Annotated in this window: 105 protein-coding genes and 7 tRNA genes (2 of these 112 running past the window's edge); 31 read left to right on the top strand and 81 right to left on the bottom strand. The window is 52.9% G+C overall.

Features of this window, described 5'->3' with window-relative positions; all coding sequences use genetic code 11:
• On the top strand, window positions 1-150 hold the 3' portion of the coding sequence (tatE, locus tag HV350_RS17270) for a twin-arginine translocase subunit TatE (protein ID WP_016152230.1). The gene continues 54 nt to the left of window position 1, outside the view; only the last 150 of its 204 coding nucleotides appear in the window; the start codon falls outside the window, past its left edge; the stop codon is at window positions 148-150.
• Window positions 151-227: 77 nt separating this feature from the next.
• On the opposite strand, the gene lipA is transcribed toward tatE, so the two are convergent.
• The 10 genes from lipA to HV350_RS17220 all read right to left on the bottom strand — a co-directional run bounded on the left by lipA (window position 228) and on the right by HV350_RS17220 (window position 9,683).
• On the bottom strand, window positions 228-1,193 hold the full coding sequence (lipA, locus tag HV350_RS17265) for a lipoyl synthase (protein WP_003022702.1): 966 nt from the start codon (window positions 1,191-1,193) through the stop codon (window positions 228-230).
• A 206-nt stretch (window positions 1,194-1,399) separates the two neighbouring features.
• A complete protein-coding gene (gene lipB / locus HV350_RS17260; RefSeq protein WP_181628997.1) occupies window positions 1,400-2,041 on the bottom strand; it encodes a lipoyl(octanoyl) transferase LipB in 642 nt (213 codons plus the stop codon).
• A 96-nt stretch (window positions 2,042-2,137) separates the two neighbouring features.
• On the bottom strand, window positions 2,138-2,401 hold the full coding sequence (gene ybeD, locus HV350_RS17255; protein WP_003022706.1) for a DUF493 family protein YbeD: 264 nt from the start codon (window positions 2,399-2,401) through the stop codon (window positions 2,138-2,140).
• A gap of 106 nt (window positions 2,402-2,507) precedes the next feature.
• Window positions 2,508-3,719: a D-alanyl-D-alanine carboxypeptidase DacA gene (dacA, locus tag HV350_RS17250; protein WP_003022711.1), complete on the bottom strand. Its 1,212-nt coding sequence runs from the start codon at window positions 3,717-3,719 to the stop codon at window positions 2,508-2,510.
• A gap of 142 nt (window positions 3,720-3,861) precedes the next feature.
• The gene (rlpA, locus tag HV350_RS17245; protein WP_181628996.1) at window positions 3,862-4,971 is read right to left on the bottom strand and encodes an endolytic peptidoglycan transglycosylase RlpA; all 1,110 of its coding nucleotides are present in this window, start codon (window positions 4,969-4,971) and stop codon (window positions 3,862-3,864) included.
• A 10-nt stretch (window positions 4,972-4,981) separates the two neighbouring features.
• Entirely contained in the window at window positions 4,982-6,094 is a 1,113-nt protein-coding gene (mrdB, locus tag HV350_RS17240) for a peptidoglycan glycosyltransferase MrdB (protein ID WP_181628993.1), read from the bottom strand.
• A 2-nt stretch (window positions 6,095-6,096) separates the two neighbouring features.
• On the bottom strand, window positions 6,097-7,998 hold the full coding sequence (mrdA, locus tag HV350_RS17235; protein WP_016152233.1) for a peptidoglycan DD-transpeptidase MrdA: 1,902 nt from the start codon (window positions 7,996-7,998) through the stop codon (window positions 6,097-6,099).
• Window positions 7,999-8,028: 30 nt separating this feature from the next.
• Complete coding sequence (rlmH, locus tag HV350_RS17230; RefSeq protein ID WP_003022725.1) at window positions 8,029-8,496, bottom strand: 23S rRNA (pseudouridine(1915)-N(3))-methyltransferase RlmH; 468 nt, start codon at window positions 8,494-8,496, stop codon at window positions 8,029-8,031.
• Window positions 8,497-8,499: 3 nt separating this feature from the next.
• Entirely contained in the window at window positions 8,500-8,817 is a 318-nt protein-coding gene (gene rsfS / locus HV350_RS17225) for a ribosome silencing factor (RefSeq protein WP_003022728.1), read from the bottom strand.
• A 254-nt stretch (window positions 8,818-9,071) separates the two neighbouring features.
• Window positions 9,072-9,683, bottom strand: coding sequence for an adenosylcobalamin/alpha-ribazole phosphatase (locus tag HV350_RS17220; RefSeq protein ID WP_137381010.1), 612 nt, complete (start codon window positions 9,681-9,683; stop codon window positions 9,072-9,074).
• Window positions 9,684-9,779: 96 nt separating this feature from the next.
• On the opposite strand from HV350_RS17220, the gene cobD reads away from it, so the two are divergent.
• Entirely contained in the window at window positions 9,780-10,874 is a 1,095-nt protein-coding gene (gene cobD, locus HV350_RS17215) for a threonine-phosphate decarboxylase CobD (protein ID WP_181628991.1), read from the top strand.
• Here cobD and nadD read toward each other — a convergent pair.
• The 4 genes from nadD to leuS are packed head-to-tail and all read right to left on the bottom strand — an operon-like array spanning window position 10,849 to window position 15,713.
• Window positions 10,849-11,490 carry a nicotinate-nucleotide adenylyltransferase gene (nadD, locus tag HV350_RS17210; RefSeq protein ID WP_087121840.1) on the bottom strand — a complete coding sequence of 214 codons (642 nt, stop codon included), beginning with the start codon at window positions 11,488-11,490 and terminating at the stop codon, window positions 10,849-10,851. The two genes, cobD and nadD, sit on opposite strands and share 26 nt — an antisense overlap.
• A gap of 1 nt (window position 11,491) precedes the next feature.
• Window positions 11,492-12,523 carry a DNA polymerase III subunit delta gene (holA, locus tag HV350_RS17205; RefSeq protein ID WP_046274591.1) on the bottom strand — a complete coding sequence of 344 codons (1,032 nt, stop codon included), beginning with the start codon at window positions 12,521-12,523 and terminating at the stop codon, window positions 11,492-11,494.
• Complete coding sequence (gene lptE / locus HV350_RS17200) at window positions 12,523-13,116, bottom strand: LPS assembly lipoprotein LptE (RefSeq protein ID WP_181628989.1); 594 nt, start codon at window positions 13,114-13,116, stop codon at window positions 12,523-12,525. The genes holA and lptE overlap by 1 nt, the downstream gene beginning before the upstream one ends.
• Window positions 13,117-13,130: 14 nt before the next feature.
• Complete coding sequence (leuS, locus tag HV350_RS17195; RefSeq protein WP_181628987.1) at window positions 13,131-15,713, bottom strand: leucine--tRNA ligase; 2,583 nt, start codon at window positions 15,711-15,713, stop codon at window positions 13,131-13,133.
• 235 nt (window positions 15,714-15,948) lie between these two features.
• Between leuS and HV350_RS17190 the strand changes: the two genes are divergently transcribed.
• The gene (locus HV350_RS17190; protein ID WP_003022748.1) at window positions 15,949-16,431 is read left to right on the top strand and encodes a zinc ribbon-containing protein; all 483 of its coding nucleotides are present in this window, start codon (window positions 15,949-15,951) and stop codon (window positions 16,429-16,431) included.
• Window positions 16,432-16,480: 49 nt separating this feature from the next.
• Here HV350_RS17190 and tssD read toward each other — a convergent pair whose 3' ends face one another.
• From tssD to miaB, 12 genes are all read right to left on the bottom strand, one after another.
• Window positions 16,481-16,960 carry a type VI secretion system tube protein TssD gene (gene tssD, locus HV350_RS17185; RefSeq protein ID WP_181628985.1) on the bottom strand — a complete coding sequence of 160 codons (480 nt, stop codon included), beginning with the start codon at window positions 16,958-16,960 and terminating at the stop codon, window positions 16,481-16,483.
• 221 nt (window positions 16,961-17,181) lie between these two features.
• Window positions 17,182-17,895, bottom strand: coding sequence for a hypothetical protein (locus tag HV350_RS17180; RefSeq protein WP_019076264.1), 714 nt, complete (start codon window positions 17,893-17,895; stop codon window positions 17,182-17,184).
• Window positions 17,896-18,066: 171 nt separating this feature from the next.
• Window positions 18,067-19,002: a pyrimidine-specific ribonucleoside hydrolase RihA gene (gene rihA, locus HV350_RS17175; protein ID WP_181628984.1), complete on the bottom strand. Its 936-nt coding sequence runs from the start codon at window positions 19,000-19,002 to the stop codon at window positions 18,067-18,069.
• 116 nt (window positions 19,003-19,118) lie between these two features.
• Window positions 19,119-19,844 carry a glutamate/aspartate ABC transporter ATP-binding protein GltL gene (gltL, locus tag HV350_RS17170; protein WP_003022754.1) on the bottom strand — a complete coding sequence of 242 codons (726 nt, stop codon included), beginning with the start codon at window positions 19,842-19,844 and terminating at the stop codon, window positions 19,119-19,121.
• Window positions 19,844-20,518 carry a glutamate/aspartate ABC transporter permease GltK gene (gene gltK, locus HV350_RS17165; RefSeq protein ID WP_003022757.1) on the bottom strand — a complete coding sequence of 225 codons (675 nt, stop codon included), beginning with the start codon at window positions 20,516-20,518 and terminating at the stop codon, window positions 19,844-19,846. Before gltK ends, gltL begins: the two co-directional genes overlap by 1 nt.
• A complete protein-coding gene (gene gltJ / locus HV350_RS17160) occupies window positions 20,518-21,258 on the bottom strand; it encodes a glutamate/aspartate ABC transporter permease GltJ (RefSeq protein ID WP_016152241.1) in 741 nt (246 codons plus the stop codon). The genes gltK and gltJ overlap by 1 nt, the downstream gene beginning before the upstream one ends.
• A 288-nt stretch (window positions 21,259-21,546) precedes the next feature.
• On the bottom strand, window positions 21,547-22,455 hold the full coding sequence (gene gltI, locus HV350_RS17155; RefSeq protein ID WP_016152242.1) for a glutamate/aspartate ABC transporter substrate-binding protein GltI: 909 nt from the start codon (window positions 22,453-22,455) through the stop codon (window positions 21,547-21,549).
• A gap of 357 nt (window positions 22,456-22,812) precedes the next feature.
• The gene (gene lnt, locus HV350_RS17150) at window positions 22,813-24,351 is read right to left on the bottom strand and encodes an apolipoprotein N-acyltransferase (RefSeq protein WP_094760687.1); all 1,539 of its coding nucleotides are present in this window, start codon (window positions 24,349-24,351) and stop codon (window positions 22,813-22,815) included.
• 24 nt (window positions 24,352-24,375) lie between these two features.
• Window positions 24,376-25,254, bottom strand: coding sequence for a CNNM family magnesium/cobalt transport protein CorC (corC, locus tag HV350_RS17145; RefSeq protein WP_005121418.1), 879 nt, complete (start codon window positions 25,252-25,254; stop codon window positions 24,376-24,378).
• Between the two features lie 162 nt (window positions 25,255-25,416).
• Window positions 25,417-25,884, bottom strand: a complete 468-nt coding sequence (gene ybeY / locus HV350_RS17140) for an rRNA maturation RNase YbeY (RefSeq protein ID WP_101699813.1) — start codon at window positions 25,882-25,884, stop codon at window positions 25,417-25,419.
• Window positions 25,881-26,927 carry a PhoH family protein gene (locus HV350_RS17135; protein ID WP_019076268.1) on the bottom strand — a complete coding sequence of 349 codons (1,047 nt, stop codon included), beginning with the start codon at window positions 26,925-26,927 and terminating at the stop codon, window positions 25,881-25,883. Before HV350_RS17135 ends, ybeY begins: the two co-directional genes overlap by 4 nt.
• Before the next feature lie 191 nt (window positions 26,928-27,118).
• Entirely contained in the window at window positions 27,119-28,549 is a 1,431-nt protein-coding gene (gene miaB / locus HV350_RS17130) for a tRNA (N6-isopentenyl adenosine(37)-C2)-methylthiotransferase MiaB (RefSeq protein WP_016152245.1), read from the bottom strand.
• Window positions 28,550-28,694: 145 nt separating this feature from the next.
• Here miaB and ubiF point away from each other — a divergent pair, with 145 nt between their 5' ends.
• Complete coding sequence (gene ubiF / locus HV350_RS17125; protein ID WP_049040671.1) at window positions 28,695-29,870, top strand: 3-demethoxyubiquinol 3-hydroxylase; 1,176 nt, start codon at window positions 28,695-28,697, stop codon at window positions 29,868-29,870.
• Window positions 29,871-29,973: 103 nt separating this feature from the next.
• Here the strand turns inward: ubiF and HV350_RS17120 are convergent.
• The 12 genes from HV350_RS17120 to nagB all read right to left on the bottom strand — a co-directional run bounded on the left by HV350_RS17120 (window position 29,974) and on the right by nagB (window position 36,966).
• Window positions 29,974-30,048, bottom strand: a tRNA-Gln gene (locus HV350_RS17120).
• A gap of 36 nt (window positions 30,049-30,084) precedes the next feature.
• A tRNA-Gln gene (locus HV350_RS17115) sits at window positions 30,085-30,159 on the bottom strand.
• Between the two features lie 43 nt (window positions 30,160-30,202).
• Window positions 30,203-30,279: transfer RNA gene (locus HV350_RS17110), tRNA-Met, on the bottom strand.
• A 21-nt stretch (window positions 30,280-30,300) separates the two neighbouring features.
• Window positions 30,301-30,375 (bottom strand) — tRNA-Gln (locus HV350_RS17105).
• A 37-nt stretch (window positions 30,376-30,412) separates the two neighbouring features.
• Window positions 30,413-30,487: transfer RNA gene (locus tag HV350_RS17100), tRNA-Gln, on the bottom strand.
• Window positions 30,488-30,510: 23 nt separating this feature from the next.
• Window positions 30,511-30,595 (bottom strand) — tRNA-Leu (locus HV350_RS17095).
• Window positions 30,596-30,603: 8 nt separating this feature from the next.
• A tRNA-Met gene (locus HV350_RS17090) sits at window positions 30,604-30,680 on the bottom strand.
• Between the two features lie 222 nt (window positions 30,681-30,902).
• Window positions 30,903-32,567, bottom strand: a complete 1,665-nt coding sequence (gene asnB / locus HV350_RS17085; protein ID WP_003835552.1) for an asparagine synthase B — start codon at window positions 32,565-32,567, stop codon at window positions 30,903-30,905.
• 252 nt (window positions 32,568-32,819) lie between these two features.
• Window positions 32,820-33,572, bottom strand: a complete 753-nt coding sequence (nagD, locus tag HV350_RS17080; RefSeq protein ID WP_005121413.1) for a ribonucleotide monophosphatase NagD — start codon at window positions 33,570-33,572, stop codon at window positions 32,820-32,822.
• Between the two features lie 155 nt (window positions 33,573-33,727).
• Window positions 33,728-34,948 (bottom strand): N-acetylglucosamine repressor, encoded by a 1,221-nt coding sequence (locus tag HV350_RS17075; protein WP_016152247.1) that lies wholly within the window; start codon window positions 34,946-34,948, stop codon window positions 33,728-33,730.
• 8 nt (window positions 34,949-34,956) lie between these two features.
• Window positions 34,957-36,105, bottom strand: a complete 1,149-nt coding sequence (gene nagA / locus HV350_RS17070; protein ID WP_032931096.1) for an N-acetylglucosamine-6-phosphate deacetylase — start codon at window positions 36,103-36,105, stop codon at window positions 34,957-34,959.
• 60 nt (window positions 36,106-36,165) lie between these two features.
• The gene (gene nagB, locus HV350_RS17065; protein WP_003022803.1) at window positions 36,166-36,966 is read right to left on the bottom strand and encodes a glucosamine-6-phosphate deaminase; all 801 of its coding nucleotides are present in this window, start codon (window positions 36,964-36,966) and stop codon (window positions 36,166-36,168) included.
• Window positions 36,967-37,308: 342 nt separating this feature from the next.
• Between nagB and nagE the strand changes: the two genes are divergently transcribed.
• Together nagE and glnS are read left to right on the top strand one after the other, a co-directional pair.
• Window positions 37,309-39,258 (top strand): PTS N-acetyl glucosamine transporter subunit IIABC, encoded by a 1,950-nt coding sequence (nagE, locus tag HV350_RS17060; RefSeq protein WP_181628982.1) that lies wholly within the window; start codon window positions 37,309-37,311, stop codon window positions 39,256-39,258.
• 187 nt (window positions 39,259-39,445) lie between these two features.
• Window positions 39,446-41,113 carry a glutamine--tRNA ligase gene (gene glnS, locus HV350_RS17055; protein ID WP_181628981.1) on the top strand — a complete coding sequence of 556 codons (1,668 nt, stop codon included), beginning with the start codon at window positions 39,446-39,448 and terminating at the stop codon, window positions 41,111-41,113.
• Between the two features lie 58 nt (window positions 41,114-41,171).
• On the opposite strand, the gene HV350_RS17050 is transcribed toward glnS, so the two are convergent.
• Genes HV350_RS17050 through HV350_RS17040 form a run of 3 tightly spaced genes read right to left on the bottom strand, consistent with a single transcriptional unit; the run spans window position 41,172 to window position 45,633 of the window.
• Window positions 41,172-42,455 (bottom strand): ABC transporter substrate-binding protein, encoded by a 1,284-nt coding sequence (locus HV350_RS17050; protein ID WP_181628979.1) that lies wholly within the window; start codon window positions 42,453-42,455, stop codon window positions 41,172-41,174.
• A gap of 33 nt (window positions 42,456-42,488) precedes the next feature.
• A complete protein-coding gene (locus HV350_RS17045) occupies window positions 42,489-44,597 on the bottom strand; it encodes an ADP-ribosylglycohydrolase family protein (RefSeq protein ID WP_181628977.1) in 2,109 nt (702 codons plus the stop codon).
• A 34-nt stretch (window positions 44,598-44,631) separates the two neighbouring features.
• The gene (locus tag HV350_RS17040) at window positions 44,632-45,633 is read right to left on the bottom strand and encodes a LacI family DNA-binding transcriptional regulator (RefSeq protein ID WP_080859002.1); all 1,002 of its coding nucleotides are present in this window, start codon (window positions 45,631-45,633) and stop codon (window positions 44,632-44,634) included.
• Between the two features lie 638 nt (window positions 45,634-46,271).
• Here HV350_RS17040 and chiP point away from each other — a divergent pair.
• Together chiP and chiQ are read left to right on the top strand one after the other, a co-directional pair.
• Entirely contained in the window at window positions 46,272-47,678 is a 1,407-nt protein-coding gene (chiP, locus tag HV350_RS17035) for a chitoporin (RefSeq protein WP_101699817.1), read from the top strand.
• Window positions 47,679-47,727: 49 nt separating this feature from the next.
• Window positions 47,728-48,060 (top strand): ChiQ/YbfN family lipoprotein, encoded by a 333-nt coding sequence (chiQ, locus tag HV350_RS17030; RefSeq protein ID WP_016155980.1) that lies wholly within the window; start codon window positions 47,728-47,730, stop codon window positions 48,058-48,060.
• A gap of 51 nt (window positions 48,061-48,111) precedes the next feature.
• Here the strand turns inward: chiQ and HV350_RS17025 are convergent, their stop codons facing one another.
• From HV350_RS17025 to ybfF, 9 genes are all read right to left on the bottom strand, one after another.
• The gene (locus HV350_RS17025; protein ID WP_016152256.1) at window positions 48,112-49,407 is read right to left on the bottom strand and encodes an MFS transporter; all 1,296 of its coding nucleotides are present in this window, start codon (window positions 49,405-49,407) and stop codon (window positions 48,112-48,114) included.
• A 53-nt stretch (window positions 49,408-49,460) separates the two neighbouring features.
• Window positions 49,461-50,600, bottom strand: coding sequence for a tricarballylate utilization 4Fe-4S protein TcuB (gene tcuB, locus HV350_RS17020; RefSeq protein ID WP_181628975.1), 1,140 nt, complete (start codon window positions 50,598-50,600; stop codon window positions 49,461-49,463).
• Window positions 50,587-51,990 (bottom strand): FAD-dependent tricarballylate dehydrogenase TcuA, encoded by a 1,404-nt coding sequence (gene tcuA / locus HV350_RS17015; protein ID WP_181628973.1) that lies wholly within the window; start codon window positions 51,988-51,990, stop codon window positions 50,587-50,589. The genes tcuB and tcuA overlap by 14 nt, the downstream gene beginning before the upstream one ends.
• A gap of 97 nt (window positions 51,991-52,087) precedes the next feature.
• The gene (gene tcuR, locus HV350_RS17010; protein ID WP_047501718.1) at window positions 52,088-53,014 is read right to left on the bottom strand and encodes a tricarballylate utilization LysR family transcriptional regulator TcuR; all 927 of its coding nucleotides are present in this window, start codon (window positions 53,012-53,014) and stop codon (window positions 52,088-52,090) included.
• A gap of 130 nt (window positions 53,015-53,144) precedes the next feature.
• A complete protein-coding gene (fur, locus tag HV350_RS17005) occupies window positions 53,145-53,591 on the bottom strand; it encodes a ferric iron uptake transcriptional regulator (protein ID WP_003022836.1) in 447 nt (148 codons plus the stop codon).
• Window positions 53,584-53,670, bottom strand: a complete 87-nt coding sequence (locus tag HV350_RS17000; RefSeq protein WP_049259739.1) for a ryhB-regulated fur leader peptide — start codon at window positions 53,668-53,670, stop codon at window positions 53,584-53,586. The genes fur and HV350_RS17000 overlap by 8 nt, the downstream gene beginning before the upstream one ends.
• A gap of 210 nt (window positions 53,671-53,880) precedes the next feature.
• The gene (gene fldA / locus HV350_RS16995) at window positions 53,881-54,411 is read right to left on the bottom strand and encodes a flavodoxin FldA (RefSeq protein WP_003022839.1); all 531 of its coding nucleotides are present in this window, start codon (window positions 54,409-54,411) and stop codon (window positions 53,881-53,883) included.
• Window positions 54,412-54,566: 155 nt separating this feature from the next.
• On the bottom strand, window positions 54,567-54,854 hold the full coding sequence (gene ybfE / locus HV350_RS16990) for a LexA regulated protein (RefSeq protein WP_003022842.1): 288 nt from the start codon (window positions 54,852-54,854) through the stop codon (window positions 54,567-54,569).
• A 128-nt stretch (window positions 54,855-54,982) separates the two neighbouring features.
• Window positions 54,983-55,756 carry an esterase gene (gene ybfF, locus HV350_RS16985; protein WP_047415163.1) on the bottom strand — a complete coding sequence of 258 codons (774 nt, stop codon included), beginning with the start codon at window positions 55,754-55,756 and terminating at the stop codon, window positions 54,983-54,985.
• A 194-nt stretch (window positions 55,757-55,950) separates the two neighbouring features.
• Between ybfF and seqA the strand changes: the two genes are divergently transcribed.
• Together seqA and pgm are read left to right on the top strand one after the other, a co-directional pair.
• A complete protein-coding gene (seqA, locus tag HV350_RS16980) occupies window positions 55,951-56,493 on the top strand; it encodes a replication initiation negative regulator SeqA (RefSeq protein WP_016152261.1) in 543 nt (180 codons plus the stop codon).
• 24 nt (window positions 56,494-56,517) lie between these two features.
• Window positions 56,518-58,158: a phosphoglucomutase (alpha-D-glucose-1,6-bisphosphate-dependent) gene (pgm, locus tag HV350_RS16975; protein WP_016155986.1), complete on the top strand. Its 1,641-nt coding sequence runs from the start codon at window positions 56,518-56,520 to the stop codon at window positions 58,156-58,158.
• Between the two features lie 71 nt (window positions 58,159-58,229).
• Here the strand turns inward: pgm and potE are convergent, their stop codons facing one another.
• The 9 genes from potE to kdpF form a co-directional block, all read right to left on the bottom strand.
• Window positions 58,230-59,549 carry a putrescine-ornithine antiporter gene (gene potE / locus HV350_RS16970; RefSeq protein ID WP_016155987.1) on the bottom strand — a complete coding sequence of 440 codons (1,320 nt, stop codon included), beginning with the start codon at window positions 59,547-59,549 and terminating at the stop codon, window positions 58,230-58,232.
• Window positions 59,546-61,744 (bottom strand): ornithine decarboxylase SpeF, encoded by a 2,199-nt coding sequence (gene speF / locus HV350_RS16965; protein ID WP_047501716.1) that lies wholly within the window; start codon window positions 61,742-61,744, stop codon window positions 59,546-59,548. Before speF ends, potE begins: the two co-directional genes overlap by 4 nt.
• 257 nt (window positions 61,745-62,001) lie before the next feature.
• A complete protein-coding gene (gene speFL / locus HV350_RS16960; RefSeq protein ID WP_114149115.1) occupies window positions 62,002-62,106 on the bottom strand; it encodes a leader peptide SpeFL in 105 nt (34 codons plus the stop codon).
• A 278-nt stretch (window positions 62,107-62,384) separates the two neighbouring features.
• Window positions 62,385-63,062 (bottom strand): two-component system response regulator KdpE, encoded by a 678-nt coding sequence (kdpE, locus tag HV350_RS16955; protein WP_016152265.1) that lies wholly within the window; start codon window positions 63,060-63,062, stop codon window positions 62,385-62,387.
• Complete coding sequence (kdpD, locus tag HV350_RS16950; RefSeq protein WP_047359485.1) at window positions 63,059-65,743, bottom strand: two-component system sensor histidine kinase KdpD; 2,685 nt, start codon at window positions 65,741-65,743, stop codon at window positions 63,059-63,061. Before kdpD ends, kdpE begins: the two co-directional genes overlap by 4 nt.
• A gap of 10 nt (window positions 65,744-65,753) precedes the next feature.
• Window positions 65,754-66,320 (bottom strand): potassium-transporting ATPase subunit KdpC, encoded by a 567-nt coding sequence (kdpC, locus tag HV350_RS16945; protein ID WP_047359484.1) that lies wholly within the window; start codon window positions 66,318-66,320, stop codon window positions 65,754-65,756.
• An 8-nt stretch (window positions 66,321-66,328) separates the two neighbouring features.
• On the bottom strand, window positions 66,329-68,377 hold the full coding sequence (gene kdpB, locus HV350_RS16940) for a potassium-transporting ATPase subunit KdpB (RefSeq protein ID WP_181628971.1): 2,049 nt from the start codon (window positions 68,375-68,377) through the stop codon (window positions 66,329-66,331).
• Window positions 68,378-68,397: 20 nt separating this feature from the next.
• Complete coding sequence (gene kdpA, locus HV350_RS16935) at window positions 68,398-70,077, bottom strand: potassium-transporting ATPase subunit KdpA (protein WP_046274707.1); 1,680 nt, start codon at window positions 70,075-70,077, stop codon at window positions 68,398-68,400.
• A complete protein-coding gene (gene kdpF, locus HV350_RS16930; protein WP_001670793.1) occupies window positions 70,077-70,166 on the bottom strand; it encodes a K(+)-transporting ATPase subunit F in 90 nt (29 codons plus the stop codon). The genes kdpA and kdpF overlap by 1 nt, the downstream gene beginning before the upstream one ends.
• Window positions 70,167-70,474: 308 nt before the next feature.
• Here kdpF and HV350_RS16925 point away from each other — a divergent pair, with 308 nt between their 5' ends.
• The 3 genes from HV350_RS16925 (at window position 70,475) to HV350_RS16915 (ending at window position 73,300) form a co-directional block, all read left to right on the top strand.
• Complete coding sequence (locus HV350_RS16925) at window positions 70,475-70,681, top strand: YbfA family protein (RefSeq protein ID WP_003022870.1); 207 nt, start codon at window positions 70,475-70,477, stop codon at window positions 70,679-70,681.
• A 124-nt stretch (window positions 70,682-70,805) separates the two neighbouring features.
• Window positions 70,806-72,224: a deoxyribodipyrimidine photo-lyase gene (gene phrB, locus HV350_RS16920; RefSeq protein WP_053388602.1), complete on the top strand. Its 1,419-nt coding sequence runs from the start codon at window positions 70,806-70,808 to the stop codon at window positions 72,222-72,224.
• A 161-nt stretch (window positions 72,225-72,385) separates the two neighbouring features.
• Complete coding sequence (locus tag HV350_RS16915; RefSeq protein WP_181628969.1) at window positions 72,386-73,300, top strand: Rpn family recombination-promoting nuclease/putative transposase; 915 nt, start codon at window positions 72,386-72,388, stop codon at window positions 73,298-73,300.
• Window positions 73,301-73,349: 49 nt separating this feature from the next.
• Here the strand turns inward: HV350_RS16915 and dtpD are convergent, their stop codons facing one another.
• Window positions 73,350-74,831, bottom strand: a complete 1,482-nt coding sequence (gene dtpD / locus HV350_RS16910) for a dipeptide permease DtpD (RefSeq protein ID WP_075846917.1) — start codon at window positions 74,829-74,831, stop codon at window positions 73,350-73,352.
• A gap of 289 nt (window positions 74,832-75,120) precedes the next feature.
• Between dtpD and ybgI the strand changes: the two genes are divergently transcribed.
• From ybgI to nei, 8 genes are read left to right on the top strand one after another with little or no spacing between them, the layout of a single operon-like run.
• Entirely contained in the window at window positions 75,121-75,864 is a 744-nt protein-coding gene (gene ybgI, locus HV350_RS16905; RefSeq protein WP_016152273.1) for a radiation resistance protein YbgI, read from the top strand.
• A 15-nt stretch (window positions 75,865-75,879) separates the two neighbouring features.
• A complete protein-coding gene (gene pxpB / locus HV350_RS16900; RefSeq protein WP_046274709.1) occupies window positions 75,880-76,536 on the top strand; it encodes a 5-oxoprolinase subunit PxpB in 657 nt (218 codons plus the stop codon).
• Entirely contained in the window at window positions 76,530-77,462 is a 933-nt protein-coding gene (gene pxpC / locus HV350_RS16895; RefSeq protein ID WP_047359481.1) for a 5-oxoprolinase subunit PxpC, read from the top strand. Before pxpB ends, pxpC begins: the two co-directional genes overlap by 7 nt.
• The gene (gene pxpA, locus HV350_RS16890; RefSeq protein ID WP_181628967.1) at window positions 77,452-78,186 is read left to right on the top strand and encodes a 5-oxoprolinase subunit PxpA; all 735 of its coding nucleotides are present in this window, start codon (window positions 77,452-77,454) and stop codon (window positions 78,184-78,186) included. Before pxpC ends, pxpA begins: the two co-directional genes overlap by 11 nt.
• A 55-nt stretch (window positions 78,187-78,241) precedes the next feature.
• Complete coding sequence (locus HV350_RS16885; RefSeq protein ID WP_003831395.1) at window positions 78,242-78,964, top strand: DUF969 domain-containing protein; 723 nt, start codon at window positions 78,242-78,244, stop codon at window positions 78,962-78,964.
• Window positions 78,961-79,956, top strand: coding sequence for a DUF979 domain-containing protein (locus tag HV350_RS16880; RefSeq protein WP_016152277.1), 996 nt, complete (start codon window positions 78,961-78,963; stop codon window positions 79,954-79,956). The genes HV350_RS16885 and HV350_RS16880 overlap by 4 nt, the downstream gene beginning before the upstream one ends.
• Window positions 79,957-79,965: 9 nt before the next feature.
• Window positions 79,966-80,610: a pyroglutamyl-peptidase I gene (gene pcp, locus HV350_RS16875; protein ID WP_016155998.1), complete on the top strand. Its 645-nt coding sequence runs from the start codon at window positions 79,966-79,968 to the stop codon at window positions 80,608-80,610.
• 14 nt (window positions 80,611-80,624) lie between these two features.
• Window positions 80,625-81,416, top strand: a complete 792-nt coding sequence (nei, locus tag HV350_RS16870) for an endonuclease VIII (protein ID WP_181628965.1) — start codon at window positions 80,625-80,627, stop codon at window positions 81,414-81,416.
• Here nei and HV350_RS16865 read toward each other — a convergent pair.
• Both HV350_RS16865 and HV350_RS16860 read right to left on the bottom strand, forming a co-directional pair.
• Window positions 81,413-82,459: an AbrB family transcriptional regulator gene (locus HV350_RS16865; protein ID WP_181628963.1), complete on the bottom strand. Its 1,047-nt coding sequence runs from the start codon at window positions 82,457-82,459 to the stop codon at window positions 81,413-81,415. The genes nei and HV350_RS16865 overlap by 4 nt on opposite strands.
• 174 nt (window positions 82,460-82,633) lie before the next feature.
• A complete protein-coding gene (locus tag HV350_RS16860; RefSeq protein WP_016152281.1) occupies window positions 82,634-83,917 on the bottom strand; it encodes a citrate synthase in 1,284 nt (427 codons plus the stop codon).
• A gap of 697 nt (window positions 83,918-84,614) precedes the next feature.
• Between HV350_RS16860 and sdhC the strand changes: the two genes are divergently transcribed.
• From sdhC to sucD, 8 genes are all read left to right on the top strand, one after another.
• Complete coding sequence (sdhC, locus tag HV350_RS16855) at window positions 84,615-85,019, top strand: succinate dehydrogenase cytochrome b556 subunit (RefSeq protein ID WP_016152282.1); 405 nt, start codon at window positions 84,615-84,617, stop codon at window positions 85,017-85,019.
• Window positions 85,013-85,360: a succinate dehydrogenase membrane anchor subunit gene (sdhD, locus tag HV350_RS16850; RefSeq protein WP_005122550.1), complete on the top strand. Its 348-nt coding sequence runs from the start codon at window positions 85,013-85,015 to the stop codon at window positions 85,358-85,360. The genes sdhC and sdhD overlap by 7 nt, the downstream gene beginning before the upstream one ends.
• The gene (gene sdhA, locus HV350_RS16845) at window positions 85,360-87,126 is read left to right on the top strand and encodes a succinate dehydrogenase flavoprotein subunit (RefSeq protein ID WP_003022919.1); all 1,767 of its coding nucleotides are present in this window, start codon (window positions 85,360-85,362) and stop codon (window positions 87,124-87,126) included. Before sdhD ends, sdhA begins: the two co-directional genes overlap by 1 nt.
• A gap of 15 nt (window positions 87,127-87,141) precedes the next feature.
• Entirely contained in the window at window positions 87,142-87,858 is a 717-nt protein-coding gene (gene sdhB / locus HV350_RS16840; protein ID WP_003022921.1) for a succinate dehydrogenase iron-sulfur subunit SdhB, read from the top strand.
• Window positions 87,859-88,093: 235 nt separating this feature from the next.
• Complete coding sequence (gene sucA / locus HV350_RS16835; protein ID WP_016152283.1) at window positions 88,094-90,895, top strand: 2-oxoglutarate dehydrogenase E1 component; 2,802 nt, start codon at window positions 88,094-88,096, stop codon at window positions 90,893-90,895.
• Between the two features lie 14 nt (window positions 90,896-90,909).
• Window positions 90,910-92,133 carry a 2-oxoglutarate dehydrogenase complex dihydrolipoyllysine-residue succinyltransferase gene (gene odhB / locus HV350_RS16830; RefSeq protein WP_016156001.1) on the top strand — a complete coding sequence of 408 codons (1,224 nt, stop codon included), beginning with the start codon at window positions 90,910-90,912 and terminating at the stop codon, window positions 92,131-92,133.
• Between the two features lie 90 nt (window positions 92,134-92,223).
• Window positions 92,224-93,390, top strand: a complete 1,167-nt coding sequence (gene sucC, locus HV350_RS16825; protein WP_003022927.1) for an ADP-forming succinate--CoA ligase subunit beta — start codon at window positions 92,224-92,226, stop codon at window positions 93,388-93,390.
• Window positions 93,390-94,259 (top strand): succinate--CoA ligase subunit alpha, encoded by an 870-nt coding sequence (sucD, locus tag HV350_RS16820; RefSeq protein WP_003022929.1) that lies wholly within the window; start codon window positions 93,390-93,392, stop codon window positions 94,257-94,259. Before sucC ends, sucD begins: the two co-directional genes overlap by 1 nt.
• A gap of 95 nt (window positions 94,260-94,354) precedes the next feature.
• On the opposite strand, the gene HV350_RS16815 is transcribed toward sucD, so the two are convergent.
• The 8 genes from HV350_RS16815 to otnK are packed head-to-tail and all read right to left on the bottom strand — an operon-like array spanning window position 94,355 to window position 101,109.
• Window positions 94,355-95,008 carry an aspartate/glutamate racemase family protein gene (locus HV350_RS16815; RefSeq protein WP_181628962.1) on the bottom strand — a complete coding sequence of 218 codons (654 nt, stop codon included), beginning with the start codon at window positions 95,006-95,008 and terminating at the stop codon, window positions 94,355-94,357.
• Window positions 95,005-95,424: a heme-binding protein gene (locus HV350_RS16810; RefSeq protein ID WP_016152289.1), complete on the bottom strand. Its 420-nt coding sequence runs from the start codon at window positions 95,422-95,424 to the stop codon at window positions 95,005-95,007. Before HV350_RS16810 ends, HV350_RS16815 begins: the two co-directional genes overlap by 4 nt.
• 5 nt (window positions 95,425-95,429) lie before the next feature.
• Window positions 95,430-96,776 carry a bile acid:sodium symporter family protein gene (locus tag HV350_RS16805; protein WP_103929031.1) on the bottom strand — a complete coding sequence of 449 codons (1,347 nt, stop codon included), beginning with the start codon at window positions 96,774-96,776 and terminating at the stop codon, window positions 95,430-95,432.
• A gap of 21 nt (window positions 96,777-96,797) precedes the next feature.
• Complete coding sequence (locus HV350_RS16800) at window positions 96,798-97,610, bottom strand: 3-keto-5-aminohexanoate cleavage protein (RefSeq protein WP_049269273.1); 813 nt, start codon at window positions 97,608-97,610, stop codon at window positions 96,798-96,800.
• Window positions 97,611-97,638: 28 nt separating this feature from the next.
• On the bottom strand, window positions 97,639-98,415 hold the full coding sequence (locus tag HV350_RS16795) for a TIM barrel protein (RefSeq protein ID WP_016156007.1): 777 nt from the start codon (window positions 98,413-98,415) through the stop codon (window positions 97,639-97,641).
• Entirely contained in the window at window positions 98,396-99,202 is an 807-nt protein-coding gene (locus tag HV350_RS16790; RefSeq protein WP_046274719.1) for a DeoR/GlpR family DNA-binding transcription regulator, read from the bottom strand. The genes HV350_RS16795 and HV350_RS16790 overlap by 20 nt, the downstream gene beginning before the upstream one ends.
• A gap of 9 nt (window positions 99,203-99,211) precedes the next feature.
• Window positions 99,212-99,856 (bottom strand): aldolase, encoded by a 645-nt coding sequence (locus HV350_RS16785; RefSeq protein WP_016152294.1) that lies wholly within the window; start codon window positions 99,854-99,856, stop codon window positions 99,212-99,214.
• The gene (otnK, locus tag HV350_RS16780) at window positions 99,853-101,109 is read right to left on the bottom strand and encodes a 3-oxo-tetronate kinase (protein ID WP_181628961.1); all 1,257 of its coding nucleotides are present in this window, start codon (window positions 101,107-101,109) and stop codon (window positions 99,853-99,855) included. The genes HV350_RS16785 and otnK overlap by 4 nt, the downstream gene beginning before the upstream one ends.
• 372 nt (window positions 101,110-101,481) lie before the next feature.
• Here otnK and HV350_RS16775 point away from each other — a divergent pair, with 372 nt between their 5' ends.
• Window positions 101,482-102,375 (top strand): PocR ligand-binding domain-containing protein, encoded by an 894-nt coding sequence (locus HV350_RS16775; protein WP_181628959.1) that lies wholly within the window; start codon window positions 101,482-101,484, stop codon window positions 102,373-102,375.
• Here the strand turns inward: HV350_RS16775 and cobA are convergent.
• Window positions 102,354-103,142, bottom strand: a complete 789-nt coding sequence (gene cobA, locus HV350_RS16770; RefSeq protein WP_181628957.1) for a uroporphyrinogen-III C-methyltransferase — start codon at window positions 103,140-103,142, stop codon at window positions 102,354-102,356. The two genes, HV350_RS16775 and cobA, sit on opposite strands and share 22 nt — an antisense overlap.
• Window positions 103,143-103,547: 405 nt before the next feature.
• On the opposite strand from cobA, the gene HV350_RS16765 reads away from it, so the two are divergent.
• The gene (locus HV350_RS16765; RefSeq protein WP_016152298.1) at window positions 103,548-104,450 is read left to right on the top strand and encodes a LysR substrate-binding domain-containing protein; all 903 of its coding nucleotides are present in this window, start codon (window positions 103,548-103,550) and stop codon (window positions 104,448-104,450) included.
• An 82-nt stretch (window positions 104,451-104,532) separates the two neighbouring features.
• Here HV350_RS16765 and cobO read toward each other — a convergent pair whose 3' ends face one another.
• The 10 genes from cobO to glmS form a co-directional block, all read right to left on the bottom strand.
• A complete protein-coding gene (gene cobO, locus HV350_RS16760; protein WP_016152299.1) occupies window positions 104,533-105,135 on the bottom strand; it encodes a cob(I)yrinic acid a,c-diamide adenosyltransferase in 603 nt (200 codons plus the stop codon).
• Window positions 105,136-105,144: 9 nt separating this feature from the next.
• Window positions 105,145-106,797, bottom strand: a complete 1,653-nt coding sequence (locus HV350_RS16755) for a class I fumarate hydratase (RefSeq protein ID WP_016152300.1) — start codon at window positions 106,795-106,797, stop codon at window positions 105,145-105,147.
• A gap of 58 nt (window positions 106,798-106,855) precedes the next feature.
• Window positions 106,856-107,857, bottom strand: coding sequence for a glutaminase A (gene glsA, locus HV350_RS16750; protein WP_181628956.1), 1,002 nt, complete (start codon window positions 107,855-107,857; stop codon window positions 106,856-106,858).
• Window positions 107,858-107,982: 125 nt separating this feature from the next.
• Window positions 107,983-109,287 (bottom strand): dicarboxylate/amino acid:cation symporter, encoded by a 1,305-nt coding sequence (locus HV350_RS16745; protein WP_016152302.1) that lies wholly within the window; start codon window positions 109,285-109,287, stop codon window positions 107,983-107,985.
• Between the two features lie 168 nt (window positions 109,288-109,455).
• A complete protein-coding gene (locus tag HV350_RS16740) occupies window positions 109,456-109,773 on the bottom strand; it encodes a DUF4387 domain-containing protein (protein ID WP_016152303.1) in 318 nt (105 codons plus the stop codon).
• Complete coding sequence (locus HV350_RS16735) at window positions 109,770-111,140, bottom strand: acyclic terpene utilization AtuA family protein (RefSeq protein WP_016156013.1); 1,371 nt, start codon at window positions 111,138-111,140, stop codon at window positions 109,770-109,772. Before HV350_RS16735 ends, HV350_RS16740 begins: the two co-directional genes overlap by 4 nt.
• A gap of 3 nt (window positions 111,141-111,143) precedes the next feature.
• A complete protein-coding gene (locus HV350_RS16730) occupies window positions 111,144-112,385 on the bottom strand; it encodes a methylaspartate ammonia-lyase (protein WP_016152305.1) in 1,242 nt (413 codons plus the stop codon).
• Complete coding sequence (locus tag HV350_RS16725) at window positions 112,385-113,830, bottom strand: methylaspartate mutase subunit E (protein WP_016156014.1); 1,446 nt, start codon at window positions 113,828-113,830, stop codon at window positions 112,385-112,387. Before HV350_RS16725 ends, HV350_RS16730 begins: the two co-directional genes overlap by 1 nt.
• Window positions 113,831-113,848: 18 nt before the next feature.
• Entirely contained in the window at window positions 113,849-115,237 is a 1,389-nt protein-coding gene (glmL, locus tag HV350_RS16720) for a methylaspartate mutase accessory protein GlmL (protein WP_016156015.1), read from the bottom strand.
• Window positions 115,237-115,343 carry the end of a methylaspartate mutase subunit S gene (gene glmS, locus HV350_RS16715; RefSeq protein ID WP_016152308.1) on the bottom strand. It continues 343 nt past the right edge of the window, so only the last 107 of its 450 coding nucleotides appear in the window; its start codon lies off the right edge, out of view — the gene reads right to left on this strand; the stop codon is at window positions 115,237-115,239. The genes glmL and glmS overlap by 1 nt, the downstream gene beginning before the upstream one ends.

Here is a 115,343-nt window from a genome sequence, read left to right as displayed (position 1 = left end):
CTGTTTGGTACCAAGAAGTTACGTACTCTGGGTGGAGACCTGGGGACGGCAATCAAGGGCTTCAAGAAAGCAATGAACGACGATAATGCCGATGCCAAGAAAGAGGCTGATGGTAGCGTTCAGGCTGAGAAGCTTTCTCATAAAGAGTAATACTGCAAACTCTGCATGAAAAAAAACCGGCGATTTGCCGGTTTTTTATTGCTGATATGTAAGTGAGTATTACACGATTACTTCACTTCCAGCCCTTTGGCCTGCATGTCAGCATGGTATGAAGAGCGCACGAATGGACCGCAAGCAGCGTGGGTAAAGCCCATAGCCATGGCTTCTGCTTTCATCTCATCGAACTCATCCGGGCTTACATAGCGTTGAACCGGGAGGTGATGGCGGCTTGGCTGTAAATACTGCCCCAGCGTCAGCATGGTCACGCCATGGCTGCGCAGGTCGCGCATGACCTCAATGATTTCAGCATTAGTTTCACCCAGACCCACCATCAGACCCGATTTGGTCGGAATCTCCGGGTGCGCTTCCTTAAAGCGTTCCAGAAGCTTCAGCGACCAGTTGTAGTCAGCCCCAGGGCGTACATTACGATAAATACGCGGTACGTTTTCGAGGTTGTGGTTAAACACGTCCGGCGGTGTGGCTGTGAGGATATCCAGCGCGCGATCCATACGACCACGGAAGTCAGGCACCAGCGTTTCGATTTTAATCGACGGACTTTTCTCACGAATCGCGGTGATGCAGTCAGCAAAGTGCTGAGCGCCGCCGTCACGCAGATCGTCGCGGTCAACGGAGGTAATCACGACATAGCGCAGCGCCATGTCCGCAATTGTCTGAGCCAGTTTTAACGGCTCGTTGGCGTCAGGAGCAACCGGACGGCCATGGGCAACGTCACAGAATGGGCAACGGCGAGTACAGATTGCGCCGAGGATCATAAAGGTTGCTGTTCCGTGATTGAAACATTCAGCCAGGTTAGGGCAGGAAGCTTCTTCGCAGACAGAGTGCAGGCCATTTTTGCGCATTGCCGCTTTGATGCCCTGGATGCGAGTGGAGTCCGCTGGCAGTTTTATTTTCATCCATTCCGGTTTACGCAGCAGGGCTTCACGCTCTGTTGCCACATTTTTTACCGGGATAAGAGCCATCTTATCGGCATCGCGGTATTTAACACCGCGTTCCATCACAATGGGTTTACTCATAGCTTGCGTGTTCCAGTTGCGAATTACGAAGGAAAGCGTTTCAATTCAAGGGAATGTTGCATTTATCAACTATTTTTGAATTAGTGATACGCAGTATATCATTGAAACGGGCCAGAAAGCAGCCTGACAGGCTGGCAAAATGTAAAATAGTTGTTGTTTTGTGCCATTTGCCACAACATATGCCGTGGCAAAGTATGACCGTATTTTCAGTCCGCAATGTACTCGTGCGGGGGGTTACCCAACAGCGCGAGGATGTTGGCCAGCAGGCGGGGGCGAATGCTTTCGGTCGTGGCTGTGCTATCCCACTGCGATACTTTCGCCATCTCCATCCCGGCATAACCACAAGGATTGATACGCAGGAAAGGCGACAAGTCCATATCCACGTTGAGCGCTAAGCCGTGAAATGAACATCCTTTACGGATACGTAATCCCAAAGAGCAGATTTTCTTCTCACCCACGTATACGCCAGGCGCATCGGCTCGCGGGTGGGCGTCAATGCCGATTTCGGCAAGGGTATTCACGACGGTTTGCTCCAGCAGCGTGACCAGTTCGCGAACGCCAAGTTTACGACGCTTCAGGTTCAACAGCACATACATGACCTGTTGGCCTGGCCCGTGGTAGGTCACCTGACCGCCACGATCGCTCTGGATCACCGGAATATCTCCCGGCATCAATACGTGCTCAGCTTTACCTGCCTGACCCTGGGTGAAGACAGGATAATGCTCTACCAGCCAGATTTCATCATGACTGTTTTCATCACGGGTATCGGTAAATTCATGCATGGCCAGAGAGACTGGCTCGTAAGGTTGAAGACCGAGCTGGCGGACCAGAATTTTATCCTGATACAAAACGGCATCTCCGTAGAGAATGTTAAAGAGGGGAAAAGTATATCACAGGGGGGAGGGGTTACCCGAGCGGGGATGCAGCGGGTAACCGACAGGTTTTTACAGCACCATGCGTACGATATCGATATTGCCTAATTCTTCGTACAGCGTTTCAACCTGCTCAATGTGTGTAGCAGTGATGGTGATTGAGACCGAGTGGTAGTTGCCTTTGCTGCTCGGTTTTACCGTCGGAGAGTAATCACCTGGCGCATGGCGCTGTACCACTTCAACCACCTGATCAACCAGCTCAGGCAACGCCTGCCCCATTACTTTGTAAGTAAATGGAGTAGGGAATTCAAGCAGTTCGTTAAGTTTGGTTTTCATGTCAGCTCCGGCGTTACATCAAAAAATAATAACTCCCACTGCGCGTGGGAGTTATCTGGATACCTAGTATATGGGGACGTAAATCACACTTTCAAGTGTTCGATTTTTAGCCAAACCAGTGATGGAACATTAATTTAATGTAATCAATGATTTTCCCAAAGAAGTTGCCTTCAGGGATTTCCTGCAGCACCACCAGCGGACGCTGTTCAATGGTTTTGCCATCTAACTGGAAGTTGATAGTGCCGACAACCTGGTTTTTCTGCAGCGGGGCGTGCAGTTCAGTGGTGTTCAACACATAGCTGGCTTTCAGGTCTTTCATGCGGCCGCGCGGAATGGTCAGGTAGACGTCTTTATCAACGCCTAACGACGCACGATCGGTGTTACCAAACCAGGCAGGTTCTGAGGCAAATTCTTTACCCACTTTCAACGGGTTCACGGTTTCGAAGAAACGGAAGCCCCAGGTCAGCAGTTTTTTACTTTCGGTTTCTCGGCCTTTATAGGTGCGACCACCCATAACGGCTGAGATCAGACGCATCTGGCCTTCGGTTGCGGATGCAACGAGGTTATAGCCAGCCTTATCGGTGTGACCGGTTTTGATACCGTCGACATTCAGGCTGTTATCCCACAGCAGGCCGTTGCGGTTTAACTGACGAATGCCGTTAAAGGTGAACTCTTTTTCTTTATAGATAGAGTATTCGTTAGGCACGTCGCGAATCAGAGCCTGACCAATCATCGCCATGTCGCGAGCCGAGCTGTACTGACCGTCAGCATCGAGACCATGAACGGTCTGGAAGTGGGTGTTTTTCAGGCCCAGCGCATTCACATAGCTGTTCATCAGGCCGACGAAAGCATCCTGGCTACCGGCTGCGAAGTCTGCCATCGCCACGCACGCGTCGTTTCCGGATTGCAGGTTAATTCCACGGATCAGCTGAGAAACAGGAACCTGCATGCCAGGCTTGAGGAACATCAGCGATGAACCTTTGAAGACCGGGTTGCCCGTAGCCCATGCGTCATTGCCGACGGTGACCAGATCGGTTTCTTTGAATTTCCCGGCTTTCATCGCCTGGCCGATGACGTAGCTGGTCATCATTTTGGTCAGGCTGGCGGGGTCGCGGCGAGTGTCTGCGTTCTGTTCTGCCAGAACTTTACCTGAATTGTAATCAATCAGGATATACGACTCCGCATCGATCTGCGGAACACCCGGGATCATGGTTTTAATATTCAGGTCATCGGCATGGGCAGCAGAGAGAGAGGCTGCGCAGAGAGCCGCGGTGAGCGCCATACGCTGCACGAAACGAGCGGAAAAAGTGGTCTTCATGGTCTGAACTACGACGTCCGTGATGAAATTAAAAAAAGTGCCCTACTATAGCAAATGCATAACTGGCAGGCATCTGACTTTCCGCGTGACTTTGTTAATGTCATTTACAGAAACTGACAGTTCAGATACCTGATTTACGTTATTACACGCCGGTGATGAAGGACTGTAATTGCGCCTCGGATTGAAGACGCTGCTGCAATGTGGAGGCTTCAGCTTTGCTGGCAAACGGCCCCATCTGGATACGCCAGACTGCGCCGTTTTGTACCACCCGGCCAGGAACGCCAAACTGCTGGCTTAAACGCTTTTGATACTGCTGCGCGCGCGACTGCTCGCTGACTGCGCCAACCTGAACCACATAGCGTCCGTTGGCAGTTGCCGCAGGCGCAGGGGCTGTGACGGCTGCTGGGGTTGCTGCCGGCGCGGTTGACGTGACCGGTGCGGTGGTTGTCGATTGCGGCGCCGGAGTCGGCTCGCTGCTTTCCAGCACGCCTGATGCGAGCGTGGTTGGCGCACCGAGGAATCCACTGCTGTTTACTGGCGCACCGGTTGGATCATCGCTTTTCAGCGTGGAATTACTGATCGGACGAATATCGCCTTGCGGCTGACCTGCATCCGATGGCAAAGGCATGCTTCCCATATTGCCGCCACCGCTTAAATCAGGACGCGCAGGCAAGGCATAAGTTTGTTTCGCGACCGTGGTACAAGCCATACCCGGTCCGGACAATGAACCATCCTGGGCGACGATGATTGGGTCGATACGCACTTTAGTGTTGTTGGAGGTGTTCAGACGATCGGCTGCGGCGCGCGAAAGTGAAATCACGCGATCGTTGCCATAAGGCCCGCGATCGTTAATGCGCACGACGATCATCCTGCCGTTCGCCAGATTGGTAATTCTGGCATAGCTGGGGACTGGCAGCGTCGGATGCGCAGCGGTCAGCTGCATCGGATCGAACGCTTCGCCAGACGCGGTTAAGTTGCTTCCTGGTTCCGCATCATAGATAGCGGCAAGTCCGGCCTGGCTAAAGCGGGAGGGATCCTGCACGATTTTGTAGCTTTTACCATCACGCTGGTAGTCCTGATTCGCCGTTGGGTTCAGGGGTTCAAAGCGCGGATCGGCCCCGCTGATTTCAACAATCGGACCATTACACACCGCAGGCTGCGGCGCGACAGCAACCTGTTGCTGACCATCATCACTCGAACACGCCGCGAGCATTCCTGCTGCGATGCAGATACCAAGCCACTGCTTACGCATTGCGTACCCCTTACACGCTTTTCGACAACATTTTTCTATGGGTGTGGATCGACATAACAATCCCGAACCCGGCCATCAGCACGATAAGTGCCGAGCCTCCGTAACTGACCAGTGGGAGTGGAACCCCAACCACGGGCAGAATACCGCTCACCATACCAATATTTACGAAGACATAAACGAATAATATCAACATTAAGCCACCCGCCATGACGCGACCAAAGGTGGTTTGCGCGCGGGCAGCGATCCATAATCCGCGCATAATCAGCAAAATGTAGAGCGTCAACAGAATCAAGATCCCCACCAGACCCAGCTCTTCCGCTAAGACAGCAAAGATAAAGTCGGTGTGGCGTTCGGGTAAAAACTCAAGCTGCGATTGTGTACCATGCAGCCAGCCTTTGCCGCGTAACCCGCCGGAGCCAATAGCAATTTTAGACTGAATTATGTGATAACCCGCGCCCAGCGGATCGGTTTCCGGGTCGAGCAGCATCATGACGCGCTGACGCTGGTAATCATGCATCAAGAAGAACCACAGTATCGGGATAAACGCCGCGACCAGAACCACCGCAACGCCGATTAAGCGCCAGCTCAAACCAGAAAGGAACAAGACAAACAGACCGGAAAGGGCGACCAGAATTGAAGTGCCGAGGTCTGGTTGGGCGGCGACCAGCAGCGTGGGCATAAAAATCAGCACCAGCGCAATGGCGGTATTTTTTATCGATGGTGGGCAAACGTCACGGTTAATAAAGCGCGCAACCATCAGCGGCACGGCGATTTTGGCAATTTCAGAAGGCTGAAAACGCACGATACCCAAATCCAGCCAGCGCTGCGCACCTTTGGAAATGGCGCCGAAGGCGTCTACCGCCACCAACAGAATGATGCAAAAGATATAGAGATAGGGCGCCCAGCCCTCATACACCCGGGGGGGAATTTGCGCCATCACTACCATGATGACCAGGCCCATTGCGATCTGGCCGACTTTGCGCTCCATCATGCCAATATCCTGGCCGCTGGCGCTCCAGATGACCAGTGAGCTGTAAACCAGCAGAGCCAGCAAAATAAGCAACATTGTGGGATCTATGTGGATTTTGTCCCAGAATGTTTTTTTGTTCGGATTATCCGTCACGATTATTGGTCCTCCGCTGCTGCAACCGCTGGGTTTTCCGCAGGCAGATTGGTGTTGTTGTCGCCCAACATAATATGGTCAAGGATCTGGCGCATAATGGTACCCACTGCCGGACCCGCACCGCCGTTTTCAAGGATCATGGCGACAGCGACCTGGGGTTTATCATAGGGGGCGAAGGCCGTCATCAGCTTGTGGTCACGTAAACGCTCGGCGATCTTATGCGCGTTATAGGTTTCATTAGCTTTCAGGCCAAAGACCTGCGCGGTACCGGATTTCGCCGCAATTTTGTAAGGCGCGCCAGCAAAATACTTATGCGCAGTTCCGTTAGGGCGGTTCGCAACACCGTACATACCGTCTTTCGCGATTTCCCAGTAACCAGAATGAATATCGCCAACGGGCGGTTCGTGCGGCTGTACCCACGGCACCTGCTTGCCGTTTTCTGCCGTGCTCATCAACAGATGCGGGACTTTTATCAAACCGTCGTTGATAAGGATCATCAGCGCTTTACTCATCTGGATTGGGGTTGCTGTCCAGTAACCCTGGCCGATGCCGACGGGAATGGTATCACCCTGATACCATGGTTTTTTAAACCGTTTTTGCTTCCACTCGCGGGTTGGCATATTGCCGGAGCGCTCTTCGGCAAGATCGATGCCCGTATATTTGCCGTAGCCAAATTTGCTCATCCACTCGGAAAGCCGGTCAATCCCCATATCATAGGCGATTTGATAGAAAAACGTATCCGCGGACTCTTCCAGAGAGCGGGTGATGTTCAGATGGCCGTGCCCCCACTTTTTCCAGTCGCGGTAACGTTTTTCAGAGCCCGGTAGCTGCCACCAGCCCGGATCGAACAGGCCGGTATTGCGGGTGATAACGCCTGCGCTTAACGCAGAAACCGCAACGTAAGGTTTAACCGTCGAAGCAGGGGGGTAAACACCCTGTGTGGCGCGGTTAACCAAGGGGGTGTTCGGGTCATTGAGCAACCCGGAGTAATCTTTACTGGAGATACCATCCACGAACAGATTCGGGTCATAGCTCGGCATAGATACCAGCGCCAGAACGCCACCGGTACGCGGGTCGGTAACCACCACGGCGGCACGACTGCCCGCCAGCAGCGTTTCAATATACTGCTGGAGTTTCAAATCAAGGGTGAGATAGATATCGTGCCCGGCCTGCGGCGCCACTTCTTTCAGCTGGCGAATGACGCGGCCGCGGTTGTTCACTTCAACTTCTTCATACCCGGTTTGGCCGTGAAGCACGTCCTCATAATAACGTTCAATACCCAGCTTGCCGATGTCATGCGTTGCCGCGTAGTTAGCCAGTTTGCCGTCTTTGTCCAGGCGGTCTACGTCTTTATCGTTGATCTTCGATACGTAGCCAATTACGTGGGTCAGCGCAGAGCCGTATGGGTAATAGCGGCGTTTATAGCCTTTAACTTCGACCCCAGGAAAGCGATATTGATTCACGGCAAAGCGTGCGACCTGAACTTCAGTCAGGTTGGTTTTTACCGGAATTGAGGTGAAACGGTGTGAACGGGCGCGCTCTTTTTTAAAGGCAGCAATATCGTCGTCCGTCAGGTCTACGACGTTACGCAGCGCGTCGAGGGTATCCTGAATGTTGTCTACCTTTTCCGGCATCATTTCTATCTGATAAATGGTGCGGTTAAGGGCGAGAGGAATTCCGTTGCGGTCATAAATGATGCCGCGACTCGGCGCGATAGGCACCAGTTTGATGCGGTTTTCGTTCGAACGGGTCTGATAATCAGTGAAGCGAACGATTTGCAGATTATAAAGGTTGGCGATCAGCACGCCGGTTAGCAGCAAAATCCCCAAAAAAGCGACCAGCGCCCGGCGCACAAACAGCGCGGACTCAGCCGAATAGTCGCGAAAAGAATTCTGTAGTTTCATCCGCTGCTTAATCTACTCAAGAATCAATGATCACTCACGGTGATAAGGATGGTTGGTGGTAATGCTCCACGCCCTGTACAGACTCTCCGCGACCAGAACCCGAACAAGAGGGTGTGGAAGGGTTAATGCAGAGAGTGACCAGCTTTGTTCCGCTGCGGCTTTACAGGCAGGAGAGAGACCTTCCGGCCCGCCAATTAACAGGCTGACGTCACGACCGTCCAGTTTCCAGCGCTCCAGTTCGGTCGCCAGCTGCGGCGTGTCCCAGGGTTTACCCGGGATATCAAGGGTGACGATGCGGTTTTTGCCTGCGGCAGCCAGCATCTGCTCACCCTCTTTGTCGAGAATGCGTTTAATGTCCGCGTTCTTGCCGCGCTTTCCTGCCGGGATTTCGATCAGCTCAAAGGGCATATCTTTCGGAAACCGACGGAGATACTCGGTAAATCCGGTTTGTACCCAGTCAGGCATTTTCGTACCCACAGCGACAAGTTGCAGCTTCACGCATTAACTCCAGAGTTTTTCCAGTTCATACAGGCGACGACTCTCTTCCTGCATTACGTGGACAATCACATCGCCGAGGTCAACGACGATCCAGTCAGCGACATTCTCGCCTTCCACGCCGAGCGGTAGCAGGCCAGCAGTGCGGGACTCCTGAACCACGTGGTCTGCAATAGACATAACGTGACGGCTGGATGTACCGGTGCAGATAATCATGCAATCAGTGATGCTGGATTTGCCCTGAACGTCTAAGGCGATGATGTCTTGACCTTTCAGGTCATCAATTTTGTCGATTACAAAATCCTGGAGTGCTTTACCCTGCAAGTGTTCCCCCTGGGTGAAAAGAGTTAAAAACGTCTGTTAGTATACCTGAACCAGAGGCGATATCGGGACAAATGTCTCCGAATGCGCTTGTGAAGTGCGCTATCATCCCACCCCACGCCACAGAATGCATCGCCATTTTTGTAAAACAATTTCTGCAAAGCTCTGAAGGGCGGGAAAAGTCAGGCTGCGGAGAATAACAGCCTGTCATGGGGTGTCAATGGGAGAGAGGCCCTTCGGCATAAAAAACAGCGCTTTCACTCCCCGTCGCGCCATACGGCCCGGCTGTTAAGCACTTTCAGAACCGCAAAATCGTCACAAAAATCAATTGCGCTCCAGCAGCCTTGTTCGATGCGGAAATGCCACATTGCCGCAGCGGGCATGGACAGCAGACGGGCGATCAGCACGCTCAGCACGCCTTGATGACTCACCACCAGCAGATTTTGGCACGCTTTATAATCAGCAAGCTGGGCAATGAAACGTTCCACTCGCTGGGAAAACGCCTGAAAACCTTCGCCATTGGTGGGCGTCGCATTCTGCCAGTCGTTACACCACACGGCGTAATTTTCGGCGTCTTCGCGCGCCAGATCGCGATGGTGACGCATTTCCCAGTCACCAAAAAACATCTCATTAAGCTCAGGCATGTTGCGCACAGGAACTTCACGTTCCGCCAGAATCAACTGCGTTGTATGGCGGGCGCGTTCCAGTTCGCTGCACAGAACGTTGTCGACAGGGACATTGCGTAACAGCGTACCCAGCGTTTGCGCCTGAGCGATCCCCCGTTCCGTTAGCGGTGTGGGGGCGTGGCCGCTATATAAACCAGCGACATTGGCTTCGGTTTCGCCATGACGTACTAACCAGAGTCTCATGTTTTCCTCGTGAGGCTATTCGCACAAAATATGATGTTTGCCCTGATTGCGCAGTGATTTTTCACTAAAATACCCTTTTTTACGTGGAGCGGCACGATGTCTTTATTGAAGAGCGCACATGGCGGTAACACCCGAGAAGCCGCCGAATTGTTGGGCATCTTGCCTGAACAGTTGCTGGATTTTAGCGCGAATATTAACCCGCTGGGTATGCCGGTAAGTTTAAAACGGGCGATTATCGACAATCTGGACTGCACGGAGCGTTACCCGGATGTCGATTACGCGCAACTGCATGCCGCGCTGGCGGAGCATCATCAAATTCCGTCCTCGTGGATCCTGGCCGGGAACGGTGAAACCGAATCCATTTTTACCCTGGTGCATGGCCTGAAGCCACGCCACGCGATGATCGTGACGCCCGGGTTTGCGGAATATCGTCGGGCGCTGCAATGGGGAGAGTGTACGATCCATGAGTTTGCGCTGTGCGAAGACGATGGCTGGCAGCTTACCGATGCGATCCTCGATGCGTTAACGCCTGAGCTGGACTGCCTGTTTCTCTGTACGCCCAATAATCCCACCGGGTTGTTGCCCGAAACCCGCCTGCTGCGTGAAATTGCCACGCGTTGTGAGTCGCTGGGGATCGCCCTGATCCTTGATGAAGCGTTTATCGATTTTATTGCCGGGGAGTCGGGGTTTATCCCGTTACTGCACGAGAACCCGCATATTTGGGTGCTGCGTTCGCTCACCAAGTTCTACGCGATCCCGGGACTGCGCCTGGGGTATCTGGTCAACAGTAACGAACAGGCGGTTGTACAGATGCGCAGCCAACAAATGCCGTGGTCAATTAATGCGTTTGCTGCCCTGGCAGGCGAGATTATCTTACGCGATAGCGCATATCAGCGGGCGACGTGGAAATGGCTGGAACAAGAGGGGGAGCGGTTTGATCAACAACTGCAAGATCTGCCCGGCCTGACGGCGTATCCCGGCCGGGCAAATTATCGTTTATTACGCTGCGATCGTGCAGATATTGATCTGCAACTTGCGTTGCTGAAACAGCATGTCTTGATTCGCAGTTGCGCCAATTATCCGGGGCTGGATGCGCGCTATTATCGGGTAGCCGTTCGCAGCCAGGAAGAGAATAACCACCTGCTGACGGCCTTACGCAAGGCGCTTAGCGGTACAGTCCCTGTTGATTGATATAGTCAAGCACCGCGTCTGGCATCAGGTCGTCGCACGGCTCGCCCTTTTCCAGGCGCTCACGGATGAGCGTGGCGGAGATGTTAAACCACGGCGTTTCGGCCAGGTAAATTTTCCCGCAAGGCAGGTTGTGCAGGTCATCTGCTGAATGGGTCAGATGATCCTCCAGCCATTGCTGGTGTTTTTCCTGCGCCATTTCGAGTGGATAGCCCGGACGTCGGCACACGATGAGGTGGGTATTACCCAGAATCGTGTGGTAGTCATGCCAGGAAGGGAAGGTAAGCAGCGAATCCTGACCAATGATAAACGCTAACGGCACGTTTGGGCCTTGCTCCTCGCGCCACTCTTTTAGCGTTTGCGCGGTGTAGGAGGCGGTATCACGTTTCAGCTCGCGTTCATCCAGGGAAAACAGCGGTTTATCAGCAATGGCCAGTTCAACCATACGCTTACGTTGCTCACCGGACGCTTCGGGCTGCGCACGATGTGGCGGCACGTTATTGGGCATGATGATGACCCGGGAAAGGCCAATCAGATTCGCCAGAATTTCAACCGGTTTAAGATGACCGTAATGCACCGGATCAAAGGTGCCACCGAACAAAGCCTGCAATGATTTCATATCAACCATCAATAAAAACATCGGCCAGCGATTTATGACAGAGCAAAAGGGAAAGCCCCTCAAGTTCCGCCCACACTGACTGACCATAGTCTTGTTTAAGCGTAATTTCCGTACGCGTTAAAAGCGTAACAGCCTGACGCAGTTGCGCCGGGTTCAGCCGGTTTAACGCATCTCCCATCATGCCCCGGCGATTTTGCCACACCCGGTGTTTATCAAACAACGTGCGCAAAGGCGTATGGGCCGACTGCCGTTTTAAGTTAACCAGCAACAGCAACTCACGCTGGATCGTACGCAGCAAAATAACCGGCTCGCTACCTTCCAGGCGTAGCTGCTGCAGAATGTGCAGTGCGCGTTTGCTTTTGCCCATTAGCAGCGCATCTACCCAGTGGAATGGGGTAAAGTGCGCGGCATCGTTAACCGCTTTCTCTACGCGAGGCAGCGTTAGTTTGCCGTCAGGCCAAAGCAACGCTAATCGTTCCAGCGCTTGCGCCAGTGCTAACAAATTACCTTCATAGCAATAGCACAAAAGCTGATTGGCTGCGTCATCCAGTTGCAGGTTGTTAAGTTTCGCCCTGGCGGCAACCCAGCGAGGAAGCTGTGCTTGTTCCGGCGTCTGGCAGCTTACCTGAACCGCGTTATTTGCAAGCCCCGTATACCATGCGGCGTTTTCCTGTGCCCTGGTGAGTTTGTTGCCGCGAACCATCAGTAGCAGATCGTCATGTAACAGAGTGACGAGTGACGCGAGCTGTTCATTAATGGCGGCATTAGGGCCATTTTCAGGCAACTGCAGAAGCAGGGTTTGACGGCTGGCAAACAGGCTCATCGCCTGGCAAAGTGAAAAAATCTCTCCCCAGTCGGTGCTGTTGTCCAGAGTGAAGGCGTGGTGTTCTTCGAATCCTTGTGTTGCGGCAGCCTGACGGATGGCATCCTGGCTTTCCTGCAATAAGAGGGGATCGTTGCCCAAGAGTAAATACGCCGCGCGCAGCCCTTCATTGAGCTGTGCGCGGAGTTGTTCAGGGTACAACTTGAGCATCAGTTACCCAGCGTGGTGGAGACACGCGCCGGAGATGACGCAGGCGCTGCGGTTTTATTCACCGCAGGCTCAGCATCAGCATTGGATGACTGAGTATCGGCCAGATGTACGCTTGGCAGCTTACGAATCAACTGTTCAGCCGCTTTGTCATACATCTCTTTTATGATCATGTCCTGCTCGTTATCCTTCGCCAGTGCAGCCTGTGGGTTGTCAAAGAACGAACGATAAACTTTGGCGCTGATAGGGTAAATATCATGACCTGGAATCAGCACAGTAGCCCTTACGGACATCACCATCTGGTATTCAGCCGTTTGACCGTTCTGGAATACCGATGCCGTATCTTGCGAAAGGCTGACCGCACCCAGACGTAAGGACGTCACATCTTTACGCATGGTACCGTCTTCAAGCAGCGTAACGCCGTTCAGACGCAGTTGATTACGCACCGCGCGGCTTAACGGGCCGTTCGGATCGCCAGAGTTCAGGATCATGGTTTTCATTGAGGGTGGAACCTGCGTAGTACTACGCAGATGCCAGCCACACCCGGCGGTGACAAGCACCGCCAGCGATAACAACAATGTTGTCAGAAGTCGCACGCTTCCTCCCGCGCTTAGCCAACGACCAGATTGAGGAGTTTACCCGGTACATAAATCACTTTACGTACGGTAACGCCATCAAGATATTTTGCCACCAGATGCTCCTGGCCAGCACGTTCACGAACCTGCTCTTCAGTGGCGTTTACCGGAACGGTGATTTTGCCACGTACTTTGCCGTTTACCTGAACCACAACCAGCGTTGAGTCTTCAACCATTGCTGCTTCGTCCGCCACCGGCCACGGCGCGTTGTCGATATCGCCTTCGCCTTTCAGCGCCTGCCACAGGGTGAAGCAAACGTGTGGGGTGAACGGGTTGAGCATGCGTACAACAGCCAGCAACGCTTCCTGCATCAGGGCTCTGTCCTGCTCGTCTGCCTGCGGTGCTTTCGACAGCTTGTTCATCAGCTCCATAATCGCCGCAATCGCGGTGTTAAAGGTCTGACGACGACCGATATCATCGGTGACTTTAGCAATGGTTTTATGCACGTCGCGACGCAGCGCTTTTTGATCTTCGCTCAACACATCAACGTTCAGGGCAGCAACATCTCCCTGGGACGTATGTTCGTAAACCAGTTTCCAGACACGTTTCAGGAAGCGGTTCGCCCCTTCAACGCCGGACTCCTGCCATTCCAGCGTCATATCAGCCGGAGAAGCGAACATCATGAACAGACGTACGGTGTCGGCGCCGTAGCGTTCAACCATGACCTGCGGGTCGATACCGTTATTTTTCGACTTGGACATCTTGCTCATGCCGGTATACACCAGTTCATGGCCTTCTGCGTCCTTAGCCTTAACGATACGACCTTTTTCGTCACGCTCAACGATGGCATCAACCGGAGAAACCCAGTTACGTTCGCCGTTGGCGCCAACGTAGTAGAACGCATCGGCCAGAACCATCCCCTGACACAGCAGCTGTTTAGCTGGTTCATCAGAGTTGACCATGCCTGCGTCGCGCATCAGTTTGTGGAAGAAGCGGAAGTAGAGCAGGTGCATGATGGCGTGTTCAATACCGCCAATGTAGATATCAACCGGCAGCCAGTAGTTCGCCGCGTCGGAATCCAGCATACCTTCCTGATACTGCGGGCAGGTGTAGCGCGCGTAGTACCAGGACGACTCCATAAAGGTATCGAAGGTGTCAGTTTCACGCAGCGCAGGCATACCGTTAACGGTGGTTTTCGCCCACTCCGGATCGGCTTTGATTGGGCTGGTAATACCGTCCATGACTACGTCTTCCGGCAAAATAACCGGCAGTTGGTCTTCTGGCGTTGGCAGGACGGTACCGTCTTCCAGCGTCACCATCGGAATCGGCGCGCCCCAGTAACGCTGACGGGAAACACCCCAGTCACGCAGACGATAGTTAACTTTACGCTCACCCACGCCTTTAGCTACCAGCTTGTCAGCGATAGCGTTGAAGGCCGCTTCGAAGTCGAGGCCGTCAAACTCACCGGAGTTAAACAGCACGCCTTTTTCGGTCAGCGCTTGTTCAGACAGATCCGGCTCTGCGCCTTCAGCAGTCAGAATTACCGGCTTGATGGTCAGGCCATATTTGGTCGCAAATTCGTAATCGCGCTGATCGTGACCCGGAACGGCCATAACTGCGCCTGTACCGTATTCCATCAGCACGAAGTTTGCCGCCCAAACCGGGATCTCTTCGCCAGTCAGCGGGTGAACGGCTTTGAAACCAGTGTCGACGCCTTTCTTCTCCATGGTCGCCATTTCGGCTTCAGCAACCTTGGTGTTGCGGCATTCGTCAATGAAGGCAGCCAGTTCTGGGTTATTTTCAGCGGCTTTCTGCGCCAGCGGATGACCTGCAGCAACCGCCAGGTAGGTCGCACCCATAAAGGTGTCCGGGCGTGTGGTGTAGACGGTCAGCGTGTTGTCGTAATCGTTCACATCGAAGGTGATTTCCACGCCTTCAGAGCGGCCAATCCAGTTGCGCTGCATCGTTTTCACGGTGTCAGGCCAGTGATCCAGATTATCCAGGTCGCGCAGCAGTTCGTCAGCGTAAGCGGTGATTTTGATGAACCACTGCGGGATCTCTTTACGCTCAACTTTGGTATCGCAACGCCAGCAGCAGCCGTCGATAACCTGTTCGTTCGCCAGTACGGTCTGGTCGTTCGGGCACCAGTTAACGGCAGACGTTTTCTTGTACACCAGCCCTTTTTTGTACAGCTCGGTGAAGAACTTCTGTTCCCAGCGGTAGTATTCCGGGGTGCAGGTTGCCAGCTCACGGCTCCAGTCGTAACCGAAACCCAGCATTTTGAGCTGGTTTTTCATGTACGCAATGTTGTCATACGTCCACGGTGCCGGGGCGGTGTTGTTTTTAACCGCAGCGCCTTCGGCAGGTAGGCCGAACGCATCCCAGCCAATTGGCTGAAGTACGTTTTTGCCCAGCATACGCTGATAGCGAGCGATCACGTCACCGATGGTGTAGTTACGTACGTGGCCCATGTGTAGTCGACCAGAAGGATAGGGAAGCATAGACAGGCAGTAATACTTCTCTTTGCTCTCGTCTTCGGTAACTTCAAATGTGCGCTTCTCATCCCAGTGAAGCTGTACTTTGGATTCTATCTCTTCCGGGCGGTATTGCTCTTGCATGGCAGCCAGTGGTCCTGTTTTCAATACAGCTACAAACGTAGCTCTAGATGTGGTGTTTTAGATCCGCATAGCATAGCCCAAACGCCCGCGCCAAAACAGCCTTTCGCGCATTCAACGTTGAATTCCCGTAAGGATAATTCTTGCACGAATTTACACACTCTGTGGACAGTCTTGCAAAGCGTAGCGTAAATAACGTCTATTATTATAGACAGTTAACGACCCAGGAGGCGAAGCGATGAACAAGGTTGCTCAATATTACCGTGAACTGGTGGCTTCACTGAGTGAACGCCTGCGTAATGGCGAACGCGATATTGATGCGTTGGTGGAACAGGCGCGTCAGCGCGTTATGCAGACCGGGGAGTTAACGCGCACCGAGGTGGAAGAGCTCACCCGGGCCGTCAGACGCGACCTGGAAGAGTTTGCTCTGAGCTATGAAGAAAGCCTCGATGAGGAGACCGACAGCGTCTTTATGCGGGTTATCAAAGAGAGTATCTGGCAGGAACTGGCCGATATTACCGATAAAACGCAGCTCGAATGGCGCGAAGTGTTCCAGGACCTCAGCCATCACGGGGTTTATCACAGCGGCGAGGTGGTCGGGTTGGGCAATCTGGTCTGCGAGAAGTGCCACTTCCATTTGGCGGTGTACACTCCTGATGTGCTGCCGCTATGCCCGAAATGCGGACACGATCAGTTCCAGCGTCGACCGTTTGAGCCGTGATTTTCACCTGAGAGCCGCTAACGCGGCTCTGTGAGGGATTGCGAATGTGTTACGCCACAACGCGTTGATTCCAGGCATCCGTATAGATGATATTTCCATCGCAATGCTTCCATGTGATGCTTTCATAGCGTAGCAGAATGGTTTCAAGATGTGTCCCGGTTGAAGCTCCAGGATAAAGATCTGCGGTAATGGATGTGATTTTTACATTGTTTAGAATGATATTAAAATACTCCTTTTCCATTCCAGCTTCGGTGAGCGTGTACATTTTTATCGTTGCGCATTTAAGTGTCGCTCCTTCGCTTTGAGCCTTATATAGCAGGGGAGTTACACGATCAAATTCTTTCTGAAATTGGATTGGAGCATGAATGCGCGTACCTGTTAGCCGCCCTGTATTACCATCTGTTGGAATATTTACATTATGGGTAAGGGATTTTATTTCTATAGCACCTACTCGATCAGAGACCAGAGACGAACCTACAAGCGGGGAACCATTAGCATCAACTAACCAAAGATAAGCTGGATTAGACATTATAAATTCCTTTTATGTATTGGCTTAATAAATATATAATATTGGGTTATTTGAATTTTTCGAATTTTTCTGTAATGAACGGATAATACCAAAAAATAGCAATAATACTGATTAGCATTAGCTCCCACCAGTATTCAGGAAATAAATATAACCAGAGTACGGCAAAAAAAATCAAGATTGCTGGGAGTACAAGATTATAGAGTACAACTGATATTAGACTCTTAAACATCGAATCTTTCCATGATTTCGTCGGCAAGCTGATCGAGGTTAGAATAGATACCAGCATGAACTTTCTGAATTATTTCTGAAAGAGCTGGCTCAACGAAGTAATAGAGCATCTCCAGCTTTGCTTGGTAAAGAATCCAATAATAACTTGGATCTATTGCTTTCAGTGCCCGGGCTGCCATAGCTGCTTTTTGCTGAAACCCATAGACCTGCAGAAGATAAACGCCAACTGGCATTTTACCAGCCAGTTTTTGCGCAACGGCTTTTGACAGAAAATCTGACTGTGCAATAGCTTCCGCCATAGCTGAGGCAACAGCAAACCGTGTACCACTTGCCACTGTTATACGAGCAGCAAGGTTTGCTGCGTTGCGAACCATCTTTTGGGCAGAACCTTCTTTGTTACCTTCTCTAACATCTTTGCTCACGGTCAGGAAATATAAATACAGCATATATGTAATAACATCGTGGTATCTGAATATAGACATGATGGAATAAACAGTCCTTATCTCTTCAGATTTCAATTCCTGACATACATCATTATATCTGGGGATTAAACAGCTCGAATACCAGCTAGCTCTTTCTATTCCTGAATAAATATCAGAGGCGATGCCTTTTGCGGCCTGTATCGTATTTGTGAATCCATTCTCAATATATATAGATAACTGCCTGTCATTCTGAAACCTTACCCTGAGATAATCTGAAGCATTCATTCAGTGTTCCTCTGATTTGTTGTGCCGGATGTTGCATGATACATTAATCTGCTGGGGGATTTATTCAGTATTACCTGACAAATTAATGAAGTAACGCAGTATTCACGTTCGCTATTAGCTAACAGTAAAATCGCTATGATTCAACATAGCGATCTTACTCAATGATAAATTTCAGGCGTAAAATTTCAAACGCTCCGCTAGCAGATCGACAAACTCCTGGCGATCCACGTCCACCATCACGGTGGCGTTTGGCTTATTGCCGCTCAGGGAGTAGTAGTCAACCACGGTCATTCCCTGGGTGTATTTGCCCTGAGTTTCCACACCAACCCAGCGTTCAACGGTGGTAAACAGTTCAGGTTTCAGCAGCCAGGCAATGGTGCATGGATCGTGCAGCGGCGCGCCAATAAATCCCCATTTTTCATCTTTGTGATATTCAAAGAAGAAGTCGAGTAGCTCTGCAACGATTGTCGAAATGGGATTGCCGATAGCGCGGAACCGTTCGGTATCTTCACGATGTATTTGCGCTTTATGCGTGACATCTAGTCCAGCCATCACCACCGGAATGCCCGACTGGAACACGATCTCAGCGGCTTCTGGATCCACGAAGATGTTGAACTCGGCGGCGGGCGTCCAGTTTCCGAGGCCCATTGCACCACCCATGATCACGATACGGGCAATTTGGGGGTGCAGTTCAGGATGGCTATTCAGTAGCAATGCCACGTTAGTTTGCGGCCCGGTGGAGACAATCGTCACCGGTTCCTGACTGTTACGCAGGGTTTTCGCCATCAATTCCACGGCGGTACAGTCCTGTGGAGCAAAAGCGGGTTCAGGCAGCGCCGGGCCATCAAGCCCGCTCTCACCGTGGACGTTATCGGCAATTATCAGGTCGCGCATCAGCGGTTTGACTGCGCCACCGGCCACTGGGATATCCGTGCGGTTGAGCAACGTTAACATACGCAATACGTTACGCAGTGTTTTGTCGGGGGTCTGGTTACCGGCAGAGGAGGTTATCGCTTTCACATCCAGTTCAGGTGAAGCGAGGGCGAGAACAATTGCGATAGCGTCGTCATGACCTGGATCGCAATCAAACAGGATAGGAAGTGCCATTGTTGCTCCTTGTAAGTGGGACTTTGTGACAAGGTTAACGCTGGGCTATGCCTGTTTCGAGAAGTGAAGAGATAAATCGTGAGGTGGCGCGCACATGGAGGTGCGCGCCAGCAAAATTAGTGCAGGATTTTCGCGAGGAAGTCTTTGGCACGGTCTGATTTTGGATTAGCGAAGAACTCTTCTTTCGGTGAGTCTTCAACAATCTTCCCTTCATCCATGAAGATCACCCGGTTCGCCACTTTACGCGCAAAGCCCATTTCGTGGGTAACTACCATCATGGTCATCCCTTCATTGGCCAGTTCAACCATGACGTCCAGTACTTCGTTGATCATTTCTGGGTCGAGTGCTGACGTCGGTTCGTCAAACAGCATAGCGATAGGATCCATGCACAGCGCCCGAGCGATGGCGACACGCTGTTGCTGGCCCCCGGAGAGCTGAGCTGGAAACTTCTCGGCATGCGCTGACAGACCAACGCGTTCCAGTAACTTTTGCGCTTTGTCGCGGGCCGGCTTTTTATCGCGTTTAAGCACTTTTACCTGCGCCAGAGTCAGGTTCTCAATAATCGACAGATGCGGGAACAGTTCAAAGTGCTGGAACACCATGCCAACGCGGGAGCGCAGTTTGGCCAGATCGGTCTTTTTATCATTCACCACGGTACCATCAACGGTGATGACGCCCTGTTGTACCGGCTCCAGCCCGTTCACCGTTTTGATAAGCGTTGATTTACCTGAACCTGACGGGCCGCAGACCACCACCACTTCACCTTTTTTCACTTCCGTGGAGCAGTCGGTCAGCACCTGAAAGTGACCATACCATTTAGAAACATTTTTCAGGGTAATCATTAAACTGTCCTTTTCTTCAAATAGCTGACCAACAACGATGCGCTCAGACTGAATACAAAATAAACGGCGCCAGCAAACAGGATCATTTCAACCTGCGTGCCGTCACGCTCGCCAATGGTGGAGGCGGTACGGAAGAAGTCTGCCAGACTCAATACATAGACCAGCGAGGTATCCTGGAAGAGTACGATGCCCTGGGTAAGCAGCAGCGGCACCATCGCGCGGAATGCCTGCGGCAGAATGATGAGTTTCATCGACTGCCAATGGGTCATCCCCAGCGCCAGCGCGGCGCTAGACTGCCCGCGAGAAATACTCTGGATACCGGCGCGGATAATCTCGGAATAGTACGCGGCTTCAAACATCGAAAATGCGACCATCGCTGAGATCAGGCGAATATCGGTTTTTGGCGACAGACCCAGCACGTTTTGCAGGAAGCCGGGCACAATCAGGTAGAACCACAGCAGCACCATCACCAGCGGAATGGAGCGGAATACGTTGACGTAGCCCTTCGCAAACCAGGCAATTGGCGCGAAGCTGGACAGACGCATTACTGCAAGGATGGTCCCCCAGACGATACCAATGACGACTGCCGTGACGGTGATTTTCAGCGTGATGATCAGCCCATCCAGCAGATACGGCAGGGAAGGGACGATAGAACTCCAGTCAAATTCGTACATTATTTGCCTCCCAAATTGCCAGGCAGGCGGATTTTGCGTTCGACGAGATTCATCACCAGCATGATGACGGCGTTAATCAGTACGTAGGCCAGAGTGATGGCCGTAAACGATTCCCATGCGTGGGCGGAGTAATCCAGTAGTTTACCTGCTTGCGCAGCCATATCGACCAGGCCGATAGTGGAGGCGATCGCGGAGTTCTTTACCAGGTTCATCATCTCCGAGGTCATTGGCGGAACAATCACGCGGTAAGCGTTTGGCAGCAGAACATAGCGGTAGGCCTGCGGCAACGTCAGCCCCATCGCCAGCGCGGCATTTTTCTGTCCGCGAGGCAAAGACTGAATAGCAGCACGAACCTGTTCGCAGACGCGCGCAGCGGTAAACAGCCCCAGACAAAGCATGGATGAGAGGAAGAACTGAATGTTGGGATCCAGTTCTGACTTAAACCACATCCCGATGTTTTCCGGCAGCAGTTCAGGAATGACCAGATACCAGGTAAAAAACTGGACAATGAGCGGAACGTTACGAAACAGCTCGACGTACAGCGTGCCGATCCCGGAAAGGAAACGATTTGGTACGGTACGTAAGATGCCGAATAAAGAGCCGATGAGGAAAGCGATAACCCAGGCGGTGATAGATAACGCGACAGTGACCTGGAAACCACTCCAGAGCCAGCCGAGATAGGTGGTGTTGCCGAACGGGGCTTGTTGTAAAAAAATACCCCAGTTCCAGTCTATAGACATAAATCTACTCCAGAAAAAAAAGGGTAGCAGCGCTACCCCCGAAGATTGTTATTCAGCGTTTTGCGGTTTTCAGGCCTGATGGGGAACGACCATCAGGCTTATAGTCTGTCCGTGCTGAGTAGCAATCGAGAGGGAGGGGAAGCCTCCCTGATTACACTTCATCCTTCAAGATATCTCGTTGTTGGCTGCCTTTATTCATCCCGGTTACTTACTCATGTAAGCGCCCGGGAATTCGCTCAGTTGCCGCCTCGATATAACTTGAAAGGTTTTGTGTACTCTTCTAATTAATTAGTTAAGCGCTTTATCATTCGGTTCTTTGAACAGGGCTTTCATCTCGTCTGACAGTTCGAAATTCATGTTCAGGTTCTTCGGTGGAATTGGATTTTTAAACCACTTATCAAACCATTTCTCAGCTTCGCCTGAGGTCTGCGCCTTGGCGATAGTGTCATCCATCAGCTTTTTGAACTGAGGGTCATCTTTACGCAGCATGCAGCCGTAAGCTTCCTGAGACTGCGGCTTGCCGACGATCTCCCAGTTGTCTGGTTTCTTCGCCTTCGCGCGCTCGCCAGCCAGCAGGGCGTCATCCATCATAAAGGCAACGGCGCGGCCGCTTTCCAGAGTACGGAAAGAGTCACCGTGGTCTTTCGCGCTGATGATGCGCATATCCATTTTTTGCTCTTCATTCAGCTTGTGCAGCAGCACCTCTGAGGTGGTACCCGAAGTCACGACTACGGCTTTACCTTTCAGATCGGCGAAATCTTTGACGTCGCCGCCTTTTTTCGCCAGCAGACGAGTACCGACAACGAAAATGGTGTCAGAGAAAGCCGCTTGTTTTTGGCGCTCGACGTTGTTGGTGGTGGAGCCACATTCAAAGTCGAAGGTGCCGTTTTGCAGCAGCGGGATACGGTTTTGTGAAGTAATCGGGATCAGTTTCACCTGCAGGTCAGGCTTGTTCAGCTTTTTCTTCACGGCTTCAACGATCGCGTTGGAGTAATCCTGTGAATAACCGACCACTTTTTGTTGATTATCGTAGTAAGAAAACGGTACCGATGATTCACGGTGGCCGACCACAATCACGCCGTTTTTGGCGATCTTGTCCAGCGTGCTGCCTGCCGCTGGTGCTGCGTCTTCTGCGTGCGCCAGACCGGCGGACATTCCCATGACCAGCATGGCAGTGGCGAGCTTACGTAATTGCATATCCAACTCCTTTATCGTCTGCGCCAGGGACGCATTGATACCCATTGTGATGTTGTTATTGTTTGCTACTAAAACGTGCAGTCTTGTATATGTTTGTTAACATTTAGTTTGGATGAATGTAAAGAATTTGCTGTTTTATTGTTTATTTTTGCGAAGTGCGCCGCACCATTTGGGGGCAAAAATATCTTGTTGCACTTTTCAGGTGCTACCGGCGCTCAACGTTGGTGCGACCAGGTTGCACATTCAGCCAAAACTGCATTTGTCTTGTAGAACAAAGCAATAGACGTGCCAGAATGGGGAGCGGGAAATGTTTTGTGGGCCGGATAAGCGAAACGTTATCCGGCCGGGGAAGGAAGGTTACTTACGACGCTGGCGCAGGCTCATTACCACCGCACCAAAGCCAAACAGCGCGGTCAGCAGCCAGAGCGGCCAGTTACCGGTACGGGCATAAGGGGTTAAGCCCGTCGTTGGCGTCACGCTGGTGGTCAGGACCTGGCGGGTAAACTGCGGGATCATCGCCTGAATCTCACCCTGTGGACCAATCACCGCCGTAATACCGTTGTTGGTGCTACGCAGCAGAGGGCGCGCCAGCTCGAGGGAACGCATACGCGCCATCTGGAAGTGCTGCCACGGGCCGATGGATTTACCAAACCAGGCATCGTTGGAAATCGTCAGCAGGTAGTCCGTATCCGGGCGGAAATTATCCCGTACCTGTTCGCCAAGAATGATTTCATAGCAGATGGCAGCCGTCAGCTTAAAGCCGTGCGCATGCAGCTGTGGCTGCACATAAGGCCCACGGCTGAAAGACGACATTGGCAGGTCAAAGAACGGCGCTAACGGGCGCAGGATCGATTCCAGCGGGACGAACTCGCCAAACGGTACCAGATGGTTTTTGTTATAGCGGTTGCTGGAGTCGTAACTGTACGGGCTGTCTTTACCCAGCGTGATGATGGTGTTGTAGGTGTCGTAACGATTCTGCTTGTTCAGACGTGCGTCAACGATACCGGTAATCAGCGTGCTGTTTTTCGATCTCAGCAGGTCATCCATCATGCCCAGAAAACGCTGCTGATTAATTTCCAGGTCCGGAATAGCGGATTCTGGCCAGATGATCAGCTGTGATTTGCCCATCTCAGGCTGGGTGGCGTCGAGATAAATCTTCAGGGTGTTGAGTAACTGACCTTCATCCCATTTGAGCGACTGCGGAATGTCACCTTGCACCATCGAGACCTGAGTGGTTTTTTCCGGCTCAAGCGTGTACCACTGGATATAGCGCAGCGGAAAGGGCAGAGCAAAGAGCACTAGCGCGGCAATCAGCGGCTTCCAGTTACGCGTCACCAGCGCCAGCGCCAGCAGGCCACTAACCACCATCAGCAGGAAGTTAATCGCCTCAACGCCCATCACCGGAGCCAGCCCTTTTAACGGACCGTCGATCTGACTGTAGCCGAACTGTAGCCACGGGAAGCCGGTCAGTACCCAGCCGCGCAGGAATTCGGTTATTTGCCAGACGACCGGCGCGGCAATCGCCACGCGTATCCAGGTGGTTTTCGGCCACAGACGCGCCAACACGCCGGCAAACAGGCCGGTGTAGAGGGAAAGGTATGCGGCAAGCAGAACCACGAGGAACACATTAATGGGGCCCGGCATACCGCCAAACTGCGCGATGCTGACGTAAACCCAGTTGATGCCGGAGCCAAACAGCCCCAATCCCCAGAAGTAGCCGATTGCGGCAGACTGGAGCGGACGGCGATTGAAGGTAAGAGCCTGCAGGCCCATCAGCGAAACGATCGCAGCGGGCCAGATGTCATACGGAGAGAAAGCCAGCGTCCCGCAGGCACCGAATAATAACGCCAGCAGCAGGCGAATGCGCTGGCGTTCAATTAATGGGGCAAATGCCATGTAGTCTTAGATCCAGTTTCGGGTTTATTCGTCCAGTTTGGGCTGGGGTGAGTCGTCCGGAATTCTGACATGAACCTGAATAATACGACGGCTGTCGGCCATTGCCACTTTGAACTGGTAACCATCAATGTCGATAGTCTCCCCGCGCGCGGGCAGATGACCAAAGGCCTGCATAACCAGCCCGCCGATGGTATCTACTTCTTCGTCGCTAAAATGGGTACCGAAAGCGTCGTTGAAGTCTTCGATCGGCGCCAGAGCGCGAATGGTCCAGGTGTGGCGACTGAGCTGACGGAAATCGATATCGTCTTCTTCGTCGTACTCATCTTCAATTTCACCCACGATCAGTTCAAGGATGTCCTCAATGGTCACCAGACCTGAGACACCGCCGAATTCGTCGATGACGATAGCCATATGATAACGCTGGGAGCGGAACTCTTTCAGCATGCGGTCAACTCGCTTGCTTTCAGGTACGACAACCGCCTGGCGTAACACTTTCTCCATGCTGAAGGCTTCGGCATCGCTGCGCATAAACGGCAGCAGATCTTTGGCCATCAGAATCCCTTCAATGTGATCTTTGTCTTCGCTGATCACCGGGAAACGCGAGTGGGCAGACTCGATAATGACATCGAGACATTCGTCCAGGGTCTGGTTGCGTTTCAGGGTAATCATCTGAGAGCGAGGGATCATGATGTCGCGCACGCGTTGGTCCGCAATATCCATCACCCCTTCGAGCATATCGCGCGTATCTTCATCGATAAGGTCGTTTTGCCCGGAATCACGGATCAGCTCCAACAGTTCGTCGCGGTTTTTTGGTTCACCGTGGAAAAGTTGGCTCAGTAACAGGGAGAAAAATCCCTTTTTGCTGTTTAAGGTGTCACTACTGTGTGAATTGTCGTCGCTCATGGCGTCGTATGGGTTCTCATGTTAGTTAATACAAAGCTCGTCATGCGTATATTCAGCTGTTGACGGCATGTCTCTTCATCGTACTTCAAACCAGGTAAGCCGGATAAGGCGCAATACCTGATGGCGGCTGCGCCTTATCAGGCTTACAAGATTTCGAAATGCTTATTCTTTCTCGGCAATGTACGGATCCTCATAGCCCAGAGCAAGCATAATCTCTGTTTCTAGGGATTCCATCTCTTCCGCTTCATCGTCTTCGATATGGTCGTAACCGAGTAAATGCAGGCTACCGTGCACCACCATGTGCGCCCAGTGGGCCTCAAGCAGTTTGCCTTGTTCCTGCGCTTCTTTCTCGACTACCTGACGGCAGATGATCAAATCGCCCAGCAGCGGCATTTCAATGCTCGGCGGGGCTTCAAACGGGAAAGAGAGTACGTTGGTTGATTTATCTTTCCCGCGATAGGTCAGGTTCAGCTCGTGGCTTTCCGCGTCATCGACCAGACGAATGGTAACTTCAGACTCTTCCTGAAACTGTGGGATCACCGCATCCAGCCAACCCTGAAACTGACTTTCTGTTGGTAAACCAGATTCGTCTTCACATGCCAGCTGTAAATCGAGAATAACCTGACTCATTTTTGTTCCTGCTCCTGAGCTTCGCGCTTGCGTTCTGCAGCCAGCTCGGCTTTGCGTTTCTGTTCTGCTTCTTCCCAGGCTTCATACGCCGTGACGATACGGGCGACCACCGGGTGGCGAACCACGTCTTCGCTATGGAAGAAATTAAAACTAATTTCGTCGACTTCAGCCAGTACTTCAATGGCATGACGCAGACCGGATTTGGTGCTTCGCGGCAGGTCAATCTGGGTGATATCGCCGGTGATAACCGCTTTAGAGTTAAAGCCGATACGGGTCAGGAACATTTTCATCTGTTCGATGGTGGTGTTCTGGCTCTCATCAAGAATGATGAACGCATCGTTTAACGTACGACCACGCATGTAGGCCAGCGGCGCAACTTCAATGACGTTACGCTCAATCAGCTTTTCGACCTTCTCAAACCCGAGCATTTCGAACAGTGCGTCATACAGCGGTCGTAAGTAGGGATCGACTTTCTGGCTGAGGTCACCCGGCAGGAAGCCGAGTTTTTCGCCCGCTTCCACTGCCGGACGGGTCAGCAGGATTCGACGGATCTCCTGACGCTCAAGCGCATCGACCGCAGCGGCAACCGCAAGATACGTTTTACCCGTACCCGCAGGGCCAACGCCAAAGGTGATGTCGTGGTCGAGGATATTCGCAATGTATTGTGCCTGGTTCGGCGTACGCGGCTTAATTACCCCGCGCTTGGTTTTGATGTTCACCGCTTTGCCAAATTCCGGCACGCTGTCTGCGCTTTGCTCAAGCACTCGCGCTTCTTTAATTGCCAGATGAATTTGTTCAGGCTCAATGTCCTGCGTCTGACCACGCATTGGGGCAGTATCGACGTACAGGCTACGTAAAATATCTGCCGCCGCGGTGACGCAAATTGGGCGACCGGTCAGCTTAAAGTGGTTATCACGGCGGTTAATTTCGATGCCGAGGCGACGTTCCAACTGCTTGATGTTGTCATCAAATGGGCCGCAAAGGCTCAACAGGCGGGCATTGTCTGCGGGTTCAAGGGTGATTTCACGAGTGTCTATGTTCAAACTGTTCCTCTTTTGCATGTCTTGCCGGACGCTGAACATTTACCGGCATCTAAGGAAATTATTCACGCCATGGGGGAAAGGCGCAAGCATTGCGATAAATATGGGGATGATGAGGTAGATTACAAGGCCCGCCGGGGCAGCGAGCCCAGAAGAGTAAGCCCGACAAGCGTAGCGCCATCGGGCATTGAAGATTAAGGCTGATAAATACCGACGCCCAGATCGTTTTCTTTGCGGGTACGCGCAATAACTGACTCAGGGGATTCAGCGATGCGCAGACCCATTTCGTCTTCGGTGCGCACCACTTTACCGCGCAGGGAGTTCGTCCAGACATCGGTAATTTCTACATCCACGAACTTACCGACCATTTCCGGGTTGCCTTCAAAGTTCACCACTCGGTTATTTTCGGTTCGGCCAGACAGTTCCATGATGCTTTTACGCGATGTGCCTTCAACCAGAATGCGCTGGGTCGTGCCGACCATGCGACGGCTCCAGGCCATAGCTTGCTGGTTAATACGCTCTTGCAGAATATACAGGCGCTGTTTTTTCTCTTCTTCCGGCACGTCGTCAACCATATCGGCGGCAGGGGTGCCTGGACGCGCAGAGAAGATAAAGCTGTAGCTCATGTCAAAATTGACGTCTGCAATCAACTTCATGGTCTGCTCGAAATCCTGCGTGGTTTCGCCTGGGAAGCCAACGATGAAGTCGGAGCTAATCTGGATATCCGGACGCGCTGCGCGCAGTTTGCGGATGATCGCTTTATATTCCAGCGCGGTATGGGTGCGTCCCATCAGGTTCAGTACGCGATCTGAACCGCTCTGTACCGGCAGGTGCAGGAAGCTCACCAGTTCTGGCGTGTCACGATACACTTCAATGATATCATCGGTGAATTCGATCGGATGGCTGGTGGTGAAGCGGATACGGTCAATGCCATCGATCGCCGCGACCAGACGCAGCAGATCGGCAAAAGATCCGATCGTGCCGTCGTAGTTTTCACCGCGCCAGGCGTTCACGTTTTGTCCCAGCAGGTTCACTTCACGCACGCCTTGCGCCGCAAGCTGGGCGATTTCAAACAGGATATCGTCCGCCGGACGGCTTACTTCCTCACCGCGGGTGTATGGCACCACGCAGTAAGTACAATATTTATTACAACCTTCCATGATTGACACGAATGCGCTTGGACCTTCAGCACGCGGTTCCGGTAGGCGGTCGAATTTTTCGATCTCCGGGAAACTGATATCAACCACCGGGCTACGGGTGGTACTTCCACGCACTTTGTTGATCATTTCTGGCAGGCGATGCAGGGTTTGCGGCCCAAAAATAATATCGACATAGTGCGCGCGTTGGCGAATATGGTCGCCTTCCTGAGACGCAACACAGCCACCGACACCGATGATCAGCTTGGGATTTTTCTCTTTTAACAGCTTCCAGCGGCCCAACTGATGGAAGACTTTTTCCTGAGCCTTCTCACGGATAGAGCAGGTATTCAGCAGCAGCACATCTGCTTCTTCGGCCACGTCGGTCAGTTGATACCCATGGGTGGCATCCAGCAGATCGGCCATCTTCGATGAATCGTATTCGTTCATCTGACAGCCCCAGGTTTTAATATGGAGTTTTTTGGTCATCGACTTGCTCTTGCGAAATTGTGGCTGAAATGCAGGGCGCATAGTGTACTGCTTTGGCGCGGTTGTGACCAGTATGACGGATGTCAGCCTCAAGGGGTAAAAAATCCTGTAAACTTACACAATACATGTAACAGGATAATTGACCATGACAAATCAACCAACGGAAATTGCCATTGTCGGCGGGGGGATGGTCGGCGGCGCGCTGGCGCTAGGACTGGCGCAGCATGGATTTACGGTAACGGTCATTGAACATGCCGTTCCCGCGCCGTTTGTGGCTGACGGACAGCCAGATGTCAGAATTTCGGCCATCAGCTCCGCCTCCGTGTCGTTGCTAAAAGGGCTGGGCGTCTGGGATACGGTTCAGGGGATGCGCAGCCATCCTTACCGTCGTCTGGAAACGTGGGAATGGGAAAATGCCCATGTGATGTTTGATGCCGCCGAGCTTAAGCTGCCCTTGCTGGGCTATATGGTGGAAAACACGGTCCTGCAACAGGCGCTCTGGCAGGCTCTGGACGTTCACCCCAAAGTCACGCTGCGCGTGCCTGCGTCGCTGATCTCTCTGCATCAACATAACGATCGGCATGAGCTTGAGCTGGCTGGTGGCGAAAAAATCAGCGCGAAGCTGGTCATCGGCGCCGATGGCGCAAATTCTCAGGTGCGGAAAATGGCCGGGATTGGTATCCATGCCTGGCAGTATGCGCAGTCCTGTATGTTGATAACCGTGCAGTGCGAGAATTCGCCGGGAGACAGCACCTGGCAGCAATTCACCCCTGACGGTCCGCGCGCATTTTTACCGCTATTTGATAACTGGGCCTCGCTGGTGTGGTACGACTCACCGGCGCGTATCCGCCAGTTGCAAGGTTTGAATATGTCGCAACTGCAGGTGGAGATCGCCAAACATTTCCCATCGCGACTCGGTAACGTTACGCCTGTAGCAGCGGGGGCATTCCCGCTAACGCGCCGTCACGCGCTGCAATATGTGCAGCCAGGACTGGCGCTGGTGGGTGACGCCGCGCATACCATTCATCCGCTGGCGGGGCAGGGCGTTAATTTGGGGTTCCGTGATGTGGATGCGCTGATTGACGTGCTGGTGAATGCGCGCAGCTACGGTGAGTCCTGGGCAAGCCAGCCGGTGCTGAAGCGCTATCAGAACCGTCGCATGACTGACAATTTCATCATGCAAAGCGGCATGGATCTGTTCTACGCAGGATTTAGCAACAACCTGCAGCCGCTGCGTATCATGCGTAATCTTGGGCTAATGGCCGCAGAGCGCGCCGGCGTGCTGAAACGCCAGGCACTCAAGTACGCGTTAGGATTGTAATTCAGACAGGCCTACAGAGAACGTTGTAGGCCTGGTAAGCATAACGCCATCAGGTAATAAATGCAGGAAAGCAAAAAGCTCGCCGAAGCGAGCTTTTTTAATATGGCTGGGGTACGAGGATTCGAACCTCGGAATGCTGGTATCAGAAACCAGAGCCTTACCGCTTGGCGATACCCCAACGGGTGCATCCACAGAATGGACGGCTTTTTGAAATTGGCTGGGGTACGAGGATTCGAACCTCGGAATGCTGGTATCAGAAACCAGAGCCTTACCGCTTGGCGATACCCCAACAATTTTTTGGATTTACCGAACGAGTCGATACGTCCTTAATATGGTGGCTACGACGGGATTCGAACCTGTGACCCCATCATTATGAGTGATGTGCTCTAACCAGCTGAGCTACGTAGCCAGATATTATCATATTCTTCGATGGCTGGGGTACCTGGATTCGAACCAGGGAATGCCGGTATCAAAAACCGGTGCCTTACCGCTTGGCGATACCCCAATGACCGTTGCGGTGAACCGCTACATCGAAGAAAAAATGGCTGGGGTACCTGGATTCGAACCAGGGAATGCCGGTATCAAAAACCGGTGCCTTACCGCTTGGCGATACCCCATCCGTGCAACGCTTACGGGTGAATGGTGCGGGAGGCGAGACTTGAACTCGCACACCTTGCGGCGCCAGAACCTAAATCTGGTGCGTCTACCAATTTCGCCACTCCCGCAAAAAAGATGGTGGCTACGACGGGATTCGAACCTGTGACCCCATCATTATGAGTGATGTGCTCTAACCAGCTGAGCTACGTAGCCATCTTTTTTTCGCGTAACCTTATCGGCGTTGCGGGGCGCATTATGCGTATTGAGCCTTGAAGCGTCAACCCCTTTTTCATTGAAAATAGCTGGAATGTGACTGTTTGGTTAGGTTGCGAACAGCATGACGCAATATTCGGCAATTATTAGTTATTAATTGTTTTTTTGCACAGAAAATAGACATAAAAAAGAGCCCCGTAGGGCCCTTTTCTAAGGATTAACTTATTTATAAGCGGACTGATGTACGCCAACCGCACGACCAGAAGGATCGTTCATGGTTTTAAACGCCTCATCCCATTCGATTGCTTTGGCAGAAGAACAGGCAACAGACGGCCCGCCAGGCACACATTCCGCAGCGCTCGCAACCGGGAACAGCTCTTCGAAAATCTCACGGTACAAATACGCTTCTTTAGAAGATGGCGTATTGTAAGGGAAACGGAAGCTGGCGGTTTCCAGTTGTTGGTCAGAAACTTGCTCAGCGGCCACCTCTTTCAGGGTATCAATCCAGCTGTAACCGACACCATCGGAGAACTGCTCTTTCTGACGCCATGCAACGCTTGCTGGCAGGTAGGATTCAAAACATTCACGCAGAACATGTTTTTCCATTTTGCCGTTGCCGCACATTTTGTCCTGCGGGTTGATGCGCATCGCCACATCAAGGAATTTCTTATCCAGGAAGGGCACGCGAGCTTCCACTCCCCAGGCCGACATAGCTTTGTTGGCACGGGCACAGTCGAACATATGCAGCGCCTGCAGCTTACGCACGGTCTCTTCGTGCAGCTCTTTTGCATCTGGTGCTTTGTGGAAATAGAGATAGCCGCCAAATACTTCGTCAGAACCTTCGCCCGACAGCACCATTTTGATGCCCATCGCTTTAATTTTACGCGACATTAAGTACATCGGGGTCGAGGCGCGAATCGTCGTAACATCGTAAGTTTCGATGTGATAAATCACGTCGCGGATAGCATCCAAACCTTCCTGCACGGTGAAGTGGATCTCATGGTGTACAGTACCCAGATGGTTCGCCACCTCTTGTGCGGCTTTCAGGTCCGGAGCGCCTTCCAGGCCTACGGCGAAGGAGTGCAACTGCGGCCACCAGGCTTCGCTACGCTCCTGATCTTCAACACGACGCGCGGCGTATTTTTTGGTGATTGCGGAAATGACGGATGAATCCAGACCGCCGGACAGCAATACACCATAAGGAACATCTGACATCAGGTGGCTTTTCACTGCATCTTCCAGTGCCTGACGCAACTCGTTTTTATCGGTAACGTTGTCTTTTACCGCATCGTATTCAAACCAGTCGCGCTGGTAGTACTGACGAATTTCGCCGTCTTTACTCCATAAATAGCTACCGGCCGGGAATTCTTTGATCGTGCGACACACGGGAACCAGGGCTTTCATTTCAGACGCAACGTAGAAGTTACCGTGCTCGTCGTAACCCATATACAGCGGGATGATCCCGATATGATCGCGACCGATCAGGTAAGCGTCCTGCTCGCTGTCGTACAAAGCAAAAGCAAACATGCCTTGCAGGTCATCCAGAAACTCTGGGCCTTTTTCCTGATACAGCGCAAGGATAACTTCGCAGTCGGAACCGGTCTGGAACTGATAGCGATCGCCATATTCAGCGCGCAGCGCCTGATGGTTATAAATTTCACCGTTAACCGCCAGGATATGCGTTTTCTTCACGTTGTACAGTGGCTGAGCACCGGCGTTGACGTCGACGATGGACAGACGTTCGTGCGCCAGAATGGCGTTATCACTGGCGTAAATACCCGACCAGTCCGGGCCGCGATGGCGCATCAGACGAGACAATTCCAGGGCTTTTTTACGCAGTTCAACTGCGTCAGTTTTAATATCGAATACGCCAAAAATAGAACACATAACCTTCTCCGTTAACCTGTTGCGTGATGCTTTTTATGTTTGCTTGATAAAGAAAATGCCGCAAAGCTGGAGAGGGCGCAAGTGAATTACGGGTCAGAAAATAAAAAACGCAATGGTCATTGTGGATTGGTGAAAAAAGATTACAGAATAGACGGGTTTATTAATGAATCGATAATTTTATGGCGGTTTTATTAAATGGAAGGATTTCTTCTGGCCGGATATGACGCGGGGGCGTCTTATCCGGCTTACGCATCAAATCACATCAATTTCCGCAACGGACGGGTAAATCCAGCTTGGTCTGAACGGCATGCTGTCAATGTCGTCGAGCGTCGAAACGCCAGACAATACCAGGATGGTTTCGAGACCCGCCTGGAAGCCCGCCAGAATATCGGTACGCAGGTTGTCGCCAACGATAACGGTCTCTTCCGAATGCGCCTGCATTTTGTTGAGCGCCGCGCGAATAATCCACGGGCTGGGTTTGCCCACATAAAACGGCTTGCGGCCAGAGATTTTTTCGATACCGGCGCACAGCGCACCGCAGGCAGGATAAAAACCGCGTCCGTGAGTATCCGGGTTTGTGGCGATGAAACGCGCGCCGTTGGCCACAAAATATGCCGCTTTATGCATCATGTCCCAGTTATAGGATCGCGTCTCGCCAACAATCACAAAATCGGGGTTCACGTCAGTTATAGTAAACCCGGCTTTATACAGCTCGTGAATTAACGCACCTTCACCTACCACGTAGGCCTTTTTCCCTTCCTGGCGGCGAAGAAAATCAGCGGTAGCCATGGCGGAAGTATAAAAGACGCTATCAGGGACATTCACACCCGCGGTGGCGAAGCGGTTTGCCAAATCCTGCCCGGTCTGTGAAGGATAGTTAGTCAGCAAAACTAACGGCAGACCTTTTTCCAGGATCCCAGTCAGAAATTCTGCCGCACCTGGTACGGCAACATTGTCGTGCATCAGCACGCCGTCGATATCACAAATTACATTCTTAATGGCCATGGACAATCCGACATCAAAAAAAGAAGGCATTACTATACACAAAATACACTAAATCATTCGAGTTGCATCAAGGCGGCAAGTCTGAGAACCCCGGAAGCTTACCGAAGTAAGTGACTGGGGTGAGCAGATGCAGCTAACGCAGAGGCTGCTTGGTATTAGCTTTCCAGCAAACGTTGCAGCAATGTACCGTTGAGCATCGCACGCTTCACCAGCGCAAAGGCGCCAATGGCTGAGCGGTGATCCAGCGTGGAACGAACCACCGGTAAATTGTGGCGAAACGCTTTCAACGCCTGCGTGTTGATACAGCTTTCTATAGCAGGCAGCAGCACTTTATCAGCCTCGGTAATTTCGCCCGCAATGACGATTTTTTGTGGGTTAAACAGGTTGATGGCGATGGCGATGGTTTTACCCAGGTGACGACCAACGTGCTCAATGACTTCTGATGCCAGGTTATCGCCTTTATTAGCCGCCTTACAGATGGCTTTAATGCCGCAATCATCCAGCGTGAGTCGGCTTGGATAACCCTGTTTCAATAAGTTCTGCACGCGGTGTTCAATAGAGGCATTGGCGGCAATTGTTTCCAGACAGCCGAAATTACCGCAGTGACAGCGCTCACCCAGCGGCTCTACCTGAATATGGCCAATCTCACCCACGTTGCCATTGCGACCAATAAAAATTCGGCCATTGGAGATGATTCCCGCCCCGGTTCCGCGGTGAACACGCACCAAAATGGAGTCTTCGCAATCCTGGCTTGCCCCGAAATAGTGCTCGGCCAGCGCCAGACTGCGAATATCGTGACCGACAAAGCAGGTGACCTTAAAGCGTTTTTCGAGCGCTTCGACCAGCCCCCAGTTTTCGACCTGAATGTGCGGCATATAGCGGATGACGCCGCTTTCAGGATCAACCAGGCCTGGCAGAATGACGGAAATCGCAACCAGCTCGCGGATTTTCCGCTGGCAGTTCTCAATAAAGGTGGCAATGGTGTTGAGCAGCGCATACTCCAGCGTTTCCTGGGTGCGCTCCGGGAGGGGATAATGCTCTTCAGCGACCACTTTACTGCTCATATCATAGAGCGTGAGCGTAGTATCGTGGCGGCCTAAGCGAACGCCAATCGCATGGAAATTGCGGGTTTCGGTGACGATAGAGATAGCGCGGCGGCCCCCGGTGGAGGCCTGCTGGTCGACTTCTTTGATCAGCCCGCGTTCAATCAATTGACGCGTAATTTTCGTTACGCTGGCGGGGGCAAGCTGGCTTTGCTCGGCAATTTGAATTCGCGAGATTGGCCCATGCTGGTCAATCAGGCGATAAACCGCCGCGCTGTTAAGCTGTTTTACGAGATCAACATTACCTATTTGAGCTTGTCCGCCTGGTGTCATTCTTTCTCTTACTCAGTAACGACCTCGTTGCCATTAACGATGGTCTTGATAATTTTAAAGTCGTGCGTGAACGCAGTCAGGTTGGCTACTTTGCCTGGCGCGATGCTGCCGAGTTGTTTGTCGACGCCAATGGCGCGAGCAGGGTAGAGCGTTGCCATACGTAAGACTTCGTCGAGAGCGATATTCGCATGTTCGACCAGATTGCGTACGCCTTCAATCATGGTTAATGATGAGCCGCTCAGTGTACCGTTCTCATCAACGCACAATCCATTACGGTAGTATATTGTTTTACCAGCGAAAATGAACTGTTCAATGTTTGCACCTGCTGGTGCGGTTGCGTCGGTGACCAGGCACAGCTTGTCGCCTTTCAGGCGTTTGGCATTACGAATGTTAACGTAATCAACGTGGAGGCCATCAGCGATGATACCGCAATAGATATCGGCTTCATCAAGAATAGCGCCCGCCAGACCAGGTTCGCGGCCGGTAATGTACGGCATCGCGTTGAACAGATGCGTCGCAAAGGTGATGCCTGCGCGGAACCCGATTTTTGCTTCTTTTACCGTTGCATTTGAGTGACCCGCAGAAACCACAATACCCGCATTCACCAGTTTGGTAATGACCTCTACCGGGACCATTTCTGGCGCCAGCGTTACTTTGGTGATCACATCGGCATTATTGCACAGGAAATCAACCAGCGCAGCGTCCGGTTGACGGACAAATCCCGGATTATGGGTGCCTTTTTTCACCAGATTCAGCCACGGGCCTTCCAGATGAAGTCCTAGTGCCTGATTCGGGTGTTTCGCCAGGTATTCACGCATGACGCGAACGCCTTGTTTCATCAGGTCATCGCTGGTGGTGATAAGCGTTGGCAGGTAGCTGGTGCAGCCAGATTTTTCATTGGCTTTCTGCATGATTTCCAGCGTTTCAACGGTCACGGCTTCTGCCGTATCGTTAAACTGTACGCCGCCGCAGCCGTTTAGCTGTACATCGATAAAACCGGGGGAAACAATGGCCCCATTCAGTGAGCGCTGTTCAATTCCTGACGGTAACTCAGCCAGTGGGCAAACGCTGTCAATCAGGCCATTGGCGACAACAATCGCATGGTCATCAAGAATTTCGTGACCGGTAAAAATCCGGCCCTGGGTTAAAGCATACATTCCGACCCCCGATTTCAAAAAATGCCGCCCTGCAACTTATCGACAGAGCGGAGACATCAATTACAGACCTTTAATATTTTCCGCTTCTAACTCGTTAAAGTATTTCAGCGTCTTCACTTTCAGTTCCATGGTGGAAGGCTCATCGCAGACCACAACTGCTTTCGGATGCAGCTGCAGACAGCTGATGGTCCACATATGGTTAACGTTGCCTTCAACGGCGGCTTGCAGCGCCTGCGCTTTCTGGTGGCCCAGTACCAGGATCATCACTTCTTCAGCATCCAGCAGGGTGCCCACACCAACGGTCAGCGCATATTTAGGCACCTGGCTGACGTCGCCGTCAAAGAAGCGTGAGTTCGCAACACGCGTGTCGTGAGTCAGCGTTTTGATGCGGGTACGGGAAGCCAAAGAAGAGGCTGGTTCGTTGAACGCGATGTGACCATCGTTGCCTACGCCGCCCATAAACAGGTGGATTTTACCGTAAGAACGGATTTTTTCTTCATACTGACGGCATTCTGCATCAATATCCGGTGCGTTACCATTGAGGAGGTTGATGTTTTCTGCTGGAATATCAACGTGATCAAAGAAGTTGCGATGCATGAAGCTATGGTAGCTTTCCGGATGCTCTTTCGGCAGGCCAACATATTCGTCCATATTGAACGTCACAACATGCTTGAAGCTTACCTGGCCCGCTTTGTGCATTTCAACCAATGCTTTGTAGGCTGTCAGCGGAGTACCGCCAGTCGGCAGGCCCAAAACGAACGGACGATCAGCCGTTGGTTTGAACGCGTTAATACGGTTAACGATATGGCGAGCAGCCCATTTGCCGACTTGTTCAGCGGTATTCAGGGGGATCAGTCTCATTCTTCACCTCAAAAGTAAATGTAAGCAATTGGCGGATTGAGTCTCTGTGCAGTATTAAGCGTAACCTGGTTTTGCATCGGTAAGGATCAATCCGTTTCGATTTTTTGAATGATAAAATAAGTTTTCGTAGTTAGCCAGTGGAAGGGAGGGTTAATAACGATATTTGGTGACTGGAATCACAAAAAACACGCATTTAATTTGCGATACGAATTAAATTTTCACACACTCTGAATGTAGATGAATGGTTAATATTGTTGTTCCAGAATCTTGCTGTCAGGAATGGTCGCACAATAAAAATATGGCTTCAAAGAAGCCTAATCGGGGTCTCGTAGGGGGAATAAAATGAATATTTTAGGTTTTTTCCAGCGGCTGGGTAGGGCGTTACAGCTCCCCATCGCTGTGCTGCCAGTCGCGGCACTGCTGCTGCGATTCGGCCAACCAGATTTACTTAACGTACCCTTCATCGCGCAAGCGGGTGGGGCCATCTTTGATAACCTGGCGTTAATTTTCGCTATCGGTGTGGCTTCCAGCTGGTCAAAAGACAGCGCGGGTGCTGCAGCGCTGGCGGGTGCGGTCGGTTATTTCATATTGACCAAAGCAATGGTTACCATTAACCCGGCCATCAACATGGGCGTGCTGGCAGGTATCATCACTGGTCTGGTCGGCGGTGCAGTGTATAACCGTTGGTCTGGTATCAAATTACCTGACTTCCTGAGCTTCTTTGGCGGCAAACGCTTCGTGCCGATCGCCACTGGCTTCTTCTGTCTGGTGCTGGCTGCTATCTTCGGCTACGTGTGGCCGCCGGTGCAGAACGCCATCCATGCGGGAGGTGAGTGGATCGTAGGCGCTGGCGCGCTGGGTTCCGGTATCTTTGGTTTCATCAACCGTCTGCTGATCCCAACCGGTCTGCATCAGGTGCTGAACACCATCGCCTGGTTCCAGATTGGTGAATTCACTAACGCTGCAGGTACCGTATTCCACGGTGACATCAACCGCTTCTACGCGGGTGACGGCACTGCGGGTATGTTCATGTCTGGCTTCTTCCCGATCATGATGTTTGGTCTGCCGGGTGCGGCGCTGGCAATGTACTTCGCCGCTCCGAAAGCACGTCGTCCGATGGTTGGCGGTATGCTGCTGTCCGTTGCGATCACCGCGTTCCTGACCGGTGTTACCGAGCCGCTGGAATTCCTGTTCATGTTCCTGGCGCCATTGCTGTACCTCCTGCACGCACTGTTAACGGGTATCAGCCTGTTCGTTGCAACACTGCTGGGGATCCACGCGGGCTTCTCCTTCTCCGCAGGGGCTATCGACTACGTGTTGATGTACAACCTGCCGGCGGCAAGTCAGAACGTCTGGATGCTGGTCGTGATGGGCCTGGTGTTCTTCGTCATTTACTTTGTGTTGTTCAGCGCGGTTATTCGTATGTTTAACCTGAAAACGCCGGGCCGTGAAGATAAAGAAGACGATATCGTTACTGAAGAAGCGAACAGCAACACTGAAGAAGGTCTGGCTCAACTGGCAACCAACTACATTGCAGCAGTTGGCGGTACCGATAACCTGAAAGCGATTGATGCCTGTATCACTCGTCTGCGTCTGACCGTTGCCGACTCCGGTCGCGTAAATGATGCGATGTGTAAACGTTTAGGCGCATCTGGAGTGGTTAAGCTGAACAAGCAAACTATCCAGGTCATCGTGGGTGCGAAGGCCGAATCTATCGGCGACGAAATGAAGAAAGTTGTCGCGCGTGGCCCGGTGGCTGCAGCGTCTGGTGAAAGTGCGCCAGCAGCAGCGGCTCCGGTTGCTAAACCGCAAGCTGTAGCGAACGCTGTAACCGTTGAAACTTTAGTTTCTCCGATTACCGGTGACGTGGTTGCGCTGGAGCAGGTGCCTGATGAAGCCTTCGCCAGCAAAGCTGTAGGCGACGGCGTGGCGGTGAAGCCAACGGATAAAATCGTGGTTGCTCCGGCTGCCGGCACCATCGTGAAAATCTTCAACACTAACCATGCGTTCTGCTTGGAAACCGTTAAAGGCACGGAAATCGTGGTCCACATGGGCATCGATACAGTAGCGCTGGAAGGTAAAGGCTTTAAGCGTCTGGTTGAAGAAGGTGCGGAAGTGACTGCAGGTCAACCGATTCTGGAAATGGATCTGGAGTTCCTGAACGCTAACGCACGTTCCATGATTAGCCCGGTTGTGTGCAGCAACAGCGATGATTTCGGTGCTCTGGTCATTAAAGCCGAAGGTCATGTGGTTGCTGGTCAAACACCACTGTATGAGATTAAAGGTAAATAACTGCTCCTGAGTAAAGTGAGTTAAGTGCCTTAAGCGGCGGGGGATATTCCTCCGCCGCTTTTTTTTGCAGCAAATACCCTCATATATCCTGTTGAAACACCTTTTTTGTTCAACTAATAGTTGTCTCCTGACGTCGCTTATAAGATCATGTTCCGTTATACGTTGTTTACGCTTTGAGGAATCCACGATGAGTGAGGCTGAAGCCCGCCCGAGTAACTTTATTCGTCAGATCATCGATGAAGATCTGGCCAGTGGTAAGCACACCACTATCCATACACGTTTTCCGCCGGAGCCAAATGGCTATCTGCACATTGGCCACGCGAAATCCATTTGTCTGAACTTTGGCATTGCGCAAGATTACCAGGGCCAGTGCAACCTGCGTTTTGATGATACGAACCCGGTTAAAGAAGATATCGAGTACGTTGAGTCGATTAAAAACGACGTTGAATGGTTAGGTTTCCACTGGACTGGCGATATTCGCTACTCTTCGGATTACTTCGATCAGCTTCACGCCTATGCGGTAGAGCTTATTAATAAAGGCCTGGCGTACGTTGATGAACTGTCAGCGGAGGAGATCCGCGAATACCGCGGCACTCTGACGCTGCCGGGTAAAAACAGCCCGTTCCGCGATCGTAGCGTCGAAGAGAACCTGGCACTGTTCGAAAAAATGCGTACCGGTGGTTTTGAAGAAGGTAAAGCCTGCCTGCGCGCGAAAATCGATATGGCTTCGCCGTTTATCGTGATGCGCGATCCGGTGCTGTACCGTATTAAGTTCGCCGAACACCACCAGACCGGCAACAAGTGGTGCATCTACCCGATGTACGATTTTACCCACTGCATCAGCGATGCGCTGGAAGGCATTACGCATTCACTGTGTACGCTGGAGTTCCAGGATAACCGTCGTTTGTACGACTGGGTGCTGGACAACATCACCATTCCGGTTCACCCGCGCCAGTACGAATTCTCGCGCCTGAATCTGGAATATACCGTGATGTCCAAACGCAAGCTGAACCTGCTGGTGACCGACAAGCACGTTGAAGGTTGGGACGATCCGCGTATGCCGACGATTTCTGGCCTGCGTCGTCGTGGTTATACCGCTGCCGCTATTCGTGAGTTCTGCAAACGCATTGGCGTGACCAAGCAGGATAACACCATTGAGATCGCTTCTCTTGAGTCCTGCATTCGCGAAGATCTGAACGAAAACGCCCCGCGCGCGATGGCAGTTATCGATCCGGTGAAACTGGTTATCGAAAACTACCCGCAGGGCGAAAGCGAGTTGGTTACCATGCCTAACCATCCGAACAAACCGGAAATGGGCAGCCGTGAAGTGCCGTTTAGCGGTGAAATTTGGATCGATCGCGCAGACTTCCGCGAAGAAGCGAACAAGCAGTACAAGCGTCTGGTGATGGGCAAAGAAGTACGTCTGCGTAATGCTTACGTGATCAAGGCTGAACGTGTAGAGAAAGATGCAGAAGGGAATATCACCACCATTTTCTGCACCTACGATGCCGACACCCTGAGCAAAGATCCGGCTGATGGCCGTAAAGTAAAAGGTGTTATTCACTGGGTGAGCGCGTCCCATGCGCTGCCGATTGAAATCCGTTTGTACGATCGTCTGTTTAGCGTGCCAAACCCAGGAGCGGCGGAAGACTTCCTGTCCGTTATCAACCCGGAATCGCTGGTCATTAAGCAGGGCTACGGTGAGCCGTCACTGCAGGCTGCGATTGCAGGTAAAGCGTTCCAGTTTGAGCGTGAAGGCTACTTCTGCTTGGACAGCCGCTATGCAACGGCTGACAAGCTGGTATTTAACCGCACTGTAGGTCTGCGCGATACGTGGGCTAAAGTCGGCGAGTAATTGCTGCCACACTGCCTCAAACGCCGCCAACGCGACGTTTGAGGCGGATTTTTCTGTTTTACTTATGCTGCATTAACGCCTGAACCCGCTGCTGGCTGCGTTCCAGCACCACCGATGTCTCCTGCTTACCCACCGTCGCCTGATTGACCATTTCACTGAGGATCATGGAGCCGGTAATATCCCCCATCCGCGTAAAGTTCTTCTCGCCGACCGATCCAAAGACCTGCATATTTGGGTACTGGGCAATCAGCTGTTCGGGGAGAGTTCCAAAGACTTTGACGGCAGGGTTGTCCTTCCAGCTGACGTTTTGCACGGCGGCCTTCGTCACCGGCAGCATCGCCCCCGGAGACATCAATACCCAGTCAGCCGTGTTCTGCGCCTGTCCCATAAAGCTGACAAATTTTTCGGCGGCTTTCGTCTCTGCCTCAGTCTGACCGGTCGTAAGCGTTAATGATGTGATAACGCCAAATACGGCAGGTGATTTTTCGCTCGGCACGACAAAGCCTAAATCCGCCAGCGAACCATCCTGATAAATCGCTGGCAGGATGTAGGTCGAATAGACCGCCATCGGCGCGGTGCCGTTCATAAAGGCGTCTTTGATCTCTGTTACGTTGTTCGAGCCGGGCATGGTGTAGCGGGCCAGTTCGCGATAATAGTTCAGCGAGGCCTGCATTTCCGCTGAGTTAACCGTGATGTCACCGTTTGCGTTGAACACATTGGCACCGTTTGAAAGTGCGAACTGAGAGAAGGTTTGTTCGCTCATGACGCTTTCAGCCGTCGGCAGCGCGATGCCATATTTTTTACCGGCGCTGTCGGTCAGCCTGCGTGCCGCTTCCAGCAGCTGCGTCCAGTTTTTGGGTTCGTCGATTCCCGCTTTAGCCAGTACCGATTTACGATACCAGACTCCCTGCAGCCAGGCGCTGATCGGCACGCCGGTATAGGCCGTTCCGTCTTCGGTGCGAACAATGCGCAGCACACCGTCGTAGAAGGCGCTTTCACCTTGCCTGTCGATCAGCGTTTTCACCGCTTTGTGGTCGATAAGCTGCTCTTTATCCATGACTTTGGCATAGTCATGGCTGACCTCGACGACCTCCGGCAGTGATCCTGAGCGGGCAAGGGTAATGATTTTGGTATTATAGGCATCCTCTTCGACGGGAACCTGCTTCACAATAATATCCGGATTCTCTTGCTGAAAGCGGTTAATGATCCCGGCAATGACGGTCTGGCGCTCCTGCTCAACGGCGGAGTGCATAAATTCGATGGTCACCTGCTGCGGTTTATCCTCACAGCCTGAAAGCAAAACGGCTGTTACAAGCGCCAGCATTGTTTTTGATATGTTCATTTTTAATCCTTTGTTGTCGTCCATTTCCGTTAATTAACAACTGGCGCTGATATGGATAGCGTCCGTCGACAGCGCACCCGCACAAATCAGTAAACCGATCCCGCCATCCATCAAGGCTTCGTGTTCAGCGTCCTCCACGTGCAGCGTTTTACCGTCAACGGTCGCGGAGATAATCTGCCCGTTGACGCTGATATCGAACGACACAGGGCGCTCGTACACGTCGGACAACGCCGCTTCTGCCAGAACTTTGGTGCTGGTGTCGCGCACGCGGACGATCTGTAATTTCCCGTCGCGCAGGATGCGCGCGGCGTAATAGCGCCTCATCCCCTGCACCCGAAAAGCCAGACCGCCGTACTCCCCTGAATGCAGCGTAATGTCACTCTGAACGCGGTAGTTATCCCACTGCCGCGTTCCGTGAATAATCAATCCCTCGTCGTACTCTTTGGAGATGCGAAAGCTGGTGGGATAGTGGCGTGAAAAGAGATCCACGCCGTTTACCCAGGCTCGCCACCAAAAATTAGTTTCCCCTGTGGGTTTACGCAGGGTCAGCTCAGGTGCGCCGTCCCAGCGCATACTGTCGATGAGCAGGCGACCGCGGGCAACGCGGGCATCGGTGCTGATTGTTACGCCAATCTCGCCGATCGGTTGGCCCTGGCAGTCCGGGAGATCCAACGCCAGCGTTAGCGATTCACCCGGGGCTATGATCTGCGCGTCGCCGTACTGAGGCGTCAGCTGATTGTTGTCATCATAAACCCGGTAGCAGAGCCGCACGTTTAACGCGGATGTGTTATCCGGTGGCGCAATCAGGGTGGCCTGAAGACGCTGACCTGGGTAGATAAGTGGGGTAGCCATTAAATCGTAGCTGCGCATTTCCACGATTTCAGGCGGGGTAAAGGTTTGCGTGGTCACGCTGGCGTGAAGTCCGGGCGCAAGATGGCGATAGTGCAGACTCAACATCTGCCGCCCCAGGTGCGCCTCATTCTTAACCTCAACCGCGGCCGCATTTTCTTCATCAAGCCAGCGGAAACCCTGCACGCTGCCCGGTAGTGAGAAATGGTACTGCGCGCCGGATTTTTTGGCTTCAGGGCGCGGCAGACCGGCAATCTGGTGTCCCAGCCCGACCAGGTAATCGGTGATCCGCACGGCGTTGTTTATGGAGAACCCCCCGTCGGCTGAGGAGATCAGCATTCTGTCCGCCAGCGGCCCGCGCCAGTCCGGGCCTGCGTCAATACCCTGGAGTCCCAGCATAATGCCGGACAGACAGCCGACATTCCCCGCATTGCAGTCGGTGTCCCATCCTGACGTATTGACAATGCACTGGGCCTGCTGGAAGTCGTCCGGCGCGTAAAGGATCGCCATAATCATCAGCGCATGATTAGGGATGATGTGACAATTGCTGGGATATTTGTGATAGCCATAGTTGTCGTCGATTCGCTGGCGGGTCGTTTGCCAGTCGTTATCTTCCCGTCGCCAGCGACGGATATCGCCAACCAGCTGGGCTATTTGCGACTCTGCCGGGATCACGGATAGTCCGACGTTAATAAGCTGTTCGATCTCCTGGCAGATAAAGGCCTGTGATTCCATCGCCGCCCAGAGCATAGCGGCATACACCGCTTCACCGTCATGGCTCACGCTGGCGGCATTTTTGGCAAGTTCTGCCGCCAGACGGGGTTGTCCCGGTGCGACAAGCGCCCAGCTATCAATAAAGATTTGTGCGCCAATCTGTTCGGCAATCGTTTTCCCGTTGGTCGCAATGGCTCCGCTTAGCGGAGCCGGAATGCCTTTTTTGAGATTCAGCCAGGCGGTGTGTTCCGTCGAATTACCGTTGCCGCCCCACCAGAGAATGGTGCGCTTATCAATGATGTAATTAAGCCAGCAGTGCCCCATCTGTTCCGCGCTCAGATCCGGCGGCAGGGCATAATCTTCCAGTGCGCGGATAAAGGTAAAGGTTCCGGCGACATCATCGTCGGTGACAACCAGCGGACGGTTAAATTTTTCGTGGACGTAATACTGGATCGGCCCCAGCTCCTGCATAATTTTTTCGTAGGTCCACCCTTCGAAAGGGCGGCCAAGGTAGACGCCGATTAATTTCCCTAACACCCCTGCATAAACGCGCGACTCATAATCTGAAGGCAATTCCATCTGTTTGATCCTTGTGTGGTGTTTTATCAGCCGTTCAGGCGGATTCTCTTTTTACCAGGCCCCAGGGCATTTCTGTGGTGCTGCCCTGGAGCGGCGCGGTGATATCGGTTTGTGTCAGGAGGAGGGCGGCCGCTTTTTGCCCAAGCTGCTCCGGGTACTGGGCGATAGTGGTCAGGGAAGGGGTCACCAGCCCGGCGGCGGGAATATCATCGAAACCCATCACCGCAAGCTGCTCTGGGATCGTGATGCCTTTCTCCCTTGCGGCACGCATCACGCCGATAGCCATTAAATCGTTGGCGGCGAAAATCGCATCCGGGAGCGTACCGTCATTAATCAGCTGCATCGCGATCTGATAGCCGCTCTGTTCGTTAAAACCAGGCAGAATTTTGATGCGCGGAAGGCGGCCGGCCTGGGTCATCGCCTGGCGATATCCTTCCACTCTGGCAGGCTCAGGACCGCCAGCGCTGGCGATCATCGTGATATTTTGGTGCCCCTGTGCCAGCAGATATTCGACGGCGCTGCGCGCGGCAGCGGCGTTGTCGATATAAACATTATGCAGCGGTAGCGGGCCGCTTTTTTTCATCCTGGCTTCAATACGTGCAATCGGGATCCCTGCCTGAAGATACGGGGCAAAATCTTTCATCCCGACGTTAAAAAATGTCCCCACCACGGCGTCGACCCGCCCCTGCGCTGACCAGCGCAAAAAATGCAGCTCTCTTTCCCGTAATCCATCGGTGCTGGCCACGATCGCATCGTAGTGATACCTATCCGTCACCGATTGAACACCACGGACGAGCGAGGCATAAAAAGGGTTGGCGATATCCGGCACGATGCAGGCGATCGACATGGTTTTATTGGTTTTCAGCGCTTGTGCAAAACGGTTCGGTATATATCCCAGCTGATTAGCCGCTTGCTCAACCCGGATCACTGTCTCCTGTGGGTAGGTGTGATTTCCTTTGGTGAGTACCACGGATACCACCGCCTGTGAAACGCCAGCCAGGGCCGCGACGTCTTTCTGTGTGATGCGTTTTGTCATTTATTTATCAACTTATACGTATAACCTGCATCTTTGAATAATGGGACACCCGGTAGCTGTCAATAAAAACCTTATAAAGTGAGTGTATTTGTGTGGAAAATCCGAGGACGGTCACATCAACGACGGAGAGTGAATTCAGGAGCTCGAACGTTCTGTTTGCAGAGCGAATTAATGACGTTCGAGAATTAATTTGTTTTGCGAATGCAAAGACAATTATTAGGGGTGGAATTATATATATAATAATAAAATTGAAGATATCTATATGTATATAAAGTATTTTTTTTCTTGTTTTTGTGACTTTTTTTACTCCCAAAGCAAAATGTAACAGAAAACAAGAAAATATGTGCGGTTGCTCATACTATTACATACTCGTTACAGAAAGAGATTGATAATTCGCGTCGCGAAAAATAGTCTATTCATTGTAGTCACTGAGGTTTTCTCAGCGCTACTTTTTTAATTTTTGTTTTTTCGCTGTCCGCTTTTGTCGGCAGCATTTTATACCCAATGGATTTCGAGTTGTATCAAGGCGGAGACGCAGCGCGTGCGCTGTCCCCGAAGGGGCGAGGCCAAAGGCCGAGTAAAGCCAACACCGATGCAGCTTGAAAAACGAAGGGTTATACGTCAAAGAGGATTAACATATGCGTACGTTTAGTGGCAAACGTAGTACGCTGGCGCTGGCTATCGCCGGTATCACAGCAATCTCGGGTTTCGTTGTCGCTCCCCAGGTACACGCCGAAGGATTTATTGATGACTCAACCTTAACCGGCGGCATCTATTACTGGCAGCGTGAGCGTGACCGTAAAGATGTGACCGATCACGACAAATACAAAACCAACCTTTCTCACTCCACCTGGAACGCTAACCTCGACTTCCAGTCCGGTTATGCGGCTGATATGTTTGGTATTGATATCGCAGCATTTACCGCTATTGAAATGAACGAAAGTAGCGAAAGCGGCCATCCAAACGAAATTGCATTCTCGTCAAAAAATAAAGGCTATGATGAAGATTACTCCGGCGATAAGAGCGGAATTAGCCTTTATAAAGCAGCAGCCAAATTTAAATTCGGCCCAACCTGGGCGCGCGCTGGTTACATTCAACCAACCGGACAGACTCTGTTGGCTCCGCACTGGAGCTTTATGCCAGGTACCTATCAGGGTGCTGAAGCCGGAGCCAACTTCGACTATGGTGATGCTGGTGCACTGAGCTTCTCCTATATGTGGGCCAACGAATATAAAGCACCATGGCACACTGAAGTCGATAAATTCTATCAGGCTGATAAAAAGACCAGCGTAGATTATCTGCACTCAATCGGCGCGAAATATGACTTCAAAAATAACCTGTTGCTGGAAGCCGCATTTGGTCAGTCTGAAGGCTACGTCGATCAGTACTTCGCAAAAGCCAGCTATAAATTCGATTTAGGCGGTAACCCGTTTACCACCAGCTATCAGTTCTACGGCGCGCGCGACAAAGTTGATGATCGCACCGTGAACGATATTTATGACGGTACGGCCTGGCTGCAGGCGCTGACCTTTGGCTACAAAGTGGCGGAAGTGGTTGACCTGCGTCTGGAAGGGACCTGGGTTAAAGCGGACGGGCAGCAGGGGTACTTCCTGCAGCGTATGACCCCGACCTACGCCTCATCAAACGGTCGCCTGGATATCTGGTGGGATAACCGTTCCGACTTCAACGCCAACGGCGAAAAGGCTGTCTTCTTCGGCGCAATGTATGACCTGAAGAACTGGAATTTGCCGGGCTGGGCAGTGGGCGCGTCCTACGTTTACGCATGGGATGCCAAGCCATCAACCTGGCAGATCAATCCGGATGCGTACTACGACAAAAACCGGACTATCGAAGAATCTTCTTACAGCCTGGATGCGGTCTATACCCTGCAAGAGGGGCGTGCGAAGGGCACCATGTTTAAACTGCACTTCACCCAGTACGACAATCATTCAGACATTCCGAGCTGGGGCGGTGGTTACGGCAACATCTTCCAGGATGAGCGTGACGTGAAATTCATCGTTATTGCTCCGTTCACCATCTTCTAATGCCAACAGCGGCAGGCCGGGCGCCTGCCGCATCGTTGAGGAAAGTGCTATGAAAAAACTGATACTCATCGCTGTTATGGCATCCGGGCTGGTGGCTTGCGCGCAATCCCCGGCACCAAAAGAAGACAGCCGTCTGAAAGAAGCCTACAGCGCGTGCATTACTACCGCGCAAGGATCGCCGGAGAAAATCGAAGCCTGCCAAAGCGTGTTGAATGTGCTGAAGAAAGAAAAGCAGCATCAGCAGTTTGCCAATGAAGAAAGCGTACGCGTACTGGATTATCAGCAGTGCATCCAGGCTACGCGCACGGGTAATGGTCAGTCCGTTAATGCTGATTGCGACAAGGTCTGGCAGGAAATTCGTAGCAAGAATACTGCGCAGTAAATCGAAAAATGAAACAGACAACGGGCGGAGAGTTTTCCGCCCGTTTGCATTTCAGGGTTTATATTCCACCGGTTGATAACTCCGACTCAGCCGGACAAACAGCATTGCCGTGGCGGCGAGCCCGCAAAGTGCCGCACACATCAGCCACCACCCCGGTGAGCTTTTATCCCCGGTTAGCTGGACCAGCGCTGTGGAGATGACTGGCGTAAGGCCGCCAAAAATCGCCGTGGCAAGACTGAATGCCAGTGAAAAACCCACCGTACGCACATAGACAGGCATCACCTCGGTGAGTGCGGCGACCATTGCCCCGTTGTACATACCAAAAAAGAACGAGAACCAAAGCAGAACCAGCGTCATGCGCGTGAAATCTGGCGCGGCGGTGAGCCAGTGCATAACCGGCCAGGTGGTGATTAGTGCAAGGATGGTAATCCCCATCAACACCGGACGACGACCAATTCGGTCAGAAATCGCCCCGCCAATCGGCAGCCAGATAAAATTAGAAATACCGACCAGCATGGTGACGATCAGGCTGTCGCGAGCGCTCAGGTGAAGTACAGCTCTACCATAGGTCGGTGTGTAAACGGTAATAAAGTAGAACGTCGTTGTGGTCATCGCCACCAGCAGCGTACCCGCAGCGATGAGACGCCAGTTTTTGATGATGGTAGTAAAAATTTCCCTGGTGTCGGGACGGTGCGTACGTTGTAAAAAGGCGTCTGTTTCCTGAAGCGAGCGGCGGAGCACGAAGATCAAAGGAATAATCATGCAACCAATAAAGAATGGAATACGCCAGCCCCATTCAGAGATCTCATCGTGTCCCAGGGTGGCGTTCAGGCCGTAACCAATCAGAGCTGCCACCACAATGGCGACCTGTTGACTGGCGGACTGCCAGCTGGTGTAGAAGCCTTTATTGCCAGGGGTGGCGATTTCAGAAAGATAAACCGAGACGCCGCCCAGCTCCACCCCTGCAGAAAAGCCCTGTAATAATCGGCCGAGTAATACCAGGACAGGGGCCAGCAGACCAATACTGTGATAACCGGGTACCAGGGCAATCAGCAGGGTACCGCAGCCCATAATCGCCAGCGTCACCATCAGTCCTTTACGGCGACCAATTCTGTCGATGTAAGCACCCAGCACAATTGCGCCAACAGGCCGCATTAAGAAACCTGAACCAAACACGGCGAAAGTTAACATTAGCCCGGCAAATTCACTCTCTGCAGGAAAGAAGGTCTTTGCGATATAGGTGGCGTAAAAACCGAACAGAAAAAAGTCAAACTGTTCGAGGAAATTACCGCTGGTTACCCGCAGTATTGCGCCGAAAGTTCCGGCGCGCGATGGTTGTTGTGTCATTGGGTTTGCTCCACTGTCTTATCATAATATTTATAGAGGTAAGAGTTTGCGGGTTAGTCGCCTGTGACCCCCGCCTGTTTGCCGCGCCGTTTCTCAATCGCCCACTTGAGTAAGGCTGCGCAGCGGTAAAATCCGTGGGCAAATTTTCCATAAGGAATGGTCAGAAAGAGCGCCATGACCACGCCGAGGTGAATGGCGAGCAAAATAGCCATCCAGGAGGTGTCTCTTCCCGCCAGCAGCGCTAAACCGGTCAGACTGGTCAGGAGCAGCAGCAAAATAAAACCGCGATCCATCGGTTTTTGCCGTGCGTCGCCATGCAGCGGTGAGCGCTTAAAATTGAGCCATAGCAAGCCAGCCGGGCCGACAACCAGGCCAATGCCGCCCAACGTGCCCAGCATTACCGGAACGCTGAAGAACGGATAGGGCGCTTCTATACCTGCAAAGTAGTGATAGCCCGTTGCCACCACGGTGGCGGCAAAGCAGAGCATAAAACCGTAGAAGGTGAAGTGATGGAACCGGCGGCGCATCAGGGTGAAGGCATCATCTGCTTCGTTACAACCTTTGCCATGCCCACCATCGAGATACTTCAGCGTCAGCGCATTGTGTGAGGCTTCAGCAATTTCGGCGGAACGCGGCACACCCGGAGAGATTTTGCGCCAGAAGCGCAGAACGCCCGCCATCAGCAGACCTATCGCCAGAATAAATACCGAACCAAACATCCATGCGAGCAGGTTATGCGGGAAAATTTGATAAAAATCCCCGGCCAGCGGAGGATGGAATAACGAGCCCTTTAAACTCATGGCGAGGAGTAAAAACAGGATCAGACCGAAAACCAGCGCCAGCGTCACGGTGATGCCTGCGCGACGATAAAGCGCGCCAAAGGCGGCGGGTTGCGCGTAGTGCTGATAGGTTTCGAGCCGCACTTCCGCCATCGCCTTCGGTACGTTGATGGCAAATTCATGAGGTGGGGCATACTGACACGCGTGCAGGCAGGCGCCGCAGTTATGGCACAAGTTCGCCAGATAATTGATATCCGCTTTACCGAATTCCAGGCGCTGAGTCATTGCCGGGAACACGGCGCAAAAACCTTCACAATAGCGGCAGGCGTTACAGACCTGCATCACACGTTCAACTTCTGCTTCCGGCTCGGTGATAATTTGTGCTTCGATGATCAGTTTCTCAAGCTGCTTCATGACGTGCCTCCTTACGTGCTGCCAGCGCGGCTTCTTTTCCGGCAATGCGGCCAAAGGTTGTCCCGATCGACATGCCCACGCCAGCGGTGTAACCCTTGCCCAACACGTTGCCCGCCATCATCTCTCCGGCGACGAACAGGTTGCGGCTTGGCTGCCCGGCAAAGTGCACGGCAGCGCGTTCGTTCACTTTTAACCCAAGATAGGTGAAGGTGATCCCTGGCCGCAGGGCATAGCCGTAGTAAGGTGGCTGGTCCAGCGGTCGCGCCCAGTGTGTTTTCGCGGGGGTTAACTTCTTCGTCGCGCAGTTGTCCAGGATGGTATGGTCGAACTGACCTGGCTGGCAGGCGTTGTTGTACGCCGTCACGGTGTGGGTAAAGCGTTCGGTATCCAGCCCCAACTGATGCGCCAACTCCGCCAGCGTATTCGCCTGTGCGCCGGGGAATACCGGTGGCATAAAGTGGCCGATGGCTTTACTGTCGATAATGGAATAGCCAATCTGTCCTGGCTGTTGGGCGACCAGGCGTCCCCAAATGGCGTAGCGTTTGGGCCAGAAATCTTCGCCTTCATCATAAAAACGTTCTGCGTCACGGTTGACTACTATGCCGAGTGAAACGCAGTCCACGCGGGTGCAAATCCCGCCGTCATATAATGGCGCTCTGGCATCAATGGCGACGCAGTGTGACTGGGAGGGGTCGCCGATGATGTCCGCCCCGGCATCCATCATAAATTTAAGCAGTACGCCCTGATTAAAGCGCGTGCCGCGAATCAGGAAGTTATCCGCAGGCCACTCGCCGCGGGCGTTCTCTCCCCAGGCTTCGCGCAGCCATTCGCGGTTTGACTCAAATCCGCCAGCGGCAAGCACGCAGGACTTAGCTGTTATGCGCTCTTCGCCTGCCAGCGCTGCCACAAACTCACCGTTATGCAGTTCAAGCGCCTGCACCGGTGTGTTATAGCGGATTTGCACGCCTAACTTTTCTGCGCTGCGATAATAGGCATTCACGAGGGCTTTCCCGCCCCCCATAAAAAAGGCGTTGGTTCGCGCTACGTGTAAAGCGCCGGAAAGAGGAGGTTGAAAATTAACGCCGTGTTGGCGCATCCAGTCGCGGCATTGTGAAGAGGTACGGATCACCAGACGCGCCAGGGCTTCGTTAGTATTTCCCTCGGTGACGCGCCGCAGATCCTGCCAGAACTCCTCTTCAGGATAGCTTTCCACCAGTACATCCTGCGGCGCGTCATGCATACAGCGCAGATTACGCGTGTGTTGAGAATTTCCCCCGCGCCATTCCCGTGGAGCCGCTTCGAGCAGGAGTACCGAAGCTCCTTGCTCCCGGGCGGTTAGGGCAGCACATAACGCGGCATTGCCACCGCCAATCACCAGAACATCAACCATCGTATACTCCATTACCATTTAACTAATTGTTAAATTTGTAATTGAAATGTATACGCATAGCTTGTGCAGGCGCTATGACGAAGTGCTAAAGAGGGCTTTAGTTATTGTAAAGGATGGCGCCTGGCCAGCTTCCTGCTTCCACCAGTTGATGCATCACTTTCGTTAGTACGACGCGGGCGGCGAGGCCCGCGGGGGTGAGCTCATCATCAGAAAGGCTGACCAGAAAGTTGGGGCGACTGAGTATTGGATTATGGACGCCGATCACTCTTAGCGTCTCTTTATCTAGATGGGAAATCGCCGCGCCGGGCTGGAGAGTAGCGCCGATTCCACTGCGAACGGCGCGCATTAGCAGCGCCAGACCATCAATTTCTGTAGCGATCTCAATGCGCAGCGCGTGTTCCTGACAAATTGCTTCCAGCCTGCCGCGCAGACCGTGGCCTGGGCTGGGCATTATCAATGGGATACTTGCCAACTGGGCTGGCGCAATATTGTCATCGGCAATATCGGCCAGTAAGGCATGAGTCCCAATCAAAAACAGGCGCTCTTCGAGAATCGGTCTGGCGCTCCAGCGCAGGAGCTTTTCTTTTTGAAATACCACGGCCAGATCAATCTGGCGGGTATTAATCATCCGTTCCAGGTTGCCAGAGAGGCTTTCCACCACATGCAGGCGGACATCACTATAGCTTTCCCGCATGGCGTTAATAAAAGGCATGCCGAGAACGGAAGCGGTACTGGGGGCCATACCGACGCTGACGTGCCCGGAAAGCCGGGACTCTCGCGCGGCGAGGATTGCATCGTCTGCGTGGCGGAGCGCCAGCTGCGCCTGGGAGTAAAAAGCCAGTCCGGCGCTGGTGGGCGTCACGCCACGCGAGGTGCGCTGCAGCAGGCGAATAGCGAGTTCGTTTTCCAGGCGGGACATTTGCTGGCTGAGTGCCGAAACCCCAATATTGAGATCGAGCGCCGCGCTACCCATGCTGCCGGTTTCTACAATGCGAACAAAATAGCGTAGCTGGCGAAGTTCCATTTCGACTCTCCGGGAAGGGACTATTGATTTTACATTAAAGCAACACAGGAGTGGAGGGAAGGGGAAAAGGGGGGGAATAACGCTCATAAAAAAAGCCAACCGAATGGTTGGCTTTTCAGAAAGCATCACATTATTTACCGTCGTGAGCATGCTCATCTTCGCGGCAATCGCCTTCGGCGCAGTGACCGTAAAGATAGAGGCTATGGTTGGTTAAACGAATACCATGTTTAGCCGCAATCTCACGCTGGCGCGCCTCGATGGAATCATCGCTGAACTCGACCACTTTGCCGCAGTCGAGGCAGATGAGGTGATCGTGATGATGCTGTTGAGTCAGTTCGAAGACGGATTTACCACCTTCAAAATTATGGCGGGTCACGATACCGGCATCATCAAACTGGTTCAGCACGCGATACACGGTCGCCAGACCAATTTCTTCACCCATATCGATCAGACGTTTGTATAAGTCTTCCGCACTGACGTGATGGTTATCCGGTTCCTGAAGAACTTCCAGAATTTTTAAACGAGGAAGCGTTACTTTCAGGCCAGCCTTCTTTAATGCGGTATTGTTGTCAGTCATGCGGAATCTGTCCTGTAGCTAAACGATTCACTTCATTAACAGAAGTGACAGAAATTGCACTTGAGATAATGCGATTCATTATAGAACTGCCATGGCTAAATGAAAACTGCAAGTCTCTGGCATATATTGTTAATCAAAACGTGGTATCGCCGACAAACACACTGTGCAATACCCGATTGGCATCTGGCCATTGTACAGGGTCAGACGAAAAAGTTACAAATTTGTAGCAATTATTTTGATTGGTTTTATCTATTGATGTGGCGCAGATGGAAATCTGCGCCACACAAAATCAGGCATTGATGATTTCGTCGAGGTGCAGCTCCTCAGAGATCTGCTTAACCCATTTTTCTACGCGTTCGGCGGTCAATTCAGGCTGGCGATCTTCATCAATGGCCAGACCCACAAAGTGGTCGTCGTCAGCCAGGCCTTTGGACGCTTCAAAGTGATAACCCGCCGTTGGCCAGTGACCGACGATGGTTGCGCCGCGCGGTTCGATGATGTCGCGAATTGTACCCAACGCATCGCAGAAATATTCTGCGTAATCTTCCTGGTCGCCGCAGCCGAACAATGCAACCAGTTTGCCGTTAAAATCAATGTCTTCGAGGGTAGGGAAGAAATCGTCCCAGTCACACTGCGCTTCACCGTAGTACCAGGTTGGAATGCCGAGCAGCAAAATGTCATACCCTTCGAGGTCTTCTTTGCTGCTTTTTGCAATGTCATGTACATCGGCAACGTCTTTACCAAGCTGTTTTTGAATCATTTTTGCGATGTTTTCGGTGTTACCGGTGTCGCTGCCGAAAAAGATGCCAGTGATTGCCATGAGTAAAATAACCTCTTGAAACTTATTGAAATGGTGGTGGCGCATTGCCCACGGATAAGGGCAATCATAGCAGAACAGTCAGGCATGCGGAAACAGCAAACACGCAGGACTGCACTCTGTGCTACACGATTTATGATTTAGAGCAGAAATTCAGACTAAGCCTGACCGCGCAATGCGCTGAGTTGGTTCATCAGCATCTCTTCGATGAGTTCACTGCGACTCATGTTGCGCGCCTCGGCCAGCTCGTTCAGAGCGTCAACAGCATCAGCGTTCAGTTTCAGTTCGACACGCTTAAGCCCGCGAACTTTATCGCGTTTAAGCTGATTACGTTTGTTAATACGTAACTGTTCATCACGCGAGAGCGGATTAGTTTTGGGTCGTCCCGGGCGACGCTCCTGCGCGAACAGATCTAATGTCGTACGGTCCGTTTGTTCTTTGGCCATGATCTTGGTGACTTCGGGGAAACAATCAGCCAGGCGTCTGCCCGGATGGATAGCCCGCCATAATACATCAGCAGGGGAGACACGCCAACGCCCACGCGCGTAATCACGCGCAGACGCTGAGTTTTTAATCAGTTAGCCTGTTCGCTCAGATAACGACGGATGGCGCGCAGTACCGCCTCCGGTTTTTCCGCATGCACCCAATGGCCCGCGCCTGCAATAACGTGCGCCCGAGCCTGCGGGAATTGCGCCAGCAGTTGTTCGCGATACGCTTCGGTTACATAAGGTGAGTTGCCACCGGGGATAAACAGCGCCGGGTGTTCCCACGCCGGGATGGTCTCCCAGCCGACAATATGAGGATATTGCTCCCACAGCACGGGAACATTAAAGCGCCATTCGCCGTCCACGAAGGATTTGAGCAGAAATTGGATCACGCCTTCCTCTTGCAGATGCTGGCGCATGACGCTCGCCGCCTGCTGACGCGAAGAGGACTGTGCATCAGTCACTGCGTTAATGGCAGCAAAAATCTCATCGTGACGGCGAACATGATAGTCAACGGGAGCAATGTCGATGGCTACCAACCGTTCGACACGTTCAGGGGCCAGCGCGGTTAACGCCATGACGGCTTTGCCCCCCATCGAGTGACCAATAAAGATCGCTTTTTCGATTTGTTGATCGTCCAGCGTATCCAGCAGATCTTGCGCCATGGCCGGATAATTCATCTCAGGTGAACGCGGGGAGAGGCCATGATTTCGCATATCAACCTGGATGATATCGTGATCGGCCACCAGATCGCGCGCCAGGATCCCCAGGTTATCCAGACTGCCAAACAGGCCGTGCACCAGGACGATGGGAGAATTATTGTGCAGGTTTTGCGCAGATTGCGCTCGGATATTCAATTTCATGGCAAAGTTCTTTTTTTCACACTCACGGGTTAGGGTATCATGTTGACCATTCTGCCACATGGCTGCAACAACTACGGTTACTCTGAGTTTTGCCAGCCACCAGGCTTGACGCTATCCGCTGTTGGGATTTGCCTTTACACTACGCGTGTTGACCCCAACAACTTGTATTCAGCTAAACACTGCACTGGATTAAGATGAAAACGATTGAAGTTGATGATGAACTCTATAGCTATATTGCCAGCCACACCAAGCATATCGGCGAGAGCGCATCCGACATTTTACGGCGTATGTTGAAGTTTTCCGCCGCATCACAGCCTGTCACTCCGGTAGTAAAAGAAGTCCGCGCTGTGCAAGCTGTCGTGGAAGCGAAGCCGGTTAACCCCGTAAAAGATAAAGTGCGCGCGATGCGTGAACTGCTGCTGTCCGACGAATATGCGGAGCAGAAGAAAGCAGTAAATCGCTTTATGCTGGTGCTGTCTACACTCTATTCACTGGATCAAAACGCGTTCGCCGAAGCAACGGAATCGTTGCATGGGCGTACGCGCGTTTATTTTGCAGCAGATGAACAGACGCTGCTGAAAAATGGTAATCAAACCAAACCGAAACACGTGCCAGGCACGCCGTACTGGGTGATCACCAATACCAATACCGGCCGTAAATGCAGCATGGTTGAGCACATCATGCAGTCAATGCAATTCCCTGCGGAATTGATTGAAAAGGTTTGCGGAACAATTTAATCCTTGCATTAGAAGGACCAGGCAATGGCAATCCACAACCGTGCAGGTCAACCTGCGCAACAGAGTGATTTGATTAACGTCGCCCAACTGACGGCACAGTACTATGTACTGAAACCAACGGCAGGGAACGCTGAGCACGCCGTCAAGTTCGGTACGTCCGGACATCGCGGCAGTGCAGGTCGTCATAGTTTTAACGAGCCGCATATTCTGGCTATCGCTCAGGCGATTGCTGAAGAACGTGCGAAAAACGGGATCACTGGCCCGTGCTACGTGGGCAAGGATACCCACGCGCTGTCTGAACCGGCTTTTATCTCTGTACTGGAAGTGCTGGCAGCGAACGGCGTGGACGTCATCGTGCAGGAAAATAACGGCTTTACGCCAACCCCTGCCGTGTCGAATGCTATCCTGGTCCATAACAAAAAAGGCGGCCCGCTGGCTGACGGCATTGTGATCACGCCGTCCCACAATCCGCCGGAAGATGGTGGCATTAAATACAACCCGCCAAACGGTGGTCCGGCAGATACTAACGTCACCAAAGTGGTGGAAGACAGGGCTAACGCTCTGCTGGCTGATGGTCTGCAAGGCGTGAAGCGTATGTCGCTGGATGCTGCGCTGGCATCTGGTCATGTAAAAGAGCAGGACCTGGTTCAGCCGTTTGTTGAAGGACTGGCCGACATCGTCGACATGGCGGCGATCCAGAAAGCGGGCCTGACGCTGGGCGTCGATCCGCTTGGCGGTTCCGGTATCGAATACTGGAAGCGTATTGCCAAGCACTACAACCTGAACCTGACTATCGTTAACGATCACGTTGATCAGACTTTCCGCTTTATGCATCTCGACAAAGATGGCGCAATCCGTATGGACTGCTCCTCCGAGTGCGCGATGGCGGGACTGTTGGCGCTGCGTGACAAGTTCGATCTGGCCTTTGCCAACGATCCGGACTATGACCGTCACGGTATCGTCACCCCGGCGGGTCTGATGAATCCGAACCACTACCTGGCGGTGGCGATCAACTACCTGTTCCAGCATCGTCCGCTGTGGGGCAAAGACGTTGCCGTTGGTAAGACGCTGGTCTCTTCGGCGATGATTGACCGCGTAGTGAATGATTTAGGGCGTAAACTGGTCGAAGTTCCGGTTGGCTTTAAGTGGTTCGTTGACGGTCTGTTTGACGGCAGCTTTGGCTTTGGTGGTGAAGAGAGCGCGGGCGCTTCTTTCCTGCGTTTTGACGGTACACCGTGGTCAACCGACAAAGACGGCATCATCATGTGCCTGCTGGCGGCAGAAATTACCGCAGTGACTGGTAAGAATCCGCAAGAGCACTACAACGAACTGGCAGCCCGCTTCGGCGCGCCAAGCTACAACCGCCTGCAGGCAAGCGCGACCTCCGCGCAGAAAGCGGCGCTGTCTAAGCTGTCTCCGGAAATGGTGAGTGCCAGCACGCTGGCGGGCGACCCGATCACGGCACGTCTGACGGCGGCACCGGGTAACGGTGCTTCTATCGGCGGTCTGAAAGTGATGACTGACAACGGCTGGTTTGCTGCGCGTCCGTCAGGTACTGAAGACGCCTATAAAATCTACTGCGAGAGCTTCCTTGGAGAAGAACATCGCAAGCAGATCGAAAAAGAAGCCGTTGAGATTGTCAGCGAAGTGCTGAAAAACGCGTAAGTATTGTTTGTACTGACGCGTTTTGTAGGCCCGGTAAGCGTTAGCGCTACCGGGCTTTTTTATGCCAGGATTTAACTATGCTTATTTTTCAGTTCAAAACGCGGTGATACCAGGCCATACAGCGTCCAGCCGAGGAAGGTCACGATAGAACCATAAAGCATTGCTTCTTCGCCAGAGGAGTAGAGCGCATAGAAGCTGTACAATGCGCCAACAAACGCCACGAAGTTTGCCGGTTTCGCTTTCGACGACGGAACATTCGCCATTTTTTGAATAATTACCAGCGCGGCCATCGACAGAATATACGGAATGATGTTCGTTACCACCGCCAGGTTGACCAGCACGTTGAACTGACTGTTCAGTGACGGGCTGATAGTCATCAGTGATAAACCACTCTGGATGATCACGATAGCCAGCATCCCCTGTACCGGCGCGTCTACTTTAGTCACGCGGGAGAAGATTTTAGGGAAGTAACCCCCATCAGCCGACGATTTGAATACCTGAGCGATAGTGAACTGCCAGCCCAGCAGTGAACCGCAGCAGGACATCACCATCAGCGCCATGATCACCTTACCGACTTCCGGGGTGAACATTTGTGCGAAGGCTAAACCGAACGGTGCTGTAGAGTTAGCCAGATCCATATTCGGCACAATCCCGGCTATCACGTTGGTGGAGATGATGTAAATCACCGCCGCGCCCAGCGTACCGCCCAATACGGCGATGGGCACGTTGCGTTCCGGATTGTCTACCACTTCAGCGTTGGCGCAGGCCGATTCCAGACCCAGAAAAGCCCACAAGGTCATCGCAATGGAAGAACCGACAGCCGTGAAGAACGGGACGTGGTGTGGATTCCAGGAGTTAGCGTACAGCGTCGGACTGAACCAGAACCAGCCGATGATACACAGACCGACAACCGGAATAATGACGCCCCAAACGGTGATGCTGCTGATCTGCCCGGTAATACGCGCCCCGCCAAAGTTAGCCACGGTACAGATCCACAGTACACCAATGGTTGCCAGGCCAATCTGCACCGGTGTCAGTGTGGCGCCAAACAGCTCGGTACCGTAGCCAACGGCGGAGATGGCGATAGCCACGTTGGCGATTAACAGCGAAACGCCATAAGTGTAGTTCGCCATAAAGTTACCGGATTTGCCAAAGGCGTATTCAGCGTAACCCCCCATACCGCCAGATTTACGGCTGAACATACCGCATTTTGCGAAGGCCCAGGCCAGCGCCATTGAACCGACAGCAGTCACCAGCCACGAGATGATCGAGATAGTACCGACTTCCGCAAGCTTGGTGGGCAACATGATGATTCCGGATCCCATCATATTAACCATGGTCAGGATAGTGAGCTGGACGACGCCCATTTTGTTGGATTTGGCTTTGCTCATAACATTTCCCCTTTCAACAGAGCGTGTTGCGCGCTTTGTTGCTTAATCACGTAGCACCACACCTGTTTACGACCGTCGTGTTCTTCGATGTAGACACCCTGGAGTTCAGGCGCAAAACCCGGTAGCAAATTGATTCCTTCTTCCAGTGCGCTGAAGTAACGTAATACTGAACCGCCCCAGATTTCACCCGGAACCACACACAGTACGCCCGGAGGATAAGGCAGCGCGCCTTCTGCCGCGATGCGACCTTCAGCGTCCGGCAGACGCACCAGTTCAACTTCACCACGCAGATATGCATAATTGGCATCCTGGGGATTCATGCTGACGCGCGGGAAATGTGCCTTACGGAACATCTCTTTCTGGAGCTGCTTCACGTTGTGACGCGCATACAAATCGTGCATCTCCTGGCACAGTTGGCGCAGGGTGTAACCGGCGTAACGGGCTTCGTGCTGCTTGTAGATCGAGGGCAGAACCTCGGCTAGCGGGGCATCGGCTTCCAGCAGTTTTTCGAAACGTACTAGCAGGGCGACAAGCTGCTGCAACTTCGCCATATCTTCTGCGGGGGTCAGCAGGAACAGGATGGAGTTGAGGTCGCATTTTTCGGGCACCACACCATTTTCGCGCAGGAAGTTAGCCAGAATGGTAGCCGGAACGCCGAAGGTATCGTATTCGCCGTTACGCGCATTAATACCCGGAGTGGTGAGCAGCAATTTGCATGGATCCACAAAGTACTGGTGTTCGGCATACCCTTCAAAGGCATGCCAGTGTTCACCGGGAACAAAATGGAAGAAACGCAGGTCGCTGGCGATTTCAGCGGTGGGATAAGCCTGCCACGGTTTACCCTCTACTATCTCCGGCACGAACGGGCGGATATGGTGGCAGTTTTCCAGGATCAACTTACGAGTATCAATTCCGTTGACGACACAGTCCATCCACATGTTGCGCCCGCTGACGCCTTCATGCATTTTGGCGTTGATGTCCAGCGCGGCAAAGAGCGGATAGAACGGGCTGGTGGAGGCGTGCATCATGAACGCGTTATTCATTCGTTTATGAGGCACGTAGCGAGACTGGCCTTTAATATGGCTGTCTTTTTTGTGGATCTGCGAAGTCTGAGAGAAGCCTGCCTGTTGTTTGTGCACTGACTGGGTGACCAGAATGCCGGGGTCATTTTCGTTAAGATCCAGCAACAGCGGAGAGCAATCGGCCATCATCGGAATAAACTGCTCATAGCCAACCCACGCGGAGTCAAAAAGGATGTAGTCGCACAGATGACCGATCTTATCCACCACCTGACGGGCGTTATAGATTGTGCCGTCGTAGGTACCTAACTGAATCACGGCCAGACGGAACGGACGCTCATCTTTCGAACGTTGTGGCGCAACTTCACTCACCTGTTCACGTAGATAGCCTTCTTCAAAGCAGTGCGCGTCGATCCCGCCGATAAAGCCGTACGGGTTACGCGCGGTTTCCAGATATACCGGCGTTGCCCCGGCCTGCAATAACGCGCCGTGGTGGTTTGACTTGTGGTTGTTGCGGTCGAATAACACCAGATCGCCTGGGGTGAGCAATGCGTTAAGCACCACTTTGTTCGATGAGGAGGTCCCGTTCAGTACAAAGTAGGTCTTATCCGCGTTGAAAACTTTAGCTGCGTGCTGTTGTGCGATGCAGGGAGCGCCTTCGTGAATCAGCAGATCACCCATTGCGACATCGGCATTACACAAATCGGAGCGGAAAAGTGTTTCGCCGAAATATTCGACAAACTGATTACCCGCAGGATGGCGACGGAAAAACTCGCCCCCCTGATGACCAGGACAATCAAAGGCGCTGTTGCCCTGATTGACATAGTCGACAAGCGCACGGAAGAACGGCGGACGTAACTGCGTTTCATAATGGCTGGCGGCGGTTTCTAACTGCCGGCCATAAAAGGCGGTACGGGCTTCATTACATTCGAATACACCTGAGATGCGCGGCAGATGTTCAGATGGAACACGTTCTTCATTTTCGGTGGCGATAAAAACAGGAATCCCATAGCCGGTGGCGTCAATTTCATCGAGTTTTCCACGTTCAATATCATTGATGGATAATACGATAGCAGCAACATCAATAAAATTACTTTCATCGATATTTACGCAAGAACGCTGCGTAGAAAAACAATCAGGACAGGAACGGCTTACGGCAATTTTTAATTCTGACATTTTCATCTCTTTATTTTTAGGTAATAGCAGGTCCTCAATTTCTCAAATGAGAAATTGATAACTCCGGAAAAAAAAAGCAAAGTCATACCGCTGATAAATAAATCAGTAAATTGCTTTTTTGAAGATGCAATAAACCCTAACCGGTCCGGTCACAGGTAATACAGGGTTATGCAGGGAGAGCACTGCGGATACAGGCGTTAGCCTGCGATACAGAGAGTCAGGAAGACCTGTATACTTGAGTGCCCTTAGTCGGAAGACTAACGGGCATTAAAGAAATGAAAGTCGAAACTGTTGCGGTGGGCAAACATCATAATATGCGTTGTTCGCCTTATATGTGGCATTGTACGGCTATTATTTTCCATTTTAGTTACCTTTACTGGATAAGTGGAAGGTGCGGGTATTTTATCCAGGAAATGGCTATGAACTGTGAAGAAGATCAATAAAAAACGATCGTTTATAAAATATTTAGTCGCCATTTATGCATAGTGCGAGACAAGATGCTGTTTTGTTGTTTATATGTTATTTATTTGTATTTTATTATTTTTTTACAATATTCTACTGGCTGCATAATAAGTATTATGCAGTGGAATGAGTAATGAAAAATATATTTATTAATTAATCAGGAAAAATGAATAAGAATTCACGGCATAAACCGATAGCCAATTCCGGTTTCGGTCAGAAAATGACGCGGACGGGCCGGGTCCAGTTCCAGCTTCTGGCGCAGGTGTCCCATATAAATACGTAGATAGTGACTATGTTCGACGGCGTTTGGTCCCCAAACCTGATTTAACAACTGGCGTTGCGTCAGTACCTTCCCGGCATTATTTAACAGAACCGCTAACAGACGAAACTCAATCGGCGTCAAATGAATTTCCTCGTCACCTCGGTGAACGAGGCGTGCGGCAATATCCACTTTGACGTTGGAAAAATGTACCACCGGTTCGGGAGACGCGCCGCTGGCGTGGCGACGCAATGCCACGCGCAATCTCGCCTGTAGCTCGCCAATACCAAAGGGTTTACTGAGATAGTCATCGGCACCGGCATCCAGCGCAGCAATTTTATCGCTTTCCTCACTGCGGGCTGAAAGCACAATCACCGGAATCGCGCTCCATTGTCGCAGGTCGCGAATAAAATCAATGCCGTCGCCGTCCGGCAGGCCGAGATCGAGAATGATGAGATCGGGTTTTCGCGTGGCGGCTTCCAACAGACCACGTTGCAGCGTTTCCGCTTCATATACACGCAGGCCATCGGCTTCCAGCGCGGTGCGCAGAAAGCGGCGAATGGCATGTTCATCTTCAACAATCAGTACGTTCGTCACATATCCTCATGAAAATCTTCAAGTTCAGGGGGAATTTCCTGGGGCAGTGTAACACGAAAACAGGCTCCTCCCTGCGCGCGATTGTGGACCGAAATAGTACCGCCGTGCACGTCCACAATAGCCTGACAAATTGCCAGCCCCAGCCCAACGCCGGGCACCGATGACTCTTTATTTCCCCGGGAAAATTTGTCAAAAACGCGCTGTTCCATACCCGACGGAATACCCGGCCCATTATCCCAGACGTCCAGTTGCAGATGTGCGCCATCGACGCTGGCATCAATACCGATTTGCGCCTGTGGACCTGCGTATTTGACGGCGTTTTCCAACAGGTTAATCAGCACCCGTTCAAAGAGCGGACCATCGACGTGAATCAGTGTTAACGGTTCAGGTAACGACAGATTTATCGGGGCAGAGAGACCGGGCTCCAGCATCTGCAGGGCGCTGCCGACCACCTCTTCCAGCGTTAACCACTCCTTCTTAAGATTAAAGCCGCCAGACTGAATTCGCGCCATATCCAGCAGGTTATTAACCAGTCGGGTAGTATTCAGAACGTGCTGGCGAATCTCACTGGCCTGGCGCGCGTGCGGCGATCCCTCGCTGGCCAGATCCAGCGTTAAGATTTCCGCCTGACCGAACAACACCGTCAACGGCGTGCGCAAATCGTGGGACAGAGCAGCGAGCAGGGCGTTGCGAATGCTTTCGCGCTCGCTGGCAAACCGCGCCTGCTCTTCGCTGGCGGTCAGCGTCAGGCGCTCCAGCGCACTGGCTACCAGTAGAGTGAAGGTTTCCAGCAGGCGTTGCTGTTCGGGGATCATAAGCTGGCGTAAATTTCCCGGTTCGACCACCAGCAGCCCATGCGTTTTATCGGCGCTTTTTAACGGTAAAATCTGATACGGCACGCCCGGTAACGTGTCGGTGCCTGCACCGGCCGGTTGCCCTTTGTCAAAGCTCCATTGGGCAATGGCGTCATCCCACGGCGTCATGCCCTGTTGATGGGTGAGCGGGGCCAGCTTGCCGTTCTCACCGGGCAGTAAAACCTGGCTGCGGGCCTGAAATGTTGAAGCGATAAACTGTTCACTGGTGGCGGCGATATCCGTCTGACTCCGACCGACTGCCAGCGCTTTCGACATCTCATACAAATGACGCGTACGCTGTTCACGATAACGCGCTACCCGCGCCTGATAACGCACCCCGGCGGTCAGATTACCAATAACCAGCCCTACCGTTAGCATTACGGCAAAGGTGAGCAGGTACTGAACGTCTGAAACGGCCAGCGTCCCGCGTGGGGCAATAAAGAAGAGATCGAAGCTGGCGACGTTAATAAAGGTTGCCAGCACTGATGGCCAGCGTCCGTAAAAGAGTGCGATAACCACCACACCCAATAAATAGATCATCACCAGGTTGGCGGCGTCAAAGGCCATTAGCCACTGCATGGCGATTAGCGTAATGATGGCGCACAGCGCAACGGCAACCACACAACCCTGAATTTGTACCCGCCATTTATCCTTAAAGGTGCGGCTATCTGCCGTTTGCAGCACAGGGCGTGAAGGGGGCTCATCGAGCGCAACAATCATCAGGTCGAGATCCGGTGCGCGATGAGCGAGTTTGTCGGCAAAGGAATCGCTACGCCACCAGCGACGCGTAGTCGGACGCCCGAGCACAATTTTTCCCAGATTATGCTCACGGGCATAGTGGATGACCGCTTTGTCTTCGGCGGGGTCGGAAAGGGTGGCTGTTTCTGCGCCTAACTCCTGAGCCAGCCGCAGAGCGCTTAAAATTGCGCGGCGTTGTTTTTCGGGCAGTCGGTGCAGCGCTGGCGTTTCGACATACACCGCATGCCAGACGCTGCCGAGACGCGCCGCCAGACGTGCGGCGGCGCGTACCAGTTTTTCGCTGCCAGTATTGTGCCCAATGCACAGTAAAATAGCGTCGCGGGTATGCCAGACTTTCTCTTCTCCCGGACGTCCTCGCCAGGCGCGCATCTGATCGTCTACCCGATCAGCCGTGCGGCGCAGGGCAAGTTCACGTAGCGCGATCAGATTACCTTTGCGAAAGAAATGCTCGATTGCTCTTTCTGCCTGACCGGCGATATAGACCTTGCCTTCGTTCAGGCGCTGGCGCAAATCGTCGGGGGGGAGATCGACCAGCACCACATCGTCGGCGGCATCGAAAAAAGGGTCGGGTACGGTTTCACGAACCTGAATGCCGGTAACGCCGCTGACCACGTCATTGAGACTTTCCAGATGCTGCACGTTAACGGTAGTAAAGACATCAATCCCGGCTTCCAGCAGCTCTTCAATGTCCTGCCAGCGCTTAGGATGCCGTGAGCCTGGCGCATTACTGTGCGCCAGTTCATCCATCAAAATGAGCGCCGGACGGCGGGCCAGCGCCGCGTCGAGATCGAACTCATTGATATGGCGGCCGTGACGCGCCTGTCGCTTTAGCGGCAGGATGCTGAGGCCGTCCAACAGCGCGGCGGTCTCTTTGCGTCCATGGGTTTCCACCACGCCAATCAGCACATCTAACCCTTGCGCCCGCAGTCGCTGGGCCTCTGCCAGCATGGCCCAGGTTTTGCCGACGCCAGCACAGGCACCGAAGAAAATTTTCAGTTTTCCCCGGTGCGGGGCCGTGGTCTGCTCCAGCAGGCGATCGGGGTCGGGGCGTAAGGGTTCGTTATGCATGTCCTTTTTCTCAGTGCTTATCCAGCGCTAAATTAAGTTCCACCAGGTTCACCACCGGCTGACCGATAAAACTGACCAACGGCTTTTGCGTATATTGTGCAACCAACCGCGTTACCTCTTCAACGCTGAGGTTGCGAGCCTGCGCCACGCGGGGAATTTGCCAGGCCACCGCGGCTGGCGTCAGGTTGTTATCCAGCCCGCTGGAAGAAGCCGTTACCAGCTCTACCGGGACGGCAGGACTTGCCTGCGGGTTGGCGGCACGCAGCGCGGCAATCCGGCTTTGCAGCTGTTTATCCAGTTCCGGGTTGCTGGCTGCCAGATTACTGCCGCCTGAAGCCATTGGATTATAGGGCATTTCAGCTGTGGCAGACGGACGCCCTTGAAAATAACCGGCAGCGGTAAAATGTTGCCCGATGAGCTCAGAGCCGCGAACCACCTGACCTTCGCTAAGAAGCGAACCGTTAGCCTGGTGGGGAAACCACCACTGCCCCAGCGCGGTCGTCAGCAACGGGTAAGCCCCGCCGGTGATAAGCATCAGGAAAATCAATGTTGATAATGCAGGACGTAATCCACTCATCTGAAACCTCACACCAGACCCAGCAGGGTCAGCAGTAAATCAATCGCTTTGATACCGATAAACGGCACAATCAAACCGCCCAAACCATAGATCCACAAATTGCGGCGCAACATCGCGGATGCGGACAAAGGTTTGTAGCTCACGCCTTTTAGCGCCAGCGGGATCAGAAAGACGATAACCAGCGCGTTAAAGATAACCGCGCTGAGGATCGCCGAGTCTGGCGAATGCAGTCCCATCACGTTCAGCGCATTGAGTTGCGGATAGGTGGCGGCGAAGGCGGCCGGGATAATAGCGAAATACTTCGCGACGTCGTTGGCAATACTGAAAGTGGTCAGCGAACCGCGCGTCATCAGCATTTGTTTACCAATGTGCACTACTTCAATCAGTTTGGTGGGGTTGGAGTCGAGATCCACCATGTTACCTGCTTCTTTCGCTGCCTGAGTTCCCGAGTTCATGGCGACCGCAACGTCGGCCTGCGCCAGGGCTGGAGCGTCATTGGTTCCGTCGCCGGTCATCGCCACCAGACGACCTTCCGCTTGATACTGACGAATCAGCGCCAGCTTGGCTTCCGGCGTGGCTTCAGCTAAGAAGTCATCCACTCCGGCCTCAGCGGCGATCGCGGCAGCGGTCAGGCGGTTATCGCCGGTGATCATCACCGTTTTAATCCCCATTTTGCGCAGTTGAGCAAAACGTTCTTTGATCCCGCCTTTCACAATATCTTTCAGCGCAATCACACCCAGTACGTGGGAGCCTTCGGCAACCACCAGCGGCGTTGCGCCAAGGCGAGCGACGCTTTCGACCTTCTGCTCCACATCGGCGGGAAAGTGGCCGCCGTTGGCTTCAACGTGCCGACGAATGGCATCGACCGACCCTTTGCGGATCATTCGGTTGTCGATGTTGATGCCGCTCATCCGGCTTTGGGCGGTAAACGGCACAAAGGTAGCGTGCAGCGATTGCACGTCGCGAATACGCAGATTAAAGCGCTGTTTTGCCAGGATCACGATGCTGCGGCCTTCCGGCGTTTCATCGGCCAGCGATGAAAGCTGTGCGGCGTCGGCGAGCGTTTTTTCGTCCACGCCGTGGGCGGGCAGAAAATCCGAAGCCTGACGGTTACCCAGCGTAATGGTGCCTGTTTTATCCAGCAGCAGTACGTCTACGTCACCTGCCGCCTCTACTGCACGTCCGCTGGTAGCGATGACATTTGCGCCCAGCATGCGGCTCATCCCGGCGACGCCAATCGCTGAGAGCAGTCCGCCTATCGTTGTAGGGATCAAGCACACAAGCAAGGCAACCAGCACCGTGATGCTGACCGCACTACCACCCCAGGCGGAAAACGGCCATAGCGTGGCGGTCGCCAGCAAAAAGATAATGGTCAGGGCAATCAGCAGGATCGTCAGGGCGATTTCATTGGGCGTTTTACGCCGCTGCGCGCCTTCAACCATGGCGATCATCCGGTCGAGGAACGTTTCACCGGGGTTTACACTGCATTCGATAACCAGCCAGTCGGAGAGGATGCGGGTCCCGCCGGTGACGGAGGCGAAATCGCCACCGGATTCACGAATCACAGGCGCGGATTCACCGGTAATGGCACTTTCATCTACTGATGCGCCACCTTCAATGACCTCGCCGTCACACGGGATAATATCGCCAGCTTCCACCAGCACGATATTCCCTTTCCGTAAATCATCGGCAGGAACGTGATCCATTGCCGCGCCGTATTTGGGTTCGCGAAGTTTACGGGCAAAGGCGGTTTTTTTGACTCCCTTTAGGCTATTAGCCTGAGCTTTACTGCGACCTTCCGCCAGCGCCTCAGCGAAGTTGGCGAACAGAACGGTAATCCACAGCCACAGACTTATCGCGCCGGTAAACCACGGGCTGCCCTGCATATGACCTGTTGCCATCGCCACCGTTAACAGGGTTGTTAACAAACTGCCCAGCCAGACGATAAACATCACCGGGTTACGCCACTGGGTATGTGGGCTTAATTTTTTCACGGCGTCCATCAGCGCCTGTGCGACCAGAGAGGGTTCGAACAGCGCCAGTTGCTTGCGACTCATAGTAATGTGCTCCGCATCACTCAGTGTAATGACAGGTATTCTGCGACCGGGCCAAGCGCCAGGGCAGGAACAAAGGTGAGAGCGCCAACCAGTAACACCGTACCGATTAACAACCCGACAAACAGCGCGCCGTGGGTAGGTAGCGTGCCTGGGCTTGCTGGCTGGATCTTTTTACTGACCAGCGACCCGGCAATAGCCATCACGGGGATGATCACGCCGAAGCGACCGAAGAACATGCACAGGGCCAGCAGGCAGTTCCAGAACGGGCTATTGGCGCTTAATCCGGCAAAGGCGCTACCGTTGTTGTTCGAGGCAGATGACACGGCATACAGGACTTCACTAAAGCCGTGAGGACCTGGATTAAGCATGGCGCTGCGCCCGGCATCGCTCATCATGGCGATCGCTGTACCGAGCAGGACCAGCGTAGGGGTGACCAGAATCGCCAACGCGGTCATTTTCATTTCGCGCACGTCGATTTTCTTACCGAGATACTCCGGCGTACGGCCAATCATTAACCCGGCGATAAATACCGCCAGCAGCACGAACAGCAGCATGCCGTACAGACCTGAACCCACACCGCCGAAGACCACTTCACCAATCTGCATCAGCCACATAGGTACCATGCCGCCCAGTGCGGTAAAGGAGTCATGCATTGCATCGACAGCCCCGCAGGATGCTGCTGTGGTGACGACGGAAAAGAGACTCGTGGCCAGCACGCCAAAGCGGCTCTCCTTGCCCTCCATGTTGATATTGCTGTCGGCACCGAATGCCATCAGGTGCGGGTTGCCCTGAACTTCGGCCCACATCACGACGGCAACGCAGACCGCAAAAATCAGTGACATGGCCCACAGTAAGGTCCGCCCCTGACGACGATCGCCCACTACATCACCAAAGGCAAAACACAGCGCGGTGGGAATTAAGAAAATAGCCAGCATCTGTACCAGATTGGTCAGTGCGGTTGGGTTTTCAAACGGATGCGATGAGTTAGCGTTAAAGAATCCCCCTCCGTTAGTGCCGAGCATCTTAATCGCTTCCTGTGAGGCGACTGGCCCCATTGGCAGCAGCTGTTTCACCCCTTCAAGGGTGGTGATGGGCTGATAAGGCAATATGTTTTGCAAAGTACCTTGCTGAATGAAGAACAGGGCAATGAGCAACGCAATAGGGACGAGGATCCACAGCGTAATGCGAACCAGATCGACCCAGGCGTTGCCCAGCGTGTTCATACTCTGGCGTGTGAAAGCGCGGGTCAGGGCAAAAATCACCGCAATTCCGGTCGCCGCAGACAGGAAATTCTGCACGGTCAACCCGGCCATCTGGCTGAAATAGCTTAAGGTGGTTTCGCCAGCATAGGATTGCCAGTTGGTATTAGTGACAAAACTCACCGCCGTGTTGAGCGCCAGATCCCACGAAAGCCCTGGCAGTTGCTGGGGATTTAACGGCAGCAGGTTTTGCGCCATTAGCATCGAAAACAGGACCAGCAGGCCCAGCGCATTGAGAGCAAGGATAGCCAGCAGATACTGCCGCCAGTTCATTTCCTGCTGCGAGATGCCCAGACCGCGCCAGAGTAAATGCTCCGCGCCAACCAGGCCCGGCAGGGGCGTATTGTTGATCAGTCGAGCCAGCCCAAATCCCAACGGTCTGGCGATGACAAATAGCACCAGCAAGAAACTGGCAATGAGTAAAAATCCTTGGGCTGCCATCAGAACGCCTCCGCATTGATCAGGGCATAGACCAGGTAACCTAATAATAAAAAGACCAGCACAATGCCGGTTATCACGCCTGCACTCACAGTGCACCTCCAGTGGCATAAATGTGATAACCAGAGCGTAGGTTTTTGCTTGCAAAGATTTCGCAAAAATCAGCGGGTGGGGTGTAAAAAAAGTATAAAAATGGCAAAAACCATTATTTAACTAATGGTTAGTATTAATTTAACTTTTATGTAACTTAATTACAGTTTTATGCTAAACGGAGCATCAATAGATAAAAATAAGTGGTCGGATGAGTAGCAAAATTACACACAAGGCGGTATTATTTTCATCAGTTAACCAAGTTTATTTTTCCGGTGCTATTCACCGAACAGATATATGGGAGAGGATTATGGACTTTTATAAAGAATATCCAGCACACATTGTTTTCTTGCGCCGTACCTTTGCCGTAGTGGCGGGCGTGCTGGCGCTACCGGTCATGCTGTTCTGGAAAGACCGCGCTCGTTTTTACAGCTACCTGCACCGCGTCTGGTCTAAAACCAGTGATAAACCGGTGTGGATGGAGCAGGCTGAAAAAGCCACCTGCGATTTCTACTAAGTTATCGTTCTTGCTCAAGAAAACCGCTCACAGTAATGTGGCGGTTTTTTTTATGCGCCGACGTCTACACTTGTCGGTGTAATAGATAACGAGTGGCAATGATTAATTTATATCCGGGAGTATTATGACCACCCATCTGGTCTGGTTTCGACGTGATTTACGTCTGCATGACAACCTCGCGCTGGCGGCGGCTTGTCGGGATCGTACTGCGCAGGTCATCGCGCTATATATCTCTACTCCTGAGCAGTGGAAGGCGCACGAAATGGCCCCACGTCAGGCGGCATTTGTGAGTGCGCAGTTGAATGCGTTGCAGACGGCGCTGGCGGAAAAAGGCATCCCGCTTCTGTTTGATGAAGTTGCAGATTTTGCGACCAGCGTGGAAACCGTCAAAAACGTCTGCGCACAGCATAGCGTCAGCCGATTGTTTTATAACTATCAATACGAAATAAACGAACGTCAGCGTGATGTCGCCGTTGAGAAGGTACTACCCCATGTGGTGTGTGAAGGGTTTGACGACAGCGTGATCCTGCCTCCAGGGGCGGTCATGACCGGCAATCACGAGATGTATAAAGTCTTTACACCGTTTAAAAATGCCTGGCTGAAGCGGATTAAAGAGGGTGTTCCAGAATGCGTTAGTGCGCCGAAGGTGAGAGAAAGCGGCGCTCTTGACGCTCTGTTAACATCAATAACGCTGAGCTATCCGCAGCAAGATTTTGATACGCAGCGGTTTGTGGCAGAAGAAAAACTGGCTATCGCGCAATTACGCCAGTTTTGCCAGCAGGCCGCGAGAGAATATGAGCAACAGCGTGATTTCCCTGCGGTTGACGGTACCAGTCGATTATCCGCGAGCCTGGCGACAGGGGGATTGTCGCCGCGCCAGTGCCTGAATCGACTGCTTGCGGAGCAGCCGCAGGCGCTTGAAGGAGGGGAAGGCAGCGTCTGGCTGAACGAACTTATCTGGCGTGAATTTTATCGTCATCTGATGACTTACCATCCGGCGCTGTGTCGGCATCAACCGTTTATCCGTTGGACCGATCGCGTGCAATGGCAGAATAATCCGGCACATTTGCATGCCTGGCAAACAGGGAACACGGGATACCCGATTGTGGATGCGGCGATGCGTCAGCTCAACGCCACGGGCTGGATGCATAATCGATTACGCATGATTACGGCCAGTTTTTTAGTGAAAGATCTGCTGATCGACTGGCGTAAAGGCGAGCAATATTTTATGTCGCAACTGATCGATGGCGATCTGGCGGCCAATAACGGCGGCTGGCAGTGGGCGGCCTCAACCGGGACCGACGCCGCACCGTATTTCCGTATCTTTAACCCCACGACTCAGGGCGAAAAATTTGACCGCGACGGTGAGTTTATCCGCCAGTGGCTGCCGGAACTGCGCGATGTGCCGGGTAAAGCCATTCATGACCCGTGGACATGGGCTGAAAAAGCGCAGGTTACGCTTAACTATCCTCGTCCGATTGTCGATCATAAACAGGCAAGACTGGCGACGCTGGCGGCCTATGAGGCGGCGCGCAAGGGATAAGTATGTGACGGATTTCTGCGTAATGCCTTCCAGCAGAATGAACATGTTGCAGTCGGGAGCTATTAGCGCTGAAACGTGCTCTCAGTACCGTGAATACCCTGCTGCATAAGTTTTCCCTCAGCAGTAAATTTCCGTCATCTTCATTCAGATGACGGAAATTAATGACAACGCCAACGACATCCACACCGCACGATGCGGTGTTTAAAACGTTTTTACATCATCCCGAAACTGCGCGGGATTTTCTCGACATTCACCTGCCAGCTGAACTGCGGACACTTTGCGATTTGAATTCGCTGAAGCTGGAGTCAGAAAGCTTTATTGAAGCGGATTTACGTTCGCGCTACTCCGACGTGCTCTGGTCTTTGCACACTCGCGACGGCGACGGTTATGTCTATGTGGTTTTAGAGCATCAAAGTTCAGCCGAGCCGCATATGGCTTTTCGTCTGTTGCGTTATGCGATGGCGGCGATGCAGCGCCATCTGGACGCAGGGCATAAGGAACTGCCGCTGGTGATACCGATGCTGTTTTATCATGGCTGCCGAAGCCCTTATCCGTACTCGTTGTGCTGGCTGGATGCCTTTGCCGACTCCGTGGTGGCAAGACAACTTTATTCCAGCGCATTTCCGTTGGTGGACATAACGGTGGTACCCGATGATGAGATCATGGCTCACAGGCGAATGGCGCTGCTGGAATTAATGCAAAAACATATCCGTCGGCGGGATTTGATGGGGCTGGTAGAGCAACTGACCACGCTGCTACTTACTGGATGCGCTAATGACACGCAATTACAAGCGATGTTTAATTACATTCTACAATCTGGCGATGAATCTCGCTTTAATGAGTTTATGCAAGAGATGACACAACGGATCCCCCAACACAAGGAGAGGCTGATGACTATTGCAGAGCGGTTACGGTTAGATGGATTACAGGAAGGTCTACAACAAGGACTACAACAAGGAAAACAAGAAGCGGCATTACGTATAGCGCAAACCATGTTGGAACAGGGAATAGAACGCGAAATGGTAAAACTGGTGACCGGTGTTTCAGAAGCGGATTTGGCTGTAAACCATGCATAATCTCCAGAAAAACAGGCCCGAATCTTATCCCATCATCGGGCCTGTAAACTCAGGACTCTACCGCCAGCGGACGATTTCTGAACTTCAGCGACTGGTACAGCCAAATCAGCAGCACCAGCACCACACAGGCCAGCGCGCCCCAGGTTATTTCGCTAAAGACATCAATATATGCATTGATGGAATAATTGATAGCGCCCGCTGAGTCAAACGAACCTTGTGAGGTCTGATCGGCGATAACGCCGGCCAGGTAGTTGGCGATGGCTCCGGAAAGCAGCATGTAGATACCCGTTAATACGCCGGTCACTCCTGGGATCTCAATACGTGTAATCTGAGACATAGCCACCGGATCGATAAACAGCTCGGCAAAGCCCATGACCGCCAGCCCCAATACCATCAGCGGCATGGAAGAGTGACCGTAAGCCGCAGACCAGCGGGCGCTCAAGGTCAGAATACAGAATCCGGCGCTCATTAAACCGAGGCCAAGGGCAAATTTACCCCAGATACGGACGGTACGATTACCGCTAACGCTTTCTTTGACCACCCAGGCCAGCACGATACCGCACAGCATAACGGCAAAGGCGTTAACCGACTGGAACATCGCAGTAGGGACGGAATATCCCAGAATATCGCGGTTAACGAAGCGGTCGATATACAGGCTAATCGAACTGCCGCCCTGTTGAGCAAAGGCCCAGAACAACAGACTGAAGAAGGTCAACGTAACGATAAGCCCCAGCTCTTTGCGCTGTTTCTGGGTCTGCGCCTGGCGGTAAATCTTCGCCAGAACCGCCAGACCAATAACAGTAGCAACGATCAGTGCGTAAACGGACCACTCTTTCCAGAACAGAACGGTAATCAGCAGCGGTGCTGCAACCAGCAGAACTAATAACCAGGCCCAGTTTGGCAGCATATATTTTTTCGCACACAAGACGGCCTTGTTGACGCCGGTGGTATGGGCGAAATGGCGATTACCGCATACGAAAATCACCAGCCCCGCCAGCATGCCAATCGCCGCCAGCGCAAAGCCCATCGCCCAACTGTACTCTTCCTGCACGTAGCCGCAGGCAATGGGCGCGATGATTGAACCAATATTACCGGCAGCGTAGAGCAGAGAGAATCCACCGTCACGGCGAGGGTCTTCAGGCTGATACAACTCGCCTAACAGGCAACTGATGTTGGATTTAAACAGACCGTAGCCACAGACAATAATCGCCAGCGACAAATAAAGGAACGTCGGGGCCATTTCGCTGGCGCCCAATACCAGATGCCCCACTGCCATTAAAAATGCGCCGATCATCACCGCCATTCGATTGCCGAGCACTTTATCGGCCAGGTATCCCCCAAGTATGGGCGTGACGTAGACCAGCGAGCAGTAGGCGCTGAACAGTTCATATGCGTGATTATCGTCGTACTTAAGCTGGTTAGTGAGATACAGGATCAGCAATGCACGCATGCCGTAAAAACTGAAGTATTCCCAAATTTGTAGCGCAACGACGTAATAAATCGCCCGTGGTTGAGATGCTTGTTTATTCATTCTTTTCTCGAAGTAAATGCCTCGCGACAGGCTGAACGTGCTGCGCGAGTGTGTTTCCTTAAAGTTTTAACTTTGATACAGATCTGATTATTTTTGCAATATGCTGTCTGATTGCATAAATATACATGAATTAGATCGCGTGGGGGTAAGCAAATTGCGTTCAAATCGGGTGTGATTGTTTCTTGATGTGTCAGTGAAATGTCTATCGACGAACGCAAGCGGGAACGCTATTTTAACCTAAGCTGTGTTGCTGATTGGGCAGGCAGAATTTATGACTACGAGGACGATGATGAAAAACACCGAACTGGAACAACTGATCAACGACAAACTGAACAGCGCCGCCATTAGCGACTATGCGCCGAATGGTTTGCAGGTTGAGGGCAAAGAGACGGTGCATAAAATCGTGACCGGCGTGACCGCAAGTCAGGCGTTACTGGACGAGGCGGTACGCCTGCAGGCGGATGCGGTCATCGTTCATCACGGTTATTTCTGGAAAGGCGAATCGCCGGTTATTCGCGGTATGAAGCGCCATCGTCTGAAAACGCTGTTGGAAAATGATATCAACCTGTATGGCTGGCACCTGCCGCTGGATGCTCACCCGGAACTGGGTAATAACGCGCAACTGGCAGCGCTGTTGGGGATCACCGTCATGGGTGAAATCGAGCCGCTGGTGCCATGGGGAGAACTCTCCATGCCGGTTCCGGGGCTGGAGCTGGCATCGTGGATTGAAGCGCGTTTAGGCCGTAAACCGTTATGGTGTGGTGATACCGGGCCGGAAAAAGTTCAGCGCGTCGCCTGGTGTACAGGGGGCGGTCAGAGTTTCATTGATAGCGCAGCCCGGTTTGGTGTTGATGCCTTTATCACCGGTGAAGTTTCAGAGCAAACCATTCACTCAGCCCGCGAGCAAGGGTTGCATTTTTATGCTGCTGGTCACCATGCGACCGAACGCGGCGGCATTCGCGCATTGAGCGAATGGCTGAATGAAAATACCGATCTGGACGTAACCTTTATCGATATTCCTAATCCAGCGTAATAAAGAGGGACGAAAGTGCAGCGAGCGCGTTGTTATCTGTTAGGTGAAAGTGCGGTGGTTCTTGAGCTGGAACCTCCCATTACGCTGGCGACTCAGAAACGCATCTGGCGTCTGGCCCAGCGTCTGGTTGATGCCCCGAATGTGCTGGAAGCTATTCCGGGAATGAACAATATCACGGTTACCCTGCGCGACCCGAAAACGCTGGCGCTGGATGCGATTGAACGCCTGCAGCGCTGGTGGGAAGAGAGTGAGGCGCTGGAGCCGGACTCGCGCTTTATTGAAATTCCCGTGACCTATGGCGGTGAGTTCGGCCCCGATTTGGCAGAGGTCGCCCGGCACAGTGGATTAAGTGACAAGCAGGTCGTCGAACTTCATGCGTCGGTTGATTATGTGGTGTGGTTTATCGGTTTTCAGCCGGGATTTCCCTATCTCGGGAGCTTACCTGAACCGCTCCATACTCCGAGGCGTGCGGAACCGCGTCTGCTTGTTCCGGCAGGTTCTGTGGGTATTGGCGGATCCCAAACGGGGGTCTATCCGCTTTCCACGCCAGGTGGATGGCAATTGATTGGCCGTACCTCCGTTGCGTTATTTGATCCAAAACGGCAGGAGCCGATTCTGTTACGAGCTGGCGATACCGTGCGTTTTGTCCCGCAGAAGGAGGGGATATGTTAAACATCATTCGCGCTGGCATGTACACCTCAGTACAGGACGGGGGACGCCATAGTTTTCGTCAATCCGGAATCAGTCACTGTGGCGCGCTGGATAAACCGGCGCTGAACGTTGCTAACCTGCTGGTAGGTAATGATGCGAATGCCGCTGCGCTGGAAATCACACTGGGGCAACTGGTGGTGGAATTTGAAACCGATGGCTGGTTTGCCCTGACCGGTGCGGGATGTGAAGCGCACCTGGATCGTACTCCAGTATGGAGCGGATGGCGGCTGCCGGTGAAAGCCGGGCAGCGTCTGACGCTAAAACGTCCACATCACGGCATGCGCAGCTATCTGGCGGTAGCGGGCGGTTTTGATGTACCCGAAGTAATGGGCTCGCGCAGTACCGATCTCAAAGTCGGAATTGGCGGGCTGGAAGGGCGTCTGCTGCGCGATGGCGATCGGCTGGCAATTGGCGCATCGACCCGGCAATTCAGCGGACCGCAGGGCGTAAAACAGCTGATGTGGGGCAACCACATTCGTGCGCTCCCCGGGCCTGAATACCAGGAGTTTGACGAAGTATCGCAGGCTTCTTTCTGGCGCTCCCCGTGGCAGCTGAGTCCGCAAAGCAACCGTATGGGGTATCGCTTGCAGGGGCAGTCGCTGACGCGCACGACCGATCGCGAGCTATTGTCGCATGGTTTGCTCCCTGGCGTAGTGCAGGTTCCGCATAATGGTCAGCCCATCGTGCTGATGAACGATGCTCAGACGACGGGCGGCTATCCGCGTATCGCCTGTATCATCGAAGCAGATATGTATCATCTGGCGCAGATCCCGCTCGGCCAGCCGATTCATTTTGTGCAGTGTTCGCTGGAGGAAGCGCTTAAGGCGCGCCACGATCGGCAGCGTTATCTGGAACAGTTAACATGGCGACTTAACAATGAAAATTGATCTCAACGCAGACCTTGGTGAGGGATGCCCTAACGATGCAGCGCTGCTGCAACTGGTGTCATCAGCCAACATCGCCTGTGGGTTTCACGCCGGTGATGCGCAGACGATGCTTTTAAGCGTGCGCGAAGCGCTAAAAAATGGCGTAGCGATAGGCGCGCATCCGAGTTTTCCGGATCGGGAAAATTTTGGCCGTAGCGCCATGACCCTGCCTGTGGAAACGGTGTATGCGCAGACGCTGTATCAAATTGGTGCGCTGGCTGCCATCACGCGTGCGCAGGGCGGCGTAATGCGTCATGTTAAACCGCACGGTATGCTTTATAACCAGGCGGCGAAAGATCCTCAGTTGGCGGATGCTATTGCTCAAGCGGTGTATGCCTGCGATCCGTCGCTGGTTCTGGTAGGGCTGGCGGGAAGCGAACTGATTCGTGCCGGAGAACGCTATGGTCTGGTAACACGTCAGGAGGTTTTTGCCGATCGGGGTTATCAGGCGGATGGCAGTCTGGTGCCGCGCAGCCAGCCGGGCGCATTGATTGAGGATGAAGAGCAGGCGCTGGCGCAAACGCTAGAAATGGTGCAATCCAGCAGAGTAAAAAGCCAGAGTGGAACGTGGGCGAGCGTGACAGCCCAGACGGTATGCATTCACGGGGATGGTGAGCACGCACTCGCTTTTGCCCGTCGCTTGCGAGCCGCATTCAATGCATGCAATATTCAAATTAGTGCATAAATTTATTCATAAAAAACAATAAGATATTACACAACAACATATACAGGACTGAATTATGGGAGAGGTAATTTCTCTCTGGCCATTGACGGGGATCGCCGTCATCGTGGTCGGATTTCTTTTACGTTTTAACCCGGTATTGGTGGTCATTATTGCCGGGATCGTCACGGGGCTGGCGGCGCATATGCCGATCGCCACTATCCTTGAGAAGCTGGGTGAAGGTTTTCTTAACACCCGCAACCTGCCATTTATCCTGCTGATCCCGCTGGCGGTTATTGGCCTGCTGGAACGCCACGGACTCAAAGAGCGTGCTCAGGCGTGGATTGCAAAAATCCGCAGCGCCACCAGTGGCCGTCTGCTTATTGTCTATCTGTTCATTCGCGAAGCGACCGCTGCGTTAGGGCTGACCAGTCTGGGGGGGCATCCGCAGATGGTGCGTCCGCTGCTGGCGCCGATGGCGGAAGGAGCCGCAGAGAAAAATCACGGCGAGATACCTGGGGCGGTACGCTATCGTCTGCGCGCCATGTCAGCTGCGACCGATAACGTCGGACTGTTCTTCGGTGAAGATATCTTTGTTGCCTTCGGCGCCATCATTTTTATGCACAACTTTATGCTGGAGTCTGGTGGGATCCAGACCGAACCGCTGCATATTGCCTTGTGGGGGATCCCTACGGCAATTTGTGCATTCCTGATCCACGGTACGCGTCTGTGGCGTCTGGATAGCTATTTGCAACGTGAGGTGGCGAAAGCGAATGCCGCAGCGAAAGGGGAAGCGAAATGAATTTTCAACAAAGCTATCTCTACTGGCTGGCGGGAGCGGTATTACTGATTGTGGCGCTGATGTCCTGGCAGGACAAAGCGAACCCGCGTCGCTTCACCACCGGCCTGTTTTGGGGCATATATGGCGTACTGTTTCTGCTTGGCGACTGGACATACTCGCTGTTTGGCGACAAACGCACGGTGCATATTGCCGTTGGCGTTGCGGTGGTCGTGCTGGCCCTGATCGCCGGTTTTGGCGGCGTGAAGCTGGGAAGCTACCATCAACGAACGCAGCAACAGCGCGAAGAAAGCGCCAGTCGTCTGGGTAATCGCCTGTTTTTCCCGGCGCTGGCAATTCCGGTGGTAACGGTTATTGGCGTGCTGATGTTCAACCATATTCCGGGCTTACAGGATGCGCTGTTTGGGCCGGGTAATCACGCCACTCTGGTGACGCTCTTTTCCATGACCGCAGGCTCGTTGATTGGTCTGGCGATGGCGATAAAAATGACCCATGAGCGGGTTCATCAACCGATTCAGGAGGCGCGCCGTCTGCTGGACTCCATCGGCTGGGCGTTCATCCTGCCGCAGATTTTGGCCACGCTCGGGCTGTTGTTTACGGCAGCGGGCGTAGGCAGCGGTATTTCCTGGCTAACGCAAGAATACCTGGCGGTGGATAGCCGCTTTATCGCAGTGGCGGTGTACACCCTCGGCATGGCATTGCTGACGATGGTCATGGGCAATGCGTTTGCCGCTTTCCCGATCGTGACCGCTGGAATTGGGATTCCGATCCTCGTGCTGCAGCACGGCGGCAATCCGGCAGTAATGGCGGCAATTGGTATGTTCTCTGGCTATTGCGGGACGTTAATGACGCCGATGGCGGCAAACTTTAACATTGTTCCTGCAGCGCTGCTGGAGCTGCCGGATAAAAACGCGGTGATTAAAGCGCAGGTGCCAACCGGCATACTGCTGTTGCTGGTCAACGTGTTCCTGATGTATTTCCTGATGTTCTTGTAAGGTGACAGGATGAAAACAGTACTCATCACGGGATTTGAACCCTTTGGCGGCGAGTCAGTTAACCCTTCCTGGGAAGTGGTCTCGGGCCTCGACAATGCTATCATCGGCGGATGCCGCGTCGTTGCTCGCCAACTGCCGTGCGTCTTTGGCGAGTCTCTTGCCGTACTCAATGGTGCGATTGACGCGCTGTCGCCATCACTGGTGCTGGCGGTGGGGCAGGCGGGTGGACGCACGGATGTCACCGTGGAGCGCGTGGCGATCAACGTTGACGATGCGCGTATTGCGGATAATCAGGGTCAACAGCCGGTAGATGTGCCGATTGTGGCCGATGGTCCGGCGGCGTGGTTTAGTTCGTTGCCGATCAAAGCGATGGTTGTTGCCATGCGCAACGCGGGAATTCCGGCTTCGGTTTCCCAGACCGCGGGCACTTTCGTGTGTAACCACGTGATGTATGGCCTGCTGCATAAACTACGTGACGTTCCGGCGGTAAAGGGAGGATTTATCCATATCCCTTATTTGCCGCAACAGGCTGCACAGCATCCCGGGGCGCCAAGTATGGCAGCGGACACGGTGCGCCGGGCGCTGGAAGTTGCGATTGCCACCGCGTTGCAGGTGGAGAGTGATATCGCAGTGACGGGCGGTGCAACACATTAAAAAAGGACAGTCTTATGCCTGAAGGCCCGGAGATCCGCCGCGCGGCGGATAACCTGGAGGCGGCAGTCAAAGGCAAACCCCTGACCGATGTCTGGTTTGCCTTTGAGCAGCTAAAACCGTATCAATCTCAACTGATTGGGCAGAGTGTTACCCAGCTTGAAACGCGGGGTAAAGCATTGCTGACCCGTTTTTCTAATGGATTGACGCTGTACAGCCACAATCAGCTCTATGGCGTGTGGCGAGTAGTGGATACCGGAAAAATACCGCAGACTTCGCGGGTTCTGCGTGTCAGGTTGCAAACACACGACAAAACTATTCTGCTCTATAGCGCCTCTGATATCGACATGCTGACGCCGGAACAGCTCGCTACCCACCCGTTCCTGCAACGGGTTGGGCCAGACGTCCTGGATTTACGTTTAACGCCCGATGACGTGAAAGCGCGTCTGTTATCCCCGCGTTTTCGCAATCGCCAGTTTTCTGGCCTGCTGTTGGACCAGGCGTTTCTGGCGGGATTAGGTAACTACCTGCGGGTAGAGATTCTCTGGCAGGTAGGGCTGACCGGGCAGCATAAAGCGTCGATGCTCGGAGATGAGCAGTTGGATGCGCTGGCGCATGCGCTGCTTGATATTCCTCGTTTGTCCTATAACACCCGCGGGCTGGTGGATGAGAACAAACATCACGGCGCGCTGTTTCGCTTTAAGGTCTTTCACCAGGATGGTGAAGCCTGTGAGCGCTGTGGCGGAATCATCGAAAAAACGACGCTCTCTTCACGACCCTTTTACTGGTGTCCAGGATGTCAGCACTAAGCGGGATGCTTTGGCGCGTGTACTGAAATAAACCGCGCCACCGCCGGGCCAGTCAATAAAATACTGAATAGCCGCAGGGTTTGCATCGCCATGATCAGCGCCATATCGGCGTGACTCCCCGCGGCAATCACCGCAACAGAATCCACGCCGCCTGGACTGGTCGCCAGATAGGCGGTAAGAAAATCTATCTGCAGGTAATGCGCCAGTCCCCAGGCCATAGCGGCGCAGATCGCCATCAGTGAAAAAATGGACAAGAGGATTTGAGGTAAGGGGCGCAACGCCATTAAAAAGATCTGCTTGTCAAAGCCCAGACCGATTTGCCAGCCGATGGCCATATAGGCAATCGCCAGCAACCATTCCGGTAGTTCGATCACCATCACGCCTCCGGCATTCAGCAATGCGCCTGCCAGCATCGGTAGCAACATGACGCCAGAGGGGATACGCAATACACGTCCGGCCGTACCGGCAACGGCGGCCAGCGCTAGGGTACTGAACAGATTGCTGCTCAGCGGCGGAAACCAGACGATTTGCTCACTGACCGTTTGGGCCTGGTCGCCCATCATCACTCGGGTGACCAGTGCCGCCGCACCAACCACCAACAGTACGCGCAGATACTGCATAAACGCCACCAGCCGGATGTCGGCACCATATTCCTGCGCCATCGCCACCATTGCCGCCGCACCGCCAGGTGACGAGCCCCATGCACCGGTGTTTCCCGGTAGGTTACTGTAGCGAACCAGCAGCCAGCCGATTACCGCGCTGCTGATAAGGGTCGCCAGCAGGATGATAATCACCATCGGCCAGTGGGCCGTAAGGGTCGTTAAGATTGAGCCAGTCAGGTTTTGGGCAATCATGCAGCCGAGAATCGCCTGCGCGCCAAGAAATGTGCAGCGGGGAGGGTGCAGTGAGATGCCGCGCATACTGAATATGATGCCGACGATCATCGAACCTAGCAGCAGCGGTCCTGGAAGGTGTATAAACAAAAAGAACAGGGAAAGAAGGAGCGATAGCAGAAACAACAGGCTCCACTGCAAAACAGGCATCCCATGCTCCTGAGTGAAATGACGGAAATCTCAGTAAATCATAGAGAAAGCATGATGAGAATAAAATAATATGCATCAAAAAAAACAGGTCGGATTCTGGCTTCAATGCCTTGTCCGACCCGGGAGAATTAATGGCTGTAAGCCGGACAGGCGCTGGCGCCATCCGGCAGACAATTAACGCTTAATATCAGACTTAAAATCGCGCTTGTCGTAGCCGGTGTACAGCTGACGCGGACGAGCGATTTTCATGCCGTCGGTGTGCATTTCGTTCCAGTGTGCAATCCAGCCCACGGTACGCGCCATGGCGAAGATAACGGTGAACATGGAAGACGGAATACCCATCGCCTTCAGGATGATGCCGGAGTAGAAATCTACGTTAGGGTAGAGTTTCTTCTCGATGAAGTACGGGTCGTTGAGCGCAATGTGTTCAAGTTCCATCGCCACTTCCAGCAGATCATCTTTGGTGCCCAGTTCTTTCAGTACTTCATGGCAGGTTTCACGCATGACGGTGGCGCGCGGGTCATAGTTTTTATAAACACGGTGACCAAAGCCCATCAGGCGGAAGGAATCATTCTTGTCTTTCGCGCGGCGAACAAATTCCGGAATGTGTTTAACAGAGCTGATTTCTTCCAGCATTTTCAGCGCAGCTTCGTTTGCTCCGCCGTGTGCTGGTCCCCACAGGGAAGCAATACCGGCCGCGATGCAGGCAAACGGGTTAGCGCCAGAAGAACCGGCGGTACGAACGGTAGAGGTTGAGGCGTTCTGTTCGTGGTCAGCGTGCAGGATCAAGATACGGTCCATTGCGCGTTCCAGAATCGGATTCACTTCGTATTTTTCGCACGGCGTGGAGAACATCATGTTCAGGAAGTTACCGGCGTAGGAGAGGTCATTACGCGGGTACACGAACGGCTGTCCGATGGAATATTTGTAGCACATCGCTGCCATGGTCGGCATTTTGGACAGCAGACGGAAGGCGGCGATTTCACGGTGACGCGGATTATTCACATCCAGCGAGTCGTGGTAGAACGCAGCCAGCGCCCCGGTAACACCACACATAACGGCCATCGGGTGAGAGTCGCGGCGGAAACCGTGGAACAGGCGGGTGATCTGCTCGTGGATCATGGTATGGCGAGTGACTGTGGTTTTGAACTCGTCGTACTCCTCCTGCGTCGGTTTTTCGCCGTACAGCAGGATATAACACACTTCCAGATAGTTCGACTCGGTCGCCAACTGATCAATCGGGAAGCCGCGATGCAGCAAAATACCTTCGTCACCGTCGATGAAAGTAATTTTGGATTCGCAGGATGCGGTAGAGGTGAAACCTGGGTCAAAAGTAAACATCCCTTTTGAGCCAAGACTACGAATATCAATAACATCTTGACCGAGCGTACCTTTCAGCACATCCAGTTCAATAGCAGAGTCACCATTTAGAGTGATTTTTGCTTTAGTATCAGCCATTTACGGTCTCCTTAGCGCCTTATTGCTTAAGACTGCTGGAACTCACATTTGCCTTCGTACATCAATGAACCGTTACCAGTTTGTTATTTGGCTCGCCGCTCTGCGAAAGAGGGGATAACCTGGGTACAGAGCTATGGGCGCTTGCAGGTAAAACGGTCTTTTCATGGCGAATAAACTGCAAATCAAGAACTTAGCAATCCGAATTATTAAACCTGTCTATCACTAATAACTGTCCTGACTGTATTGGTCAATACTTCCACACTGTTACATAACTAAATGTCCGGTGAAAGAGTGACCCCATAACTTTTACGCATTATATGCTTTTTCTGGTGTCGTTTGTAACAACTTTGTTTAATGATTGTCAAATTAGATGGTTAAAAATTAAAATAATGTTGTTATCGTGACCTATGTCACTGTTCGGGATAAAACCCGACAAACTATATGTAGGTTAATTGTAATGATTTTGTGAACGTCCTATACTGCCGCCAGGTCTCCGGAATACCCTGCAATCCCGAGCCAACCAGCGTTGTAACGTGTCGTTTTAGCATCTGGAAGCAGTGTTTTATATGACGCGTAGTTATAGTAAGGACGCTGTCTGACCCGCACGCAGACCGGAGGAAGGAAATCCCGTCGTCTTTCAGGCTACAGGTGTCTTCATCTTCTGTACCCGAAGTCCAAAGGGAATAATAAGAACAGCATGTGGGCGTTATTCATGATAAGAAATGTGAAAAAACAAAGACCTGTCAATCTGGATCTACAAACGATCCGGTTCCCAATCACGGCGATAGCGTCCATTCTCCATCGCGTATCCGGAGTGATCACCTTCGTGGCGGTCGGGATTCTGTTGTGGTTATTGGGTACCAGCCTTTCCTCCCCTGAAGGTTTCCTCGCGGCGTCATCCATTATGAATAACTTCTTTGTGGAGTTAATTCTGTGGGGGATCCTGATTGCGCTGGCATATCACGCCGTAATGGGCATTCGCCATCTGTTGATGGATTTTGGCTATATCGAAGAAACCCTCGAAGCAGGGACACGTTCCGCCAAAATTTGTTTCGTTATCATTGTCGTGCTTTCACTTCTCGCAGGAGTCCTCGTATGGTAAGCAACGCCTCCGCATTAGGACGCAACGGCGTACATGACTTCATTCTGGTCCGTGCTACCGCTATCGTTCTGACGTTATACATCATCTATATGGTCGGCTTCTTCGCCACCAGCGGCGAACTGACGTTTGAAGTCTGGACCGGTTTCTTCTCATCGGCATTCACCAAAGTCTTCACCCTGCTGGCTCTTTTCTCCATCTTGATTCATGCCTGGATCGGCATGTGGCAGGTGTTGACCGACTACGTTAAACCGCTGGCCGTGCGCCTGATTCTGCAACTGGCTATCGTCGTTGCGCTGGTGGTTTACGTCATTTATGGATTTGTTGTGGTGTGGGGTGTGTAATGAAACTGCCAGTCAGAGAATTTGATGCTGTTGTGATTGGTGCCGGCGGCGCAGGTATGCGCGCGGCGCTGCAAATTTCCCAGAGCGGTCAGACCTGTGCGCTGCTCTCCAAAGTGTTCCCAACCCGTTCCCATACCGTATCTGCGCAAGGTGGCATCACCGTTGCGCTCGGTAATACCCATGAAGATAACTGGGAATGGCACATGTACGACACCGTCAAAGGGTCGGACTACATTGGTGACCAGGACGCTATTGAATATATGTGTAAAACCGGTCCGGAAGCGATTCTGGAGCTGGACCACATGGGGCTGCCGTTCTCTCGCCTCGATAATGGCACAATTTATCAACGTCCGTTTGGCGGCCAGTCGAAGAATTTCGGCGGCGAGCAGGCGGCACGTACCGCGGCAGCGGCAGACCGTACCGGCCATGCGCTGTTGCACACGCTGTATCAGCAGAACCTGAAAAACCATACCACCATCTTCTCCGAATGGTATGCGCTGGATCTGGTGAAAAATGCCGATGGCGCGATTGTTGGTTGTACCGCGCTGTGTATCGAAACCGGTGAAGTCGTTTACTTCAAAGCTCGCGCAACCGTGCTGGCGACCGGCGGTGCTGGCCGTATTTATCAGTCCACTACCAACGCCCACATCAACACCGGTGACGGCGTCGGTATGGCTATTCGCGCTGGCGTGCCGGTGCAGGATATGGAGATGTGGCAGTTCCACCCAACCGGTATCGCTGGCGCGGGTGTTCTGGTAACAGAAGGCTGTCGTGGTGAAGGTGGCTACCTGCTGAACAAACACGGTGAGCGCTTCATGGAGCGTTATGCCCCGAATGCGAAAGACCTGGCGGGGCGTGACGTGGTGGCGCGTTCCATCATGATCGAAATCCGCGAAGGTCGCGGCTGCGACGGTCCGTGGGGGCCGCACGCCAAACTGAAACTCGACCACCTGGGTAAAGAAGTGTTGGAGTCCCGTCTGCCGGGTATTCTCGAACTGTCCCGTACCTTTGCTCACGTTGACCCGGTGAAAGAGCCGATCCCGGTTATCCCAACCTGCCACTATATGATGGGCGGTATTCCGACCAAAGTCACCGGCCAGGCGCTGACCGTGAATGAGCAGGGCGAAGATGTGGTGATCCCAGGGCTGTTTGCCGTCGGTGAAATCGCCTGCGTATCGGTTCACGGTGCTAACCGTTTGGGCGGCAACTCTCTGCTTGACCTGGTGGTATTTGGTCGTGCCGTGGGTCTGCATCTGCAGGAATCTATCGCAGAGCAGGGTGACCTGCTGGATGCAACCGAAGATGAAATCGACGCTTCTCTGGCGCGTCTAAATCGCTGGAACGGTAACCGTAACGGTGAAGACCCGGTGGCAATTCGTAAAGCGCTGCAAGAATGTATGCAGCATAACTTCTCGGTATTCCGCGAAGGCGATGCGATGGCGAAGGGCCTGGAAGAGCTGAAAGCGATTCGCGAACGCTTGAAAAATGCCCGTCTGGACGATACCTCCAGTGAGTTCAACACCCAGCGCGTTGAGTGTCTGGAGTTGGATAACCTGATGGAGACCGCGTACGCCACTGCAGTATCTGCAAACTTCCGTACCGAAAGCCGTGGCGCGCATAGCCGCTTCGACTTCCCGGAACGTGATGACGAAAACTGGCTGTGCCATTCCCTGTACCTGCCAGAGTCGGAATCCATGACGCGACGTCAAGTCAATATGGAACCGAAGCTGCGCCCGGCATTCCCGCCGAAGATTCGTACTTATTAATGCGGAGACAGGACAATGAAACTCGAGTTTTCAGTTTATCGCTATAACCCGGATGTTGACGACGCTCCGCGCATGCAGGATTACACCCTGGAGGCGGAAGAAGGGCGCGACATGATGCTGCTGGATGCGTTGATGCAGCTGAAAGAAAAAGATCCGTCGCTGTCGTTTCGTCGCTCATGCCGTGAAGGGGTTTGCGGCTCCGACGGTCTGAACATGAACGGCAAAAATGGACTGGCCTGTATCACACCTATTTCTGCGCTGAATCAGCCGGGCAAGAAAATTGTCATTCGCCCGCTGCCAGGTTTACCGGTTGTGCGCGATTTGGTGGTAGACATGGGGCAATTCTACGCACAGTATGAGAAGATTAAGCCTTACTTGTTGAATAATGGGAAAAATCCTCCGGCTCGTGAGCATTTACAAATGCCAGAGCAGCGTGAGAAGCTCGATGGGCTGTATGAATGTATTTTGTGTGCATGCTGCTCAACGTCCTGCCCATCATTCTGGTGGAACCCGGACAAGTTTATTGGCCCGGCAGGCCTGTTGGCCGCGTATCGCTTCTTAATTGATAGCCGCGATACCGAGACCGACAGCCGTCTGGAAGGTTTAAGTGACGCTTTCAGCGTATTCCGCTGTCATAGCATCATGAACTGCGTCAGCGTATGTCCTAAAGGGCTGAACCCGACGCGCGCCATCGGTCATATTAAGTCGATGCTGCTCAAACGTAGTGCATAAGTAGTTGTAGTTGCCGGGGAAGAGATTCCCCGGCCGTGCAGGGAAACCTCTAAAAACTGCCACATTGATAGCAATAATCGCAGCCTGAACGACGACGATTATTAGACAGTTTTTAAAGGTTCCTTAGCGGACGCAGATGACACGACAGTCCGCAACAAGTGAACCCCGGCACGCACATCGGTGTGCGTGGTAGTATCCACGGCGAAATAAGCATACAAATGCTTAAGGGATCACGATGCAGAACAGCGCTTTGAAAGCCTGGTTGGACTCTTCTTACCTCTCTGGTTCTAACCAGAGCTGGATAGAACAGCTCTATGAAGACTTCTTAACCGACCCTGACTCGGTAGATGCTAACTGGCGTTCGACGTTCCAGCAGTTACCTGGTACCGGAGTCAAACCGGATCAACTCCACTCAAAAACACGTGATTATTTCCGTCGACAGGCGTTGATTACCCCACGTTACTCTTCTTCTATTTCCGACCCTGATGCCAATGTGAAGCAGGTTAAAGTCCTGCAGCTCATTAACGCCTATCGTTTCCGCGGTCATCAGCATGCGAATCTCGATCCGCTGGGACTGTGGCAGCAAGAAAATGTGGCCGATCTCGATCCCTCCTTCCACGATCTGACCGATGCGGATTTCCAGGAAAGCTTTAACGTGGGTTCTTTTGCCGGTGGCAAAGACACGATGAAGCTGAGCGACCTGGTTGTCGCGCTGAAACAAACCTACTGCGGCCCGATTGGCGCCGAGTATATGCACATCACCAGCACCGAAGAAAAACGCTGGCTTCAGCAGCGTATCGAGTCTGGTCGTACTGCGTTCAGTAGTGAAGAGAAGAAACGCTTCCTCAGCGAACTGACCGCAGCGGAAGGTCTGGAACGCTACCTGGGTGCAAAATTCCCGGGCGCGAAACGCTTCTCGCTGGAAGGCGGTGATGCGTTAATCCCAATGCTCAAAGAGATGATCCGCCACGCCGGTAACAGCGGTACCCGTGAAGTGGTACTGGGTATGGCGCACCGTGGTCGTCTGAACGTCCTGGTTAACGTGCTGGGTAAAAAGCCGCAGGATCTATTCGACGAATTTGCGGGCAAACATAAAGAACACCTCGGCACCGGTGACGTGAAGTACCACATGGGCTTCTCATCGGATATCGAAACCGAAGGCGGTCTGGTGCATCTGGCGCTGGCGTTTAACCCGTCGCACCTGGAAATCGTTAGCCCGGTGGTTATCGGTTCCGTACGTGCACGCTTGGATCGTCTGGACGAGCCGAGCAGCAATAAAGTGCTGCCAATCACTATTCATGGTGATGCGGCAGTAACCGGGCAAGGCGTGGTTCAGGAAACCCTGAACATGTCGAAAGCGCGTGGTTACGAAGTGGGCGGTACCGTTCGCATCGTTATCAACAACCAGGTGGGCTTCACCACCTCTAACCCGCTAGATGCACGTTCTACACCGTACTGCACCGACATCGGTAAGATGGTTCAGGCGCCGATTTTCCACGTGAACGCGGATGACCCAGAAGCGGTCGCTTTCGTAACGCGTCTGGCACTGGATTTCCGTAATACCTTTAAACGCGATGTCTTCATCGATCTGGTGTGCTACCGCCGTCACGGCCACAACGAAGCCGACGAGCCAAGCGCAACCCAGCCGCTGATGTATCAGAAAATCAAAAAGCATCCGACCCCGCGCAAAATCTACGCTGACAAGCTGGAAGCGGACAACGTCGCTACGCTGGAAGATGCGACCGAAATGGTCAATCTGTATCGTGACGCGCTGGACGCAGGCGAATGCGTGGTGAAAGAGTGGCGTCCAATGAATATGCACTCCTTCACCTGGTCTCCGTACCTCAACCACGAATGGGATGAAAACTACCCGAACAAAGTTGAGATGAAGCGTCTGCAGGAGCTGGCAAAACGCATCAGCACCGTGCCTGAAGCGGTGGAAATGCAGTCGCGTGTTGCCAAAATTTACGGCGACCGTCAGGCCATGGCCGCAGGCGAGAAGCTGTTCGACTGGGGTGGCGCAGAGAATCTGGCTTACGCCACGCTGGTTGATGAAGGCATTCCGGTACGTCTGTCGGGTGAAGACTCTGGCCGCGGAACCTTCTTCCACCGTCATGCGGTGATTCATAACCAGGCGAATGGTTCAACGTACACTCCGCTGCAGCATGTGCATAACGGCCAGGGCACGTTCCGCGTATGGGACTCCGTGCTGTCTGAAGAAGCGGTGCTGGCATTCGAGTACGGTTATGCCACGGCAGAACCGCGCACCCTGACTATCTGGGAAGCGCAGTTCGGTGACTTCGCCAACGGTGCGCAGGTGGTTATCGACCAGTTCATCTCTTCCGGCGAGCAGAAATGGGGCCGTATGTGCGGTCTGGTTATGCTGCTGCCACACGGCTATGAAGGTCAGGGGCCGGAGCACTCCTCCGCGCGTCTGGAACGTTATCTGCAACTTTGCGCTGAGCAAAACATGCAGGTTTGCGTCCCGTCTACCCCGGCACAGGTTTACCACATGCTTCGTCGTCAGGCGCTGCGCGGAATGCGTCGTCCGCTGGTAGTGATGTCACCGAAGTCGCTGCTGCGTCATCCGCTGGCGGTGTCCACGCTGGACGAACTGGCAAATGGCACCTTCCTGCCAGCCATTGGCGAAGTAGATGAACTTGATCCTAAAGGCGTGAAGCGTGTCGTGATGTGTTCTGGTAAGGTTTATTACGACCTGCTGGAGCAACGCCGCAAGAACGACCAAAAAGATGTCGCCATTGTGCGTATCGAACAGCTCTATCCGTTCCCGCATAAAGCGGTGCAGGAAGCGCTGAAACCGTTTGCTCATGTACATGATTTTGTCTGGTGCCAGGAAGAGCCGCTCAACCAGGGCGCATGGTACTGCAGCCAGCATCATTTCCGTGAAGTAATTCCATTTGGGTCAGCTCTGCGTTATGCAGGTCGCCCGGCCTCTGCCTCTCCGGCAGTAGGATATATGTCCGTTCACCAGAAGCAGCAACAAGATCTGGTTAATGACGCGCTGAACGTCGATTAAATAAAGGATAAATAATGAGTAGCGTAGATATTCTTGTTCCCGACCTGCCTGAATCCGTAGCGGATGCAACGGTTGCAACCTGGCACAAAAAACCGGGCGATGCAGTACGTCGTGATGAAGTACTGGTAGAAATCGAAACTGACAAAGTGGTACTGGAAGTACCGGCATCAGCGGACGGTATTCTTGATGCGGTTCTGGAAGATGAAGGGACAACCGTCACTTCTCGCCAGATCCTCGGTCGCCTGCGTGAAGGCAACAGCTCTGGCAAAGAGACCAGCGCCAAGTCTGAAGAGAAAGATTCTACTCCGGCACAACGCCAGCAGGCGTCTCTTGCTGAACAGAACAACGATGCCCTGAGCCCGGCGATCCGTCGCCTGCTGGGTGAGCATAATCTCGAAGCCAGCGCCATCAATGGCACCGGCGTCGGTGGTCGTATCACGCGTGAAGATGTTGAAAAGCATCTGGCCAAAGCGCCGGCTGCGAAAGCAGAAGCCAAAGCGCCGGCCGCCGCGCCTGCACCACAGGCTCAACTGGGTGCTCGTGGCGAAAAACGTGTTCCGATGACCCGTCTACGCAAACGCGTAGCTGAGCGTCTGCTGGAAGCGAAAAACTCCACCGCCATGCTGACCACGTTCAACGAAGTCAACATGAAGCCAATCATGGATCTGCGTAAGCAGTACGGTGACGCGTTCGAGAAACGTCACGGTATCCGTCTGGGCTTTATGTCTTTCTACGTGAAAGCGGTTGTTGAAGCGCTGAAACGCTATCCGGAAGTGAACGCGTCCATCGACGGTGATGACGTGGTTTACCACAACTACTTTGATGTCAGCATGGCGGTCTCCACGCCGCGTGGCCTGGTCACGCCGGTCCTGCGTGATGTGGATCTGCTGGGTATGGCTGACATCGAGAAAAATATTAAAGAACTGGCAGTTAAAGGTCGCGACGGCAAGCTGACGGTCGACGATCTGACGGGCGGTAACTTCACCATCACTAACGGTGGCGTGTTCGGTTCCCTGATGTCTACCCCGATCATCAACCCACCGCAGAGCGCCATCCTGGGTATGCATGCCATCAAAGATCGTCCGATGGCCGTAGACGGCAAGGTTGAAATCCTGCCGATGATGTATCTGGCGCTGTCTTATGACCACCGTTTGATCGATGGTCGTGAGTCAGTAGGCTTCCTGGTAACCATTAAAGAGTTGCTGGAAGATCCGACTCGTCTTCTGCTGGACGTGTAGTAAATAAGAGTATCACCTGCCCCGTAGGTCTGGAGGCTTATCAGGCCTACGGGTAAAAGATAACGATTACCTGAAGGATGGACAGAACACATGAACTTACATGAATATCAGGCAAAACAACTTTTTGCCCGCTATGGCTTACCGGCACCGGTGGGTTATGCCTGTACTACTCCGCGTGAAGCTGAAGAAGCTGCATCTAAAATCGGCGCAGGCCCGTGGGTAGTGAAATGTCAGGTTCACGCTGGTGGCCGTGGTAAAGCGGGCGGTGTGAAGGTTGTGAACAGCAAAGAAGACATTCGCGCTTTTGCTGAACACTGGCTGGGTAAACGTCTGGTCACTTACCAGACAGACGCCCATGGTCAACCGGTAAATCAGATTCTGGTTGAAGCAGCGACCGACATTGGTAAAGAACTTTACCTCGGCGCAGTTGTTGACCGTAGTTCCCGTCGCGTGGTCTTCATGGCCTCTACCGAAGGCGGCGTGGAAATTGAAAAAGTGGCGGAAGAAACGCCGCACCTGATCCACAAAGTAGCACTCGATCCGCTGGCCGGTCCGATGCCTTATCAGGGTCGTGAACTGGCGTTCAAACTGGGTCTGGAAGGTAAACAGGTCCAGCAGTTCACCAAGATCTTCATGGGTCTGGCGACTATCTTCCTTGAGCGCGATCTGGCGCTGATCGAAATCAACCCGCTGGTGGTGACCAAGCAGGGTGATCTGATCTGCCTCGACGGCAAACTGGGCGCTGACGGTAACGCGCTGTTCCGCCAGGCTGACCTGCGTGAAATGCGCGATCAGTCTCAGGAAGATCCGCGTGAAGCACAGGCCGCACAGTGGGAACTGAACTACGTCGCTCTGGACGGCAACATCGGTTGTATGGTTAACGGCGCGGGCCTGGCAATGGGCACCATGGACATCGTTAAACTGCACGGCGGCGAACCGGCTAACTTCCTCGACGTCGGCGGCGGTGCGACCAAAGAGCGTGTAACCGAAGCGTTCAAAATTATCCTCTCTGACGACAATGTTAAAGCCGTACTGGTTAACATCTTCGGCGGTATCGTACGCTGCGACCTGATCGCGGACGGTATCATCGGCGCGGTAGCAGAAGTGGGCGTTAACGTTCCGGTCGTGGTACGTCTTGAAGGTAACAACGCTGAACTCGGCGCGAAAAAATTGGCTGATAGCGGCCTGAATATTATTGCAGCGAAAAGTCTGACGGATGCAGCTCAGCAGGTTGTTGCCGCAGTGGAGGGGAAATAATGTCAGTTTTAATTAATAAAGATACCAAGGTTATCTGCCAGGGCTTCACCGGTAGCCAGGGGACATTCCACTCTGAACAAGCGATTGCTTACGGTACGCAAATGGTCGGCGGTGTTACGCCGGGCAAAGGCGGCACCACGCATCTGGGTCTGCCGGTGTTCAACACCGTACGTGAAGCAGTAGAAGCGACCGGCGCAACCGCCACCGTTATCTACGTTCCGGCTCCGTTCTGCAAAGACTCCATCCTGGAAGCTATCGATGCAGGTATCAAGCTTATCATCACCATCACTGAAGGTATCCCAACGCTGGATATGCTGACCGTGAAAGTGAAGCTGGATGAAGCGGGCGTACGCATGATCGGCCCGAACTGCCCAGGTGTTATCACCCCTGGCGAATGTAAAATCGGCATCATGCCGGGCCATATTCACAAGCCTGGTAAAGTCGGTATCGTTTCTCGTTCTGGTACGCTGACCTATGAAGCGGTTAAGCAGACCACCGACTACGGTTTTGGTCAGTCTACCTGTGTGGGTATCGGCGGCGACCCGATCCCTGGCTCTAACTTCATCGATATCCTGAAGCTGTTCCAGGAAGATCCGCAGACCGAAGCGATCGTCATGATTGGTGAGATCGGCGGTAGCGCGGAAGAAGAAGCGGCGGCGTACATTAAAGATCATGTGACCAAGCCGGTTGTGGGTTACATCGCGGGTGTGACGGCGCCGAAAGGTAAACGTATGGGTCATGCTGGGGCGATCATCGCAGGTGGTAAAGGTACGGCGGATGAGAAATTCGCTGCGCTGGAAGCCGCTGGCGTGAAAACCGTTCGTAGCCTGGCTGATATCGGCGAAGCGCTGAAAACAGTGATTAAGTAAGAAAAAAAACAGCCCTGACTCTCTGCATAGTCAAGGGCTGGTCCCGTTTCGACATGGTTGGCCATCTGATGATGGCCTTTTTTTTGGCCTGTAATTCAGCTTTCAGCCAGTGTTTTCAACCAGCGAATTCCGCTTTCCGGCGAGGTCATTACCGGCACCGGCGGGGAAGGGAGCTGCTGTAAAACGCGCGCCATCGAGGCTTGCGCCAGCATCACAACATCCGCCTGGGTAAAGGCGCTCTGTAACCCTTCACTGACGATACGGTCATGAGTATCCATGTCTCCCGCCAGCAGCGCGTGGAATGCCTCCTCCATTAATATAGGCGTGATGGTTCGCGATTTACCGCTCTGCTGCACTTTGCGCTGTACGTAATCCAGCGTTGGCTTCAGCGTGGTTGCCACGGTCGCCAGTACGGCGATCCGCTCACCTTTTTCAATCGCCTCTTCCACCATTGCGCAGTCAATGCGCGCGAGCTGCAGTGGGGTCATAAACTGGCATTGCTCCACCGCAGTACCAATTGAGGAGCAGGCGGTAATAAAGATATCGCAGTCCGCCTTTTCGGCAAAATGTACATAATCGGCGATGCGGGCGGCAATATTGGGCGTCACGCCCTGGGCCTTCATTACCTGCTTGATCATGGATTCTTCCACCAGGTGCATGACTTCAACATCCGGCATGATGTCGGCAATCAGCTGTTGCATCATCGTAAGCGTGGCGGCACTGGTATGCAGCATGGCGACCTTTTTCATTGGGCAATCTCCTTAAGTAACGTTTCCGCGACGGCCAGCGCCGCATCATGATCTTCCTGCGCGGATAAACCGCCTACCGCGACGGCACCAAGGCATTTTCCTTGGTGCAGAATCGGGATCCCGCCCGGCAGCGCCGTAAACAGCGGGTCGGCAAAATAACCAATATCCAGTTGCTCTTTCTGCAGGCGCTGTAAAAATGCCTGTGTGGTACAGCCCAGGCGGCTACTGGTGCGTGCTTTGCGCTGGGTTAACTCGATGGTTAACAGTTTGGCGTTATCCATCCGCGCAAAGCTGAGTAGTTCTCCATTGGCGTCGCATACGGCTACGCTTAACGGGCGTTTTGCGTAACATGTTTCGGCAAGGTCGAGCGCAGAGGCCACGGCGCGCAGGGCATGCCCCAGAGTGAGAGTTGTCATCGTGATTATCCTTTTGACAGATTTTCGCAAGCGGGTTGAACGGGATCTTTGGCTGCGGCGGCCTGCGCCTGTTTGGCGTCTTTCTTGCGCCAGTAGTTCGCGAGCAGCGAGCCGCTGACGTTGCCAAGCGGAGTCATCACCGCCGAGGCCAGGCCAACCGTTGCCAGTTTGCCCATCGCTGCGGCAAGCCCGGACGCCATGCCGCCGTTTTGCAGGCCGACTTCAAAGGCTACGGTGCGGGCAGACTGTACGTCCATGCGGAAGATCCAGCGGCTCATCAGATAGCCAATCAGGAAGCCGCCGAGGTTATGCATCAACATGGCGAAGCAGAGCAGGAAGCCGACCTGCACCAGGTTCTCGCGCCCGGCTGCGGCTGCGGTGGTCGTAAAGAAAATGATCCCCATCATTGAGATGGTCGGCATGATTTTCTTCACGCCCGCCACGCGGCCATACAGCCAGTTGTAGAACAATGCCCAGACGAGACCGCCTGCCACGAAGTTGAGCACCACCGCGTACATTTGCGCGTCGGCGCTGGCGTGACCAAACAGCGTGTCCCAGCCGCCAGCAATCATATACAGCAGCCAAAGAGCGCCGATCCCGGCCAGCATCTGGACGACACGGCGTCCGCGCACGCCCGCATAGGTTTTCAGATAGTCATGCAGAATTGCCGCGCCGATGGGGATCAATACGATTTTCACCACATCCATTACCATTGCGGTGAGCTGGATATCGATCATCGACCCCGCCAGCAGATTAACCCACAGCGGCGTCATCACCGTCGCCGCCAGCGTTGAGACTGCGGCGATCGAGACCGCCAGCGCCAGGTTGGCGTTCGCGATATAGACCATGACGGTAGAGGAGAGTCCGCTTGGGCAGGCGCCAATCAGCAGAATCCCGACCGCTACCTCAGGCGGAAAGTTAAAGATAAGCGTAATGCTCAGGCCGAGCAGAGGCATGATAACGAAGTGGCAGAAGGTGCCAATAAACACCGCCCACGGCATTTTGGCGACGTCAATAAAATCCTGGATCGTTAGCTTAGTGCCCATGCTAAACATGGTGGCCTGAATGACGAGGAATACGATCCATTTATGGGTGATATTGAAACCGCCCCAGACGATCAGATCCGTAGACCAGGTCATGGCGGCGACAAATCCGGCGATGATCCATAGCGTAAATTGATAGCTGCGTAGACCCGGCCAGTAGCCTGCACCGGCGGCGAATCCGGCGGTGAACATCACCAGCCCTGGCTGCCAGAGCGCAGCGGACTGGATTAGCGCACCGATAATCGCTAGCGCTGCGCCCGCAACGCTGATACCGAGTCCGGTTTTGTGAATAACAGTGGTCATAGTCATGTTGAAATGTCCTTGCTGTTGTTATTGCTGCCGGGATGGAATAGATAACATGTGCCGCGCAATTTCTGGCGTGGCGACTTTTTTATCCATGCTGCGAATGAGCGTGGCGAGTTTGGCAACCTGCTGGTAATTATGCTGTGCTTTTTCTTCAGCGCTTAAATAATAGCTATCCTCAAAGCCGATTCGTACTTCACTGGCCCCCATGCCGACGGCGGCGGCAATAATATCGAAATTCTTTCTGCCAAAATGAGTAATACCCCATAAGGCATCGCGCGGGATCATGCTACGCAGAGCAATTAAAGCGTCAATGGTTGCTGGCGTACTGCCGCGATGGCCGAGGACGATATTAAAGAGCATGGGTTTTTGGAATTTTATTTTATCTTCAAGGTTCAGGATGTTATTAATCATGCCAATTTCAAAAACTTCAAACTCGGGAATAATATTGCGCTCGACTATTTGCCGGGAGCAATATTCCACGTCCGGACCGGGATTAAAGTACACCGCATCTCCGAGGTTGACGGAACCGACATTCAGCGAAGCCATCTCTACGCCGGGACAGGAGAGTGGCGCGCAGCGTTCGGCGATGGACATTGAAGAGACGCCGCCGGTAGATGCCTGAATAATCAGGTCTGAATGGCGCATGACGCTATCAATGGTCGCCTGAAAATCGGTGGTATCCGGCGTCAGGCGACCCTGTTTATCGCGAACGTGTAAATGCACGATGGACGCGCCATGCTCTACGCTGGCGAGTATTTCCTGCGCCAGTTCTGCGGGTATAACTCTGGGGCAATCCGCGGCAACGGGTGCCAGCGAAATAATAACAGTATCCGACATATTTTCCTCCGGTACAGAGATATTTAAATTATAGGTAAGGCGTTATCCAGTTTAATGAGTCGGGCCCTGATGTTGATGGTTGATATTCACAGCCAATCCAGCCCTGGTAATTCATTTTTCTAATAAAATCGAATAGCCATGTTTCATTTAATTCACCTGTTCCCGGTTCATGGCGATAGGGGACAGAAGCAATTTGAAAATGTTTAATTAAGGTGAAGTAGCGTTCAATATTTTTTGCCACATTGCCATGAATTTTCTGACAGTGGTAAATATCAAACTGTAAACCGATATTTTTCTTGCCAACCTCTTGAATAATAGATTCGGCCAACGGAAAGCTGTCAATAAAATAACCGGGCATATCCTGCGAATTTAACGGTTCAATCAGCACATCGATTTCCGCTTCAGCCATCATATCGCAGGCGATACGCAGCCGGTTGGTCAGGAGAGTGCGCTGAGCGTGAAGCGTCAGATCGTCGCAGCGCGAACCGGCCATAACGTGAACCCGACGACAGCCCAGCGCCGTGGCGTAATCACGCGCCACGTTCAGGCTATGGTGAAATTCCGGGTCTCGACCGGGCTGCGCGGCCAGTCCCCGCTCACCTTGTGCCCAGTTACCCGCCGGTGCGTTCATCAGCACCACCGGCAGGGATGTTTCCCGCTGTGCAGCGTGCAAATGCGCCAGCGGGTGCTGCCAGAGAAATAGTCCTTCAACGCCGCGAAAACCAGCCGCCTGCGCCGCCGCAAATCGCGCCGCTATCGGTAAATCTGTAAACAACCAGTCGAGGTTAGCCGCTAACTTCAGCATGGCGCGCACCCTCCCGGTTATCAACCAGATGCAGCTTAACGCCCTGGCTGGCAAGAGTTTGCTGGGCGTTTTCCGGTAACCGGTTATCAGAAATAATGTCGGTTAACTGTTCCAGCCCACAGATATGGAACATGCCGTATTTGCCAAACTTACTGCTGTCGCAGACCAGCACCCGACGCCGGGAAACGGTGAGTACCGCTTCTTTAACCGAGGCTTTCCCTTCGCTCGGCGTCGACATGCCGCGTTCGGTATCCCACGATGAGGAGCTCAGAAACGCCACGTCAATATTAATGGTGCGCAGAAAACTGGCGGCGCTTTTTCCAAGGCATGAGCGGTTACGCTGATCCACCAGACCACCGGTGTGATAGAGCGTTATGTGCGGCATATCCATCAGATAGTGGCTGATGGAAAAATCGTTGGTTACTACCGTCAGATTGAAACAGTGGCTGGCGGCGACCGCTTTCGCCACTTCAAACAACGACGTTCCGGCATCCAGATACAGCGTTTGTCCGGGCTCAATGAGCATGGCGGCGAGCTGGCCCATTTTACGTTTCACGTCATGATTCAACTCGGCTTTTTCCCGCCATGGCAGCTCGGATTTCAGCAGGTTATTGAGCTTCACTCCGCCGTTAATGGCAATAACTTTGCCTTCTTCTTCCAGCAACTGGATGTCGCGACGCACGGTCATATGCGACACGCTCATCAAATCTGCCAGTTCATTAAATGAGGCGGCATTTTTTTCGTGCACGTAGCGGTAGATAAAATCACGTCGTTGCTCGGGGATCATTATGTCACCTCACGCTTGCCGGGAATGTTCAAGTTCGGCCACCGCTTCTTCTGAGAGCGGAACATAGCCAAGCGGTTTTAACGTCAGCCAGATGCGGGCGCTGTCTTCCAGTTCTTCGGCGTTAAACACCGCCTCACGCAGCGAGCGACCGCTTACTACCGGCCCGTGATTGGCCAGCAGCGCGGCCGTATGGTCTGCCGCGATTTCACTCAGTGCGCTGGCAATGCCTTCATGGCCAGGCTTGAAATAGGGCAGCAGCGGTAACTGCCCGACGCGCATCACATAGTACGGTGTTAACGGCGGCAGGCAGTTTTTCGGCGTGGTGCACGGCAGGCAGGAGAGCGCGGTCAGCCATGGAGAATGCAGGTGCACGACCGCGCCGCAGGATGGCCGATGTCGATACCACGCCAGATGCATGGGCACCTCTTTTGAGGGTTTGTCGCCGCTAAGATGAACGCCGTTGGCATCCAGCCGACTTAGCGTGGCAGGATCAAGCTCGCCCAGACAAGAGTTGGTCGGGGTCACCAGATAGCCGCCATCTGGCATTTTGACGCTAAGATTGCCGGAACCGCCGCTGCTGTAACCGCGCATAAACAGGGAACGGCCATAGTGGACGAGTAGTTCGCGCAGTTGGTGTTCACTCACCGAATTCATAATGCGTACTCCTGGGCAGTAAAAAAGAAATCGTCGTCACCAAAGTTGCCTGACTTCAGCGCCAGCGCCAGACCGGAGGAAAATACCCACGGCACGCCTGGCGCAATGGCTTTGCCGACGGACAGACGCTTCACCTGCAAGGCTTCCACAACGGTGCCGGAGGTTTCTCCGCCCGCGACGATAAAGGTGTTTACACCCGCAGTCCGTAGCTTTGTGCTCAGCCGGGCAAAAGCGTGTTCGATTGCCTGGCTGGCGGCCTGTTCGCCGTGCTCCTGTTGAATACGTTTGAGTACGTCTGGCGGCTGGGTGGCGTATATCAATGGCGCTAATGGGTCGCTGATATGTGTCATCGCCCAGGCGCTCAGTTCATCGGTGTAGCGTTCGGCATCAGACAGGCAGCGGGACACATCAAGCAAACGAGACGCTGCCGCGGCCTTATAGCGATTAACCTGACGATTGCTCATTGCCGAACAGCTACCGGAGAACACCACCGTTTTGGCAGGCAGTGGAAAAGAGTCCGGCGGCATGGATTGCTGGCCTCCGCTGCAGGCGGCCAGCGCGCCGCCGAGCCCGGAGCCCCCGGCTAACAGAGGGCTGGCATGGAGAGCTTGCGCCAGTGTGTTGAGATCTGCTTCATCCAGCGTATCGACGATAACGTGACGCGTACCTTCAGCCTGAAGTTGGGCCAGGGCGTAAGTGACCGCTTCCACACCTTGACGCAGGGTCGTGAGGTTGATGCAACCAACCGCGCCTGGCGTTTGCGCGCTTAGCAGGCGCGGCAGGCTGGCATCGTTCATTGGATTGAGCGGATGCTTTTCCATCCCGGATTCGTTAAGCAGTACACCGTGTACAAAAAGATGACCATGCACCACCGTGCGTCCGTTTTGCGGCAGAGCGGGGCAGTGGACGATCAGCGGAACCTGCAGGTCGTTCATCAATGCATCGCTGACCGGGCCAATATTGCCTGTTGGCGTGGAGTCAAACGTCGAACAATATTTAAAATAAATCTGGCGGACACCTGCATTTTGTTTCAGCCAGCGGGCACAGGCCTGGGATTGGGCGACGGCCTGTTCTGCGGGTAATGAGCGGCTTTTCAGCGAGATGACGATAGCGTCAACCTCTTCATTCCAGCATTGCGCGGTATCGGGCATACCGGGCAGAAGCGCGACGCGCCACCCCTGCTGCGCCATAAAGCTTGCAATGTCCGTTGCGCCGGTAAAATCGTCGGCGATAACGCCTGTGGTGACGGCCATGGATCAACTCCGTTCAGATTGTTTGCTAATTGAACATATTATTCAGGAGGGCCTTTCACATTCACATGATGATTATCACAAATAAGCACATCATCAATTCAGATTAAAAACGGGTAATTTATTGAAAATAATGAAGTTAGGTGTTGAGTGTTGCGAAAAGAGTCTCACAAGAGAGTGTGAAGATTCGTTAATCTTTGAGAAAGCGGAGTCGGCGGTGTGCTGCAGAGTATTATCGTGGTCGCTATAATTTTCTTGCCAATTGATCATAATCATCTGCACAAATGAGATTATTTTTTGCGGTGAGCATCATTCTTTCCTGAGGCTAATTTTTGCATATTAGCGGCCTTAATATTGTTAATGCCGGAGGATAACGTGCCGCTGAAAATCCAGGATGACTATTTACACCGTTTTTTCTCTATCGCAGAACTCTTCTCCCGAGCCACTGGGTTAGCCACAGTCGTCGTTGATATTAACGGTATAGCGTTGTCTGAATGTCATAATTTTAATTCGTTTTGCACATTTATGCATGCGGATGAGCGCTATCGAGCAGGTTGCCAAAAGTGCGACAAGTACTGCGCTTTTGAGGCATTAAAACAGCTTAAACCCAGAATACTCACCTGTCATGCAGGGCTAAGCCTGTTCTCGATGCCATTAATTCATGAGGGACACCTTTACGGTTTTATTATCTGCGGGCAGGTGCGGGTAAAGTATCAGGAATATAAAACTATCGCTATTGATAACAAAAACTCATGGATTAATAACCCCGAAATTAAAGCTGAGTGGGGCCAGTCTGCGATGGTGGATAATAATGTACTGGTGGCGTCAGCAAATTTGTTAAGTTTTATTGTTGATAATTTTGAGAAAGAACAATTGATCTCTGAGAAGATTGTAGTTCCGGCAACCCGTTACGCTCATCATTATTTCACTGAGCCTTCACGCCACGAGAAAAAACTTATGGCGGCGCTGCGTTATATTGACGAAAATTTGTATGGTGAATTGTCTTTGGAATCTGTCGCGGCTCATGTGTGCTTAAGCGCGAACTATTTCAGCCGGTTTTTCAAGAAACGCCAGGGTGTTAATTTTAAAACCTGGGTGAGTCAGAAAAAAATGCAAAAAGCAGGGGAGTTATTACACGATCCGCTTCATTCCATAGACAGTATTGCCAGGAAACTGCAATACGCGCAAACCAGTTACTTTTGCCGCGTTTTCCGGGCGGCGCATCAAACGTCGCCCCAGTCTTTTCGTCACGCCAGACTTTCGCAGTAAAGATTGTCTGGCAGCGTGATGGCTTCAGGTATAAAAGAGAGTCGATCGCTCAGGGTCACCATATCTCCGATTACAATCAGCGCCGGTGGAACAATATTCGCTTCCTGCGCCTTGCTCAATAATGAACCGAGCGTGCAGGTCAGGCGGCGTTGATTTTCTCGGGTCGCGGACATAATTAGCGCGGCGGGCGTGTCTGCTGATTTCCCGCCCATCAACAGCTCTTCACAGATAAACGCCAGATTGGCGATACCCATGACGATGACCAACGTGCCGTTAAGTTTCGCCAGTTGACGCCAGTCCTGCTGCTGATTGCCTTCCCGCGTGTGGCCAGTCACCACGTGAAAGCCGGAGGCAAAATCGCGATGCGTCACCGGGATACCGGCATAGGTCAGGCCGCCAATCGTAGAACTAATACCCGGTACAACTTCAAAAGGGATGCCCATTTCAACCAGATCCTCAACTTCTTCAGCCCCACGGCCAAATACATACGGATCGCCACCTTTGAGGCGCACAATGTTGTGGTGTGTTTGGGCATACTGGACCAGCAGTGCGTTGATTTCATCCTGGGGAACGCAATGGAAGCCTGGATTTTTGCCGACATTGATAAGCAGGCAGTCAGGTAATGCCCATTCCAAAATTTTAGGATTGACCAGCCTATCGTAAATAATGACGTCGGCCTGTTTAATGCAGATCATTGCTTTGAGGGTCAGTAATGAAATATCACCAGGACCTGCTCCAACGAGCCAGACCTTTCCGAAAGTTTTCACAATGTGTCCTTTATCACGTCTGTCAAAAAATGGCACAAACGACATCAATAAATGATTAAAAGCAGTCGTTTGCCCGTAAGTTATAACGTGAAATTATCCAGGATTAGCGCATGGATAATATTGATTAATCTCGCAAAGTTTTTTCTGCAATAAACAAGAAGACTTGAAAAATTATTAAGAACTTATTGGCACTATTTACTTAGGTTTAACCTTATTTAAATTGTGTTTATTGTTGTGCTTGAGTATTATTGGTTAATATTTATCCGCCATCAGTGTGAGCAAATCATGGATTGGATCAATGACATCAATGGAGAAAATAAAATATAACTCTCGGTGCTTATCTGGGTGCCTTGAATTATTTTTTATAAATTAAACTATTTTTGTACGCTGCATATGGAAGAGGTTATGAGAGGAAAAATACCCAAGACGGAGTTGCTGGTAACTTTTGAAGTGGTTGCGCGTCACGAAAGTTATACCCGGGCAGCTGAAGAGTTGGCGTTAACACAAAGTGCTGTTTTCCGCCAGGTGAATGCACTGGAGGATTTTCTTAATACCGCGCTATTTAATCATGCCAAAAAACGTATTTTTTTAAATGCGGCCGGCAAACACTATTTAAGTATCGTTAAAGAAACGTTAAATAAACTCGAGCGCGATACGACCACAATAATGACCTGGCAACCGACCGTACAGGTTATTGAGCTGGCGGTAAATCCGACGTTCAGTACGCATTGGTTGATCCCCAACCTGCGCGAGTTTAACAAACTCAATCCTGATATTATCGTGAACATCCATTCGCTGGCGAATATCGGTGATTTTCTTAATCGTGAGTATGATGCGGCAATTATGCGCGAAGATTTCTACTCACCGTGGTCAGAGGTTGAGTACCTGTTTGAAGAGGAAATTCTGCCAGTTTGCAGCCGCTGTCTGCTGGCTGAACCGGAACGGAAACTGTCAGTCCACGAACTGCTGAACGAATACCCGCTGTTGCACCAGAGTACGCGAATCAAAGGCTGGCAGGAATGGTTTGCGCTGTCCAACGTCAGCAGCCCGCTGGTAAATAAAGGCCCGAGATTTGATCTGTTGTCGATGTTGATTGCGGCGGTCCGTTCTAATCTGGGGGTTGCGCTGCTTCCTCGTTTTGCCATTCAGCACGATCTGGACAATGGTGATATGGTCATTCCTTGCGATGTTCCGATGCGCACCGGGAACCGTTTCATTATGACGTGGCGTGAAGAGAAATCGGAGTCTGCGCATTTACAGACATTTCGTAACTGGTTGCTCAGTAAGTCCGTGGTGTCGGCTACCTGATGGTGGTTTGCGCTTTATCAGGCCTACAAAGATTGGTAGGCCGGATAAGACGCGTTAGCATCGTTATCCGGCAAAAGAACGGCTACCAGTCGATTCCAATCTGTGCCTGAATCCCGCGGTCAAACGCGTGCTTGACCGGGCGAATTTCACTGACCGTATCGGCCAGTTCCAGTAACAGCGCATGGCATCCGCGCCCGGTCACGATGACGCTTTGCTCCACAGGGCGATTTTCGATGGCGCTGATAACCTCCTGGGTGTCCAGATAGTGGTAAGCCAGCATGTAGGTGAGCTCATCCAACACCACCAGATCGTACTGCGGATCAGCCAGCATGCGCTTACTTTCCTGCCAGACTACCGTTGCCGCCTCGATATCCGCTTGCCGATTTTGGGTTTCCCAGGTAAATCCGGTGCCCATAATATGAAATTCGACACCGAGCGGTTGCAGCGTGTTGTACTCGCCATTATCCCACTGGCCTTTAATAAACTGCGCGATGCCAACGGTTTTTCCGTGACCAACCGCGCGCGTTGCCGTACCAAAGGCTGCGGTGGATTTTCCTTTACCGTTGCCGGTGAAGACAATCAGGATCCCTTTCTTCTCCGTTGCCGCCGCCACGCGGGTATCAACCTGTTCTTTCAGTTTCTGCTGACGCTGGCGGTGTCTGTCATTATTGGCTCGCGCTTCCATGGTGACTCCTTAATGTCCTGCCGGACAGGTTGCGCAGCGATGCTGCTGCTCAAACTGGCTAAAGAAGTTATTGCCTTTGTCATCCACTAATACGAAGGCCGGCATATTTTTAACTTCCATCATCCACACCGCTTCCATTCCGAGCTCGGGATATTCAAGGCAGTGCAGGCTCTTCACGTACTGCTGCGCCAACAAGGCTGCGGCGCCGCCAATGCTGCCAAGGTTAAAACCACCATGTTTGCGACACGCATCCGTGACTTGCGCGCTGCGGTTGCCTTTCGACAACATGATCAGACTGCCGCCCGCGGCCTGGAAAGCATCGACGTAACCGTCCATGCGCCCGCCGGTTGTAGGACCGAGCGAACCGCAGGCCAGATTACTGGGGGTTTTAGCCGGGCCCGCGTAATAGACGATATGGTTTTTCATGTAATCTGGCATCGGTTCGCCGTTATCCAGGCGCTCTTTGATTTTGGCATGCGCGATATCGCGAGCCACAACAATCGGGCCGTTTAACGATAAACGCGTCCCAATTGGCAGAGTGGTGAGATCCTGCAGGATCTCGCGCAACGGACGATTCAGATCCAGTTGTACGGTCTGAGCGCCATTTTCCACCCGCTGCGAATCGGGAATAAATTTGCCCGGATTATGCTCGAGTTTCTCCAGCCAGATTCCGTGTTTGTTGATTTTGGCCTTGATGTTGCGGTCGGCTGAGCAGGAGAGAGCCATGGCGATAGGGCAGGAGCCGCCGTGGCGTGGCAGGCGGATCACCCGGATATCGTGGGCAAAGTATTTGCCGCCAAACTGCGCGCCGATGCCAAACTCGCGGCTGGCGTTGAGCAGCTCGGCTTCCAGCGCCGTATCGCGGAATGCCTGACCCAGTTCATTCCCGCTGGTGGGCAGGTTATCGTAATATTTAGTTGAAGCCAGTTTAGCAACTTTCAGCGTCTGGTCGGCGGACAAGCCTCCAACGACGAAAGCGATGTGATACGGCGGGCAGGCGGCTGTACCCAGTGATTTCATTTTTTCGATCAGAAACGCGGTGAGCTTTTCCGGCTGCAGAATAGATTTGGTTTCCTGGAACAGCGCCGCTTTGTTAGCAGAGCCGCCGCCTTTGTTGACGAACAGGAAACGGTATTCATTACCCGGCGTGGCGCTGATGTCGATTTGCGCCGGCAGGTTAGTCTGTGTATTGACCTCGGTATACATGTCCAGCGGGGCATTTTGCGAGTAACGCAGGTTGTTTTCGGTGAAGGTGGTGTACACGCCTTTGCTTAATGCTTCTGCGTCATCGCCGCCGGTCCAGACATGCTGTCCTTTGCAGGCCACAATGGTTGCCGTCCCGGTATCCTGGCAGTTGGGCAGGACGCCTTTGGCCGAAACCTCAGCATTGCGTAGCAGTTGCAATGCGACGTACTTATCGTTACTGCTGGCCTGCGGATCGTGCAGAATGCTGGCTATCTGTTTTAAATGTCCGGCGCGCAGGAAAAATGAAGCCTCATAAAATGCCTGCTGGGCTAATAAGGTTAGCGCTTCTGGCGCAACCTTAATCACTTCCTCTCCGTCTAACTCCGTTACCGCAACGTGCTGGTTACTCAGTAATTCATATTCGGTATTATCTTTACTCTGAACAAAGAGTTCCTGCCAGACAAATGGTTTAGACATGTTTACATCTCACCTTTTAGTTAATATGTCGGATGGCGCTCACGCCATCCGTAATTGCTTAATGCGCTAAAAAGACATTGGCTTTTGTCGCCTCGGCGACATATTCGATCGTTTTCTGGGCGCGAACGCTGTTACCGGCTTCATCCAGCGGCGGAGAATAGACGGCAATCGCATATTCGCCCGGGACAACGGCGACCATGCCGCCGCCGACGCCGCTTTTTGCCGGGATGCCCACGGTGTAGAGCCATTTACCGCTGCCGTCGTATAGTCCGGCAATCGCCATTTCTGCCAGTACCTGCGGAACATATTTTTCATTCAGCAACTGCTTGCCGTTGAATGGAGATTTGCCTTTGTTCGCCAGTACCGCCCCCATTTTGGCCAGTTGCTCAACGGTGACATCCACCGAGCACTGACGGGTATAAATTTCGACAGCTTCGTCGGTATTGCCATAGAAGCTGTTATAGGATTCCATCAGCTTCGCCAGCGCCTGATTGTGCTGGTTGGTTTCCATCTCGGATTTAAAGACCGGCTCATTAACCGTGAGTGTGGCGTCGGCCCAGACGTTCAGGTTGTCGAGGATTTTGTTCCAGCGATCGGTTTTGTCTTTGGCTTCAATCAGGCTAACGGTGCTCATCGCCCCGGCGTTTACCAGCGGGTTCTCAGGCGCGCCTTTGGTCAGCTCAACCGCTAAACCGGAGTTGAAGGGCATGCCGGTGGCATTGGCCCCGAGTTTGTCCAGCACCACCTGAGGGCCGTGCTGTTCCATGGCGAGCGCCATGGTGAAGACTTTGCTCAGGGATTCCATGGGGAAGGGTTTGTTAACATCGCCAACCTGGTAGATCTTGCCGTCCACCGTGGCAATGGTGATGGCAAAGTTATTCGGGCTGTAGGTCGCCAGGGCAGGGATGTAGTCGGCGACTTTTCCATCGTGGTTACTTTTATATTTTTGATGTGCCTGGTCGATAAGCTTTGCGTAATCCGGCGTGGTTTGCGCGAGAATCGTTGCGCTGAACAAAACGCTGAAGGAAAAAATACTCACGCCGAGAAGAGTTTTAGTCATGGTGCAATCCTGTTGGTGTGCTCATCATGGTGCCGGATGGCGGCTTACCGCCTTATCCGGCCAACGGATAGTTAAACGTTATGTAGGCCGGATAAACGCAAGCTTCATCCGGCAATAACGTGGTATCAGGACAACGCGACTTCTGTTTCGGTAACCGGACGTTCTTGTTCCGGGGTCTTCACTGGTGCAGTGCCACGACAACCCTGGCCGAAGTGTTCACCTTCCCAGCGACCTACAATGGCAGCACCCATTGCGTTACTCATGACGTTGGTAGCAGAACGACCCATATCGAGGAACGGATCGACGCCCATCAACAGGATCAGACCAGCTTCAGGAATGTTGAACTGGTTCAGGGTTGCGGCGATAACCACCATTGATGCACGCGGTACGCCCGCCATCCCTTTAGAGGTCAGCATCAGGATTAACAGCATGGTAATTTGCTCGCCCATGCTCAGCTCAATGTTGCACGCCTGAGCAATAAAGACGGTGGCAAATGAGCAGTACGCCATGGAGCCGACCAGGTTAAAGGAGTAACCGATAGGCAGAACGAAGCTGGCGATTTTTGAAGAAACGCCGAATTTTTCCAGCTTGTCCAGGGTGCCAGGGAAGGCGGCTTCTGAGCTGGAGGTAGTAAAGGCCAGCAGTGCAGGCTCGAGGATTGATTTGGTCAAACGCGCGATGCAAGGCCCGACTATCATGGTTGACAGGCCAATCAGGATTGCCCACAGCATACCCAGGGTCAGATAGAATTCACCCATGAAGATCCCGGCACTGACCATTACACCCAGACCACGTTCGGCAATCAGACCAGAAATAGCGGCAAAAACGGTCAATGGTGCAAATAGCATGACGTAGCCCGTCAGCTTCAGCATCACGTGTACCAGTGAATCCAGAACCTTCACGATAGGCTCGGCTTTTTCACCAATCGCGGCCAGGCTGCAACCGAGGAAAATTGAGAACACCACGATCTGCAGAATTTCGTTACGCGCCATCGCATCGACAATACTGGTCGGTACCGCGTGCGAGATGAACACTTTCAGCGTGAATGGCTCTGACTTAACGGCGGCAACGGCCCCGACGTCATGTGGCACGAAGTTGATCCCCGCGCCTGGCTGGAAGATGTTAACGATAACCAGACCCAGTGCAATTGACACCAGAGAGGCGCAAATAAACAGGAAGAAGGTTTTCGAAAATATACGTCCCAGCGTTTTGGCATCGCCCATTTTGGCAATACCAACAACCAGAGTTGAAATAACCAATGGCGCGATAATCATTTTTACCATGCGTAAGAATATGGTGGTAAAAATAGAAATATCTGCTGCATAGGATTTTGCGGTTTCAGCCGCGGCCATATTATTTATGGCCACCCCGGCAATCATGCCGAGTATCAGGCCTAATATGATCATCTTCGTTAAACTTATTTTCTTCATGTGTACTCCATCGGATAAAGGCTGGTAATTGGAATTGTGTAGGGTGGCGTGCGCCTGAGCCTGGACTGCAGCTCAGACGCACGCCTGTTGTGACCAACCGCATGAATAATTCGAAGCACTGTGATACCGCTGAATTCTGTGCTCCAATGGTTGTTATTGTGTTTTTTGTTACAAGTCGAACTCAATACTTAATAATGGAGCGTGTTGCTGAGCACCATAAACATCATTATCACCGACGTTGCCGGAAATAATATCGCGCGGCATGACGATTTTTACGGCATTCGCCGGATCGAACCACACGATATTGTGAATGAAGTCAGGTTCAACATTATATAAACTGGCAATGAGCTGCGGTGTTAATTGCTCGCAGGCTTTTACCCGCTGATAGTCTTCCCTGGTTTTAAATAAAATATCTAAAACCAGTTCGTACGGTCCGGCGTTTTTGGAGCGAATAACCTGCGCCAGTGAACAAATTGAGTGTTTCATGCCTGAACTCCTTCTGGCGTCACCTGTTCAATGTGGAAATCAAATCGCAGCGCATCGCTCGCTTCAATCAGGTGATAGATCGAGAACTCATACACCGGTCCACTTTGAATATCAGATGGCGAGAACGGGAAGGCGAGGTTGCCCGCAGTCGCAATGCGATTTTCATAGCCGTAGTGCAGCAGGGTAGAGCGTACCAGCGAGCAAACGCTGTTGGCGATATCCTGCGTCGGCGCAACGACATCCAGTAAAATCCCCAGCTCATGACCGGCGGTTTTCATCGGTTCATGGTTGCCCATCACACCGTTCTTACCATACAGGTGGAACGTCATGCGGATACTGTCGTCATTCAGTGAGAGGTTACGCGCCACACTTGCTTGTACCTCTTCGAGAATGGTGTCAATCCCGGCAATCATAATTGGGTCGCGCGTTCCGGCGATGGTCAGGCAACGGAAGCCAACCTGACGCGCGCCTTCCAGTTTCAACGCATACGGTGTTTCTTCATGACGTGAACCACTGACATACACTTCGCCCTCGTTAACCTGGGTAAAGGTGCACGCTTTCAGGTTCAGCACGCCGCCTGGTCCTGGCAGGAAGTACGGATCGGACTTCTCATACAGGGTGTGCGCCGCAGCGGAAGTTTCAGTGAACTTACGCTTGGGATTGAACGCCTTCAGCGTAAAGCCGTTGTCATCAATGATCCCCATCGCACAATCTGAGCCGGAGCCAGGGGTGGCGGCAATGGCAGCACACTCAAGGATCTTCCCGCAATGAAGTGCCAGACCTTCATCAAAGCCCTGCATTATTGGCAGCGCGGCGAAGCAGGCCGGATCGTAGGCACGTCCGCCCAGCACCACCTGCGCGCCAGCTTCGAGCGCACGCTGAAAAGGCTCGACGCCCATCTGCGCGACAATGTAGGTGCTCTCTTCAATTGCATCGTGAGTCAGTTCAGGCACAAAATCGAGCGCGGTGATTTTGCCGTTATCCAGCGCCTGATGAACGATTTCTTTGTCGACATCAGACGGGATTAACGCCATTGAGAAGGACAGTTTTTCTTCCTGTGCGATCTCATGGATTATCTGGCGACACCACTCCAGATGCGGAGCTGCGCCAGAACCACCGGCCGTGCCGATCACTACCGGGATGTTGTTCTTCACGCCTGCCACGATCATATAGCGCAGATCGCGTTTCACACCGGCCCGGTCGGTAAAGGGTTTACCCGCCCCCAGATAGTGGGGGCCTGGATCGGAGGAACCTGCGTCAACAGCAATAAGATCCGGTGACTCTTCCATGGCTTTACGAAAACTTTCTTCCGGGAAGCCATAACCCAGGATAGCCGTAGGCGATAAGATCTTAAATGTGCGTGCCATCTCTTAATCCTTAGTTTGCAACAGCGCGATGGTGCGGTTCATTTCGTTAAACACGATGTTGAGACCTTCATCGAAACCCATACCCGGCTTGATCAGCATGCGCATTGGACGCGCAGCCAGCGCGACGTGTACGCAGGTACGCGCACTGATTTCCGTTTCGTTACAGGTACCACCCTGATAGGCTTCCATTCCGTGTTTGTTGCAATACAGCACCGCATCGACGATGTTGTGAATACCGCCCAGATCCGGGGTCTTGATCTGCACCATGTGGCAACTGCCCGCGTCGGTGAAGTCCACGATATCCTGATAGGTGTTACACCATTCATCCGCAACAATTTTCACGCCGGAACCCAGACGGGTAAGCTCCTGAGTGATCTCGGTGAGCATGCGGATCTGATCCGGCTTGTTACCGGCATCTACCGGGCCTTCAATGTACAGTGGCAGGCCTTGAGCTTCGGCTTCCAGGCTGGCGATATATTCGGCGCAACGCACCGGATCCATATCGAAGATCAGACCGATGGTGCCGTAGACATCAATATGCAGCGTCGGGTGATAGGTTTCGTTGGTGCGCAGGCTCAGGATGCGGTTAGACAACCAGCGGACGTACTCACGCAGTTTTTCGCCTTTGAAGCCCAGCTTCTCTTCTACGTTATTGATCAGCGCATGCGGCAGGACGTCCACACCTTTGAGGATCATCTTGTCGACGGCGATATAACGGTCGTCGCCGCTCTGGCCAAATAATGGAATGGCTTCCGGGACGCACGGCAGTTGCCATTCATCACAAACCACTTCTGCTTTCAGACGACCGGTAGCCAGTGCCGCCGCGTCGAGCAGCGCCTGAGACAGACCATAACGTACGGCGGTATGCAGTAGATGGCCGTCAATACGCAGTTCGTCAAAGAAACGGGCGTTGGTCAGGAACGAATCAACGTCACGGCCTTCCAGCAGCGGTTTGATGTGATCGTTAAGGAACGGAATGAAGTTTTCAGCCAGGAACAGCGGATCGCGTCCACCTGCACCTGAATATTGCACCGCTGCACAATCGCCCACCGCTACCGCGCCGTTTTCCAGAATCAGCTGTACGGATACGCATTCACCCGCCTGACGAACAGACGTAAATCCAGGCGTTACCGGAGCGCCGGTATAGATAAACCCGTCATGACCGGCGCCGTTTTTGATGGCCTGCTGATCGTCAAAATAAAATGAGGAGTAGCCAGCTGTGAAAAGGGCCTGTTTAATTTTCATTATGGTCTTCCTATTAATTTACTGTGGGATACGGCGTTGATGTCATCAATGACCATCTGGAAAGAAGGCTTGCGGCCTTCGAAATGCGCGCGCTCTGCGACGTAGTCGTGGTGCAGGGCGAGAATGTCTTTCGGCAGCGGAACGGCACCGGCTTCGAGAATACGGATGGCGCCTGTGTTATCGCGAACAGGCAGGATCTTACCGGCGTTACAGGCGGCAGGCGCGAAAGGTACATCCAGTACGCCTGCTTCAAAGGCCAGCACCGTACCGCGCGCAATGTCGCCATTGCCCAGTTCGAAGACTTTCTTCAGCACCGCGCGGACTTCGCTCTTAATCAGATCAACTTCCTGCTCCACGGCAGCGCACTGCGGGAATTTCTGGTCGCTGACCATGTTGAGCATCTGGCGTGAAGCTTTCAGACCCTGGGCGTTCGCTGCCGCCGTTGGGATACCGAACGCTTCGTGCGGGCTTTTGGTGATCACTTTGGTGGCACCTGACATACCGGCAACCGCTGCGCCCCAGGCGATAACGGAGAAGGCTTTTGCTTCATCTTCCGGGAATCCGCCCATCCACTGGTGGAAAACGGTACTCAGTTCGTAATCGTCGAAGCCGTGGTTATGGAAATATTCGTGGGAAAGTTCGCGCAGCGCCTGAATCGCTGCAATATCCTGCGTTAGGCTACCGACCTGGCCGTAGCCAACGGTAATTGACTTCACGCCTTGTTCCAGAGCCAAAAGACCTTCGATAATCGCCACCGAGTGGGACATAAATGGCGGGATCAGGGTGCCGGTCAGTGGGCCAAATGGTTCACGGTTGATACGAATACCGTTCTCTTCGTACAGGCCCATCAGGCGGTCGCAGTACTGCCAGTCGCGGATGGATTTTTCCAGAGTGACACGTTTAGCGTAAGGAATGTTGTAGGAGATGCCGCCGCCTTCGTAGCTGGTAAAGCCACTGGCCATGGCGATTTCTGCCAGCAGGCGCGCATCCGGCGTGCCGTGACGAACCTGGATCGGTTTTTCCAGCGCTTCAGTCATACGACGGCAGGCAGCAACCCCGTGATTGACGACCGGTAAACCATTCAGTTTAGAAGTACCTGCTTCGATAGATTTCTGGATCCCGACGGCGGCTTCTTCATAGCGGTTCAGACGGGTATAGGCATCGATCGTACTCGGCAGGAGGTCGCACTCTTCCTGCAATGTTTTGAGCAGCGCAATATGCTCATCCATTAATGCTACGCCTGCGCGCGGCTGGCTCAGGGTTTTCCCTTCCTGATCGGCCTTCAGCAGAGCAAGGGAGAAGCGCTTTTTATCCGGAATTGATTGCTGGTACTTCACGCCATCTTCGAAGTTCTCAACGTCTTTGCCGGTTTCCCAGGTTTGTAATACCTGATGCCTTTCGGTCATGAATTCGTCATGGGTCAATTTTTTATTTCGAAGTTCCATTCGTAGCTGCCTTAAGTTTTATAGGGTTAAACACTGAATGCTGGTGCGAGCAGCGGCTTGCGGGTACAGCCTGGCGACGTTTGCCAGTAGCGGGAGCAGGCCATTTGAATCGCGGTAATACTCAAACTGATTCGGTAACAAAATTCTTTTACCCTGGTCGTCCAGCTCCCGGTATTTGAGCCAGTTATGGATATCGAACTGGCTGGCGCGAGAGAGCCATCCCCCTGAACCGACGACTTTGCGTACGGTGGTGAGATCGCGACCCATCTGTAAATCCACGTTACCCACGCAGGTGCAAACCTGCTTTTTAGTGCCCGCGTGGCGCTCAGCGGCATAGCCCACGCACAAACCTGCCAGCAGGGTGTCGAAATACTTCTCCTCCTCGCTGAGCGGCAGGTAATCCGGTTGCCCAACCAGATGACGCAGGTAGCGGTAAAACGCTTCCTCGCGCTGCGGTTGTTGGGCGAAGATGACTTTCACCATATCCTGCGTGCTTTCTCCCACCACGACGGCGGAAACGCGCATTCCCAGGTCGCCTTCAACGGTACGTTTGACGAACGGTTCAGGAACACCATGCAGGACGGTATCGGGGGAGAGGGTATTCGCGCTGGCCGAATAGACATCCGTGGTGGCTCCGCCCATATCAATCAGCATGAATTCCTTCCATGCGCTGTCGTAATCGCTAATGGCTTTGACTAACTCATATACCGTCCATGGCGTCGGCATTGGCTCTTCGCCGGTTTCGCCGACGATGACGTCCAGACCTTTACCTTTGACAATGCGTGACAAGAACACATCGCAAATCGCCTGGCGCGCGGCAAACGGATTCGGGTGATCGAGGTCAGGCAGAATGTTGTCTACCGTGGTCAGATCTTTATGTCCCAGAATCGTTTGTATTTCGTCCTGAATGTCCCGGTTTCCGGCGTAGATAATGGCGCAATCAAGCGTTGAGCCTGCCAGCGCATGCGCATTCGCCAGGCCGTAGCTTTCTTCGCCACCGTCTGTACCGCCGGTAAACAACAGAATGTCTGGCGGTGATGATTCCAGCTCCTGGATGTCATGCCGGTTCAGTTTGTACGAATAATATTGCGCGATTTTCGCTCCTGCCGAATGGGCTGTAACTTTTGCTGATTCCAGCGTAATGGAAGGCACCAGCCCCATTGCTGCAACGGCGAGTCCACCCTTGGCCGAGGAGGAGTATTTCAACTGCACTTCACCACTTTTCAGTAACGGGCGAGCATCGGCAACGTTCAGCACCTGATTCAGGCTGGCAAAAAAACCGTCTGCCAGATGATGTGTGGTGGTTGGGGTCAGGACATGGTTTACCAGGGTTAATTCCTCGCCTTCATGGGCGAAGAGGGCAGCCTTGGTCCATGTCGAGCCGATATCGACAGAAACTGTTTGCATCAGATAGCCTCTTCCAGGCAACGCTGCTCGAGGCCATTGTGTTGGCGAATATCATTGGTGATAAGCGCGCAGACATCTTCCAGGTCGTGGCTCGGTGCGAAGACGC

Origin of the sequence: Citrobacter sp. RHBSTW-01013 (assembly GCF_013781985.1) — a bacterium.
Taxonomy (GTDB): domain Bacteria; phylum Pseudomonadota; class Gammaproteobacteria; order Enterobacterales; family Enterobacteriaceae; genus Citrobacter; species Citrobacter braakii.
This window is presented reverse-complemented; position numbering and strand designations above follow the sequence as displayed.

Coding starts and splice junctions, on each gene's coding strand:
- pxpA (WP_181628967.1), top strand. CDS start 77,452: ATGAAAATTGATCTCAACGCAGACCTTGGTGAGGGATGCCCTAACGAT.
- seqA (WP_016152261.1), top strand. CDS start 55,951: ATGAAAACGATTGAAGTTGATGATGAACTCTATAGCTATATTGCCAGC.
- sdhD (WP_005122550.1), top strand. CDS start 85,013: ATGGTAAGCAACGCCTCCGCATTAGGACGCAACGGCGTACATGACTTC.
- HV350_RS16745 (WP_016152302.1), bottom strand. CDS start 109,287: ATGAAGAAAATAAGTTTAACGAAGATGATCATATTAGGCCTGATACTC.
- pcp (WP_016155998.1), top strand. CDS start 79,966: ATGAAAACAGTACTCATCACGGGATTTGAACCCTTTGGCGGCGAGTCA.
- ybeY (WP_101699813.1), bottom strand. CDS start 25,884: ATGAGTCAGGTTATTCTCGATTTACAGCTGGCATGTGAAGACGAATCT.
- HV350_RS16790 (WP_046274719.1), bottom strand. CDS start 99,202: ATGATCCCCGAGCAACGACGTGATTTTATCTACCGCTACGTGCACGAA.
- fldA (WP_003022839.1), bottom strand. CDS start 54,411: ATGGCAATCACTGGCATCTTTTTCGGCAGCGACACCGGTAACACCGAA.
- HV350_RS17045 (WP_181628977.1), bottom strand. CDS start 44,597: ATGGAATTGCCTTCAGATTATGAGTCGCGCGTTTATGCAGGGGTGTTA.
- HV350_RS17220 (WP_137381010.1), bottom strand. CDS start 9,683: ATGAGACTCTGGTTAGTACGTCATGGCGAAACCGAAGCCAATGTCGCT.
- tcuR (WP_047501718.1), bottom strand. CDS start 53,014: ATGGAACTTCGCCAGCTACGCTATTTTGTTCGCATTGTAGAAACCGGC.
- nadD (WP_087121840.1), bottom strand. CDS start 11,490: ATGAAATCATTGCAGGCTTTGTTCGGTGGCACCTTTGATCCGGTGCAT.
- HV350_RS16755 (WP_016152300.1), bottom strand. CDS start 106,797: ATGTCTAAACCATTTGTCTGGCAGGAACTCTTTGTTCAGAGTAAAGAT.
- HV350_RS16810 (WP_016152289.1), bottom strand. CDS start 95,424: ATGACAACTCTCACTCTGGGGCATGCCCTGCGCGCCGTGGCCTCTGCG.
- HV350_RS17040 (WP_080859002.1), bottom strand. CDS start 45,633: ATGACAAAACGCATCACACAGAAAGACGTCGCGGCCCTGGCTGGCGTT.
- sucD (WP_003022929.1), top strand. CDS start 93,390: ATGTCAGTTTTAATTAATAAAGATACCAAGGTTATCTGCCAGGGCTTC.
- rihA (WP_181628984.1), bottom strand. CDS start 19,002: ATGGCACTTCCTATCCTGTTTGATTGCGATCCAGGTCATGACGACGCT.
- HV350_RS17190 (WP_003022748.1), top strand. CDS start 15,949: ATGAACAAGGTTGCTCAATATTACCGTGAACTGGTGGCTTCACTGAGT.
- nagD (WP_005121413.1), bottom strand. CDS start 33,572: ATGGCCATTAAGAATGTAATTTGTGATATCGACGGCGTGCTGATGCAC.
- mrdA (WP_016152233.1), bottom strand. CDS start 7,998: ATGAAACTACAGAATTCTTTTCGCGACTATTCGGCTGAGTCCGCGCTG.
- HV350_RS16915 (WP_181628969.1), top strand. CDS start 72,386: ATGACAACGCCAACGACATCCACACCGCACGATGCGGTGTTTAAAACG.
- HV350_RS16725 (WP_016156014.1), bottom strand. CDS start 113,830: ATGGAACTTCGAAATAAAAAATTGACCCATGACGAATTCATGACCGAA.
- potE (WP_016155987.1), bottom strand. CDS start 59,549: ATGAGCAAAGCCAAATCCAACAAAATGGGCGTCGTCCAGCTCACTATC.
- lnt (WP_094760687.1), bottom strand. CDS start 24,351: ATGGCATTTGCCCCATTAATTGAACGCCAGCGCATTCGCCTGCTGCTG.
- sucC (WP_003022927.1), top strand. CDS start 92,224: ATGAACTTACATGAATATCAGGCAAAACAACTTTTTGCCCGCTATGGC.
- gltJ (WP_016152241.1), bottom strand. CDS start 21,258: ATGTCTATAGACTGGAACTGGGGTATTTTTTTACAACAAGCCCCGTTC.
- glnS (WP_181628981.1), top strand. CDS start 39,446: ATGAGTGAGGCTGAAGCCCGCCCGAGTAACTTTATTCGTCAGATCATC.
- pxpC (WP_047359481.1), top strand. CDS start 76,530: ATGTTAAACATCATTCGCGCTGGCATGTACACCTCAGTACAGGACGGG.
- HV350_RS16815 (WP_181628962.1), bottom strand. CDS start 95,008: ATGAAAAAGGTCGCCATGCTGCATACCAGTGCCGCCACGCTTACGATG.
- nagE (WP_181628982.1), top strand. CDS start 37,309: ATGAATATTTTAGGTTTTTTCCAGCGGCTGGGTAGGGCGTTACAGCTC.
- HV350_RS16865 (WP_181628963.1), bottom strand. CDS start 82,459: ATGCCTGTTTTGCAGTGGAGCCTGTTGTTTCTGCTATCGCTCCTTCTT.
- corC (WP_005121418.1), bottom strand. CDS start 25,254: ATGAGCGACGACAATTCACACAGTAGTGACACCTTAAACAGCAAAAAG.
- fur (WP_003022836.1), bottom strand. CDS start 53,591: ATGACTGACAACAATACCGCATTAAAGAAGGCTGGCCTGAAAGTAACG.
- nei (WP_181628965.1), top strand. CDS start 80,625: ATGCCTGAAGGCCCGGAGATCCGCCGCGCGGCGGATAACCTGGAGGCG.
- glmL (WP_016156015.1), bottom strand. CDS start 115,237: ATGCAAACAGTTTCTGTCGATATCGGCTCGACATGGACCAAGGCTGCC.
- HV350_RS17075 (WP_016152247.1), bottom strand. CDS start 34,948: ATGACACCAGGCGGACAAGCTCAAATAGGTAATGTTGATCTCGTAAAA.
- miaB (WP_016152245.1), bottom strand. CDS start 28,549: ATGACCAAAAAACTCCATATTAAAACCTGGGGCTGTCAGATGAACGAA.
- gltL (WP_003022754.1), bottom strand. CDS start 19,844: ATGATTACCCTGAAAAATGTTTCTAAATGGTATGGTCACTTTCAGGTG.
- HV350_RS16765 (WP_016152298.1), top strand. CDS start 103,548: ATGAGAGGAAAAATACCCAAGACGGAGTTGCTGGTAACTTTTGAAGTG.
- HV350_RS16880 (WP_016152277.1), top strand. CDS start 78,961: ATGAATTTTCAACAAAGCTATCTCTACTGGCTGGCGGGAGCGGTATTA.
- speF (WP_047501716.1), bottom strand. CDS start 61,744: ATGTCAGAATTAAAAATTGCCGTAAGCCGTTCCTGTCCTGATTGTTTT.
- ybfF (WP_047415163.1), bottom strand. CDS start 55,756: ATGAAATTGAATATCCGAGCGCAATCTGCGCAAAACCTGCACAATAAT.
- HV350_RS16785 (WP_016152294.1), bottom strand. CDS start 99,856: ATGAATTCGGTGAGTGAACACCAACTGCGCGAACTACTCGTCCACTAT.
- ubiF (WP_049040671.1), top strand. CDS start 28,695: ATGACAAATCAACCAACGGAAATTGCCATTGTCGGCGGGGGGATGGTC.
- sdhB (WP_003022921.1), top strand. CDS start 87,142: ATGAAACTCGAGTTTTCAGTTTATCGCTATAACCCGGATGTTGACGAC.
- chiQ (WP_016155980.1), top strand. CDS start 47,728: ATGAAAAAACTGATACTCATCGCTGTTATGGCATCCGGGCTGGTGGCT.
- tcuB (WP_181628975.1), bottom strand. CDS start 50,600: ATGAAGCAGCTTGAGAAACTGATCATCGAAGCACAAATTATCACCGAG.
- chiP (WP_101699817.1), top strand. CDS start 46,272: ATGCGTACGTTTAGTGGCAAACGTAGTACGCTGGCGCTGGCTATCGCC.
- otnK (WP_181628961.1), bottom strand. CDS start 101,109: ATGGCCGTCACCACAGGCGTTATCGCCGACGATTTTACCGGCGCAACG.
- HV350_RS17000 (WP_049259739.1), bottom strand. CDS start 53,670: ATGAATCGCATTATCTCAAGTGCAATTTCTGTCACTTCTGTTAATGAA.
- ybeD (WP_003022706.1), bottom strand. CDS start 2,401: ATGAAAACCAAACTTAACGAACTGCTTGAATTCCCTACTCCATTTACT.
- tssD (WP_181628985.1), bottom strand. CDS start 16,960: ATGTCTAATCCAGCTTATCTTTGGTTAGTTGATGCTAATGGTTCCCCG.
- HV350_RS17050 (WP_181628979.1), bottom strand. CDS start 42,455: ATGAACATATCAAAAACAATGCTGGCGCTTGTAACAGCCGTTTTGCTT.
- cobD (WP_181628991.1), top strand. CDS start 9,780: ATGTCTTTATTGAAGAGCGCACATGGCGGTAACACCCGAGAAGCCGCC.
- nagA (WP_032931096.1), bottom strand. CDS start 36,105: ATGTATGCTTTAACCCAGGGCCGGATTTTTACCGGTCACGAAATTCTT.
- kdpC (WP_047359484.1), bottom strand. CDS start 66,320: ATGAGTGGATTACGTCCTGCATTATCAACATTGATTTTCCTGATGCTT.
- sdhC (WP_016152282.1), top strand. CDS start 84,615: ATGTGGGCGTTATTCATGATAAGAAATGTGAAAAAACAAAGACCTGTC.
- rlpA (WP_181628996.1), bottom strand. CDS start 4,971: ATGCGTAAGCAGTGGCTTGGTATCTGCATCGCAGCAGGAATGCTCGCG.
- leuS (WP_181628987.1), bottom strand. CDS start 15,713: ATGCAAGAGCAATACCGCCCGGAAGAGATAGAATCCAAAGTACAGCTT.
- kdpB (WP_181628971.1), bottom strand. CDS start 68,377: ATGAGTCGCAAGCAACTGGCGCTGTTCGAACCCTCTCTGGTCGCACAG.
- tcuA (WP_181628973.1), bottom strand. CDS start 51,990: ATGGTTGATGTTCTGGTGATTGGCGGTGGCAATGCCGCGTTATGTGCT.
- HV350_RS16860 (WP_016152281.1), bottom strand. CDS start 83,917: ATGGCTGATACTAAAGCAAAAATCACTCTAAATGGTGACTCTGCTATT.
- HV350_RS16925 (WP_003022870.1), top strand. CDS start 70,475: ATGGACTTTTATAAAGAATATCCAGCACACATTGTTTTCTTGCGCCGT.
- pgm (WP_016155986.1), top strand. CDS start 56,518: ATGGCAATCCACAACCGTGCAGGTCAACCTGCGCAACAGAGTGATTTG.
- HV350_RS17025 (WP_016152256.1), bottom strand. CDS start 49,407: ATGACACAACAACCATCGCGCGCCGGAACTTTCGGCGCAATACTGCGG.
- HV350_RS16735 (WP_016156013.1), bottom strand. CDS start 111,140: ATGGCACGCACATTTAAGATCTTATCGCCTACGGCTATCCTGGGTTAT.
- HV350_RS16805 (WP_103929031.1), bottom strand. CDS start 96,776: ATGACTATGACCACTGTTATTCACAAAACCGGACTCGGTATCAGCGTT.
- HV350_RS16740 (WP_016152303.1), bottom strand. CDS start 109,773: ATGAAACACTCAATTTGTTCACTGGCGCAGGTTATTCGCTCCAAAAAC.
- holA (WP_046274591.1), bottom strand. CDS start 12,523: ATGCTCAAGTTGTACCCTGAACAACTCCGCGCACAGCTCAATGAAGGG.
- glsA (WP_181628956.1), bottom strand. CDS start 107,857: ATGACTAAAACTCTTCTCGGCGTGAGTATTTTTTCCTTCAGCGTTTTG.
- ybfE (WP_003022842.1), bottom strand. CDS start 54,854: ATGGCCAAAGAACAAACGGACCGTACGACATTAGATCTGTTCGCGCAG.
- lipA (WP_003022702.1), bottom strand. CDS start 1,193: ATGAGTAAACCCATTGTGATGGAACGCGGTGTTAAATACCGCGATGCC.
- gltI (WP_016152242.1), bottom strand. CDS start 22,455: ATGCAATTACGTAAGCTCGCCACTGCCATGCTGGTCATGGGAATGTCC.
- HV350_RS16730 (WP_016152305.1), bottom strand. CDS start 112,385: ATGAAAATTAAACAGGCCCTTTTCACAGCTGGCTACTCCTCATTTTAT.
- odhB (WP_016156001.1), top strand. CDS start 90,910: ATGAGTAGCGTAGATATTCTTGTTCCCGACCTGCCTGAATCCGTAGCG.
- gltK (WP_003022757.1), bottom strand. CDS start 20,518: ATGTACGAATTTGACTGGAGTTCTATCGTCCCTTCCCTGCCGTATCTG.
- HV350_RS17180 (WP_019076264.1), bottom strand. CDS start 17,895: ATGAATGCTTCAGATTATCTCAGGGTAAGGTTTCAGAATGACAGGCAG.
- ybgI (WP_016152273.1), top strand. CDS start 75,121: ATGAAAAACACCGAACTGGAACAACTGATCAACGACAAACTGAACAGC.
- phrB (WP_053388602.1), top strand. CDS start 70,806: ATGACCACCCATCTGGTCTGGTTTCGACGTGATTTACGTCTGCATGAC.
- sdhA (WP_003022919.1), top strand. CDS start 85,360: ATGAAACTGCCAGTCAGAGAATTTGATGCTGTTGTGATTGGTGCCGGC.
- sucA (WP_016152283.1), top strand. CDS start 88,094: ATGCAGAACAGCGCTTTGAAAGCCTGGTTGGACTCTTCTTACCTCTCT.
- cobO (WP_016152299.1), bottom strand. CDS start 105,135: ATGGAAGCGCGAGCCAATAATGACAGACACCGCCAGCGTCAGCAGAAA.
- kdpA (WP_046274707.1), bottom strand. CDS start 70,077: ATGGCAGCCCAAGGATTTTTACTCATTGCCAGTTTCTTGCTGGTGCTA.
- speFL (WP_114149115.1), bottom strand. CDS start 62,106: ATGGAAAATAATAGCCGTACAATGCCACATATAAGGCGAACAACGCAT.
- HV350_RS16795 (WP_016156007.1), bottom strand. CDS start 98,415: ATGCTGAAGTTAGCGGCTAACCTCGACTGGTTGTTTACAGATTTACCG.
- HV350_RS16885 (WP_003831395.1), top strand. CDS start 78,242: ATGGGAGAGGTAATTTCTCTCTGGCCATTGACGGGGATCGCCGTCATC.
- nagB (WP_003022803.1), bottom strand. CDS start 36,966: ATGAGACTGATCCCCCTGAATACCGCTGAACAAGTCGGCAAATGGGCT.
- HV350_RS16800 (WP_049269273.1), bottom strand. CDS start 97,610: ATGTCGGATACTGTTATTATTTCGCTGGCACCCGTTGCCGCGGATTGC.
- dacA (WP_003022711.1), bottom strand. CDS start 3,719: ATGAAGACCACTTTTTCCGCTCGTTTCGTGCAGCGTATGGCGCTCACC.
- asnB (WP_003835552.1), bottom strand. CDS start 32,567: ATGTGTTCTATTTTTGGCGTATTCGATATTAAAACTGACGCAGTTGAA.
- dtpD (WP_075846917.1), bottom strand. CDS start 74,831: ATGAATAAACAAGCATCTCAACCACGGGCGATTTATTACGTCGTTGCG.
- kdpD (WP_047359485.1), bottom strand. CDS start 65,743: ATGCATAACGAACCCTTACGCCCCGACCCCGATCGCCTGCTGGAGCAG.